We start from the raw sequence: 113,646 nt of genomic DNA, 5'->3' as shown, positions 1-113,646 counted from the left end.
GCTCGCTCTCCAGGAGGCTGAACAGCACGGCGTCGACCCGCCCGGCCGGGGTGAGGGTGGCCTCGCGGAGCACGCACTCCCGGGTGAAGCCGGCCTTCGCCGCGACGGCCTGGGAGGCGCGGTTGCCGACGGCGGCCAGCAGCTCGACCCGGTGGAGTCCCTTCTGGAAGGCGTACGCGGCGGCGGCGCGCGTCGCCTCGACGGCGTACCCCTTGCGCCGCGCCCACGGCGCGATCCAGTAGCCGACCTCGACGCGGCCGTCCGTCCAGTCCGTACGGCTCAGGCCGACGGTGCCGGCGAACCGGTCGCCGCCGACGATGGCGAAGTTGATCCCGTGGATCGGATCGACGTGGGAGTCGGTCAGGCACCAGGCCAGCGCCGTCTCGGCGGTCTGGGCGGGCGCCCACGCCATCCAGCGCAGGATCTCCGGGTCGTGGCTCGCCGCGAGGACGTCGGCGGCGTCGCCCTCCTCGAACGGGCGGAGCAGCAGCCGCTGGCTCTCCAGCAGCACACCCTGGTCGAAAGTCATGCGCACGCTCCCACGAAACGGCTCGCCATCTCCGGACTACCAGCCCAATGGAGATGAAGGTAGGAGGCAAGTCGAAGGCGCCCGGCGAATCCCTCCGGATCGGCGCCCGGCCACCGCCAGGCGGGCTCGGCGCCCGGCCCGGGGCTCACCGCCGTACGGTGGAACTCGTGGCCGCGGAAGCGTTCGCCCGCCCGCGCCACCGGCGAGTCGCGCAACGCCACCGCCTCCCGGTAGCCGAGCGTGAGCCGGCCGGTCATGCGCGCCTCCGCGTCGAGGACCCCGCACATCGGCGCCCCGTCGAGGGTGCGGGCGAGGTAGAGCAGGCCGGCGCACTCGGCGTAGATCGGGCCGTCGAACGCGGCGACCTGCCGGCGCAACGGCTCATTGGCCGCCAGCTCCGCCGCGTACATCTCGGGGAAGCCGCCGCCGATCACGACGCCGCGCGTGCCCTCCGGGAGCGCCTCGTCGCGCAGCGGGTCGAACGGCACGACCTGTGCCCCGGCCGCGCTCAGCAGCTCGTCGTTCTCGGTGTACCCGAACGTGAACGCCGGTCCGCCCGCCACCGCCACCATCGGACGCGCGAGGCCCGCCGTCCGCTCCAGGGGCCGGGCGGCACCCTCCGGTTCCCCGAGCCGCGCGGCGCCCTCCGCCGGACCCGCCGGGCGGTCCGCCGGCGCGGCGGGGTCCCGGAGGCGGGCGTCGATCCGCGCGGCCGGGTCCCAGGGGTGGGCGTCGATCGGCGGGGCGCCGTGGGCGAGCGCGAGCAGGCCGCGAAGGTCGCAGGACTCCTCGACGAGCGCGCCCAGCCGCTCGACGGTGCGTACGGCCTCGGCGCGGCGCTCGGCGGCCGGGATGAGGCCGAGGTGACGCGACGGGGTGGCGACGTCCGCGTCACGCCGCAGCACCCCGAACACCGGCAGCCCGGTCTCCTCGATCGCCGCACGGCAGATCCGCTCGTGCCGCTCCGAACCGACCCGGTTGAGGATCACGCCGCCGATCCGCACCGTGGAGTCGTAGGTGATGAACCCGTGGACGAGCGCGGCGATCGAGCGGCCCGCCGACGAGGCGTCCACGACGAGGACGACGGGCGCCTCCAGCAGCCGGGCCACGTGTGCCGTCGAGGCGAACCCGCCCCCGGCGGCCTCGGCCCCGTCGAACAGCCCCATCACGCCCTCGACGACGGCGACGTCCGCGCCGCGCGCGCCGTGCAGGAACAGCGGCGCGACGAGGTCCTCGGAGGTCAGCCAGGGGTCGAGGTTGCGGCCCGGCCGCCCGGCCGCGAGCGTGTGGTACCCCGGATCGATGTAGTCCGGCCCGACCTTGTGCGGCGAGACGGCCAGCCCGCCGGCGGTCAGCGCGGCCATCAGCCCGGTCGCCACCGTCGTCTTCCCGCTCCCGGAGGCGGGGGCGGCGACGACGAGTCTCGGCATCCTCACCGGGCCGGCCCTGTCGTCGGGAAGGGGCTCACCACTCGATGCCCTTCTGGCCCTTCTGGCCCGCGTCCATGGGGTGCTTGACCTTGCCCATCTCGGTGACGAGGTCGGCGACCTCCACCAGCCGCGGGTCGGCGTCGCGGCCGGTGATGACGACGTGCTGGTACCCCGGCCGGTCCCGCAACGTCGCGATCACGTCCTCGACGTCCACCCAGCCCCACTTCATCGGATAGGTGAACTCGTCCAGCACGTACAGCGTGTAGGTCTCGGCGGCGAGGTCGCGTTTGATCTGCTCCCAGCCCTCACGGGCGTCCGCGGCGTGGTCCTCCTCCGTGCCGGGCCGCTGGATCCACGACCAGCCCTCGCCCATCTTGTGCCAGTCGACCGGGCCGCCCTCGCCGGACTCGCCGAGCACCCGCAGCGCCCGCTCCTCGCCGATGCGCCACTTCGCGGACTTGACGAACTGGAACACGCCGATCGGCCAGCCCTGGTTCCAGCCGCGCAGGGCCAGTCCGAAGGCCGCGGTCGACTTGCCCTTGCCCGGCCCGGTGTGGACGACGACGAGGGGGCGGTTGCGGCGCTGCCGGGTGGTGAGCCCGTCGTCGGGCACCTGCGACGGTTTTCCCTGCGGCATGTCAGTCCTTCCCGGAACGGAGGCGGAGCGAGGTCACGGCGACGGTGGCGCGGCGGGTCACGGCGACGCCGGGGAGACCGGTCACGGCGACGGTGGCGGAGCCGGTCACGGCGGCGGGGAGGCGGGTCACGCCGCGGCCCGGTGGTCGTGGACGACGCCGGCGAGGGCGTCGGCGGCCAGCTCCTCCAGGCGCACGGCCTCGGCGCCGAGCCGGGCGGCGATCCCGCCCGCGAGCCCGAGGCGCACCGGGCCGCGCTCGCAGTCGACCACGACGGAGGTGACGCCGCGCAGCAGGTCGGCGGCGCGCAGCGCGTCGGCCGGCGAGCCGTGCGTGGCCCGCCCGTCGGTCACCAGGACGAGCAGGGGACGGCGCGCGGGGTCGCGCAGGCGTTCGGCGCGCAGCAGCTCGGCCGCGCGGAGCAGGCCGGCGGCCAGCGGAGTACGGCCGCCGGTGGGCAGCGTCTCGAGGCGGCGCGCCCCGGCCTCGACGGAGGAGGTCGGCGGCAGCGCCAGCTCGGCGGACGTACCGCGGAAGGTGATCAGGCCGACCTTGTCGCGGCGCTGGTAGGCGTCGAGGAGGAGGCTGAGCACGGCGCCCTTGACGGCGCGCATCCGCTGCCGGGCGGCCATCGAGCCGCTGGCGTCCACGACGAACAGCACCAGGTTGCCCTCCCGGCCCTCCCGGACCCGCTCGCGCAGGTCGTCGGAGCGGACGACGAGCCCGGGACCGGAGCGGCCGCGGGCGCGCTGGTGCGGGGCCGCCGCGAGGAGGGTCGCGGTCAGGTGGACCGAACGCGTGCCCGGCCGCGCGCCGGTCGTCCGGCCGTACGGCGTCCGGGCCCGCGAGCGGCGGCCCGGCGCGCCCTCACCCAGGCCGGGGACGGTGAAGACCCGCGTCCGGTACACCGCGTCGGCGGGCGCCGGCTCCGGGGAGTCCCCCCGGGCGCGCTTCCCGGAGCCCTCGCCGGACTCCTCGCCGGACAGGGCCTGCTCGATGTCGACCGGCGCACCGTCTCCCGGTCCGGCCGGGTCGCCGGGTCCGTCCGGTCCGCCGCCGGGACCGTCGTCCGGTCCGGGGTCGTCGGGGTCGGGGTCCTCCGGATCCGTCCCCGAGTCCGGCTTCGCGTCCGTCTCCGGGGCCGGCTTCGGGTCCGGCCCGGTGCTCTGCTCGGGGACGAGGTCGGGCGCCGTGTCCTCGCCGAACCCGGGATCCTGCGGCTCCGCGGAGTCGTAGCCGCCGGTGTTCTCCAGGACCTCGTCGAGTTTGTCCTCGTCGAGGCCGGGCGCGTCGAAGGGGTCGCGGCGGCGCCGGTGCGGGAGGGCGAGACGGGCGGCGACGCGCACGTCGTCCGCGGTGACGACCGTACGGTCGTGCCAGGCGGCGAGGGCCATCGCGGCGCGCGCCATCACGATGTCGGCCCGCAGCCCGTCCACCTCGAACGCCGCGCACACCGCCGTGATCTGCCGCAGCGCGCCGTCGGGCAGGACGACCTCGGGCAGCCGGGCGCGGGCCTGTTCGATCCGCCAGGCCAGCTCGGTCTCGGCGCGCGCCCAGTCGGCCGCGAACGCCGCCGGGTCGGCCTCGTACGCCAGGCGGCGGCGCACGACCTCGGCCCGCTCCTCCGGGTCGCGGGTGGCGGCCACCTCCACCGTCAGGCCGAACCGGTCGAGCAGCTGCGGCCGCAGCTCGCCCTCTTCGGGGTTCATCGTGCCGACGAGCAGGAACCGCGAGGCGTGCCGGACGGAGACGCCCTCACGCTCGACGTAGGACTGGCCCATCGCGGCCGCGTCGAGGAGCAGGTCGACGAGATGGTCGTGCAGCAGGTTGACCTCGTCGACGTACAGCACGCCGCGGTGCGCGGCGGCCAGCAGGCCGGGCTGGTAGGCCTGGACGCCCTCGGTGAGGGCGCGTTCGAGGTCGAGCGAGCCGGTCAGGCGGTCCTCGGCGGCGCCGATCGGCAGCTCCACGAGCCGGGCGGGCCGCACCTGCCCGTCCGCCCCGTCGCCGTGCGGGCCGTCGGGGCACCGCGGGTCGGGCGCGTCGGGGTCACAGGAGAACCGGCAGTCCGTCACCACCGCGACCTCCGGCAGCAGCGCGGCGAGCGCCCGCACGATGGTGGACTTCGCGGTGCCCTTCTCGCCCCGGACCAGCACTCCGCCGACGGCCGGGGCGACCGCGTTGATCAGGAGGGCGAGCTTGAGGTCCGCCATCCCGGTGACGGCGGAGAACGGATAGGTGTTCACCCGGTGGTCGTCCTTTCCTCGGGTTAACGCGCCCGTAGGTGGCCTGGCAATCGGCGGCCGGAGTCTCCTGGCTCCCGGATCGCCGCCCGCCCTCGGCCTTCCGGCTCACGCCGTGGCCAACACCCGAGGAAGGACTTCCCGGTCACAGTTGCGCGACAGCCCCGGATTCGCACCGGGTTCCTCCGCGTACCGCCGGAGGACAGCATGACATATCCGGCCTGACGCGCGACACCGCAGGTACGGCCGCCGTCCGTGATCCGGCGCACGGGATGACAGGGCCGCCGCGGCCGGGCGCACGGCGGGTGCACGTTATCGCGGGACGGCCGAACGCTGCCGGGAGAGCGGCGATCTGCTTGAATAGAACCTGTTCTATTTTCGAGCTGGGAGGCGTGCGGATGAGGCTCGGCATCAACGTCGGCTACTGGCAACGGAATCCAGAGGACGCGACCGAGACGGTGCTCGCCGCCGAGCGGCTCGGCTACGAGTACGTCTACACCGCCGAGGCGTACGGCTCGGACGCCTTCACCACGCTCACCTGGTACGCCGCGCGGACCTCGCGCATCAAGCTGGGCACCGCGGTGGCCCAGCTGTCCGCCCGCACGCCCGCCGCCACCGCCATGCACGCCCTGACCCTCGACGCGCTGTCCGGCGGCCGGCTCACCCTCGGCATCGGCGCGTCGGGCCCGCAGGTCGTGGAGGGCTGGTACGGCGTGCCGTTCGCCCGCCCGCTGGAGCGCACCCGCGAGTACGTCCGGATCCTGCGGGAGGTGTGGCGGCGCGCGGAGCCGGTCACCTCCGCCGGCCCGCACTACCCGCTGCCGCTGCCGGCCTCCGCGTACGCGCCGGGCCGGGTGACCGGCCTCGGCAAGCCGCTCAAGTCGATCGTCCACCCGGTACGCCCGGACATCCCGGTCTACCTCGGCGCGGAGGGCCCGAAGAACATCGCCCTCGCCGCCGAGATCGCCGACGGCTGGCTGCCCCTCTTCGTCGACCCCACGCAGATCGAGACGGTCTTCGGCGCCTCACTGGCCGGCCGCCGCGAAGGCTTCGACATCGCCGCAACCGTGACGACGATCGTCACCGACGACCTGGCGGCCGCGCTGGAGTTCGCCAAGATCCCGCTGGCCTTCTACATCGGCGGCATGGGGGCCAGGGACCGCAACTTCCACCTGGACCTGATCGGGCGCCTCGGGTACGCCGAGGAGGCCACGCGGGTGCAGGAGCTGTTCCTGGCGGGCCGGCGCGACGAGGCGGTCACGGCGGTGCCGGACGAGCTGGCCGACTCGATCTCCCTCCTCGGCCCGATCGGACGCATCAGGGAGCGGCTCCGGCTCTGGCAGGACTCCCCCGTGACCACGCTCCTCATCGCCGGCGTCAAGGACGAGCCGACCCTCAAGGCGATCCGCGACCTCGTACAGCCCTGACCGACCACCCACCCGACCGGCGACCCGCCAGGCCGAGCCGTCCCGTCGGCCGGCCGACGGACGGCCCCTCAGGTCGGACCGGAAGCACGCAGACCTGCCGGGTCCGGCCGACGGCCCGCCGGGTCGAGCGGGGGCGCGCGGGTCCGTCAGCTCCAGGCGCGGGACAGCATCCACGCGCCGGTCGCCTGGTCGTGGCGCAGTTCGTACACCCCGACCGTCCGGTCCGGGGTCGCCTCGACGCGCCAGAACTCGCGCTCGCCGCCTTCCGGGGCCTCGGGGTGGCGTTCGTGCCACCAGTCGCGGGTGGTGACCCAGCGGTCCAGCACCCGCAGCACCGTGTAGAGCCGGCCGCGCCAGACGAAGCGGGAGGGCCTGCCGTCGGTGAGCCAGACCTCGACGGGGTCGCCGTACACCCGGCTCATCGCCCGCGACCCGGCGCGTCCGTACACCTCTCGGGTCCATCGCTCGCTCCGCCCACGCGGGCCGCCCACCTCTCGGATCGGTGACAAGGAGTGAGCCTGGGGGAAGACAGGCGATAGATTCGAACACATGTTCGACACGATAGTCAAGGCCTCTGGAGCCACGACACGGCAGGTGGGCGCCCCGGCCGCGAGCCCGGCCGGAAAGCGCCGGACCCCCTCGACGGCGCGCCCACCCGAGAAACGGCGGCCCCCTTCGGCCGCGGAGCCGTGGCGGCGTCAACGCCCGGCGCCAGCGCCTGGCATCAGCGGCCGAGCATCAGCGGCCAAGCGTCCGCGCCCGGCGCCAGCGCGGCGGCATCCGCAGCCCGGCATCAGCGCCCGGCGTCAGCACGGCGGCGACCGCGGTGCGGCGACAGTGGGCCGGCGTCAGCACGGCGGCGACAGTGGGCCGGCGTCAGCGCGGCGGCGTCAGCGGCCGAGGGTCCGTGCGATCAGCTCGGCGGCGCGGGCGGGGTCGTCGGCGTCGGCCTGGCCGCCGCCGGCCCACAGGAAGGACCATCGAATCCGGGACATCGGCATGGCGACCACCAGCAGTCCGCGCCCGCTGGCCGGGTCCACCACGCGCAGCATCAGATCCTCGGTCAGGAGCCCTTGCAGGCCGCGCGCCTCGACTTCGCGGGCGAGCGCCTCCAGGTGGCGGCGCCGCGGCCCGGTCCCGGGTCCGGAAGTGGCGGCCATGGGATGCCACCCCTCTCGCGCTTTGGACGATACGGCAGGAAGGGGTACGCCCTAGGGCGTTAACCAGGTAAGGTGCCTATCCGGTGGCAAAAGGTGCCCAGATGGCAACGGTGAGTGACTTTCCCTGTCAGGATGTCCTGCCCCCGTTTTACGTGCAAGTATTTTCGGACCAATAGATCAGACGGATTCGGCATCACCCGTGCACAGTTCAACGGCCCCGGCGCGGTCCGGGCGAGGGTTTCGGCCCCAGCCACCGCCGCCCACCACCGGTCCCCATTCTCCTCGCAATACGCGCAGGACGCTCGCCATGGAGGTGCCCCATGACCGATGGCCGTAGCCCCACCGTTCGCCGCCGCCGGCTGGGCATGGAACTGCGCAGACTCCGGGAGGCCGCCGGCCTCATGATCGAAGACGTCGCGAAGCACCTGGAGTGCTCCATGTCGCGCGTCAGCCGCATCGAGACCGGCAAGTCCGTTGCCCGCATCCGCGACGTACGCGACATGCTGGACCTGTACGGCCTGCCCGAGGGCTCGCAGCGCGACCAGCTCCTCGGCCTGGCCAAAGACGCCCAGCAGCGCGGCTGGTGGACCGAGTACGAGGCGGTCCTGTCCGCGTCGGCGGGCCTGGACACCTACATCGGCCTGGAGGCCTCGGCCGCGTCGATTCGAACGTTCCAGACCCATCTGGTGCCCGGTCTGCTGCAGACCGAGGAGTACGCCCGCGCGTTGATCAAGGCGGGCCGGCCCGGGGAGACGCCGGAGAACGTCGACCGGCGCATCGCCCTGCGCACCCGCCGCCAGGCCATGCTGCGCGATTCCGGCTCGCTGGAGCTGTGGGCCGTGCTCGACGAGGCGGTGCTGCGCCGGCCGATCGGCGGGGTGCCCGTGATGCGGTCCCAGCTGATGCGGCTGCTCGAGGCCGGCGAACTGCCGGGCGTCACCATTCAGGTGCTGCCCTTCGCCCGTGGCGCCCACCCCGGCGTCGACGGCGCCTTCACGATCATCGGCTTCCCGGACCCCACCGACCTGGACGTCGTCTACATCGACTGCCCCGCCGGGAACATCTTCCTCGAAAAGGAGAAAGACGTCCGCCGTCACACGACCTGGTTCGACCATCTGCGGGCCGCCGCGTTGCCACCCGACGAGTCAGCCGAGTTCATCACGGCAACGGCGGACGAGTTCAAGAATGCGTCCCCGTACCCACGGGGGTGATTCACGCACCAGGAAGGAGACCAGGGGATGAGTGGCCACCCCGATCTCATAGACGTCGGCTGGCGGAAGAGCAGCCGTAGTTCCAACAACGCCGACTGCGTCGAGGTCGCCGTGCTCGGCGACGCCTCCGACGACTGAGCCGGCACGACCCGAAGACGGCCGCGGGAGTCCCGCTCCCGCGGCCCACGGCCCGCCGAGGGCCGACGGCGGTCGGCGGACATCGAGGAGACGGGGTTAGGGTCGCACCATCCGTGTCGCGCAAAGGAGACCGCATGCTGCCCTGGTCGGCCGACCTCGCCGGACGCATCGACGAACACGAGTTCACCAGCGAACTGCTGAGCGGCAACCCCCTCGGCGACCCGCATCGGCGGCCGCTGTGGGTGTACGTCCCGCCGGGGTACGACGACGAGCCCGACCGCCGCTACCCCGCCGTCTACGTGATCCAGGGCTACACCGGGTACCTGCCGATGTGGCGCAACCACACGCCCTGGCGGCAGCCCTTCCCCGAGCTGGCCGACCAGGTCTTCGCCCGCGGCGAGGCCCCGCCCGTCATCGTGGTGTACGTCGACGCCTGGACGGCGCTGGGCGGCAGCCAGTACCTCGACTCCCCCGCCACCGGGCCATACCACTCCTATCTGTGCGACGAGATCGTGCCGTGGGTGGACGCGCACTACCGGACGCTGCCCGACCGCGACCACCGCGGGATCAGCGGCAAGTCCAGCGGCGGCTACGGCGCGATGATCACACCGATGCTGCGGCCCGACCTGTTCGGCGCGCTCGCCACCCACGCCGGCGACGCGCTCTTCGAGGTCTGCTACCGCCCGGGCTTCCCCACGCTCGCCCGCCTGCTGCGCGACTCCTTCGACGGCTCGATCGAGAAGTTCCTCGCCGACTTCCGCGGCCACCTCGCGGGCACCAAGGAGACCGACTTCCCGCTCATCGAGATCTACGGCTACTCGTCGGCGTACTCCGCTGATGACGACGGCACCGTCCACCTGCCCTTCGACGACACCGGCGCCGTCGTCCCCGAGGTCTGGGAGCGCTGGCTGGAGCGCGACCCGGTGCTGATGCCGCGGCGTCCGGAGTACGCCGAGGCGCTGCGCTCGATGCGGGCCGTCTGGATCGACGCGGGCACCAAGGACGAGTACCACCTCGACCTGGGCGCCCAGGCCTTCCGCCGCGCGGTCGAGGCCGTCGGCGTGAAGGACGACGCGGTGCACTTCGAGCTGTTCGAGGCGGGCCACGGCGCGATCGAGTACCGCTACCCCCTGTCCCTGGCCTGGCTCGCCGAGCGCCTCAGCCCCTGAATCCGCTCCCGCAGGGTCGATTCTCAGATCCCTGGCGACCGCTGCGAATAGGACGCAGCGATCACCAGGGATCAGCGCCGGGAGTCGCGGCCCTCCGGGCCTGCGGCGGGGCGTTGTCCCCGTCCGGAGGGCCCGCGGGCGCCCCGTCAGGTTTCGGGGAGGCTTGCGCGGAACAGGGTGCCGGATCCGGTGACCTCGATCGGGCCGCCGCGGTGTTCGGCGAAGGCGGCCCGTCCCCGGGTCAGCTCCGTCGCGTCGCCGCCGCGGCGCAGTTCGACGCGGCCCTCGGTGCACAGCAGGAGCTGCGGGCCGCCCGCGGGCAGCACGGCGCCGGCCGCGGCGTCGACGCGGGACAGCCGGAACTCCGGCGCGGGCGTCAGGTAGACCTCCTCGCCCGCCGTACGGACGGGGTCCAGGACGTCCGGCCGTCCGGGGTCGAACGAGGCGACGTTCAGCAGCTCCGGCACGTCGACGTGCTTGGGCGTCAGACCCGCCCGCAGCACGTTGTCCGAGCCGGCCATGAGCTCCACGGCCGTCCCGGACAGGTAGGCGTGCGGCACGCGCGGCGGGACGTACATCGCCTGCCCCGGTGCGAGCCGCACCTCGTTCAGCAGCATCGCGAGGATGACGCCCGTGTCCCCGGGGTAGCGCTCGGCGAGTGAGGCGTACGGCTCGCCGGCGACGGCGACGGCCTCGGGCACGACCCGGTCCGCGTCCGGCCAGGTGAGCACCGTGCGCACGGCCGCGCGCACGTCCCCGGCCGCGAGCAGGTCGGCGACGGGGCGCAGCGCCGGGACCTTGCCGAGCAGTTCGGCGCTCTCGCCCGGGTCGCGCAGCCCGCACAGGGCGTGCACGTCGGTCAGCGCGCACAGCAGCTCCGGCTTGGGCCAGTCGTCCTTGTAGTTGCGCGCCGGGTCGCCGGGCGGGGTCCGCTCGGCGGCGTACCCGCGCTCGGCCTGCTCCCGGTCCGGGTGGACCTGAAGGGACAGCGGCGCGGCGATCGCCAGGACCTTCAGCAGGAACGGCAGCCGCGGCCCGAACCGGGCGAGCGCGGCGGGCCCGAGCGCGCCCTCCGGGTCGGCGGCGATGTGCTCGCCCAGGGACGCGCCGGCCGGCAGGCGTGACGGCGCGGCGGGATGCGCGCCGATCCACAGCTCGGCCTGCGGCCGCTCGGTGGGCGACGGCCGGCCGAGGAGGTCGGCGAGGACGGTGTGCGATCCCCAGGCGTACTCCTGGACGGGGTTCTCCAGCACGTGCATCGTCAGACCAGCTCCGGGTCGTGGGCGAGGGCGGCGGCGCCGAGCAGTCCGGCCTCCGCGCCGAGCTCGGAGGGGACGACGGTGACACGGCGGACGAAGGCGAGACCGGCGTAGTCGCGCAGCGCGCGGACCAGCGGTGGTTCCAGGACGTCCCAGGAGCGGGACACGCCGCCGCCGATGACGACGCGGTCGAGGTCGCACAGCGCGGCGGCGGACGCGATCCCGGCGGCCAGCCCCCGGCACGCGCGCTCGAACGCCGCCAGCGCGACCGGGTCACCGGCGCGGGCGTCGGCCGCGAGGGCGGCGCCGTCGGGGGCCGGATGGGTCCAGCCGTTGCCGAGCGCCCAGCGCACCATCGCGGGACCGGAGGTCAGCGTCTCGACGCAGCCCCGGGACCCGCACGGGCACGGCTCACCGCCGAGGTCGACCACGGTGTGCCCGATGTGCCCCGCGTTGCCGGTCGGCCCGTCGTACACCCGCCCGTCGAGGACCAGCCCGCCGCCGACGCCGGTCGAGACGACCATCCCCAGCATGGCCCGGCTGCCGCGGCCCGCGCCGTGCCGGTACTCCGCGACCGCGCCGGCCACCGCGTCGTTCGCGAGCGTCACGGGCGGCCCGCCGAGCAGGGCGGCGAGCCGGTCGCGCACGGGGAAGCCCCGCCACGACGGGATGTTCACCGGGCTGACCGTGCCCGCGACGGCGTCCAGCGGCCCGGCGCAGCCGATCCCCGCCGCGGTGACGGTCTCGCCGCCCATGGCCTCGCCGACGACGGCGGCCAGGGCGGCAAAGATCGTCTCGGTGTCTCCGGCCGGGGTCGGGCGGATGGCGCGCCCGCGCAGTCGGCCGTCCGGCTCGACGAGCGCGGCGGCGAGCTTGGTGCCGCCGATGTCGACGGCGAGGACGGCGGGCACGGGCGGTCCGCCCGGGACCGCCCCTGTCGTGTCCGCGGCGGTCGCGGGAACGACGCCGGTCAATTTCGCAGCTCCAGCACGCGCACACCATACGGCCCCAGCGTGATCTCTTCATCCCCGGCACCGCCGTTGTCGGCCGTGAGCGGACGCACCTCGAGTTCGGTGTCCGCCTGGCCGACCAGGACGGCGAACCGCGTCCCGTCGGCGCGGACCAGGACGTCGGCCGACACGCGCGGGTCCTCGACCCGTACGGGCCGGCGCACGCCGGCCAGCTCCGCCAGCGCGTCGTAGATCCGGTACGTCGGCTCGGGGTTCACGCGGGGCGTGACGGCCGCCATGTGCTCCAGGGGGTAGACGCACAGCACGATCCACCCGTCGCCGCAGCGCCGGCGCAGCAGCGCGGGCCGGCCGTGGCCGTCGACCGCGACGACCTCCGCCGTCGTCGGCCGGACCGGCAGGTAGGCGCGGCTGTGCTCGGTCCCCCCGGCGCGGAACGCCAGAGTGGCGCCCTCCTTGAGCGGACCCAGGCCGGCGGTGAGGGTGAGCTCGACGACGTCGTCCTCGATCGGGTCGGTCAGCCCGTACGTCAGCCGATGCTCGACGCCGAACATGGCGTTCAGGTCGGAGTACCACGGCCCACGCTGCCGGCCGTGCGGTCCCGCCGAGTAGGAGACGTACACGACCGCGCCGCCGCGCGCCAGCTCTTCGAGGCGGCGCCAGCCGGGCGCGGTGAGCTGCTTGGCCGACGGCACGAGGTAGAGCCGGGCGTCGCCGGCGATGCCGTCGGACTCCCGGGTGAGGCCGGGCGCCAGGTCGGCCGCGCGGGCCGCGACGTACGCCTGCCGGAGGGTGTCGAAGACGTACGTCCGGTCGTCGGGCTCGGTGAACGGGAAGGCGCCCTCCAGCACCTCCGGCACCACCAGGGCGGTGTCGGTGTCCGCCCGCGCGCAGGACGCCAGGTCGAGCCGGGCGAGCGTGGCGGCGAAATCCCGCATCTCCCGCAGGACCGGCTTCGGCGTGCCGTCGGCGGTCGTCAGACCGAAGTGCAGCTCGAACGGGTGGTGCCGGTACGGCGGCTGGTCGGGCAGGTCGAAGTCGGTGTTGTTCCAGGCGATCCAGCCGGTCGCCCCGGCCAGCAGGCTGTTGTAGAGCAGTTGCCGGTAGTAGTGCGCGGCGTTGTCGTCGGCGACGAAGTCGGACGAGCAGCCGAACTCCTCCAGCACGACCGGCCGCCCGAACGACCCCGCCAGCTCGCAGACGAACGCCGCGCCGTAGTGCTGCCGGACCAGGTCGTCCTCCATCCGGTAGACGTGCGGGCCCACGAAGTCGGTGAGCCCGGCGAGCGCGCGGACGGAGAACCCGTTGTCGACGCCGGTGACCTCGACGCCCCAGGCGCCGTCGCCGATGGAGACCGGTTCCCGCGCCCCGGCGGCGCGGACGGCCTGCACCATGAGCTGCGCCCAGCTCGTCACCTGGTCGGCCGGGGCGGTCCCGCCGTAGATGGGCATCTCGTTGGTGATCAGCCAGCCGGCGATCGCGGGATGGCCGGTGAACCGCCGGGTGAGCTGTTCGGCGAACCAGGCCTGCCGGGCCACCATCCACACGTCCGCGTACAGGTCCCGGCCCTGCCGCCAGGCGGGGTCCCAGTTCTCCCCCGACATGTGGCCGACGATGAAGGTCGGGATCGTCCGCATCCCCCGTTCGGCGTGCGCCTCGAGGAAGTCGGCGTACCGCTCGACGAGGGTCGCGTCGACGCGGTCGGGCTCGGGCATGAAGTCGGGCCAGTAGAAGAACGACCGGGTGACGTTCAGGCCGTGTTCGGACAGGACACGCAGCTCGTCGCGGACGATCCCGGGGTCGTACGACCGCCACATCAGCGGGCCGCCGGTCCGGGACCAGTAGTTCGCGCCGAGCCACGCCGGGCCGGGCAGCTTGCGGAAGTCGCGTCGCATTGAGGACCTTTCCGGCTCGAGGCCTTTCGGTGGTCAGGACTTGACGGCGCCCGCGGTGAGCCCGTGGACGAGGAAGCGCTGCAGGGCGAGGAACCCGACCACCACGGGCAGGCTGATGACCAGCGAGGCGGCCATCACCTGGTTCCAGTAGACGTTCGCCTGGGTGGCGTAGCCGCGCAGGCCGACGGCGAGCGTCCGGGTGGAGTCGTCGGTCAGCACCGAGGCGAACAGCACCTCCCCCCAGGCCGTCATGAACGCGTAGATCGCCACCGCGACCACGCCGGGCGCGGCCACCGGCAGCACCACCCGCAGCAGGGTCCGCAGCGGGCCGGCGCCGTCGACGCGCGCCGCCTCGTCGAGCTCGCGGGGGATGGTGTCGAAGTACCCCGCGATCAGCCAGATGGAGAACGGCAGCGCGAACGTCAGGTAGGTGACGGTCAGGCCGGTCCGGCTGCCGTACAGCCGGACGCCGGTGTACTTCTCGACGTTGACGAAGATCAGGAAGAGCGGCAGCAGGAACAGGATGCCGGGGAACATCTGGGTCGACAGCACGGCGGTCAGGAAGGTGCCGCGCCCGGCGAAGCGGTACCGGCTGACGGCGTACCCGGCGAGGATCGCGATCGCCACCGAGAGCACGGTCGCCGAGACCGAGACGACCAGGCTGTTCACGAAGTAGCGGCCGAGCGGCACCGTGCGCCACATGTCGACGAACGGCCGGACCGTCACGTGCGACGGCAGCCAGGCGAACCGGCCCTGCACGTCCTTCAGCGGCTTGATCGACGAGACCGCCATGACGTACAGCGGCAGCACGGTGAACAGCGCCAGCAGGCCGAGGACGACCGGCCGCGCCCAGCGCAGCGTACGGGACTCACGCATGGCGGCTCCTCAGCCGTCCGACTCCGAGGTATCCGAGCGTGACCACCATCAGGAACACCAGGAGCAGCACGGACATCGCCGAGCCGAGCCCGAAGTTCCAGGTGATGAAGGACGCGTTGTAGATGTGGATCGAGATCATGTCGGCCGCCGCCGGCGGCTGGTCGAACAGGATGTAGGCGACGTTGAAATCGTTGAACGTCCACAGGAACAGCACGAGGAGCAGGACGCGGTTGACCGGCCGCAGCAGCGGCAGCGTCACCCGCCGGAAGACGCGCAGCGAGCCGGCGCCGTCGATGGCCGCCGCCTCGTACAGCTCGCCGGGGATGCCCTGCAGCCCCGCCGTGACGGTGAGGAACGCGAACGGCCACATCCGCCAGACCGCGATGATCACCACGGCGGCGAAGCTGCGGTCGCCGAGCAGCCAGAACGGGTGGCCGTGCGCGAGCTTCAGCTCGTCGGACAGCAGGGCGTTCACCATGCCGGTGTCCCGCTGGAACATGAACCGCCAGGTGATGACCGCCGTGAACACCGGCAGCGCGTACGGGACGAGGAACAGCGTCCGCAGCGCCGCCCGGCCCCGGAAGGGGCGCTGCAGCAGCACGGCGGCGACGATCCCGAACAGCCACGAGCAGCCGACGACCACGGCCGTGATCGCCAACGTGACGAGGAACGACTGCAGCAGGTCCTTGCCCACGGGCCCGTGCGCGTTCACCGCGATCCGGTAGTTGGCCAGGCCGCCGTACGGCGCCTGCGTCCAGTTACGGATGAAGAACTGGGTGAGGTGCAGCAGGCTCATCCACGCCCCGACCAGCATCGGGACTATGTGGATGACCAGTTCGGCGACGAGGGCGGGCAGCAGCAGGAGGTACGGCAGCGCCTTGACACGGCGCCGGCGCCTGGGTGCGGGCCGCCCGGAAGCGCGCGCGGGCGCGCTCCCGGGGGGCGAAACCGTCCGGGTCACCCGTCAGCCGCCCGCCTGCATCTTCTTGTCGGCGTCGGCGAGCTTCGCGTGGATCGTCGCGTCGTCCACGGGGCGGCCCGCGGCCGCGTCGGCGATCAGGCCCTTGACGGCGTTGCCGACGAGGGTCTCGAACTGGGCCTCCTGCGGGATCATCGGCAGGGTCTCGGCGGAGTTCGCCAGCACGGCGCGGAACGTGCGGATCGCGGGCGTCTGGAACCTCGGATCGTCGTACGCCTGCGGGACCACCGGCAGGCTCCCCCACGCCGCGTTGAGGATCTTCTGTTCCTCCGGGCTGGTCAGGAACTCGACGAGCTTCAGCGCGCCGTCCTTGTTCCCGGAGTTCTTGAACACGCCGACGTTGATGCCCGCGACGTGGCTGGCGACCCGGCGGCCGCCCTGCGGCAGCGGATCGGGCAGCGGGATCGGCGTGACGCCGTAGTCGGACTCCTTCATGCCGTTCTCGGCGACCCCGGCGGTGGCGTAGCTCTGGATCATCATCATGCCGAACCTCCCGGCCGCGAAGTCCTTGAGGATCTGGTCGTCGTTGACGTACTCCGCGTCGGCCGGGTCGATCACCTTGTCGGTGCCCAGCAGGTCCAGGTACTGCCGGACGCCGGCCACCATCGCCGGGGAGGCGAATCCCGGCTGCCCGCCTTGGAAGAGCCGGGCGCCGTACTGCGCGCCGAACATGAAGGCGAAGTGCGCGCCCTCGGTGTAGCTCGCGCCGAGGATGCCGACGCCGTACCGCTTCTTCGCCGGGTCGGTGAGCTTCTTCGCGTCGGTGACGAGCTCCTGCCAGGTCCGCGGCGGCTGTTTGAGTCCCGCGGCCGCGAAGAGCTTCTTGTTGTAGAACAGGCCGTACGCCAGGCCGTACAGCGGGACGAACGCCGGCGGCTTCCCGGCGGCCCCCGTCGACGTGAGCGTGGAGGGGATGAAGCGGCCCCGGCCGCCGACCTTGGCGATGGTCGCGTCGTCGAACGCCTGGAACGCCCCGGTGGCCTGCAGCGAGGCGGACCAGGTGTTGCCGACGTTGAGGACGTCGGGGCCCTTGCCGCTGGAGGTCGCGGCGAGGATGCGGTTGAGCAGGTCGGGCCAGCCGATCACCTCCAGCTTGACCTTGATCCCGGTCCGCTGCTCGAACTTCTTCAGCTCGGGGCCGAGCACCCGCTGGTCCTGCTGGATGGAGCGGCCCTGGTTGCTGGCCCAGTAGGTCAGCGTCTTCGGGGAGGACTTGTCACCGCCGCCGCCTCCGCAACCGGCGCCGGCCATGACCATGAGGGCGCCCGTGACGAGCGCCGTGATTCGGCGTGCCTTCACTTGTGAACTCCCATCGGCCGTCAGGAGTGGCATCCGGTCGAGCGCAGACCGGCCGAAGACCGGGTACGGCCCGGCCCCCGGCGTTTCTCCGGCGACTTTGGAAATCCGTTCTACCGATAGGAACACTAAACCGGTTTTGCGTCAACCGTCCCTGAGGGGACAGGCCCGGTGCTGCCCCGTGGGGTCAGGACCGGCATGGCGTGGCAGCCGCTCTCGACCGGCCGCCCGGCGACCAGGTCGAGCAGGCGGCGCGCCACCTCCGCGCCGTAGGAGGAGATGTCGAGCCCGACCGCGGTCAGCGGCGGGTGGACCAGCCGGCAGAGCACCGAGTCGTCCCAGGCGACGACGGACAGCCGGCCGGGCACCGGCACCCCCATCTCGGCGGCGACGGCCAGTCCGGCCAGGGCCATCACGTCGTTGTCGTACACGATGGCGGTCGGCGGGGCGGACGCGGCGAGCAGCCGGCGCGTGGCGCGCGCCCCCTCCTCGCCGGTGTAGTCGGTGGCCGCCTCGACCGTCGTCACGCCCAGCGCGCCGGCCGCGGCCGCGAACGCGGTGCCGCGCGCGGCCGTGTGCCGCAGCTCCGGCGGCCCGGTGACCCGGGCGATCCGCCGGTGGCCGAGCGCCGCGAGGTACTCCACCACGGCCCGTACGGCCTCGGCCTCGTCGTTCCAGACGGCGGGCAGCCCGCCGCACCCCTCCGGGCCCCCGACGACGACCGCGGGCAGCCCCAGCTCGGCCAGCAGCCCGACCCGCTCGTCCTCCAGCCGCAGATCGACGAGGAACACCCCGTCCACGCGGCGCTCGGCCCACCACCGGCGGTAGGTCGCCGGCTGCGCCCCGCGGTCCTCGACCATCTGCAGCAGGAGCGCGACGTCACGCGCGGCCAGCTCGCTCTCGATGCCGGCGATGAGCTGCACGAAGAACGGCTCGATCCCCAGCGTCCGCGCCGGCCGGTCCACCACCAGGCCGAGCACGCCCGCCCGGCCGCCGGACAGGGCGCGGGCCGCGCGGCTCGGCTGCCACCCCATCTCCCGGGCGATGGCCAGGATGCGGTCGCGCGTCGCCGCGGACACACCGGGCCGGTCGTTCAGCGCGAATGAGACGGTGCTCTTGGTGACGCCCGCCCGGCGTGCGATGTCGGCGATCGTCGGACGCTTCATCCCCACCTCTTGCCAAACCGGTTTTGTTCCTCCACTCGAGATTATCCGAAAGGCCGTTGACATGACTTTGACCGTCGACTTAACGTGCTGTCGCCGATGGCATCCGGTCGAGCGCAGACCGTCCTCCTCCGCCACCGTCCCGCACCGGGCCGTGACCGACGCGGGCGTTCGTCCGGCACGGGCGCCGGCGTCGGATGACGCCCCGGACCCGGCCGACCCTTCCGAGCAGACACCCCGTCCGTGATCACGTTTTACCAGGTCAGAGGGTATTTTCATCTTCCATGGCCGCAATCTGGAGGTGTAGTATCCAGGTCATGCGGATGAGCGAAGGTGTCGAGTGGGCGCTCCACTGCTGCCTGACACTGGGGTGGCTCGGGAGCGACCGGACGGTGCCGACGGCGAAGCTCGCCGCGACCTTCGAACTGCCGCCGGCCTACCTGAACAAGCATCTGCAGGCGCTGACCCGCGCGGGCGTCCTGGCCTCGAGCCCGGGGGCCCGCGGCGGATTCCGGCTGGCCCGGCCCGCCGAGAAGATCACCCTCCTCGACGTCGTCACGGCGATCGAAGGGCGCGACGGCGCGTTCCGCTGCACCGAGATCCGACGGCGAGGAGCCGGAGCCGGCAGAGATCCGCAGGAGTTCGCGCGGCAGTGTGTGATCACCACCGGGATACGCAGGGCGGAGATGGCCTGGCGGCGAGAGCTGGCAGCTCAGACGCTCGCCGACATGATGGCCAGAGCACCCGCCGCGGCGGTCGAGAGAACCCGGCACTGGTACGCGAAGGGCTGAGACCGCCGAGATGCCGCGCCGTTGGCGGACACCCACCGATACAACCCGAATGTCACGTTCATCCCGTCCCCTATGACCCGACAGCTCCGGCCGTCCCCCCGCGAAGTCGAGCAGGTGCAGCAGTGCTGAATCTCAACGCCCCTCAATCGAGCCGCCGAGACAGGGTGGTCCTGGCACTCGCGGCCGCCTTCGTCGTGACACTCCTCGGGGTGGACCTCGCCTCGCCGAGCCATATCCGGCTGAGCGACATGCTCTTCGTGGAGGCCATCGTCGTGGCCTGGTTCTTCGGGCCGCTGACCACCGGGCTCAACTGGATCCTGGCCACCGGCGCCTTCTCGTTGATCATGTCGGCCAAGGGCGTGCTGACTCATCTGACCGAGCTGGCCGCACTGCTGATGGTGGCCGCCTTCACCACGGCCATGTGCTACGTGCGGGACCGCCGTCTCCAGGAGCTGCGGCAGGTCAGGACGGTCGCCGAGGTCGCGCAGCAGGCCGTGCTCCGCCCTCTGCCGCAGCAGGCGGGCCCATTGCGGCTGTCCGCGCTCTATCTCGCCGCGGAGGACGAGGCACAGATCGGCGGTGATCTGTACGCGGTCACGCGAGCGCAGGACAGGACGCGCCTCATCATCGGGGACGTCCGGGGGAAGGGGCTGGCCGCCGTCAACGACGCCGCGGCGCTCATCGGCGCCTTCCGCGGGGCCGCCGCACAGCGGGGGGACCTCTCCGAACTCGCGGACTTCCTGGAGGGCAGCGTTCGCTCGCAGATCGCCGACCCGGCGCAACCGAAGATGTCCGGGGAGTCCTTCATCACCGCGATGCTCATCGAGATTCCCGACGACGAGCCCGTTCTCCGGCTGGTCGACTTCGGGCATCCCCCGCCGCTGCGACTGCATGAGAAGGCGTTCTCGGTGCTCGAGGTCGATGAGCCCGCGCCTCCGCTGGGCCTGGGCGGACTGGCGGGGACCGCGCCTCGGATCGAGACGTTCGCCTTCGACGCGGGCGACGTCCTCCTGCTCCACACCGACGGTGTCATCGAGGCCCGCGATTCCGCGGGGGGCTTCTTCCCTCTTGTCGAACGGCTCGACGGCTGGACCGAGGATCGTGCCGGCGCGCTCGTCGACCACATCCACGCGGATCTTCTCGCCTACGTCGGCGGGCGCCTCCGCGACGATGCGGCCATCCTCGCCGTCGAACGCGCCGGTCGTTGAACCACCCGGCGGCGTGAGCGGCCCCGGCCCGGGGACACCGGATCAAGCGCCGCCTCGTCGGCCACGTCGGTCCGCGCTCGACGACGGCCGGACGGCCGCCTCCGGGGATCCGGTTCGTGGCACCCTGGGGGCATGCGTGTGCGGTGCGTCGGAGCGATCGTCCATGACGCCGAGGGACGGCTCCTCCTCATCCGCCGTGGGCACCCGCCCGGCGAGGGCATGTGGTCGCTCCCGGGCGGCCGGGCCGAGGCGGGCGAGAGCGACGCCGACGCCGTCGTCCGCGAGGTCGCCGAGGAGACCGGGCTGCGGGTCGTCCCGGGACCGCTGGTCGGCTCGGTCGACCGCGCCGGCCCCGGCGGCGTCACCTACGACATCCGCGACTACCGGGCCACCGTCGACGGCGGCGCCCTGCGCGCCGGTGACGACGCCCGCGACGCCCGCTGGGTGGACGCCGAGGAACTGGCCGCCCTGCCGACCACCGCCGGCCTGATCGAGACCCTCGCCGCCTGGGACGTCCTCCCCCGCCCCTCCCGAGCCTGACCGCTGCCAGGGCCTGTCTCTAAGCCCCACTGTCCTAATGCGCGGTGCCTGTCCGCCGCACCCCGTGCGGAGTGGTCGGCGCCCGGCCGGGCGGGCCGGAGACCCGGCTCCCGGCTGGAACGCGGACGATCCGGTCAGGCGGGTGAGCGTTCGGGGTGCAGCACGACCGGGAGCGTGCGATGGCCGTTGGAGATGAACGACGGCAGGTGTTCCAACTCGCTCGGGTCGACCGCCAGGGCGAGGTCGGGGAAGCGGTCGAAGAGGGCCGGGATGGCGATCTCGGCCTCCATCCGGGCGAGCGGGGCGCCGAGGCAGTAGTGCGCGCCGTGGCCGAAGGAGAGGTGCTCCTTGTCGGGACGGGTCACGTCGAACCGTTCGGGGTCCGCGGGGTGCGTACCGGGGTCGCGGCCGGCGGCGGCGTACGAGGCGAGGATCGCGTCGCCACGGGCGATCGTGACGTCACCGACCTGGATGTCCTCCACGGCGTAGCGCAGCGGCAGGTTTGCGACCGGGGCCTGCCAGCGCAGCGCCTCATCGATGACGTCCGCCCAGGCGACGTCTCCCCTGCGGGCGAGCGCGAGTTGGCCGGGGTGGGTCAGCAGCGCGGTGACGGCGTGGTCGAGGAGGTTGACGGTGGTCTCGTGGCCGGCGGAGATCATCAGCATGAGCGTGCCGACGAGCTCGTCCTCGGTCAGCCGCGAGCCGTCCTCGTCCCGGGTGGTGATGAGGGCGCTGGTGAGGTCGTCGCCGGGGGTCCGGCGCTTGTCGGCGACGAGCTCGGCGAGCACGGCCCACATGTCCTGGTGGGCGGCCATGGCCTGTTCCGCGGTCGCGGACGTGGTGAAGATGACGTCGACGTCGCGCCGGATGCGCGCCCGCGGTCCGTCGGGGACGCCCATGAGCCGGCAGATCACCTCGATGGGCAGCGGGTAGGCGAACGCCTCGCGCAGGTCGGCCCGGCCGTCGGGAAGGGCGGCGAGCCGGTCGAGGATGTCCTCGGTGATCTCCTCGACGCGCGGCCTGAGCGCGGCGGTACGGCGCGGGGTGAACGCGTGGGAGATGATTCCGCGCAGCCTCCGATGGTCGGCGCCGTAGGCGGTGAACATGTTCTCCACCGCGACCCAGATGTAGAGCGGCCAGTCAGGCGTGATCTCGCCGTTCTTCCAGCGTGTCCAGTGCCGGCGCGGGTCCTTGGAGACACGCGGGTCGGCCAGCAGTCGCTTGAGGGCGTCGTGGCCGGTCACCGCCCACGCCACCACCCCGCCGGGCAGCTCGACGGGCGTCACCGCGCCGCGTTGCCGCAGCCGCGCCGCCTCGGTGTGAATGTCCGTGCCGGCGGGATCGAGGACGTACGGGCACGAGCGGTCTTCCATCGGTGGCTCCTGACGATGCGGTCGGATCGGCGCCGGCCACGACTATAAGTCAGGAACGCCGTAAATGGGCGTCGTCCAGCGGGCTACAGGGGAGAGTCACCACCGTCGGAGGGTCCGCGGCGTTCGCGGTGCAGCGCGACGCCCGTGATGACCAGCGCGACACTGGTGACCTCCACCGGCGACGGGACCTGGCGCGGCACCAGCAGACCGATGACGGTGGCCGACCGGGTGCAGCGGCTGGATCCGCGCCCACGAGCGGAGACCTTCGTGACTGGCGGGCGCAGGGCTCGGCGAACGCATCGGGTCGCGGCCGTTTCGGGATGTTCGGTCCGCTGCCGGCGTGCGCTCCACCGAGCTTTTCGCACGCCGCAGCGCGAGCGGCGGCTTGGGGCGAGCGGTGGTCAGGTGTAGGCGGCGTCCTCGGCGACGTCGATCCGGCTGCGGTCCGGGAGGAGGGCGGTAGCGGTCAGGGTCAGGACGGCCGCCACGACCATGACCAGAGAGATCGCCCACCAGCCGTGGTCGTGCAGGAGCCAGGTCGCCAGCAGGGGTGCCGGGCCGCCCGCGATGACCGAGGCGAGCTGGTAGCCGATGCCCGCGCCGCCGTACCGGAGCTTCGTCGGGAAGACCTCGGCGATCAGCGACGCCTGCGGGCCGTACTGCAGGGCGTGCGGCACCTGGGCCAGGACGACGGTGAGGAAGACGACGACGGGGACGGCCGTGTTGAGCAGCGCGAAGTACGGGAAGGCGATGACGCCGATCAGCAGGGCACCCGCCGCGTACACGCGCTTGCGGGACACGGTGTCGCTGAGGTGGCCGAAGGCCGGGATGAGGACGAGTTCCAGTGCGGCGGCCACGGCGACGGCGTTCAGCGCGAAGGTCTTCGACCGCCCCGCGTGATCGACGATGTAGGTCAGCGCGAACGAGGTGAAGATGTAGAACGGCATCTGCTCCGAGCAGCGCAGCAGGGCGCTGAGGACGATCTCCTTCGGGTGCCGGCGGATCACTTCGAGGACCGGGACCTTCTCCACCTGCTGGCGCTCGACCACCTTCGCGAACATCGGCGTCTCCATGACGCGCAGCCGGACCCAGAGGCCGATTCCCACCAGCACGAGGCTGAACAGGAACGGGATGCGCCAGCCCCAGTCCTTGAACGCGTCCCCGCTCGCGGTGGCCAGCGACGACATCGCGACCGTGCCGAGGATGAGACCGATCGGCACGCCGATCTGCGGCCAGCTCGCCATCAGGCCCCGTCGGCGCTGGTCGCCCCATTCCATCGAGAGCAGCACCGAGCCACTCCACTCGCCGCCGACCGCGATCCCCTGCAGCACGCGCAGGGCGACGAGGAGGATCGGCGCGGCGACGCCGATCGTGCCGGTACCCGGCAGGACGCCGATCAGGGCGCTGGAGACGCCCATGAGGAGGAGCGTGACGATCAGGGTGGCCTTCCGGCCGAGCCGGTCGCCCCAGTGGCCGAAGATCGCGGCGCCGATCGGCCGGGCGGCGAAGCCGACGGCGTAGGTCGCGAAGGACGACAGCGTGCCGACGTAGTCGGTGGACTTGGGGAAGAAGACGTCCTTGAAGACGACGGCCGCGGCCGTGTTGTAGAGGAAGAAGTCGTACCACTCGATCGAGGTGCCGACGATGGCGGCGGCGGCCGCCCTGCGCACCTGCGATCGGTGCTCCGTCCCGGCGACGACCATCGGATCCTCCTGTCGCCCCCGAGCCGTTTTCAGTTACGCAGGACGACTACCCGGACCCCGGACGGCCGGAAACCGGCGACATGTGACGAAAAGCGCTGAGCGCCGCGAGAGCCCCGGAGGGCTCCTCGCGGCGCTCGGCGAGGACGTGTGAACGGCCGGTTCAGATGTGCATCGCGGCGCCCTCGACCTTGCGTCCCGCCCGGACGAGGAGGCTCAGCAGGGCGGCGACGAACGCCATCACCGCGCTGACGATGAAGGCCAGGTGCATGCCGTCGATGAACGACAGGTGGCTGGCCTTGACGATCAGCTCGGCGACCTGCGGCGGGGTGTTCTTCGGGACCGGCGCGACGCCTTGCGAGATGGCGCCCTTCATCAGGTCGACCTGGGCCGGGGACGGCGCCGGCAGCCCCGCCTCCTTCATGTGGCCGGGCAGGACCCCGGCCACCTTGGCGGTCAGGACGGCGCCCAGCACCGAGGTGCCGAGCGCGCCGCCGACCTGCATGGCGACCTGCTGCAGGCCACCCGCGACACCCGACAGGGCGACGGGGGCGTTGCCGACGATGATGTCGGTGGCCGCGACCATCACCGGGCTCAGGCCGACGCCGATCAGCGCGAACCAGGGCGCCATGGCCATGAAGCTCGCGTCCACTCCGAGGCGCGACATGCCGATGAACGCCACGGCGGTGAACACCATGCCGGCGACCAGGGGCGCGCGCGGCCCGACCTTGGAGATCACCCCGCCGGCGATCGGGGAGGCCAGCATCATGGCGAGCATCATGGGCAGCAGCCGTACGCCGGTCGACACGGGCGTCAGCCCGTGCACGCTCTGCAGGTAGAAGGTCAGGAAGAACATCGCGCCGAACATGGCGAACGCCATGAGCGTCATCAGCACGACGCCCACCGACAGCGACACGGAGCGGAACAGCGTGAGCGGGAGCAGCGGCTCCCGGGCCAGGTGCTCGCGCGCCACGAAGAGGACCAGCAGGACCACCGCGGCGCCGAAGAACGCCAGCGTCTTCAGGTCGGTCCAGCCGTAGGTCGGCGCCTTGATGACGGCCCAGATCAGGGCGAACAGCATCCCGGACAGCAGGAGGATGCCGGTGAGGTCGAAGCCGCCGGACTTGGCCTCGCCGCGGGCGTTCAGCAGGAACAGGCCGCCGGTGATCAGGGCCACGACGCCGACCGGGACGTTGATGAAGAAGACCGACTCCCAGTTGACGTGCTGGACCAGCAGGCCGCCCACGATCGGGCCGGACGCCGTGGACGCCGCGATGCAGGCGCCCCACAGGCCGATCGCCATGTTGAGGCGCTCGGCCGGGAACGCCGCGCGCAGCAGGCCGAGCGCGGTCGGCTGGAGCATCGCGCCGAACAGACCCTGCAGGACCCGCAGGGCGATCACCATCCCGATCGTCTTGGAGAAGCCGATCCCCGCGGAGGACAGCGCGAAGCCCGCGACGCCGATCAGGAAGACCGGTTTGTGGCCGAACCGGTCACCGAGCTTGCCGGCGGTGATCAGCGAGACGGCGAGGGCGAGGAGGTAACCGTTGGTGACCCACTGCAGGTCCGCCAGCGACGCCCCGAGGTCCTTGGAGATCGCCGGGTTGGCGATCGCGACCACCGTGCCGTCGAGGGTCACCATGATGACGCCGAGCGCCACCGCGACGAGCGTCAGCCAGGGATTTCCCATCCCCCGCCGCTTAGGCCCCGCTCCCGCGGGCAGACGTTCCTGTACCGCCGGCTGCGACATCTCACTCCCCCTTGTACAAGTGGCCGAAGGCACCTCAAAGTTATGGCAGCTACTGACAGATGACAAATCGTTTTAAGAGTCACACGCTGTCTTATGGCACACTCTGAAACAAGACGTGAGCTGGAGGTGACATGGTGGAAACTTCGGGTGTGGACACCACCGGCTTGCGGGAGCGCAAGAAACAGCGGACACGCTGGGCGTTGACCGACGCGGCGCTGGACCTGTTCCTCGCCAAGGGATACGAGGCGACGACGATCGACGAGATCGTCGCGGCGGTCGATGTGTCGCAACGCACATTTTTCAGGTACTTCGCCGGCAAGGAGGACGTCGCTCTCTCGATCCTGCGGGAGTACGACCAGGTCTTCCTCGCGACCCTGGACGACCGGCCCGGCGACGAGCCGCCGATCACGGCCCTGGCCGCCGCGATCCACCACGTCCTCGACTCCGTGCGGTCCGCCGACGAGGAGCACACGGACCGGTTCGCCAAGATCCGCGACCTGGTCGAGCGCAGTCCCGCGCTCGCGGTGTCGCAGTTGCGCTACTTCAGCGAGATGGAGCAGCAGCTCGCCGCGATCCTCGCCCGGCGGATGGACGTGGACGTCGCGACCGACCTGCGCCCGACGCTGATCGCCGCGACCTTCCTCACCGTCATACGGATCGGGTTCGACGGGTGCGCGCGCGACGGGCTCTTCCAGCCGGACGAGGTCGCCTCGCGCATCGAGGAGGTCTTCGCCGTCGCCGCCGAGACGCTCCCCCACGCCTGGTCCGCCCGCTGACCGCGGCTACGACCGGCGGCCGGCCGTAGCCGGGGAGCCCACCCCGACCGCCGACCGCGTCTACGACCGGCGACCGGCCGCCACAGCCGGGGAGCCCGGCGCGCCTACGACCGGCGGCCGGCCATCACGGCCGGGGATCCCGCCCCGCCTGGTCAGGGCCGGGCGGGGCGGCCGGGTCAGCGCAACGGTTCGGGCAGGTCGCGCGCGTGCAGGACGGTCAGCCGGGAGACCGCGCGGGTGAGGACGACGTAGAGCCGGCGCAGCCCGGGCGAGCGGTCGCCGTCCGGCTCCGCCTCGACGATCGCGGCCGGCTCCACGACGATGACCTGGTCGAACTCCAGGCCCTTGGCCTGCGTCGCCGGGGTGAGGACGAGCCGCGCCGCCGCCATGCCGTCCGCGAGGCGTACGTGCTCCAGCCCGCGCGCCGTCAGGTGCGCGCCCAGCCCGTCCAGGTCGGCCTCGGCGGCGATCAGCCCGACCGACCCCTCGCCGGCCAGCGCGTCGCGGCAGGCCTCCTCCACCGCGGCGTGCGGGTCGGCGACCCGGTTCACCCGCAGCGCTCCCGGCGCGGACCGCACCGACGTCGGCGGCGCCAGCTCCGGGGCGATGCGCGGGAGCAGGCGGCTCGCGAAGTCGATGATCTGGCGCGGCACGCGGTAGCCGCGGTCGAGGACGGTCAGGTCCGCGTCCGGCTTCCCCAGGTGCCGCAGCAGCGTCGGCCAGTCGCCGACCGCCCACGGCGTGGTGCCCTGGGCGATGTCGCCGAGCACCGTGACCGAGCCGGTCTCGCAGCGCCGGCCGACCGCGCGGCACTGCATGGCCGACAGGTCCTGCGCCTCGTCCAGGACGACGTGGTTCAGGCTCGAGGTGCGGCTGACCAGGTCGGCGGCCTCGTCGACGAGGACGGCGTCGGAGAGCGTCCAGCGGGCCGACTTCGGGCCGCGCGGCGGCCGGTCCCACAGCAGCGCCGCCTGCTCGGCCGGATCGAGGAGGCCGTCGGCGGCCCGGCCGAGGAACTCCGCGTCGGAGAGCAGGCGCATCACCACGCGCACCGGGTCCACGGCGGGCCAGACCTGGTCGACCATCGCCTTGACCGGGCGGGTCCGGCGGACCGCCTCGTGGGTCCGGTCGTCGCACACCTCGCCCCCGGTCTCCATCCGCACCAGGACGGCGTGCGCGATCCGGTGCCCGAGCAGGTCGCGGCCGGCGCCGTACCGGACGCCGCGGTCGCGCAGGGCCTCGGCCAGCTCGGTGATCTCGTAGCCGGGGACGCGCCAGCGGCGGGTGCCGCGCGGCACCACGAGCGCCTCGGGCGGCTCGCTCAGGTGGCTCCAGACCGCGCGGCGCAGCACCTCCGCCATGCGGGCGTCGCCCTTGATCCGCCCGACGGCGGCCTCGTCCCGTGCCGTCACCGGAACGGCGGCCACGACCTGGTCGAGGGTGCGCTGCTGGACGTTCACCTCGCCGAGGGCGGGCAGCACGCCGCGGATGTAGTCGAGGAAGGACGCGCTCGGGCCGATGACGAGGACGCCGCCCCGGCGCATCCGCTCCCGGTGGGCGTACAGCAGGTAGGCGACCCGGTGCAGGCCGACGGCGGTCTTTCCGGTGCCCGGCGCGCCCTGGACGCACAGCGTGTGGTCCGCGTCGGCGCGGACGATGTCGTCCTGCTCGGGCTGGATCGTGGCGACGATGTCGCGCATCGGGCCGACGCGGGGCCGCTCGATCTCCTCGATCAGCAGCCGTGACTCGACGGTGGCGGAGAAGTCCTCGTCCTCGAACGCGGTCAGCTCGCCGCCGGAGTACCCGAACCGGCGGCGCAGCACGAGCCCCATCGGGTCCGCGGTGCTCGCCTTGTAGAACGGCCGCGCCATGGGTGCCCGCCAGTCGATGACCAGTGCCCGGCCGCCGTCGTCGTGCACGTGCCGACGCCCGACGTACAGGCGTTCGTCCGGATGGTCGACGCGCCCGAAGAACAGGGCGGTGGTGGGGTCGTCCCGCAGCGACTCGGCGCGCTTGGCGAGCTCGGCGCTCAGCACCTCGGCCGAGACCCAGTCGCCGGCCACGGACGCGTCGAGGGCCAGGACGTTCTCCCGCATACGGTGCAGTGCCTCCCGCGAGAGCGTCAGGTGCGCGCGTTCGGCGGATATCTCGGGGTCGGTGTCCTCCGCCTCTCTTGTGGGCATGACGAAAGCCTTTCGGTCGATGGGAAGCGCGAAGTTCCGAACTTAGTACGTGGGCGCGCCTGCCTCAGCCCGTTTTTCCCGTGCCCGGACCGGCGCGCTAATGTTCGATGGGAATCGAACGTAAGGAGGTCGCGATGCGCGCGATCGTGATGACCGAGCACGGCGGACCGGACGTGCTGAGGCTCACCGAGGTCCCGGATCCGCAGCCGGGCCCGGGCGAGGTCGTCATCGAGCTCGCCGCCGCGGGGGTCAACTTCAAGGACGTGTACGAGCGGCAGGGCGTCTATCCGAAGGAGACGCCGGCCGTTCCCGGCGCCGAGGGGGCCGGCCGCGTCACGGCGGTCGGCGACGGGGTGACCGACGTACGGGTCGGTGACGTCGTGGCGTCCGCCGAGCTGAGGGGGGCGTACGGCGAGCTCGCCGTCGCACCGGCCGACCGGGTCGTCCCGGTGCCCGATGGAGTGGCCCCCGACCTGGCCGCCGCGGTGCTGCTGCAGGGCCTGACCGCCCACTACCTGACGCACTCGACGTACGAGGTCAAGCCGGGCGACACCGCGCTCGTGCACGCCGCGGCCGGCGGCATGGGGCTGCTGCTCACCCAGATGATCAAGTTGCGGGGCGGCCGGGTGATCGGCACCGTCTCCACCGACGAGAAGGAGAAGCTCGCCCGCGACGCCGGGGCCGATGAGGTCCTCCGCTACGACGGCTTCGCCGAGGAGGTCCGTTCGCGCACCGGCGGCGTGCCGGTCGTCTACGACGGCGTCGGCAAGACCACCTTCGACGGCAGCCTCGCCTCGCTGCGGCCGCGCGGCCTGCTCGCGCTGTACGGCGCCGCCAGCGGGCCGGTGCCGCCGGTCGATCCGCAGCGGCTCAACGCGGGCGGCTCGCTGTTCCTGACGCGGCCCACGCTGGTGCACTACGTCGCCACCCGCGAGGAGCTCCTGTGGCGGGCCGACGACCTGTTCGGCTGGATCGCCTCCGGTGAGCTGTCGGTGCACGTCGGCGGGCGGTACCCCCTCGCCGACGCGGGCCGGGCCCACGAGGACCTCGAGGCCCGCCGGACGACCGGCAAATTGCTGCTCGTCCCGTAAGTCCGGAACCGCCCGGCCCGCCCACTAGTCTTATCGCTCATCGAGCGACAGGAGGGGCGGGCCGCCGTGACGGGAACGAGCTCGATCGATCGGCTGCGGCCCGAGGACCCGCCCCGGCTCGGCGACTACCGGCTCGTCGGCCGGATCGGCCGGGGCGGCATGGGCACGGTCTACCTCGGGGAGAGCGCGAGCGGGGAGCGCGTCGCGGTCAAGGTCATCAACCCGGAGCTGGCCGACGACGAGATGTTCCGGGACCGGTTCCGCCGGGAGGTCGAGTCCGCCCGCCGGGTGCGGCGCTTCTGCACCGCTCCGGTGCTGAACGCCCGGATCGACGGCGAGCCGCTGTTCGTCGTGACCGAGTTCGTCGACGGACCCGACCTGGACGCCTTCGTACGCGACGGCGGGCCGATGCGCGGGGCCGCCCTGGAGCACCTGGCGGTCGGGGTCGCCACCGCGCTCACCGCGATCCACGCGGCCGGCGTGGTGCACCGTGACCTCAAGCCCGCGAACGTCCTGCTGTCGTCGGTCGGCCCGCGCGTCATCGACTTCGGGATCGCCCGGGCGCTGGACACCGTCTCCGGCGCGACGCGGACCGGGCAGTTCATCGGGACGCCCGCCTACATGGCGCCCGAGCTGGTGATGGGCGAGACCGCGACGCAGGCCTCGGACATGTTCGCCTGGGGGTGCGTCGTCGCGTACGCCGGGACGGGACGGCCGCCCTTCGACGGCCCGACCGTGCCCGCCGTCCTGTACCGGATCGCGCACGGCGAGCCGGACCTCACGGACCTGGACGAGGGGATGCGCGAGCTGGTCGTGCGGGCCCTCGACAAGGATCCGCGGCGACGCCCGTCCGCGCAGGAGCTCCTCGACCGCCTCACCGGGCGCCCGCACGAGGACACCGCGCACGCCGCCGAGACCCTCGGCCGTACATGGGCCATCCCGGACGACCGGACGTCACCGCCTCCGGCGGACCGCACGGCGTCCGCCGCCATGGGGCCCGCCCGGAACCGGGCGCGGCCGGACGGCCACGAGACGCGCCCCGACGCTCTCCGCGTCGCCGCGCCGCGTCGCCGGCGATGGCTGCTCGCCGCGGGCGGGGCCGCCGGGGTGCTGGTCGTCGGCCTCGGCACCGTCGTCGCACTGACCGGCTCCGACGGGCCGCCGTCGAAGACGGTCCCCTTCTACGCCGACGACTTCTCCAACACGTCCTCGGGCTGGTCGGGCTCGACCTGGTACGCCGGGAGCGGCTACTACGCGAGCGGATACCGCATCGACGCCGGCACCAGCATCTACACGCGCCGGGCGGAGAAGGCCCCGTCCGACAAGGTCGCCCAGGACGCGCCCAAACGGGCGCTCGTCAGCGTGGACGCGACGGTGCTGGGCGGCCCGGCGTACGGGATGCTGGGCGTCTTCTGCCGGAGTACCGGCACGAGCGACGACACCGCCTACTACGAGTTCCTGGTCCGCGCGGACGGCCAGGGCGTGCTGATCCGGAAGGCCGCCGGCAAGGCCGGCACCCGCGAGCTGGTCAAGAAACAGTCCGCCGCCGGTTTCAAGCACCAAAAGCGGAACCGCCTCCAGGCGGCGTGCGAGGAACAGGACGGCGGAGTACGGCTGCGCCTGTGGCTGAACGGCACCCTCGCCGCCGAGACCTCCGACAGGAGCGGCGCCCTCGCCAACGGCGCGGCCGGGCTGGTCGCCGCGCAGGAGAACGGCGGAAGTGGCGGGGACGTGCGGGTGCGGTTCGACAACTTCGACCTGTCCGCGATCCGCTAGCCGCTCCCGCCGTACGGGGTCCTCCGGCTGGTGCGCGGCCCAGTGGCGGCGCAGGTGCGGGATCGGGTCGGCGGCGTGCTCGTCGGGCGGGGTCCCGCCTCAGGAGCGCACGCCGGTTAGGGCCTGTCGCGAAGTGCGGGGTTCTGAGACGAGTTCTAGAGTTCGAACCAGAAGGTCAGGCCGTTGTCGTGCCGGCGCATGCCGCAGGCCGCCGAGAGCTCCTCGATGAGGAAGACCCCTCGCCTGCCCTCGCGCAGTTCGTAGCCGTCGTACATCGTCGGTAGCGTGTCACCGCCCTCGTCGGTGACCTCGACCCGCACGCCGGTGGGCGTCTCGAGCACCACCACCGTCACCATCGCGCTGTCGGTGTGGACCACGGAGTTGGTGACCGCCTCGCTGGTCAGCAGCACGGCGGTGTCCACCTCCGGACGGCCGGCGAGCGCCTTGGCGACGAACCGCCGGGCCGCCGCCACCTCTCCCGGACGCCCGGGGACGGTGATCGCCCCCAGCACCGACCGGGCCATCATCCCGTCACCGAGGTGTGACGGAATGTGGCGAACTTGCCGGTAATCCCACCCCTCTGGGCCTCCCCTGTAGCAAGATGGGCAGGGTGATCGAGACGAACACGCATGGACCAGAGCCCTCTCAGCGGCGGCCTTTAGGGGGCCTAAACGGGATAGGGTGTGAGCATACGGCGACTTTGTGTAATCGTGCAATAGCGAGGTGGAGGCTCCTTCGAGCGAGAGAGGCCGCAGCGCCATGAGCCACAGCAGACTGCGGGAGATCGCCGCTCTCACCGACCCGATCGAGCGCGCCCGCGTCCTCGGCACGGTCATGGCGGAGCAGCAGGCGCTGGTCGAAGAGGCGGCCCGGATGCGCCGGCAGGCGATCGCCGAGGCGCGGGAGAACGGCCACCGCCTCGAGGACCTCGCCAACACGCTCGGAGTCTCACCCGGCCGGATCTCGCAGATGCGCAAGGGGTCGGCCGCGCGCGCACCCGAGCCGCTCGCACATGTTCCCGAGCCGCTCGCGCCTGTACCCGAGCCGCTCGCCACGCGCGCTCCCGAGCCGCTCGCCGAGCGCATGCCGCCGGTCGTCGTGCGGCGGTCGCTGCCGACCGAGCCGCCGGCGAGCGGCGTCGAGTGGACGTTCGTCAGCATGACCGAGCGGGACGACATCCGCACCGAGCTGCGTCTCCTGGGCGTCGACCGGGAGCCCGCCCGTGATCACATCGCGACCTGCCTGCGCGTACAACCCGGCGAGGACGTCATCGCCCGCCACCGCCTGATCCTCGCCGACGACGTCCCGGTACGCGCCGCCGTCTCGTACTTCCGCGTCGACCTGTTCGCGGACACCTCCATCGTGAAGCCCGAGCTGCTGGCGCCCTCCCTGCACGAGGCGGTCGCCGCCCACGGGCACGCGTTCGGGCACGCCGAGGAGACGTTGATGGCACGGCCGGCCACCGAGCCGGAGACCGGCCTGCTCCGCCTCGATCCGGGCGACTGGGTCGTGCAGGTCCTCCGGGCGTCGTACTCCACCGAGGACACGCCGGTGCACGTGCTGGAGACCGTCTGCGCCGCCCCGCGCCACGTGTTCTCCGTCAGCCAGGCCGGCGGGAGCGACCAGTTCTGAAGGCCCCGGCGCGGAGACGGTTCTGAACGCCCGGCTCAGAGATAGGCGGTCAGCCAGCGCTCCAGTTCGTCGAAGACCTTCGCCCGTACGGGCGCGGCGGACAGCACCAGGTCGTGCAGCCCGTTCTCGACCCGCACGCAGGTGACGTGCCGGCCGAGGCGCGTCGACCAGCGGGCGATGTCGTCGGCGTTCAGCACGCCGTCGCCGGTGGAGAAGTCGCCGTTCCTGCCGCGTACCGTCGTCGTGGAGGCCATCACGAGGACCGGCACGTCGATGTCGAGGCCCGCCTTGACCTGCCGCTGCGCCTTGATGATCGCCGACAGCCAGCCGAGCCGGACGCCGAAGCCCTCGGCCGGCTTCCAGGCCAGGTCGAAGTCCCACTCCCCGTCGTGGTCGCGGTGGATGCTGCGGACGTACGCCGTGCTGACGCCGGCCGGGATGGCCATCTTCGGGCGGCCCATGGCCAGGGCACGGACTACGGGGCCGAGCGTGCGGCGGGCCCCGGCGGGGACGTTCAGCTCCAGGAACGGGCTGTTGAGGAACAGGCCGTCGACGACTCCCCGGCCGCGGACGCGATCGGCCCACAGGGCGGCGACCAGCCCGCCCGTCGAGTGGCCGTTGACGAGCAGCGTGTCGTTCTCCGCACGGATGAGGCGGGCCGCCTCATCGATCTCCGGGAAGTAGTCGGACATGCTGTGGGCGAAGTTGGGCGTCTGGTGGTCGAGCAGCGAACGCCCGTACTTGCGCAGGTCCAGCGCGTAGAAGGAGTACCCGCGTTCGACGTAGAAGTCGGCGAGGTGCGTCTGGAAGAAGTAGTCGACGAACCCGTGGATGTAGAGCACGGCCTTCCGGCTTCCGGGGCAGGGCCGCCGGACGAGCGTGGCGACCACCTCGCCCTCGGCGTCCTCGTCCAGCGTCAGCCGGATCGCCTCATAGTCCGCCCCGAGCACATCCTGTTCCATGGCGGCACAGCGTAAGGCGTGGCCCCCGACCGCGCCACGGCCGATCCCCCGACCGTGCGGTCGAACGGTCAGGATTATGCTCGTTTCTGCACCGAAGCCTTGCGAACAGAGCATGAATGAGCAATCCTCAGTCCTGCCGGATGGAAGGAGAGCTCTTTCGCGTGCTGGCGTCAGTCCTGCGGATCCATATGGGCGACGCCACCCTGGCCGCCGCGGAGATTCCGGGGCCGGCGCGTACGGGGAGTGCGGAACAGCACGCATGCCGCCCCGTGTTTCATCGACTCACGAGGAGCGCCCATGCGCGAAAGAGCACGTCTCGTCATCTCCGCCCTCAGCGCGGCACTCATCGCCTGCCTCGGCCTGGTCCTCCCGGCCGACGCGGCGACCCTGCCGAGCCCGGTCTCCTGCAGCGGCTGCTGGAAGCCCGCCCTGAACACGAGCTGGCAGTGGCAGCTGTCCTCCGTACCGTCCGCGCCGTACCTCGACGTGGCGATGTACGACATCGACGGGTTCAACGCCACCGCCGCCGACGTGGCGAACCTGCACTCGAGCAAGTCCGGCCGCAAGGTCGTCTGCTACATCAGCGCCGGAACGTACGAGGACTGGCGGAGCGACGCCGGTGACTTCCCGAGCAGTGTGCTCGGCAACAACCTCGACGACTGGCCCGGTGAGCGCTGGCTGGACATCCGGCAGTACGGCGGCACGCTCGGCACGATCCTCACCAAGCGCATGGACATGTGCAAGACGAAGGGCTTCGACGCGATCGAGTTCGACAACGTCGACGGCTACACCAACAGCCCCGGCTTCCCGCTGACCGCGACCGACCAGCTGGCGTTCAACACCTGGCTGGCCAACGAGGCGCACAAGCGCGGGCTGTCCGCGGGCCTGAAGAACGACACCGACCAACTGAAGGCGCTCCAGCCGTACTTCGACTGGGCGCTGAACGAGGAGTGCTGGACGAACGACGAGTGCACCACGGCGCAGACCGGCTACGGCTATGACAAGTACGTGGCCGCGGGCAAGGCCGTGTTCAACGTGGAGTACACCTTGAGCACCTCGAAGTTCTGCACCAAGGCCAACGCGCAGAACTTCAACTCCCTGAAGAAGAACCTCGATCTCGACGCCTACCGCGTGCCCTGCCGCGGCGTCTGACCCACCCCTGTAACCCGGCTGTACCGGCCGGCGGCGGTTCTCGTACCCGTGGGGCCGCCGCCGGCCACCCCCGTAAGTGGAAGGTTCACCCTGTATGTCCCCGTCCATCCGTATCGCGTTCATCGGCGCCGGCTCTGTCGAGTTCACCCAGCAGCTCCTGCGCGACATCCTGTCCTTTCCCGAGCTCGCGGATGTCCGCCTCGCGCTGCACGACATCGACCCCGAGCGGCTGTCGGTCGCCGAGGCGCTCGCCCGGCGTACGGCGGAGCGGTTCGGCGCCAAGCCGGAGATCGTCGCGGAGCTCGACCGCCGGGCCGCGCTGGACGGCAGTGACGTCGTGGTGAACATGGTCGCGGTCGGCGGTCACCGCGCCACGACCATCGACTTCGAGGTCCCCGCGCAGTTCGGGCTGCGGCAGACGATCGGCGACACGCTGGGCATCGGCGGGATCTTCCGGGCGCTGCGGACGTTCCCGCTGCTGGAGGGGCTGGCCGCCGACATGGCCGCCGTGTGCCCCAACGCGTGGCTGCTGAACTACACCAACCCGATGGCCATGAACCTGCAGTACCTCGCCACGGTGGCGCCGCGTCTCAAGGCCGCCGGCCTCTGCCACTCGGTCTACTGGACCGTGCGCGGGCTGTCCGACATTGTCGGCGTCCCGCACGAGGAAGTCGACTTCCTGTCGGCCGGGGTCAACCACCAGGCGTGGATCCTGCGCTGGGAGCACCGGGGCCGGGACCTCTACCCGGCGCTGGACGCGGCGATCGAGCGCGACCCCGAGCTGCGCCGGCGGGTGCGCGTGGACATGTACCGGCGGCTCGGCTACTACCCGACCGAGACCAGCGAGCACTCCTCCGAGTACGTCCCCTTCTACCTGCGGCATCCCGCCGAGATCGAGCGGCTGCGCATCCCGGTCGGCGACTACCTCGGGATCAGCGCGGGCAACGTCGCCGAGTACGAGTCGATCCGGGAGCGCCTGGCGGCCGGGCTGAACCCGGAGCCGCGCGAGGAGGAGGACGCGACCGAGTACGCCCCGCAGGTGATCCACAGCCTCGTCACCGGCACACTGCGCTCGATCCAGGTCACCACCGCCAACACCGGTCTGATCACCAACCTGCCGGCGGGCGCGGGAGTGGAGGTCCCGGCGACCGTCGACCGGCTCGGCGTCCACCCCCACGGCGTGGGGGCGCTGCCGCCGCAGCTGGCCGCCCTCAACCGGAGCTTCCTCAACGTCGTCGAACTGGTCGTCGCCGCCGCCGTCGAGGGCGACCCCCGGCACATCCGGCACGCGGCGATGTCCGACCCGGCCGCCGCGGCCGCGCTGACCGTCGACCAGATCTGGGAGCTGTGCGACGCGATGGTGGCCGCGCACGGCGACGCCCTGCCCCCGGCCCTGCGGGCCCAGGTCTCCCCGGGGTCGCGGTGACGGCCGCGGGGCGCCGGTCCGGCGCCCTGGACCTCCTGGTGGTCGGCGACGCGAACCCGGACGTGCTGGTGTCGGGGGCTCCGGAGACGCCGCCCGCCGGCCAGGCCGAGACGCTCGTGGACAGCGGCGCCCTGGCGCTGGGCGGCTCGGCGGCGATCGTCGCGCACGGCGCCGCCCGGCTCGGCCTGTCCACGGCGCTGGTCGCGATGGTCGGCCGGGACCCGGCGGGGGACTTCGTCCTCGACACGCTCTCGGCGGCGGGCGTGGACATCAGCGCGTGCACGCGGCACGACACCCTGCCGACGGCGCTGACGGTCTGCCTCAACCGGCCGGACGGCGACCGGGCGATCCTCACCGCGCCCGGCTGCCTGCCCGCCTTCGGTCCCGAGCACGTTCCGGACCTGACCGCCCGCCACGTGCACGCCGCGTCCTACTTCCTGCAGCCGCGGCTGGCGGCCGGCCTGCCGCGGCTGCTGGCCGACGCGGCGGCCGGCGGCGCGTCGACGTCGCTGGACACCAACGACGACCCGTCCGGCGCGTGGCGGCTCGCTCCCGGCCTGCTCGCCGCCTGCACGTTCCTCCTGCCCAACGAGGCGGAGGCGCTGTCGCTGGCCGGCGCGCTCGGGGCCCGAGAAGACGGGCCGGACCGGGGAGCCGACGAGATCGACGGGTTGGACGACGCGCTCGACGTCCTCCGCGCGGCGGGGCCCGTACCGGTCGTGAAGCGCGGTCGCCACGGAGTGGTCGCCCGGACCGGCACGGAGACCGTCACGGCGCGCGGCCCCGAGGTCGTCCCGGTCGACACGGTGGGCGCCGGTGACGGCTTCGACGCGGGCTTCCTGGCCGGGTGGCTGGCCTCCGGAGCGCTCCCGCAGGCGCTGGCCTGGGGGTGCGCCTGCGGGGCGCTGTCGACCCGTGCCGCCGGTGGCACGACGGCGCAGGCCGGCCCCGACGAGGCGGCGGCGCTGGCCGCGCGGGTCGAGGTCGGCGTCGCCCCCCTGACCGCGGTGTGACGCGTGTGCGGAGGCGGGACCAAGTGAGCAACGCCGTGAGCGATTTGCCCCGAAATTAATCGTTCACGAGCGGCCGTGATCGCCTTATAGTGATCGAATGCGGCAAGAGGAGCGTCTCGGTCTGATCCTCGACCGGTTGGCCCGGGACGGTTCCGTCTCCGTGGCGGACCTCACCGGCGACCTGGGCGCGTCTCCCGCCTCCGTCCGCCGTGACCTGCGTGTTCTCGAAGAGCAGCAACTGCTCAAGCGCACCCACGGCGGCGCCGTCTCGGCCGAGGTCCTCTACGAGCTGCCGATCCGCTATCGCACGGGCCGCCATCACGAGGAGAAGCTGCGCATCGCGCAGGCCGCGGCCCGGCTGGTGACCGACGCCGTGCACGCGGTCGGCCTGGGCGGCGGCACGACGGTGACGGAGCTGGCCCGGATCCTCGGCGCGTCGGCCCGCCCGCTCAAGGTGATCACGAACGCGCTGAACATCGCCGGGGAGCTGTCCGTGCGCCCCGCCATCGACCTCGTGGTGACCGGCGGCAGTGTGCGCTCGGCGTCGTACGAGCTGGTCGGCCCGCTCGCCGAGCAGGCCCTCGCCGGGATCAACCTGGACATCGCCTTCATCGGCGTCGACGGCATCGAGGCGGGCCGGGGCATCAGCACGCACGACGACGTGGAGGCGCAGACCGACCGCAATTTCCTGCACACCGCCGAGCGGGTGGTCGTGCTGGCCGACGGCTCGAAGGTCGGCAAGCGCGCGTTCTCGCGGATCGCGGGCATCGAGGAGATCACCATGCTGGTCACCGACTCGGGCGCCGACCCGGCCGAGCTGCACCGGCTCCGCGCGGCGGGCGTCGAGGTCACCATCGTCTGACCGACTGCCGGCCCGGACGAGGCGGTCCAGGTCACTTGAGCCCGGACGACGCGATGGAGCGGACGAAGAAGCGCTGCGCGAAGACGAAGAGGACGAGCACCGGGATCTGGCTGGTCACGGTGCCGGCCATCAGCACGGGCCAGTTCGTGAAGTGCTGCCCCTGGAAGTTCTGCAGGCCTAGCTGGATCGTCATGTTCCCGGGGCTCTGCACGGCGATGAGCGGCCACAGGAAGTCGTTCCAGACGTTGAGGAAGGTCAGGACCGACAGCGTGGCGAGCGTGGGGCCCATGAGCGGCAGCAGGACGCTCGCGAGCGTCCGCAGCCGTCCGGCGCCGTCGATGCGGGCCGCCTCCTCCAGTTCCTTGGGCACGGTGGTGAAGAACTGCCGCATCAGGAAAACGCCGAAGGGCGTGGCGAGGTTCGGGGCGATCAGCGCCCCGAGCGTGTCGGTCAGGTGCAGGTGCTGCATCACGATGAGGGTGGGCAGCATGACGATCTGGAACGGCACCATCAGCGTGGCGAGGACCACGACGAACAGCACCCGGTTGCCGAGGAACGGGATCCGGGCGAAGGCGTAGCCGGCCAGCGAGCACAGCACCAGGTTGCCGATGACGCAGCTGACCGACACGATCGCGCTGTTCAGCAGCCAGTGCCCGAACGGACCCTGGTGCCAGGCGTCGAGGTAGTTCTGCCAGTGGACGCCGCTCGGCAGCCCCGGGGGGAACCGCCGCGTCTCCGCCTCCGTGGAGATCGACAGCAGCACCATCCAGATGAGCGGGGCGAGCATCACCGCCGAGAGCGGGATGAGGATCAGGTGCAGGGGGCTGGGCCGGCGGGACGGCCGGCGAGGCGGACGCCCCTGCTCCGCCGCGCGGACGTGTCCCCTCGATCGGGCGAGCGCGGTGTCGGCCATCTCAGTTCACCTCGTAGTGGGAGGCCCGGCGGCTCAGCCAGAGCTGGACCATGGTCACGGCCAGGATCACCACGAACAGCGCGCTGCCGATCGCGGCGGCGTAGCCGCCGTCGAAGTCCACGAACGCCTGCTGGTACAGGTAGTAGACCAGGACCGTGCTGGCGTGCAGGGGGCCGCCCTTCGTGGTCACGTAGACCTCGTCGAACAGCTGCAGCGCGTTGATCGTCAGCCAGACCAGGAGGAAGGACGAGGCCGGCGCGAGCAGCGGCAGTTCGACCTTCCAGAACGCCTTCACCCGTCCGCAGCCGTCCAGGGCCGCGGCCTCCATGAGCTCACGCGGGACGTTCTGCAGGGCCGAGAGATAGATGATCACCGCGAAGCCGAGCCAGCCCCAGACGGTCATCCCCACGACCGCGGGCAGCGCCTCGCCCGTGCTCTGGAAGAACCCCTGCTGGGGCAGGCCCACCTTGCCCAGAGCTGCGTTCACCAGGCCGAACTGCGGGTTGAGGAGCCAGCTGAAGATCACGCCGGTGGCGACCGTCGAGGTCACCAGCGGGACGTAGACCGCCATCCGGTAGAACGTCATGCCGCGCACCTTCTGGTTGAGCAGCACGGCGATGGGGATGGCCAGCAGCATCGTGATCGGCACGAACAGCACGCAGTAGACCAGGGTCTGCCGGGCCGCCTGCCAGAAGACCGGGTCGTGCACCATCTTCTGGTAGTTGGCGGCTCCGGTCCACGTGCCCGGCGACGTCAGGTCCGTCTCCTGGAAGGACAGCAGCAGCGACCAGACGACCGGGACCAGGCCGAACAGCCCGATGAGGAGCACGGCCGGGGACACGAAGGCCCAGCCGGCGAAGTGGTCGGCCCGGCGCATCCGCGGGCCGGGCCCGCGGACCCGGCGGCCGCGCGGGGCGGAGCGGCGTTCGCGCGCGGCCGGATCGGCCGCCGCGACCGCCATTACGCGCCCGCCATGACGGTGTTGACCTCGTCACGCGCCTGATCCAGCGCGGCCTGGGGCTGCGCCTTGCCGAGCAGCACCGCCTGGACCGCCAGGCCGAGGGCCTGGGAGATCTTGGAGTACTCGGGGATGTTCGGCCGCGACTTCGTGGCGTTCTTCTCCAGGTTGTCGACGAAGACCTTGTTGCCGGGGTACTTCTTCAGGAACTGCTGGTAGCCCGGCAGCCGCGTCTCCGACTGCCGCAGCGGCAGGTCGCCGGTCGCGGTGGAGAAGCGCAGGTGGACCTCAGGAGAGGTCAGCCACTGCAGGAAGGCCCACGCGGTCTTGCGGTCGGACTTGTTGAACAGCATGTAGTTGTCCGGCCCGGCGATCGTGGCGTGGGTGACCTTGCCGGGCAGGATCTGGACGCCGTACGACACGTCCTTGGTGATGGAGCCCAGGTCCCACGGCCCCGTCCACAGCATCCCGATCTTCCCGGAGTTGAACAGGTTGAGGTACTGCTGGTCGCCGCCGTCGAGGTAGACCGAGTGGTCGGTCACGGACATGTCGTGCAGCAGCTGCATGGCGGACAGGCCGGCCGGCGAGTCGAAGGCGGCCTTCTTGCCGTCCGGGGTGAGCAGGTCGCCACCCGCCTGCCACAGCAGCGCGAGGAACCGCCAGACGGTGTCCTCGGTGCCGTCGTTGACGTAGGCCCAGCCGTACTGCTTCTTGCCCGCGTCGGTCAGCTTGCGCGCGGCGTTCTGGAAGTCGGTCCAGGTCCAGGACGCCGTCGGGTACGAGAGGCCGGCCGCGTCGAACAGCTTCTTGTTGTAGACCAGCCCCAGGTTGTCCACCAGTGCGGGAACGCCGTAGATCTTGCCGTCCGGGGTGGTGGCCGCCTGCCGGGCGGCCGGGAAGAAATCGTCCCACTTGAAATCGGGGGCGCCCTTCACCAGCGAGGTGATGTCCTGCGTCTGGTGGCGCTTGGCCAGCGTGGTGATCGACGAGCCGAACTCGTAGGCCACCCCGGGCGTCTTGCCGGACACGAACGCGCCGAGCGTCTTCTTCAGGGCGTCGTCGTTGCTGCCGGCGAAGGTGACGTTCACCTTCTCGTCGGGATGGGCCTGGTTCCACTCCTGGCCGAGTGCGGCGATCTCCTTCGCCTCCGGCCCGGTGTAGCCGTGCCAGAAGATGGCCGCGCCGTGGGAGGATCCGGATCCTCCTCCGGAGCAGGCCGCCACGGCCCCGAGAGCGAGCGTGGTGGCCATCGCCATGAGCCGCGTACCGGCCGTACGGCCGAGCAGACGAGTTCTTGCGCGCGTCATTGATAACTCCCTGGGCAGGCCGCCCGCGCATGCGCTTCAGTCAGATTCGGTGCTCGTTTGCGAGCAATGCATGGGACTTTAGATCAGAATCAATCACGTGTACAAGGCGTTCTGCGAACAACACGGTCACATTGCCGCAACCGATCAGCGGTCGATCATCGACGTTCGCGCACGACGGAGCCCCGGGCCGCGCCTGCGAACCCGGGGCTCCGTCTCGTCGTCGGGCGGCCGTCGGCCGCCTCTCGGCTACTCGCCGGCCTCCAGGTCGCCTTCCAGGTCGAGGTAGGTCCGGCGCAGCCGGTCCAGCGTCTCCGGGTCGGGTTCGGCCCACAGGCGGCGGTCGGCGGCCTCCAGGAGGCGTTCGGTGATGCCGCGCAGCGCCCAGGGGTTCGACTGCTCCATGAACGCGCGGTTCTCGGCGTCGAAGACGTACTCCTGGGCGAGCTTCTCGTACATCCAGTCGTCCACCACCCCGGCCGTCGCGTCGTACCCGAACAGGTAGTCGACGGTGGCCGCGAGCTCGAACGCGCCCTTGTAGCCGTGCCGGCGCATCGCGGCGATCCAGCGCGGGTTCACGACGCGTGCCCGGAACACCCGGTGCGTCTCCTCCCCGAGCGTCCGCGTTTTGACCTGGTCCGGCAGCGCGGAGTCGCCGACGTACGCGGCCGGGTTCCGCCCGGTCAGCGCCCGGACCATGGCGACCATGCCGCCGTGGTACTGGAAGTAGTCGTCGGAGTCCATGATGTCGTGCTCGCGGGTGTCCTGGTTCTTGGCCGCGACCGAGATGCGGCGGAACGCAGCCTCCATGTCGCCGCGTGCCTCCCGCCCGTCCAGGCCGCGTCCGTACGCGTAGCCGCCCCACACGGCGTACACCTCGGCGAGGTCCCGGTCGTCCCGCCAGTTGCGGGCGTCGATCAGCGGCAGCAGGCCCGCGCCGTACGCCCCCGGCTTGGAACCGAAGATGCGGCTGGTCGCGCGCCGCCAGTCGCCGTGCCCGGCCAGGTCCTCCAGCGCGTGCGCGCGCACGTGGTTGTCCGCCTCGTCGAGCTGCGCGACCGCGCCGATCGCGTCGTCCATCAGCGCGATGACGTGCGGGAACGCGTCGCGGAAGAAGCCGGAGATGCGCAGCGTGACGTCGACGCGGGGCCGGCCCAGCTCCTCGCGGGGGATGACCTCGAAGCCCGTGACGCGACGAGACGCCTCGTCCCAGACCGGGCGGACGCCGATCAGCGCGAGCACCTCGGCGATGTCGTCGCCCTGCGTCCGCATCGCGGACGTGCCCCACACCGTGAGCCCGACGCTGCGCGGGTACTCGCCGGTGTCGTCCAGGTGCCGCCGGATCAGCGACTCGGCGAGGGACACCCCCACGTCCCACGACGTACGGGACGGGATGGCCTTCGGGTCGACGGAGTAGAAGTTGCGGCCGGTCGGCAGCACGTTGACCAGCCCGCGGGTCGGCGACCCGGACGGCCCGGCGGGGACGTACCCGCCGTCGAGCGCGTGCAGAACCGCGTCGAGCTCCCCGGACGTCGCGTCCAGCCGGGGCACGACCTCCCGTGCCCCGAACTCCAGCAGCGCCACGACCTCGGGAACCTCGCGGCCGAGCACCTCGGCGCAGACCGCCGCCGCCCGTGGGGCGTCCCAGCCGAGCGTCTCCATCCCGACGACGAGCCGGCGCGCGGCCGCCTCCAGCAGGTCGACCAGGTCCGACGCGGTACGGGCGGGGCCGTCCACCACCTCGGTCAGCGCCGTCGCCTCGACCCGCGCGCCGGGCGCCGCGAGCAGCTCCCGCTCGTCCAGCCCGTACGCCGCCGCGATCGCCGCGCGCAGCCCGGGCAGCGCGCCGGCCCGCCCGGCCCACACCTGCGCGGCGCGCAGCACCGCGAGCACCAGGTTCACCCGCTGCTCCGCCTCCGGCGCCTGCCCGAGGATGTGCAGGCCATCCCGGATCTGCACGTCCTTGACCTCGCAGAGGTACCCGTCGATGTGCAGGACGAAGTCGTCGAAGTCGGCCTCGCCCGGCTCGTCGGCGACGTGCAGGTCATGGTGGAGCTGGGCGGCCTGCACGAGCGTCCAGATCTGGGCGCGTACGGTCGGTAGCTTCGCCGGGTCGAGCGCTTGCACGGTGGCGTACTCGTCGAGGAGCTGCTCGAGCTTGGCCAGGTCGCCGTACGTCTCCGCGCGCGCCATCGGCGGCACCAGATGGTCGACGATGACGGCGTGGCCGCGCCGTTTCGCCTGGGTGCCCTCGCCGGGGTCGTTGACGATGAACGGGTAGACGAGCGGAAGGTCGCCGAGGACCGCGTCGGGGGCACAGTCGGCCGCGAGCCCGAGGCCCTTGCCGGGCAGCCACTCGAGCGTGCCGTGCTTGCCGAGGTGGACCACGGCGTCCGCGCCGAACACCTCGTCCAGCCAGCGGTACGCCGCCAGGTAGTGGTGCGAGGGCGGCAGGTCGGGGTCGTGGTAGATCGCCACCGGGTTCTCCCCGAACCCGCGCGGCGGCTGGATCATCAGCACGACGTTCCCGAACCGCAGCGACGCCAGGACGACATCGTCGCCGTCGGTGTACAGCTCTCCCGGCGGCTCGCCCCAGTGCTCCCGCATCCGCTCGCGCAGCGGCTCCGGCAGCGCGGTGAACCACCGCTCGTAGTCCTTCAGCGTGACCCGGGCGGGCGCGGCACGGAGCTGCTCCTCGGTCAGCCACTCGACGTCGTGCCCACCCGCCGCGATCAGCGAGTGGATGAGCTCGTCCCCGTCCTCGGGGTATTCGCCGACGTCGTAGCCCGCCGCGCGCAGCGCCCCGAGCAGGCGGACCGCCGAGGCGGGGGTGTCCAGGCCGACGGCGTTGCCGACCCGGGAGTGCTTGGTCGGGTACGACGACAGCACGATCGCCAGCCGGCGATCGGCGACCGGCGTGTGCCGGAGGCGGGCCTGGCGGACGGCGATGCCGGCGACCCGCGCGGCGCGCTCCGGGTCGGCGGCGTAGACCGGGATGCCGTCCGGTCCGTCCTCCTTGAAGGAGAACGGCACCGAGATCAGCCGGCCGTCGAACTCGGGGATCGCGACCTGCATCGCGGCGTCCATCGGGGACAGCGCGGCGTCCGACGCCTCCCAGGTCGCGCGGGACGTCGTCAGGCACAGGCCCTGGACGACGGGCACGTCCAGCGCGGCGAGCGCCCCGGCGTCCCAGGCGTCCTCGTCCCCGCCCGCCGACGCGTCCGCCGCCACCGCTCCCCCGGCGGCCAGCACGGTGACGACGAGCGCGTCCGCCCGTCCGAGCAGCTCCAGCAGCCCTTCGTCGGCGGAGCGCAGCGAGCCGCAGAAGACGGGCAGCGCGTTCGCGCCCAGCTCCTCGATCCGCGCGCACAGCGTGTCCACGAACGCGGTGTTGCCGGAGAGTTCGTGCGCCCGGTAGAAGACGACGCCGACGGTCGGCCTGCCGTCCTCCGGCTCGCCGCCCGTACGGTGCAGGCCGTACGCGGGCATCTCCCGTGGCGCCTCGAACCCCTCACCGGTCAGCAGCAGGGTGTCGGACAGGAAGCGCGCCAGCTCCCGCAGGTTGTCCACGCCGCCTTCGCGCAGGTACGCCAGCGTCTCCGCGGCGACCCCGGCGGGCACGGTCGACAGCGCCATCAGCTCCGCGTCGGGCGCGGCCTCGCCGCCGAGCGCGATGAACGGCACGTCCCTGCGGCGCAGGTCCTCGACGCCCTCCCGCCAGGTCTTCAGCCCGCCGAGCAGCCGGACGACGACGACGTCGACGCCCTCGCACAGGGCGTCCAGGTCGGCGACGCCCAGGCGGGACGGATTACCCGTCACATACCCGGCGTCCGCGGAACGCGCGGACAGGAGTTCGGTGTCGGCGGTGGAGAGCAGCAGGACACGCACGTGTCGGTTCCTTCCCTCGGGGGTCCTCGCCCCGGCTCGGGTGAAAGGTCGTCGACGGCGGGAAGTCTCCTGACTCCCAGGTCGCCGCTCCCCCGCGGCCTTCCAGCTCATCGCCGTGGCCGTACGTGCGGGCTCGCTACCTGGTCACAGTTGCGGGACAGCCCCGGACTCGCACCGGGTTCCTTCCCTCGCCGTCGCGCGCCCAGTCTACGAGCGCGCCCCCACCGGCGCACCGCCCCGGGACCCCACGATCCGGCGAGCTCCGAAGGCGGTGCTCAACGGCTGTGCGCTCCGGCCGGCAGGACGGGCTCGGCCGGCCGGGGCGACACGGGGCCGCGGCGGTCGAGGGCGCCGGAGACGAGCGCCACCGCGAGGCCGGCCGCGCCGAGGAGGGCGGCGATCCAGGTCGTCGAGGCGTAGCCGAGGCCGGCGTCGATGGCGAGACCGCCGAGGAACGGCCCGACCGTGTTGCCGAGGTTGAACGCCGCGATGTTGGCCGCGGACGCCATCGTCGGCGCGCCCGCCGCCTTGTCCAGCACGCGGGTCTGCAGCGGCGCGATCGTGGCACTGCCGACCACGCCGAGCAGCAGCATCACGACGACCACCGCGACCTTGCTGTGGACGACGAGGAGCAGGAGGACCGACACCGCGATCACGGCCGCGAGGATCGCGTACAGGCTGGGCATGAGAGCGCGGTCGGCGAGCCTGCCGCCGAGCGTGTTGCCGGCCACCATGCCGAGGCCGAACAGCACCATGAGGATCGGCACCGCCCCCGAGGAGAACCCGGTGACGCGGGTCGCGATCGGCGCGACGTAGGTGATGACGGTGAAGACCGGGGCCCAGCCGAGGGCCGTCATGGCCAGCGCGAGCCAGACCTGACCGTGCCGGAAGACCGACAGTTCACGGCGGAGGCCGGTGTCGGCGGACGGCCGCGGCCGTCCCGGGACCAGGGTGGCGATGCCCGCGAGGGCGACCAGGCCGATCGCGGTGACCACCCAGAACGTGGACCGCCAGCCGAAGGCCTGGCCGAGCGCGGTGCCACCCGGTACGCCGAGGACGTTGGCCACGGTCAGGCCGGTGAACATCATCGCGATCGCGCCGGCCCGCTTCTCGGGCCGGACGAGGTCGGCGGCGACGACGGAGCCGATGCCGAAGTAGGCGCCGTGGGCGAAGGCGGTCACCAGCCGGGCGACCATGAGCACGCCGTACGTGGGGGCGAGCGCGCATAGGAGGTTGCCCACGGTGAACAGCGCCATCAGCGCCACGAGCATGGTCTTGCGAGAGATGCGCGATCCGAGCGCGGTCAGCAGCGGGGCTCCGACGACGACGCCGAAGGCGTATCCCGACACCAGGAGCCCTGCGGTGGGGATGGAGACGTGGAGGTCGGTGGACAGGTCGGGAAGCAGGCCACTGATGACGAACTCGGTGGTGCCGATGCCGAAGCCGCCGATCGCCAGGGCGAGCAGCGCGATGGGCATGGAGTCTCCTCCGGATAGACTGGGCGGCGTGAGCAATAACCAGCACACACAATAGTTGCACACGCCTGATACTTGCAGACGCCGACTATCTCACCACGCAATCGGCGAGATGCCAAACGAGAAGAGGGGTGACCCATGCCACTGCCCGATGACGCGGCCGAGGCCCGCGCCCAGGGCTGGCGTACCCTCGCCGCCCTGCACGCCCGGATCGAGGACAGGGTCGAGCGGGCCCTGCAGGCCGAGCACGACCTGAGCGTGAACGAGTACTGCACCCTCCACCTGCTGTCCCGCCAAGCGGACTGGCACATGCGGATGCAGCAGCTCGCGAACGCCCTGGTCCTGAGCCAGAGCGCCACGACCCGCCTCGTCACCCGCCTGGAGAAGCGCGGCCTGCTCCGCCGCTACCTGTGCGAGGACGATCGGCGGGGCATCTACACGGAGGTCACCGAGGCGGGCGGGGAGCTCCTCGCCAAGGCCACCCCGAGCCACAACGCGGCCTTGGAGGCGGCGCTCGCCGACGCCGCCGCACTCCCGGAACTGGCCCCACTGGTCCGCGCCCTGGAGACCCTCCCCAACCTCACCCCGGACGGCTGAGACCGCCGCGCTCCGCGACTACCGCGGAGCGCACCGCTGGACGACGTCCCGTCACCGCCGCCAGGACCGGGCGTCCGGGTCCCAGTCCACACCCACGACCTCACCGAGCAACAGCGGGTCGGCGAACGCGATGACCGCGGCGACAACCTCGCCGAAGTCCTCCGGGTACGCGTCACCGTCCGGGCCGAGCCTTCTTCGCCACTCGCGGTAGACGCGGCCGCGAAGCTCGACGAGTGATGTGATCCGTTCGGACAGCGGCCCCGGTTTCAGCCCTCGATGATCTGCCGCCTTGGCGACCGCCTCGAACAATCCGGCACCGGCGAAGGCGTTGCCGGCGATGAGTCGCCAGACGTCGGCGTAGTCACGCACCCGCGTATTGGCGTCGCCTCTTTCGAGCGCCGTGAGGACCTTCTCTGCGAGGACCGTCTCGATCGGATAGGCGAGCAACTCGAACGAGGAGTCCTGGAGTTGTTGCGGGAAGTCGATGCGCTGCACTCCTGGCACGATCGGGTCGCCAGAGCTGACATCGATCTGAACGCTCGTGCGGAATCGTGCAACTTGGGCGGGGATGACCACTCGCGTTCCGCCGTAGGGCCCATCCTCCCGAATCGCCCTGCTCCGTATCTGGCCGACGAGGAACTCGACGCCATCGTCGACCGCCATGTCCGCGACCCGGGCCATTACCGCCACGGCATCGTCTCCCGTCACCGATATGCCGATGCCGGACAGATCCGCATCCCGGGTCGTACGGCGCGCATGGTAGGCACTCAGCAACATGCCGCCCTTGAGCGCGAACCTATCGGACACGTCCGAGCGACTCAGTCGATACAGGAAGCGTTCGAGGACGAACAATGTCAGGAGTTCGTCTGTCGGGCGACCCTCCCGGCGGGCCTTGTTCCGCAGGTCGTTGTACGCACGACCGGCGGGCGTGTCCCGTCGCGGGTTAGGAGCCATCAGGAGAGCATCACCTCTATCGCCTGGAGCACGGCTCCCCCGACTCCGAGGGTCCGGGCAAGATCCACCAATTCGCCGGGACGTGCGGCACCGTTCTCCAAAGAGGTTCGAAGTGCGCGCAACGCGAATACGTCCCCAACGAGGTGCCGAAGGCGCATGGCGTCCACGACACTCCTGGCGGCACTATATATGCGGACCCACTCAGATGGGGCCGCCTCATACATTTCAACGCCGATCTCGAATGTGTCAGCGTGAAATCGGTGAACCTGCACCGGCGGGTAATCCACCCTGGGCGGCGTAGTCCCCCTAGGCACCGCTATATGCAGCTTTGCGGGGATTTCATCAACTAGACCGTGCAGTGCCAATGCCGAATCCAGGCAGACAACGGCCAATGGAGCTCGCAGAGCCACCGCGAGCAGGTCGACCTGCCCCTCAGGCGCCGCGGCCTTCCGGAAGACCCCTCTGCTCAGCTCCTGAATCGCGCCTTCGTCGCGCAGTCGATACAGATCGTGTGGCGCCATACCGATTTCTCGTGCCATGCGTGCCAGGAAGGTCGCGGGCAGGCGCTCCAGGCGGGCGAGTGATGCGGACGAGGTGTCGGCCATGTATCAAAGTATTACCACCTCTGGCCGACCTGGTAATGGTTTGATACAACGCGTCGTCTCCCGCTCCGCCGATGGCGAGCAGTCCCCGGCACCGACGTCGGGGCGCTGAACGCCGGAGGCGGGATAGCGTGAGGTGCATGGGCGGGGCTGGGCGGGTCAGTCAGAGCGTTCGGGTTCGGCCGCCGGCGCGGCTGGCGGCGGCGGTGGCGCGGTGTGTCGGGTACCGGTACGAGGGCTTTCCGGCCGGTACGCATCTGGGGCTGCCGTCCCGCCACCTGACCGTGGTCCTCAGCCTGGGCGCCCCGACCCGTACGAGCGGCCCGTCCGGCCGGCCGTCGACCGCCTTCACCGCCCTCGCCGGAGGGCTGCACACCCGGCCGGTGCGGATCTCGCACGACGGCGACCTCGCGGGCGTGCAGCTCGACCTCACCCCGGAGGGGGCCCGTTCGCTGTTCGGGCTGCCCGCCGCAGAGCTCGGCGCGGCGGTCCTGTCCCTCGACGACCTGATCGGCACCCGCGCCCGGGAGCTCGTCGAACGGCTGGCCGAGGCTCCGACCTGGCCGGCGCGCTTCGCCGCGGTCGACGACGTGCTGTCGCGGGGCGTCGGCCGACTGACGGCCCCGGCGCCCGAGGTCGGGTACGCCTGGCGGCGGCTCGCCGACGCGGACGGCGCCGTGCGGATCGGCGACCTCGCGCGCGAGGTCGGGTGGAGCCGGCGGCACCTGGGCGAGCGGTTCGCGGCGGAGTACGGCCTGCGGCCGAAAGAGGCGGCCCGCGTCATGCGGTTCGAGCGGTCCAAGCGGCTCCTCAAGGAGCCCGGCCGACCGTCACTGGCGGCCGCCGCGGCGGCGTGCGGCTACTACGACCAGGCGCATCTCGCCCGCGAGTGGAACGAGCTCGCCGGGTGTCCCCCGTCCGCGTGGCTGACCGGCGAGGAGCTCCCATTCGTCCAAGACGGTGACGACACCGCCGGGCGACGATGAGGCCATGAGCGAAACACGAGTCTGGCCCGCACTCCGCTACAAGGACGCCCACGCCGCCATCCGGTTCCTCGTCGACGCCTTCGGGCTCGAGGAGGCCGCGGTCTACGAGGACGACGGCCGCGTCGCCCACGCCGAGCTGCGCGCCCCCGGAGGCGGCGGCGTCATGCTGGGCGGCGCCGACCGTACCGACAGCCCGATCGCCGGCCTGCCCCCGGGCACGGGAGCGGTGTACCTCGTCACCGACGCGCCCGACGCGCTGTACGAGCGGGCGGTGGCGGCGGGCGCGACCGTCGTCCAGGGCCTCACCGACCAGGACCACGGCTCCCGCGACTTCACCGTACGGGACCCCGAGGGTGTGTTCTGGAGCTTCGGCACCTACGCCGGCGCCGGGTCCTGAACCGCCGGGGCCAGGACCGGGCAGCCGAGCCTTTCCTCGGCGCGCACCGGCGGCGGGGCGCCCTGCGACACGGCGATGCGCAGCGGCCAGAACGGCTCGCGAGGCGCCTCGGCCGCCAGCCTCGTCAAGAACGCGGACGTCGAGAGCAGCACGCTCGCCCGGTGCCGGCGCACCCGCTCGGCGACCGCGGCGATCGACCGCCGGCCGGAGTCCAGCACGGCGCTGGCTCCGGAGTACAGCGGTAGGAAGACGGTGTTGCGCAGCCCCGCCGGGTCGTAGGTCTTGGGAACGGAGAACAGCACGTCGTTCTCCCGCAGCCCGAACGGTTCCATCGCCAGGAAGGACGCCTCCGGATCGCCGTGCGCGTACACCTCGCCGTACTGCGCGAACGCCGGCGTGCCCGAATGCACCGGGTACGCCGGCGGCACGGTCGCCCGCGCCATGCCGGTGGCGAGCTCACCGGGGGTGATGACCTTCTCGTGCCGTCCGGGCTCGCACACCGCGACCTCGCCCGGCGGGAGCATGGACGCCTCCGGGTCAGCGATCAGCGCGATCGCCCCGATCCGTACGGCGCCGAGGAACGCCCACACGAACTCGATCGACGCCGGCAGCCCGATCACCACCCGGTCGCCCGGCCGTACCCCGTGCGCCCACAGGAACCCGGCCGCACGCCCCGCCCCCCGGTGGACCTCGCCCTGCGTGAAGACGTCCTCACCGCACAGGAACGCCGCCCGGTCACGCCAGCCGAACGCCCGCGTCCACTCGCTCAGCGACTCGGCCAGATTCGCATCTGGCGACGGGTCGGGCATGCGTGCTCCTTCACCGATCGATGGCCCCCATGGGAGATTAGGCCGATCCCTCGTGCCGGGACAGACCCGCAGCGTGATCAAATGGCCATTAAGGAGGCCATCTGTGGACAACCTGCGCGTCGCTCTGATCGGGTATGGGACCGGAGGCGCGGTCTTTCACGCCCCGCTCATCTCCGCCGCTCCCGGCCTGGAGCTGGCCGCCGTCGTGACCCGGGACCCGACGCGGCGGGCCGCCGTACGTGACCGGTACGCCGGCGCGGAGCTGCTCGACGCACCCGACGACGTCTGGTCCGGTGGGTACGACCTGGTCGTCGTGACGACGCCGAACCGCACGCACGCGCCGCTCGCCCGCGCGGCGCTCGACGCGGGCCTCCCCGTCGTCGTCGACAAGCCGATCGCGGTGACCGCCGCCGAGGCCCGGTCGCTGGCCGGGGGCCCGCTGGTCGTGCCGTTCCACAACCGCCGCTGGGACGGCGACTTCCGGACCGCCGCCCGGCTCATCGGCGAAGGAACGCTCGGGCGGGTGCTGCGGTTCGAGTCCCGGTTCACGCGCTGGCGCCCGCAGATCAAGCCGGGCTGGAAGGAGACGGCCGACCCGGCCGCCGCCGGCGGCGTCCTGTACGACCTCGGCGCGCACCTCATCGACCAGGCGATCACGCTCTTCGGCCCGCCCGTGGCCGTCCACGCCGAGCTGGACGTACGGCGGCCCGGCGCCGAGTCGGTCGACGACGCGTTCGTCGCCCTGACCCACGCGAACGGCGTCCGGTCCCACCTGTGGATGGGCGCGATCAGCGCGGACCTCGGCCCGCGCTTCCGCGTGCTGGGGGACCGCGCCGCGTACGTCACCCACGGCCTGGACGTCCAGGAGGACCAGCTCCGCGCCGGCCGCACGCCGGAGAACCCGGCGTACGGCGTGACGCCGCCCGAGGCGTACGGGCAAGTCGGCACCCCCGGCGACACCCGCCCGGAACCGACCGACCCGGGCCGCTACCAGGACTTCTACCCGGCCGTCGCGGCGGCGGTCCGCGGCGAGGGCCCGCCCCCGGTCGCCCTCGAGGACGCCGTGGCCGGCCTGGAGGTCATCGAGACCGCGACCCGCCAGACCGGCTGACGCCTCCGGACGGCGCCGCGGAACGGCCCCGCCCGGGAGCGCGTCCGGCGAGTCACGCGACGGTCGAGGAATTCACGAGCCGTGTGGCCGTTCTCCCGGCGCACGGACAGTACGAGGACGAAGGCTAAAGCGATCCTTCGCCATGGAGGTACAACGAAAATGCAAAGCGAAAAGATGCGGTGGGCCCTCCTGCCCGCCGCCGTGGCCGTGGCCGTGCTGGGCCTGTCCGGGTGCGCCGGCGGTAACGCCGACCACGTGGACTACTGCACGACGCCCACGCCGCGTCGCACGGCGCCCACGAGTACGCCGGCCACCAGCACGCCGTGCTACACCACTCCGGCTGCCCACAGGACGCCGTCGCTCCACAAGGCGCCGTCGGTCCACACCACGCCGCCGGTCCGCAAGGTGCCGGTCCACAAGGCGCCGTCGCTCCACAAGGCGCCGTCGGTCCACACCACGCCGCCGGTCCGCAAGGTGCCGGTCCACAAGGCGCCGTCGCTCCACAAGGCGCCGTCGGTCCGCAAGGCGCCGTCGGTCCGCAAGGCGCCGTCGGTCCGGAGCGGGCGGCACCGCTGAGGCACCGGCGGGCACCGCGCGCTGAGTCGCGGAACCGCCACCGAGCGCCTGCGCGAGCAGCAGGCGCTCGTCAGGTGACACCTGACGCCATGTGATGTCCCGGCGGGTCGGGTGGGGATCGGCTCAATGCCGCAGCCTCTCCCACCGCCGGGACATTCTTCTGTTCCGCCGCTATCCCGGCCGAGCGGTCATCGTTCCGGGTGCCGCCGGGCGATGACGTGGAGGAGGGCGGCCACGGCCCGGTACGGGTGGGTACGCCCGGCGCGTTCCTCGCAGGACAGGAGCGCGTCCAGGTGCTCGGGCGCGGGAACGGGCGCGTCGTCGGCGGCGGTGTCGGTGAAGACCCGGACGCCGTACCAGGCGAGCCGGGTCATGCGGCGCTCGTCCAGCGCCGCTGTCAGGTCGGCGAGCCGGTCGGCTCGGGCGTCGACGCCGAGCCGGTTGCGGTAGGCGGTGCCGTCGAAGGCGTCCGCGGTGGCCGCCCAGTCGCCCCGCAGTCCCGGCCGCATGGCGAGGGCGTCGCCGTTCCGCACGAGGAGGGACACGAGCCCGCCCGGCGCGGTGACCTGGGCCACGGCGTCGAGGACCGGACCGGGGTCGGCGAAGTACATGAGGACGCCGTGGCACAGCACGAGGTCGAACCGGGACGGTGCCGTCAGCGCCGCCGCCTCCCGGGCGTCCCCCGCGACGAGGCGGACCCGCTTCCGTACCTCCGGCGGCTCGGCCGCCAGCGCGGTCCGCAGATCCCCGAGCAGCGCGGGCGAGGCGTCCAGTCCCGTCACCCGGTGACCTCGGCGGGCCAGCGCCAGGACCTGCGTGCCCTGGCCACATCCGATGTCCAGGACGTCGCCCGGCTCGGCGTCCGGCAGGTGGTGGGCGAGCTGCCGGGTCACGAGCTCCTGGCGAACGACCTGCCGCAGCGTCCCGAGCCGCGCCCGCCAGCGGTCCTCGCCTGGAGCAAAAGCACTCATACGCCCTCCTTCGTCGGAGGAGTGACCAGAGACGCCGCGCTCATGGGGTCGCCCCGGCCGGCGGGACGACGGGGAGGCCCGGTGGCGCGCCGGTCTCGATGAGGCGCCACAGGGCGTCGGTGTCGAGGTGCTGTTCGACCAGGTCGCCGAGGGCGTCGAGCTGGGCCTCCCGCAGCGCGGCGAAGTCGGTGTCCGGCGCCGGGGTGAAGTCGCGTCCCGCCACCTGCGCGACCTCGCGGAGGAACGCGCGGCGGAAGCCGTCGTTCTCCAGCGCGCCGTGCCAGGTCGTGCCCCAGACCGCCCCGTCGCGGCACCCGTCGAGGAACGGCTCCCCGCCCTCCACCGCCGCCACGCCGTGGTGGATCTCGTACGCGCGCACCGGCTCGCCGTACGCCGTGCCGCCGGGCCGGCCGAGGATCTTCTCGGGCCCGAACTCGACGCGGACCGGCAGCAGCCCGAGGCCGGGCACGGGCCCGGCCATCGACTCGATGTCGTCGAGGATCTCGCGGGCCAGCATCTGGTAGCCGCCGCAGATTCCGAGCACCGGCCGGCCCGCCCGCGCCCGGCGTACGACCTCGGCGGCCAGTCCGCGTTCGTGCAGCCAGGCCAGGTCGGAGACGGTGGCCCGGGAGCCGGGGAGTACGACCAGGTCGGCGTCGGCCAGCTCGCCGGGCGTGGTCGCGAACCGCACGCTGACGCCGGGCTCGGCGGCCAGGGCGTCGAGGTCGGTGAAGTTCGAGATCCGGGGCAGCCGGGCGACCGCGACCCGCAACGTCTCCCCCGCGACCGCCGGGCGCGTCTCGGGGCGCGCGTCCAGGGCGAGGGAGTCCTCGACGTCCAGCCAGAGGCCGCCGAGCCAGGGCAGCACGCCGTACACCGGCCGGCCGGTCAGCGCGGTGATCTGCGCCAGGCCGGGGGCCAGCAGCTCCGGCGCGCCACGGAACTTGTTGATGACGAACCCGGCGATGAGGCGCTGGTCCGCGGGCTCCAGCAGGCCGACCGTCCCGTACAGCGCGGCGAACACCCCGCCCCGGTCGATGTCGCCGACCACGACCACCGGCATGCCGGGCCCGTCCGGGGAACCGGCGGCGCGCGCCAGGCCCATGTTCGCCAGGTCGCCGGCGCGCAGGTTGATCTCGGCGGGGCTGCCCGCGCCCTCGCAGATGACGACGTCGTACTGGGCGCGCAGCTCGGCGAGGCTGCCGAGGACCACCCGGCGCAGCCGCTCCTTGTGCGCGGCGTACCCCATCGCGTCGACCTCGGCGACCGGATGGCCGAGCACGACCACCTGGCTGCGCCGGTCGCTGCCGGGTTTGAGGAGGACCGGGTTCATGTGCGCGGTCGGCTCGATCCGCGCGGCGGCGGCCTGCATGGCCTGCGCCCGCCCGATCTCCGCGCCGTCGGCGGTGACCATGGAGTTCAGCGACATGTTCTGCGCCTTGAACGGCGCGACCTTGACGCCCTGGCGGGCGAGCCACCGGCAGATCCCCGCCGTGAGGATGCTCTTGCCCGCATCCGAGGTCGTACCGGCGACCAGCAACATCCCGTTCCGCGTGTCCACGGACGCCGAAGCTAGCAGCCGCGCCGCCGGTCGCGATCGGTCAGGAGGCGCCGAGGCCCCACGAGGACGCTGTCCGGATGCGTGCGGAGGAGCACCTGCCGGGGCACGCCACGCGGCTCGCCTCATTCAGCGGCGCCGGCTCCGCGACCAGGCCCTGACGGCGGCGCGGGCACCGATCGTGACGGCGGCCGAGGCCACCGTGACCGCACGGGACAGGCGGACGGCGCGCCGGATGTCCGCGGGCTCGGCGGCGCGGCCGTCGCCGAGCTCGGGCCGGTGTTCCACGCGGTTCCCGTACACGTTGACGCCGCCGAGCCGGACGCCGAGCGCCCCGGCGAACGCCGCCTCGCACCGCCCGGCGTTCGGGCTCGGATGGGCCGCGCCGTCACGGCGGAGGATCGCGTACGAGGCGCGCGGCGAGCCGCCGACGAGCGGGGCGCAGGCGACAGTGAGCAGCCCGGTCAACCGGGCGGGCGTCCAGTTCGCCGCGTCGTCCAGCCGCGCGGCGACCCGCCCGAACCTGAGGTAGCGGGGGCTGCGGTGCCCGACCATCGCGTCCAGCGTGTTGACCGCCCGGTACGCGAGCAGCCCCGGCACGCCGAGGACCGCGCCCCAGAACAGCGGTGCGACGGCCGCGTCGGAGGTGTTCTCGGCGATCGACTCGACCGTGGCCCGTGCGAGTTCCTTGGCGTCGAGTTCACTCGGATCCCGCCCGCACAGGTGCGGCAGCCGCCGCCGCGCCGCCTCGACGTCCCCGGCCTCCAGCGCGGCCGCCATCGCCAGGCCTTCACGCCCGAGCGACGTCCCGCCGAGCACCGCCCACGTCGCTGCGCCGGTGAGCACCACGGACGCCGCCGTGCGCCGCCCGACCGCGTCCACGACGACACCGGCACCGGCCGCCCCGAGCACACAGGCGGCCGTGAACACGGCCCCCCGCGCCACCGAGTCCCGGTACAGGCGTCCCTCCAGCATGCTCGCGGCCCGCCCGAACCCCGCCACCGGATGCCCCCGCCGCGGATCCCCGACCAGCGCGTCCAGCACCAGCCCCGCCCACAGCCCCTTCTCTACCGTCACGAACGAAGACGATAGGCCCCGGACGGTCTCCGGCTCCGGAGCGGGTAGTGGAAGGATGACGCTGATCACGCATCACGGTTGGAGCCGAGGCATGGAACGCACCGCGGAACCCTGTTCGCCGGTCAAGGTGGAGCACGCCGAGGGGCCGTTCTGGTACGGCGACCGGCTCGGCTGGGTGGACATCATGGCCGGGCGACTGTGGCTGGCCGGCTACGACGGCAAGACGCTGACCGACCCGCGTTCGCTGCAGGTCGACCGGCCCATCGGCGCCGCCGTGCCGCGGGTGGTGGGCGGGTGGATCATCGCCGCGGGCACCTGCTTCATGGAGCTGGACGAGGACGGCAAGGCGACGGCGCTGACCGGTGACCTGGCCGATGCCGCCACCATCCGGATGAACGACGGCAAGTGCGATCCGGCGGGGCGGTTCTGGGCCGGCACGATGGCGTTCGACGAGACGCCCGGCGCGGGCTCGCTGTTCGTCTTCGACGGCTCGGTCCGCACGGTGCTCGAAGGGGTCACGATCTCCAACGGGCTCGGCTGGAGCCCCGACCACCGCACCATGTACTACATCGACACCCCGACGGATCGAGTGGACGCCTTCGACTACGACCTGGAGACCGGCGCGGTGACGAACCGGCGGCCGTTCACCGAGGTCGAGGGCGGTCACCCCGATGGCATGACCGTGGACGACGAGGGCTTCCTGTGGGTGGCGCTGTGGGGCGGCGGCGCGGTGCACCGCTACGCCCCGTCCGGGGAGTTGGTCGCCACGGTGCGTCTGCCGGTGACGAACGTCTCGAGCTGCGGCTTCGGCGGCACCGACCGTTCGACGTTGTTCATCACGACGTCGCAGCAGGGCCTGTCTCCGGAGCAGCGGGAGGCCGAGCCGGACGCCGGCCGCATCTTCCACGTCACCCCAGGCGTCCGGGGCCCCGTAGCGACGCCGTTCACGGGCGCCCGCTGAGGTTCCCGAGCGCTTCCACTGGCGTCCGCCGCCGTCAGAACGCAGCGAACACCAGTGATCAACCCTCGGGCGACTCCCTGCGGGACTTCGACGCCGTGGTGGTCACGTTGTCGTCGTCGTTGCCGGTCCGATGACCGGTTCGGCGGTCTTGGTGGGTCCATGCCGACGTCAACGTGGCTGATCGATCCGGCCGATGGCCTCAAGGCGCGGATGGGCCGGCGGAAGTCTCGGGGAAGGCGCACCGTCGGGAGGTCCTGAGCGCTTTCGCTGGTGTTCGCTGCCGTTAGAGAGCAGCGGATGCCAGTGATCAACCTTGCCCGGTCATGGTCGCCCACCCCGCACGTACGGTGCGTGCAGGGGGCGTCGGTCTCCGTCATTCGGCACCTCACCGTAGGGCGAACCTGGGGATCGGCGGGTGGCCGTCGACGAGGTCGGCGGCGAGTTCGCCGATCAGCGGGGTGAACTTCGCGCCGTGCCCGGAGCAGGCGGAGCAGACCACGAACGGCCCTCTCCGGTCCAGCACGAAGTCCTCGTCGGGCGTCGACGTGTAGAGACAGGTCAGCTCCGAGCGCGGCTCCGGGTCCACGCCCGGCAGCCACGTCCGGGCGTACTCGATCGCGCGGTCGCGGGCGGCCGGGTCCACGACGAAGTCCCGGCGGTCCGCGGTCGTCACCGCGCCGCCCACGTGCTCGCCGAACTTGACGTACGGGCCCTCCGGCAGCGCGTACACGTCGAGCGACGTCTCGCCGTGCACGATGGTCGGCCAGGGGCCGGGGTCCTTCGCCTCGAAGAAGAAGACCTGCTGCTGGGTCACGGTCAGCGGCGGGAGCGGGACCAGGCCGTCGAGCAGCGGACCGGTCCAGCCGCCCGCCGCGACCACGACCATACGGGCGTGCCAGGTGGCCTGGTCGGTGTGGAGGAGGACGCCGGTGGAGTCCGGCTCCAGGGCCCGGATCGGGGTGTCGTACGCGAGGTGCGCGCCGGCCTCGGCGGCGAGCCGGACCATGGCGGCCATCGACGCCTCCGGGTCGAGGACCCCGCCCTCCGGGTCGAAGACGACGGGGCCGGTGAAGCGGATGCCGGGCCAGCGGCCGGCGGCCTCGGCGGGATCGAGCAGCTCGGCGGCGACGCCGTGCCCCTGGAGCAGGTCGGCCATGTGTGACGGCTCCCGGCCGGGGCCGTGGTCGACGCCGCCGGTGCGGGTCAGGAGAGGTTCCCCCGCCTCGTCGCTCAGCTCGTCCCAGAGCCGCCCGGCCCGGCCGGTCAGCTCGACGTACAGCGGGTCCAGGTAGGCGCGGCGGAAGATCCGGGCGCGACCGTGTGAGCTGCCGCGCCGGTGGCCCGGCCCGTACGCCTCGAAGGCGGCCACGCTCCGGCCCCGCCGGCTCAGCGCCCAGGCGGTGGCGGAGCCCGCCAGTCCGAGCCCCACGATCGCTACGTCGATGTCGTTCATGCCCTGAATAATGCCTGGTTAGAGGGGTAGGTTACGATAACTGCAGAATACAGATAAACCGTGGGAGGACTTCGGTGACCCAGCCCCGCCCCACCGCGTCCGCAGTCGCGGGCACCGGCCGAATGGCGCCCCGATGAGCACGCCGACCTCCGCCGCCTGCGGCCACGCCCCGCTCGACGACGCGACCCTCGGCACGCTCCTCGCCGGGGCGGCCGCGCGGCGCACCGCGCCGGTACGGCTCGTCGGGCCCGGCCTGCACGACCTGGCCGCCCGGCTGATCGCCGACGGGGTGCCGGTCGAGGTGTCCGTGCCGCGCCGACGCGACGCCCGCGCCCTGCGGCGGGCCGCGCGCCGCGCGGGCGGGAGCGTCCCGCCGGTCGGCGTCGGTGAGATCGACATCGACCTGCCCTTCTCCGCCGCGAGCCTCCCCGTGGTGGCCTGCCGCCTCGATCCGAAGACCTTCGCGTTCCCGCGGCACACCGTCCGCGAACTCGGCCGGGCGATGGCACCCGGCGGCGTGGTCGTCGTCCTCCCCGGCGAGCGGGCGTCCTGGCCGGCCGGCCTGGTCGACGCGTGGGCCGCAGCCGCCGGGCTCACGCCGCCCGACGAGCGGGAGACCGGCGGCGCGCTGCCGTTCGCCGGCGCGGTGTACCGGGCCCGCGACTGACCGTCGAGGGCCGGCTGAACGTCCGGCCCTCGACCGGACGTTCAGCCGGCCTGGACGGCGAGGGTCAGCAACCGCACGAGTTCGTCGGTCCGTTCCGCCAGGTCGACACGGTCCGTCCGGGCATCGGAGACGTGCTGGACGCCGAAGAACGCCGCCGCCGTGATCCGGGCCAGCTCCTCCGGAACCAACCCCGGGCGCAGTTCCCCGGCCGCCCGCGCGTCGGCGTACAGCTCGGTGAAGGCGTTGATCCAGCCGGTGTACGGGGCGGGCAGCTCGACGTCGATGACGTTGCGCTCCGCCTGCAGGCGCACGGCGCCCCGCACCAGCGGATCGTGCTCGAACTCCTCCGCCAGGGCGGACAGCACCGCCCAGATGGTGTCGAGGGGGCCGTCGGACTCGCCGCGCAACCGGTCGATGAGCGCCGGCCAGCGGTCGTAGAAGTCCGCCACGATGGCCGCCGCGATCTCGCCCTTGGCCGGGAAGTGGAAGGTCAGCGCCCCCTTGGCGACCTTCGCGCGCGCCGCGATCTCGGTCATCGACGTCGCCCGGTAGCCGTTCTCGGCGAACGCCTCGGACGCCGCCCGCAGGAGCGCCTGCCGGGTCCTGCGGGCACGGTCCTGCTTGAGTTCTGGGGAGGGGCTCACGTGCCGTCCGTTCAGTTGCGCACCGCGTAGCCGGAAGGGTAGCGGTCGCCGGCGGCCGCGCCGACCGGCACGGCCTCCTCGATCGCGGCCAGGTCCTCCGGCGTGAGCGTGATCTCGCGGGCCGCGGCGTTCTCCTCCAGCCGGGCGCGCCGCCGGGTGCCGGGGATCGGCACGACGTCCTCACCCTGGGCCAGCACCCAGGCCAGCGCGAGCTGGGCGGGAGTGACGCCCTTGCCGGTGGCGACGGCGCGCACACGGTCGACCAGCGCGAGGTTGGCGGTGAGGTTGTCGCCCTGGAAGCGCGGGTTGCGGGACCGGAAGTCGTCGGCCGAGAAGCCCCCGCCGACCGTGCCGGTGAGCATGCCGCGGCCGAGGGGACTGTAGACGACGAGCCCGGCGCCCAGCTCCCGCAGCGTCGGCAGGATGTCCTGCTCGATGTCGCGGGTGAACAGTGAGTACTCGTACTGGCCCGCCGTGATCGGGGCCACCGCCGCGGCGCGGCGGAGGGTCTCCGGGGTCGCCTCGGAGATGCCGAGATGGCGCACCTTGCCGACCGCCACCAGCTCGGCCATCGCCCCCCACGTCTCCTCGACCGGCACCCCCGGGTCGACGCGGTGCTGGTAGTAGAGGTCGATGTGGTCGACGCCGAGGCGTTTCAGCGAGGCCTCGCAGGCCGCGCGCACGTGCTCGGGCCGCCCGTTGAACCGGTTGCTCCCGTCCGGCGCGCGCTCGATGCCGAACTTGGTCGCCAGCAGTACCTCGTCCCGCCGTCCGGCGATCGCCCGGCCGACGAGCTCCTCGTTGGTGAAGGGCCCGTAGGCGTCGGAGGTGTCCAGGTGGATGACGCCCAGGTCGAGGGCGTGGCGGATCGTGGCGACGGACTCCGCCTCGTCGTCGCGGCCGTCGTAGTAGTCGCTCATCCCCATGCAGCCCAGGCCCATCGCCGAACTCGACAGCCCATGACCGAGCACCCGCAGTGACATCGCACCGTTCCTCTCAAAAAAAGACCGTACAGTCGGTTTTTTATCAGCCCCTGAGCGTCCCCGCAACCGAGGTCCTGGTCGCGTGCCGGACCTCAGGCGGGGACCTTGACGAATCCCATCGACTCGTAGAGGGCGCGGGCGCGGGCGTTGTCCTCGGTCACGGCGAGCGAGAGCCGGTCGTACCCGAGCTCCGCCAGCGCCCCCATCGTCGCGTGGATGAGCCGGCGGGCCAGGCCGCGGCCGGTGTGCGACGAGGCGGTGAACACGAACGCCAGCAGCGGTGTCCCCCGCCACACCGTCACCAGCGCGGCCGCGACGGGACGGCCGTCCTCCTCGGCGACGAACGACGCCTCCGGCAGGAACGGGCCGTACTCTCCGTCGAAGGTCAGCCGGATCTCCGCCACGGCCGACGCGACACCGTCGCCGGCGTCCCGCTCGTCCGGGGTGCCGCGGTAGGCGTCCCACATGAGGGCGCCGAGGAGCGGCAGGTCCTCCCGCGTCGGCGTGCGGAAGGACCCGTCCACCAGCGCCGGCGACCCGGACAGCGTCGCGTCGAGTCGGTATCGCCGGGGCTCGGCCGGAGTCTGCGTCACACGGCGAGACTAGACCGCCGGACGGACCGGCATCCGCAGGATCGTGCGCATCTTCGCCGGGTCGGTCTCCTGGAGGTCGGACAGGTACACCTCGTGGTGCAGGCCGTTCGGCACCATCCCCGTCTCCCTCATGGAGGCGTCCATCCGCGCGAGGGTGCGCGGCTCGTCGGCGTACGGCCCCCGGTGCAGCACCTGGACGCAGCGTCCCTCGGTGTAGGTGACGAGTTGCACCCGCGCGGCGGCCGGGTGCGGCGCGGCCTCGCGCGCCTCGTCGTACCAGGCGTCCTCCACCGTGTCGGGCAGCCGGAGGAACATCTGCCAGTGCCACTCCTCCCGTGGCACGTCGAACGGCGACCGCTCGTCCTCGACCCACCACCGGCCCTCGAGCGGCGGCAGGTCGAACGCCCGCCCGTTCCGGGCGGCCACGCCGCACAGGCCGCCCGCGACGGCGTACAGCGCTCCGACGCACGTGCCGTACGCGGCGCCGCCGGGCTCGCCCTGGCCGACGACGCCCAGGCCACGGGCCGGGCCGAACTCGACGAGCTCGGGCTCGTCGGCGGCGGAGTAGAGGTTCTTCATTCGGACTCCTTCACTTCGATCATCAGGTGGGTCACGAGCCGCTCGGGCGGCGTGCTCGCGGGATCGGAGACGTAGACCTCGCGCAGCGGCCCGGCGGGGGTGTGCCCCCGGTCGCCCGCCCAGGCCAGCAGCGCGTGCGCGGTCAGACCGATCTGGTCGTACGGCCCGACGTGGGTCGCGGACGCGAACAGCCCGCCGCGCAGGACGTCCGGCGCGGTGCCCGGCACGGCCGTGTCCGTCTCGACGCCGACCGTGACCAGGACCTCCGAGGTCAGGTCCAGCGGGAACAGCCCGATCGGCGCCCGGACGACCCCGGCCGCCGCGCACGCGTCCATGAGGCGGGCGACGCACGCCGACGTCACGGCGCCGATCCCGTCCGGCGGCGCGACGTCGCGGACGGCCGCGACGCGGCGGGCCGGTTCGCGGACCAGGCTCACGTCGGGGCGGGGCAGCCCGTCGGCGAGGATGCGCTCCAGCGCCGCGAGGTTGCGCCGCCGGCGCGCCAGGTCGGCCTCCATCGCGTCCCGTACGCCGCCCAGCGCGCCGGTCCCGGCGGTCAGCACCCGGCCGATCGCCGGGAGCGGCACATCGAGGGAGCGCAGCAGGCCGATGACGAGGGCGTCCCGGGACTGGTCCGGCCGGTAGTACCGGTATCCGGTGTCCGGGTCGACGTGGGCCGGGACCAGCAGTCCCAGGTCGTCGTAGTTCCGCAGTTGCTTGACGCTCAGCCGGCACAGCCGGGCGAACCGCCCGATCGGAAGGTATCCCTCGTTCACCCGCATCAGCATGGGCTCTCCCACAGTGGGAGAGTCCAGCCGGAGGCGATTCAGGTCTTTTACCCGTAATGTCGCAGTCGTGGTCGAGCAGATGTGGCGGGCGGTCGGGGTCTACCGGTTCATCGCCCTCCTCTATGCCGCGGTCATCATCGTGCGCGACCACCCGCGGTACGCGCATCCCACCGGCGGCCTGGCCGTGCTCGCCGTGATGGCGGCGTGGTCCGTGCTGGCCACGGCGGCGTACTCCCGGGCGTCGGCACGCCGGCCCTGGCTCGTCGGCGCCGACGTCGCGGTCGCGGCGGCCCTGGTCCTCGCCACCCGGCTGGTCGACACGGCCGCCCGCATCGACCACGGCGCCGGGACGCTGCCCCTGTGCTGGGCCGCGGGCTCCGTGCTGGCCTGCGCCGTCGCCGGCGGACCGTGGGCGGGGGTCGCCGGGGCGGCCGTCCTGTCGGCCGCCGACGTGCTCGAGCGCCAGGCGCTGCCGCGCAACACCTTCAACGGCATCGTGCTGCTGGTCATCGCCGGCACCGTCGGCGGTCACGTCGTACGGCTCGTGCTGCGCGCGGAGGCCGCCCTCGACCGCGCTGCCCGGCGGGAGGCGGCCACGGCCGAGCGGCAGCGCATCGCGCGGGACATCCACGACTCGGTGCTGCAGGTCCTGGCGCTGGTCAGCACGCGCGGCCGGGAGCTCGGGGGCGAGGCCGCCGAGCTGGGCCGGCTCGCCGGCGAGCAGGAGACGGCGCTCCGGTCGCTGATCGCCCTTCCGCCGACACCGGCCCCGGACGGCCGGTTCGACGTACGGACACTGCTGGAACCCCTGGCCGGTCACCGGGTCACCGTCTCCTGCCCCGCGCAGGAGGTGCTGCTGCCCGAGGCGGCGGCCCGGGCCCTGGCCGCCGCGACCGGCGAGGCGCTCGACAACGTCCGCCGCCACGCGGGGCCGGACGCGCGGGCCTGGGTGCTGCTCGACGACGAGGGCGAGGCCGTCGCGGTGAGCGTCCGGGACGACGGGGTGGGATTCGCGGCCGGCCGCCTGACACAGGCGGCCGAGGCCGGGCGGCTCGGCGTCGCGCAGTCGATCGTCGGCCGCGTCGGTGAACTCGGCGGGGAGGCGGCCGTGACGTCGGTGCCCGGCCGGGGAACCGAGGTCGAGCTACGGGTACCGAGGAACGAGGTCGCACGCCATGGACGCTGACGGTCCGCCCCGCCTGCTCGTGGTCGACGACCATCCGATCTGGCGCGACGGCATCGCGGAACGGCTGACGGCGGCCGGCCTCCCGGTCGTGGGCACGGCCGGCGACGGCGCGCAGGCGCTGCGGGTCGCCAAGGCCACCCGGCCGCACGTCGTCCTGCTCGACCTGCACCTGCCGGACCTCGGGGGCGCGGAGGTGACCCGGCGGCTGCTGGCGGCGGACCCGTCCGTCCGCGTACTGGTCCTGTCGGCGAGCGGGGAGCGCCAGGACGTCCTCGACGCGGTCACGGCGGGCGCCACCGGCTACCTGACCAAGTCGGCGTCCCTCGACGAGGTCGTCGCGGCGGTGCGCGCGGCGGCGGTCGGCCAGGCGGTGTTCACCCCCGGACTGGCCGGCCTCGTCCTCGGGGAGTACCGCAGGCTGGTCGCCGCGCCGGAGAAGGAGACGCCCCGGCTGACGAACCGGGAGACCGAGGTGCTGCGACTCGTCGCCAAGGGCCTGACCTACCGCGAGATCGCCGAACGGCTCGTGCTGTCGCACCGCACGGTGCAGAACCACGTGCAGAACTCCCTGACCAAGCTGCAACTGCACAACAAGGCCCAGCTCGTACGCTACGCGCTCGAACAGGGTCTGGACTGACCCGGCGCGGTTTCTTGCGGAAAGTTGCCGCAATCACCGGTCGGCCGCGCCGAGCGGTCCGGTGGAGCCGCGGACGACCAGCTCGGGCCGGAAGACCAGCTCGGTGTGCGGCGCGCCGACGCCCTGGATCTCGTCGAGGAGGCTGCGCACCGCGACCAGGGCCATCTCGCGGACCGGCTGGCGGACCGTGGTCAGCGGCGGGTCGACGTAGGCCATCAGCGGGGAGTCGTCGAAGCCGATGACGGAGACGTCCTCCGGCACCCGCAGGCCGCGCTGCCGGACCGCCCGGATCGCGCCGATCGCCATCATGTCGCTGCCGCAGCAGATCGCCGTGCACCCCTGGTCGAGCAGCCGCTTCGCCGCGGCCTCGCCGCCCTCGACGGTGAAGATGGTATTGACGATCCGGTCGTCCACCTCGGCGACTCCGAGGTGCTCGGCCATCCCCCTCCGGTAGCCCTCGGTCTTGCGGATGACCGGCACGAACCGCTCCTGGCCGACGGCCAGCCCGATGCGCCGGTGTCCCAGGTGCGCCAGGTGGGCCACGGCCAGTTCCATCGCGCCGACCTCGTCGCTGGAGACGAACGTCGCGTCGACCCCCTCGGCGTAGCCGTTGATCAGCACGATCGGCAGCCCGCGGTCCGTGAGGCGCTTGTAGCGGCCGTGGTCGGCCTGCGAGTCGGCGTGCAGCCCGGAGACGAAGACGATCCCGGAGACCCCGCGTTCGAGCAGGAGGCCGGTGTAGTCGTCCTCGTTGATGCCGCCGGGCGCCAGCGCGCCCAGCACCGCGGTGTAGCCGTGCACGGCCAGGGTGTTCTCGATGACCTGCGCGAACGCGGGGAAGATGGGGTTGTCCAGCTCGGCGACGATCAGGCCGATCAGCCCGCTGCGCGGCGGCCGGAGGCGGACGGGGCGTTCGTACCCGAGGACGTCGAGCGCGTCGATGACCGCCTGCCGCGTGGCCGGCGCGACGCCCTGCCTGCCGTTGAGCACCCGGCTCACGGTCGCCTCGCTCACTCCGGCTTGGGCGGCGATGTCCGCCAGGCGCATGCTCACATGCACGAATGTACCGCCGGACGGAACGGATCGGGCCGGACTCGTTGCCGTATTCTTTCGCAAGCTTGCAGCAAAGTCTTGCCAGCAACCGGCGTACGGGTTACCGTCGCGGCAACACAGCGGAAACACAGCGGCCGCCAGACCCTCGGGGGACCCCGCCCACTCTCCTCACCCAGGAGGCCCCGCATGCTGAAACGCCTGCTGCCCGCGCTGGCCGTCGCGCTGGCGGCCACGATCACGCCCCTGGCCGGCGCCGCGCCCGCCGGGGCGTCGCCCACCGGCGACCACGACGTCATCGCCAACCTCTTCGAGTGGAACTGGAACTCCGTCGCCTCCGAGTGCACGAACGTGCTCGGCCCGCAGGGGTACGGCGCCGTCCAGGTCGCCCCGCCCGAGGACTCCCTCACCCGCAGCGGCCACCCGTGGTGGGAGGTCTACCAGCCCGCCGACTACGACGTGAACAGCCGCATGGGCACCCGGTCGCAGTTCGCCGCCATGGTGTCGGCCTGCCACGCCGCGGGCGTCAAGGTGTACGCCGACGCGGTCATCAACCACATGACCGGCCAGGGCAGCACGAGCTACGGCGGCAAGAGCTTCACCAAGTACGCCTACCCGGGCATCTACTCCTCGGCCGACTTCCACAACTACCCGTCCGACTGCCCGGAGTCCGACGACCAGATCCACAACTGGAACGACTTCACCGAGGTCACCAAGTGCGAGCTGAGCAGCCTGTCGGACCTGCGCACCGAGTCCGACTACGTGCGCGGCAAGATCGCCGGCTACCTCAATGACCTGTTGTCCCTCGGCGTGGACGGGTTCCGGGTCGACGCGGCCAAGCACATCGGCGCGACCGACCTGGCGGCCATCGAGGCGAAACTGACCAGGTCCGCGTACATCTACCAGGAGGTCATGCCCGGCAGCAGCGGCAGCCTCGCGCCCAGCGCCTTCGAGGGCACCGGCGACCTGCTGGAGTTCATCTACGGGCAGAAGCTCAAGGAGCAGTTCAACGGCAGCATCGCCAACCTGCAGAGCTTCGGGCAGTCGTGGGGCATGGAGCCGAGCGACAAGTCGGTCGTCTTCGTCGCCAACCACGACACCGAGCGGAACGGCAGCACGCTGTCCTACAAGGACGGCACCAAGTACCGGCTGGCCACGATCTTCTCGCTGGCCTGGAACTTCGGCACCCCGCAGGTCTACTCCGGCTTCGACTTCAGCGGCACCGACGACTCCCCGCCCGCGGACGGCAACGGGTACGTGACGAACACCAACTGCGCGAGCGGCTGGCAGGGCTGCCTCGACCGCACGTTGGGCGGCATGGTCGGCTGGCACAACGCCGTGAGGGGCACGTCCGTCGCGAACTGGTGGTCCGACGGTTCGAACCAGATCGCCTTCGGCCGCGGCGCGAAGGGCTACGTCGCGATCAACAACTCCGGCGGCACGCTGAGCCGTACGTTCGCCACCGGCCTGCCCGCCGGGACGTACTGCGACGTCATCGGCGGCGGCGTGTCCGCCGGGAAGTGCACGGGCACGGCCGTCACGGTCGACGGCTCCGGCAACGCGACGTTCTCGGTGAGCCCGGGCGGCGCCGTGGCGATCGACGTCGCGGCCACCGGAACCGGCGGTGGCGGCACCGGCGTCGTCCAGGTGACGTTCAACGAGTACGCGACGACCTACTACGGGCAGAACGTCTTCGTCGTCGGCTCGATCCCCGCGCTGGGGAACTGGGCGCCGGGCAGCGCCGTCGCGCTGTCGTCCGCGGGCTACCCGACCTGGTCCGCCGCCGTGTCCCTGCCGGCGAACACCACCTTCCAGTACAAGTACCTCAAGAAGAATCCGGACGGCTCGGTCACCTGGGAGTCCGATCCCAACCGGTCGTACACCACCGGGTCCGGCGGCACCGCCACGATCAACGACAGCTGGCGCTGACCCGCCCAGGCGCCCGGGACGCGTCGCGTCCCGGGCGTCCGCGCGTCAGGCCGTCCGCTCCCGCAGCCTCGTACGGCGGAGCAGCTCGCGCGGTGTCCGGCCACCGCCGAAGCACCACAGGGCGATGACGGGGTCGCAGATGGCGCATCCCATGGACGAACTGTGGGCGAAGGGGATGATGGGATGGCCCTTGAGATGGTGGACGACGTCCCAGACGGTGTGCAGCAGCCAGCCGACGCCGATCCACCGCCACGAGTCCAGGCCGCGGAAGGCGACGTAGGTGACCAGCCCGGTGAAGGCGAACTCCCAGCCGCCCATGCCGCCGCCGCTGAGGTAGGCGGCGCCGGCACCGGCGATCATGAGGGCGTTGACGCGCCGCCGGTGCGGTTCACGGATGAGGGACATCAGCAGCGCGTACGCGAGGCCGACGCCGATCGGCGCGATGTAGGGCAGAAACTCCATGCTCCATGGGTACGCGGACGGCGCGGCGGCTCCCAGTGGCGTGAGTGACAGGTTCCAACGGGAACTCGCCAACCGGCGCCGAACAGGCCGCTGACCGGCCACTTCGATCGGATCGACGACGATGTGGAGCGTGGGAGCGCTCCCAAATTCCGGTTGCGTTCTCGTAACGCCCCATTGCGCCACCTAAGCGACAGGCTTAACATTCCGGCAATCGAAGCGCTTCGACAGGAGCGGACCTTGGTAAAGATCTCTGACGTGGCCAGCCACGCCGGCGTCTCCCCCAGCACGGTGTCCTACGTGCTGAGCGGCAAGCGGTCCATCTCGGACCAGACGCGCCGCCGGGTCATGGACAGTATCCGGGCCCTGGGTTACCGCCCGCACGCGGGGGCCCGCGCGCTGGCCAGCAACCGTTCCAACGTCATCGCGCTCGTCGTCCCGCTCCGCTCCGGCATCCACGTGCCGATCGTGATGCAGATGGTCATCGGGGCCGTGACCAGCGCCCGCGCGTACGATCACGACGTCCTGCTGCTGACCCAGGACGAGGGCGTCGACGGCCTCGAGCGGGTGGCCGGCTCCGCCCTCGTCGACGCGATCCTCGTGATGGACGTCGAACTGCACGACGTACGGCTGCCGGTGCTGCGCTCGCTGGACCGGCCGTCGGTGCTGATCGGGTTCCCGGCGGACCCGACCGGGCTGACCTGCATCGACTGGGACTTCGAGGCGGCCGGCGCGGCGTGCGCCGAGTATCTGGCCGACCTCGGGCACCGCGAGATCGCGCTGATCGGCGCGCCGCCCGCGGTGTACGAACGCGGCACCGGCTTCGCCGAGCGCACGAAGGCCGGCTTCCAGCGGGCCGCCGCCGAACGCGGCGTCCACGCGGTCGTCCGGCCCTGCGACCCGGACCACGCCCGGGAGGCCGCCGACGACCTGCTGCGGGACCACCCGGGCCTGACCGGCGTCGCGGTCCACAACGAGCCCGCGGTCGAACCGCTGCTCGCGGCGTTCCGCGCGACCGGGCGCCGCGTCCCCGACGACCTCTCGTTCATCGCCATCGCTCCCGACGACCTCGCGGAGCGGCTCGACCTCACCTCGATCTCCATCCCCGCCGAGGAACTCGGCCGCCGGTCGGTCGCCCTGCTCATGGAGAAGCTGGACGGCCACCAGCCGCCCGGCGCCACCCTGCTCCCCTCCCGCCTCGTCGTCCGGTCCAGCACACCGGCGGCCTGACGAATTCCACGACTCCTTTTTTCGGCACTCGTCGAAGCGCTTCGACAATTTTTCACCCCCTGGAGGATCCCCGATGTTCAAGGCGACAAAGGCGCTCGCGGCCCTGGCCGTGGGAGCGCTGGCCCTGTCCGCGTGCGGCGGCGGTGGCGGTGGCGGCGGCTCTTCGTCGAAAGAGCTGAAACTGTGGCACTACGAGACCCAGGACAGCGCCATGGGGATCGCGTGGAACCAGGCGATCAAGGAGTTCGAGGCCGCCCACCCGGGCGTCAAGGTGAAGTTCGAGGAGAAGGGCTTCGAACAGATCCAGAAGACCGCGCCGATGGTGCTGAACTCCAAGGACGCCCCGGACATCCTGGAGTACAACAAGGGCAACGCGACCGCCGGTCTGCTGTCCAAGCAGGGCCTGCTCACCGACATGACCGCCGAGGTCACCAAGCGCGGCTGGGACAAACTGCTCCCGCCGAGCGTCGCCGAGACCGCGAAGTACGACGCCAAGGGCGTCATGGGCGGCGACAAGTGGTACGGCGTCCCGAACTACGCCGAGTACCTGCAGGTTTATTACAACAAGGCGATGTTCGACAAGTACGGCATCAAGGTGCCCACGAACTTCGCCGAGTTCACCAAGGCGATGGACACGTTCGTCGCCAAGGGCGTCACTCCGCTGTCCAACGCGGGCGCGGAGTACCCGGCGCAGCAGTACCTCTACCAGCTCGCGCTGAGCAAGGCGGACCGGCCGTGGGTCGACCGGTTCGAGCGCTACACCGGGAAGGTCGACTTCCATGACCAGGCGTGGACGTACGCCGCGAACACCTTCTCCGACTGGGTGAAGAAGGGCTACATCGCCAAGAACTCCTCCGGCGTCAAGGCCGAGGACGCCGGCACGTCCTTCATGAGCGGCAAGTTCCCGATGTTCTTCTCCGGCAGCTGGTGGTACGGCCGCTTCGAGAAGGAGATCAAGAACTTCCAGTGGGACACGTTCCTCTGGCCGGACACCAAGCTGACGCTCGGGTCGAGCGGCAACCTGTGGGTCGTCCCGAAGGGGTCCAAGAACAAGGATCTCGCCTATGACTTCATCAACATCACGATGCAGAAGGAGATCCAGAACCTCCTGGCCGACAACGGCGGCGTGCCGGTCGCGGGCGACCCCTCCGGTGTGAAGGACCCGAAGAACAAGAAGCTCATCGAGAACTACCAGACCCTGGCGAACAACGACGCGCTGGGCTTCTACCCGGACTGGCCGGCGCCGGCCTACTACGACGTGCTCGTGGCCGGGACGCAGAAGCTGATCACCGGCTCCGCCTCGCCGAGCTCGGTCCTGGACGGCTTCGCCAAGCCGTACAACGAGAACCTCTCGAACATCGGCCACTAGCGACACCGCCGACCGCGGGGAGCGGGCGGCCCGGCCGCCCCAGGGCCGGCCCGGCCGCCCGCCCCTCGCACCGGAGACACACGATGACTCAAACCCTGAGCGCGCCGCCCGCGAAGGCGGTGTCCAAGCCCGCCGGCCGGCCGCGCCGCGGCCTGTCCTACTCCGTCTACCTGATCCCCAGCACGGTGCTGTTCGTCGCCGTCATCCTGGTGCCGTTCGTGATGAACATCGGCTTCAGCCTGACGAAGTGGGACGGCATCGGCTCGCCGGAGTGGGTCGGGCTGGACAACTACAGCAAGCTGCTGTCCGACGGCTCCTTCTGGGCCTCCTTCGGGCACAACGTCGCGCTCGTCATCGCCATGGCGATCATCCCGTTGGTCATCGGCCTGGTGCTGGCGGCCGCGCTGTTCGACTTCATCGCCAAGCGGTTCGGCCCGCGCACGGCCGCGATCCTGCGTGCCTGCATCTACCTGCCGCAGGTGCTGCCGTTCGCGGTGGCCGGGATCGTGTGGGCCTGGATCCTCGCACCCGACAACGGCGCCCTCAACGCGGTCCTCAAGGCGATCGGGCTGAAGTCGCTCCAGGAGGACTGGCTGGGCGACCCGAAGCTCGCGCTCTACACCGTGATGGGGGTGATGGTCTGGGTGCAGGTCGGCTTCCCGCTCGTCGTGTTCATGGCGGGCCTGCAGCGGGTCGACCCCTCCCTGTACGAGGCGGCGGAGATCGACGGCGCGTCGTGGTGGCGGAGGTTCTGGCACATCACGATCCCGCAGATCCGCCCGGAGATCTACGTGGTGCTGCTGACCTGCACGGTCGCCGCGATCAAGAGCTTCGACAAGATCTACATCCTGACGAAGGGCGGCCCCGGCGGCGCGACGAACGTCCCCGCCTACTACTCGTACCAGAACTTCTTCGAGAAGACCCAGGTCGGCTACGGCGCCGCGATCGCGACCGTGCTGACGCTCATCATCATCGTGGTCATGGCAGTGCTGATCAGCCGCCAGAACAAGGCCGAGGGGGCCGACCGATGACAGCCATCAGCGCCAGGCGCGGCACTCCGGCGCGCCACGGTCGCCCCGCGTCCGGAGCGCACCGGCGGACTCCGGGAGCCTGGGCGGTGCTCGCGTCGCTCGCGGTGCTCGCGGTGGTGATGCTGCTGCCGTTCGTCATCATCACGTTCAACGCGTTCAAGACCCCGGCGGAGTACTCCAGCAACGGCCCGCTCGCCATGCCCAAGGGCTTCTACCTGCAGGGCATCAAGGACTTCTGGGAGCGCGTCGACTTCGGCACCAAGCTCGTCAACAGCCTGATCATCAGCGGCTCGGTCGCGATCCTCGCGGTGATCCTCGCGGTGCTGAACTCCTACGCGCTCGGCATCGGCCGGATCAAGGGCCGGGTGTGGATCCTCGTGCTGTTCCTGCTGGCCAACACGATGCCGCAGGAGGTGCTGGTCTACCCGCTGTACTTCCTGTCGAAGAAGGTCGGCCTGTACGACACGCGGCTCAGCGTGATCATCATCCTCACCGCGATCCAGACGGCGTTCGGCACCTACCTGCTGTCGTCGGTGCTGTCGACGTTCCCGCGCGAGATCCTCGAGGCGGCGCGGATGGACGGCGCGGGCCGGTTCCGCATCCTGTGGCGCGTCGTCGTCCCGATCAGCCGGCCGACCCTCGGCGTGCTGTTCGTCTTCTTCTTCATCTGGACGTGGAACGAGTTCTTCCTCCCGATGATCTTCCTGATCTCGAACGAGAACCAGACGGTGCCGGTCGCGCTCGGCGTGCTCCAGGGCCAGAAGATGATGGACGCCACCATGACGAGCGCGTCGGCCCTGCTCGGCATCATCCCGGCGGTCGTCTTCTTCCTGATCTTCCAGCGCACTCTCAGCCGCGGCATCACCGTCGGTGCCGTCAAGTAAGAAGGACCACCTTTGAGATTCACCAACGGCTACTGGATGCTGCAGGACGGCGTGCAGGCCTCGTACCCCGTCGAAGTACTCGACGTGCAGGCCGCGCCCGACTCGCTCAGCGTCTACGCGCCGACCCAGCACATCCGGCACCGGGGCGACCTGCTCAAGGGCCCGCAGCTCACCCTGACCTACACCTCTCCCATGCCGGACGTCATCGGGGTGACGGTCACCCACTTCGACGGCGAGGTCCCCCGCGACCCGCGGTTCCGGCTGAACAAGGAGCAGGTCGGCGTCGAGGTCACCGTGGACGACGAGGCCGCCGTCCTGACCTCGGGCGCGCTGTCCGTACGGGTCGCCCGGCAGGGTCCGTGGCGCGTCGACTTCTCCGCCGGCGGCCGGGTCATCACCGGCGGCGGCGCCAAGACCACCGCCATGGTGGAGACCGGCGACGGGAAGCACTACATCCGCGAGCAGCTCGACCTCGGCGTCGGCCACCACGTGTACGGCCTCGGCGAGCGGTTCGGCCCGCTGGTGAAGAACGGCCAGACCGTCGACGTCTGGAACGCCGACGGCGGCACCGCCAGCGAGCAGGCGTACAAGAACGTCCCGTTCTACCTGACCGACGCGGGCTACGGCGTCTTCGTCGACCACCCCGGGCACGTGTCGTACGAGGTGGCCTCCGAGGTCGTCACCCGCGCGCAGTTCAGCGTCGAGGGCCAGTCGCTGCGCTACTTCGTCATCTACGGCCCGACCCCGAAGGACGTCCTGCGCAAGTACACCGCGCTGACCGGCCGCCCGACCCGGGTGCCCGCCTGGTCGTACGGCCTGTGGCTGTCCACCTCGTTCACCACCTCCTACGACGAGGAGACGGTGTCGAGCTTCATCGACGGCATGGCGGAGCGGGACCTCCCGCTGTCGGTGTTCCACTTCGACTGCTTCTGGATGCGCGAGTTCCACTGGTGCGACTTCGAGTGGGACCCCCGCACGTTCCCCGACCCGGAGGGCATGCTGCGCCGCCTCAAGGCGCGCGGCCTGAAGATCTGCCTGTGGATCAACCCGTACATCGCGCAGCGCTCGAAGCTGTTCGAGGAGGGGAAGGCGCGCGGCTTCCTGGTCAAGAAGCCGAACGGCGACGTCTGGCAGTGGGACAAGTGGCAGCCCGGCATGGGCCTGGTGGACTTCACCAACCCCGAGGCCCGCGAGTGGTACGCCGCGAAGCTGGACGCGCTGCTCGACATGGGCGTGGACTGCTTCAAGACCGACTTCGGCGAGCGCATCCCCACGGACGTCGTCTACTTCGACGGCTCCGACCCGGAGCGGATGCACAACTACTACACGTACCTGTACAACGAGACCGTCTTCGAGCTGCTGCGCAAGCGCCGGGGCGAGGGCGAGGCCGTGGTGTTCGCCCGGTCCGCCACGGCGGGGACGCAGGCGTTCCCGGTGCACTGGGGCGGCGACTGCGAGTCGACGTTCGAGGCGATGGCCGAGGACCTGCGCGGCGGGCTGTCGCTGAGCATGTCGGGGTTCGGCTACTGGAGCCATGACATCGGCGGCTTCGAGGGCACGCCCGACCCGGCGCTGTTCAAGCGGTGGATCGCGTTCGGCCTGCTGTCCTCGCACAGCCGGCTGCACGGCAGCCACTCCTACCGGGTGCCGTGGCTGTTCGACGAGGAGGCCGTCGACGTCCTGCGCCTCTTCACGAGGCTGAAGGCGCGGCTGATGCCGTACATCCTGGGCGCGGCGCGCGAGACGTACGGCGAGGGCATCCCGATGATGCGCTCGATGGTCGTGGAGTTCCCCGACGATCCGGCCGTCAGCCACCTCGACCGGCAGTACATGCTCGGCGGCGACCTGCTGGTCGCGCCGGTCTTCTCGGCCGACGGCGAGACCGCGTACTACGTGCCCGAGGGCACCTGGACGCACGTGCTTACCGGCGAGCCGGTGACCGGCGGGCGCTGGGTGCGCGAGCGGCACGACTTCCTGTCCGTCCCGCTGCTGGCCCGGCCGGGCTCGGTGATCCCGATGGGCGCGGTCGAGGACCGCCCCGACTACGACTACGCCGACGGCGTCACGCTGCACGCGTACGCCCTGGCCGACGGCGCGCGGGTCACCACCGAGGTCCCGGACGTCTCGGGCGAGGTGGCGGCGACGTTCACGACGGCGCGCGACGGCGACGTGGTCACGGTGACCGCGGCGAACGCCGAGAACTGGCGGGTGCTGCTCGTCGGCGTGCGGTCCGGCGACGTGGAGGGTGGCACGATCGTCCAGCACGATCACGGCCTCCTCGTCGAGGCCGCCGGCCAGACCGTCACGATCCGAGGTATCTCATGACCGATTTTCTGTGGGGAGCAGCGACCGCCGCGTACCAGATCGAGGGTGCGGCCAATGAGGACGGCCGGGTGCCGTCCATCTGGGACACCTACAGCCACACGCCCGGCCTGGTGCTGAACGGCGACACCGGCGACGTGGCCGCCGACCACTACCACCGGTGGCCGGAGGACGTCGAGCTCATGCGGGAGCTGGGCCTGGGGGTGTACCGCTTCTCCATCGCCTGGCCGCGCGTGGCCGACCAGCGCGGGATCGACTTCTACTCCCGGCTCGTCGACGCGCTGCTCGAGTACGACATCAAGCCGGTCGCGACCCTCTACCACTGGGACCTGCCGCAGGAGCTGGAGGACGCCGGCGGGTGGACGGCGCGCGACACCGCCTACCGGTTCGCCGAGTACGCCGAGCGGATCGGCGCGGCGCTCGGCGACCGGGTGCACCTGTGGACGACGCTGAACGAGCCGTGGTGCTCGGCGTTCCTCGGTTACGGCTCGGGCGTGCACGCTCCCGGCCGGACCGACCCGGTCGCCGCGCTCACCGCCGCCCACCACCTCAACCTCGCGCACGGCCTGGCCGCGCAGGCGCTGCCCGGCCCGGTGTCGGTCACCCTCAACCTGCACCAGGTACGAGGAGAGGACGCCGACGCGGTCCGCCAGGTCGACGCGGTCGCCAACCGGGTCTTCCTCGGGCCCATGCTCGACGGCGCCTACCCCGCCGACCTGCTCGAGGACACCCGGGGCCTCACCGACTGGTCGTTCGTACGGGACGGCGACGAGGCGACCTGCAAGGCGCCGCTGGAGCTGCTCGGGGTGAACTACTACGCCCCGACGCTCGTCCGGCGCTGGGACGGCGTGTCGCCGCGCGCCACCGCGGACGGGCACGGGGACGGGACGGCGTCGCCCTGGGTGGGCTGCGACGACATCGACTTCCTTCCGCAGCCGGGCCCGTACACGGAGATGGGCTGGCCGATCGACGCGACCGGCCTGACCGAGCTGCTGCTGCGCCTGCACCGCGACTACCCGGGCCTGCCGCTCGTCGTCACGGAGAACGGCGCGGCGTTCGACGACCGCGTCGACCCGGACGGCCGGGTTCGCGACCAGCGCCGGATCGAGTACCTGCGCGACCACCTCACGGCGGTCGAGCGGGCGCGCGAGGCCGGGGCGGACGTGCGCGGCTACTTCGTCTGGTCACTGCTGGACAACTTCGAGTGGGCGTACGGCTACTCGAAGCGGTTCGGCATCGTCCACGTGGACTACGCGACTCAGAAGCGCACCTGGAAGGACAGTGCGCACTGGTACCAGGACATCGTCGCGCGATTCCCACAGGGACCACGGTTTTCGGGGGCTAAACGTCGAAGCGCTTCGACTGACTAGGAGGTCGTAGCAAGTGAGAATGAAACCCCGTTTTCCCCGACCAACCAACCCCGGCCGACCTCCCGTGGTCGCCGCGACGCTCGGCGTGGCCGTACTGGCCACGCTCGGGCTGAGCGGTCCGGCCCACGCCAAGACCACGTACCCCTTCCAGAATCCCCGCCTCCCCCTCAAGACCCGTGTGGGCGACCTGCTCAAGCGGCTGACCGTCGACGAGAAGATCTCCCTCCTCCACCAGTACGAGCCGGCCATCCCCCGGCTCGGGATCAAGGCGTTCAAGACCGGCACCGAGGGGCTGCACGGCGTCGCCTGGTCCACCGACATCCACAACAACGGCGCCGTCGTCACCGCGAACGGCACCGTCTTCCCGCAGGCCGTCGGCCTGGCCTCCACCTGGAACCCGGCGCTGATCCAGAAGGTCGGATCGGCCGTCGGCACCGAGGCGCGCGGCTTCAACTCCGAGAACCCGGACGTGTGGGGCCTGCAGCTCTGGGCACCGGTCGTCAACCTGCTGCGCGACCCGCGCTGGGGCCGCAACGAGGAGGGCTACTCCGAGGACCCGTACCTCACCGGCGCCATCTCCACGGCGTACGGCTCCGGCATCGAGGGACCCGACAAGGACCACCTCAAGGCCGCGCCCGTCCTCAAGCACTACCTGGCCAACAACAACGAGGTGAACCGCGACACCACCTCGTCGGACCTGCGGCCGCGCGTGAAGAAGGAGTACGACGAGAAGGCGTTCTCGCCGGCGATCTCCGCCGACGCGGCGACCGGCGTGATGGCGTCGTACAACCTGGTCAACGGGCGGCCCAACACCGTCAGCCCCGACCTGAACGACGTCGTCCGCTCGTGGACCAAGCGTGATCTGCTGAACGTCACCGACGCCGGCGCGCCGAACAACCTGACCGGCAGCGAGCACTACTACGCCACCCAGCCCGAGGCGGACGCCGCGCTGATCAAGGCCGGTCTGGACAGCTTCACGGTCGACGACACCAACGGCGGGCCCACCACCGCCGCGGTGAAGTCGGCGCTGGACCAGGGCCTGCTGAAGCAGTCCGACCTCGACACCGCGGTCTCGCACATCCTGAGCCTGCGGGTCCGGCTCGGCGACTTCGACCCGGACGGCGGCCCGTACGCCAAGATCGACAAGTCGGTCATCAACAGCGCGGCCAACCAGGCGCTGGCCCGGCAGACCGCCGACCAGGCGGCCGTGCTGCTGAAGAACTCCGGCAACGCCCTCCCCCTGAATGCCGCGAAGACCAAGAAGCTCGCGGTGGTCGGCCCGCTGGAGAAGACCCTCTACACCGACTGGTACTCCGGCTCCCTGCCGTACAAGGTGACCCCGCTGGACGGCCTCAAGGAGAAGCTCGGCAGCGGCGGCACCGTGTCCGACAGCGAGGGCGCCGACCGGATCGCCCTCAAGGACGTCAAGACCGGCAAGTACATCACCGCCGGGACCGGGGCGTCCGGGGCGGCGCTGAAGGAGAGCGCCACCAGCGCCGACACCACCGCCCAGTTCGACGCGTTCGACTGGGGCCAGGGCAAGCTGACCCTGCGCAGCGTCGCCAACGGCAAGTACGCCGGCCGGTACAACTGGGGCGACACGGTCGTCAACGACCAGGACCAGCCGAACGGCTGGTTCGTGCAGCAGATGTTCTCGCTGGAGCAGCAGAGCGACGGCAGCTACCTGCTGCGGTACGCCGGCTACGAGACCGACGAGTCCTGGTACGGCGACAACAAGTACCTCAAGGCCGGCTCCGACGGCACGCTCACGCTCACCACCAAGTCCGGTGCGTCCCACTTCGGCAAGGACGTGATCAGCAGCGGCGCGGACGAGGCGGTCAAGGCCGCCAAGGGCGCGGACGCGGCGGTCGTGGTGGTCGGCAGCATGCCGTTCATCAACGGCCGCGAGGCTCACGACCGTACGACGATGGCCCTCGCCGAGAGCCAGGAGAACCTGATCAAGGCGGTGCGGGCGGCCAACCCGAACACGATCGTGGTGGTGGAGAACAGCTACCCGACCACGCTCAACTGGGAGCAGCAGAACGTCCCGGCGATCCTGTGGACGACGCACGCCGGCGCGGAGACCGGGCACGCCCTCGCCGACACGCTGTTCGGCGACAGCGACCCGGCCGGACGGCTCACCCAGACCTGGTACCGCTCGGACGGCGACCTGCCCGACATCCTCGACTACGACATCATCAAGTCGAACCGCACGTACCTCTACTACCAGGGTCGGACGCTCTACCCGTTCGGCTACGGCCTGTCGTACACGACCTTCGAATACGACCGGCTGCACGTCAGCCAGTCGAGCGGCAAGGTCACCGCGACCGTCCACGTGACCAACACCGGCAAGCGCGCCGGTGACGAGGTCGTCCAGCTCTACACGCACCAGCGGACCTCGCGCGACAAGCAGCCGGTCAAGCAGCTCCGCGCGTTCCAGCGGGTGCACCTGGCGGCCGGTCAGACCAAGACCGTGCACCTGACGTTCAAGGTGTCCGACCTGGCGCACTGGGACGTCACCCGGGACAAGGACGTCGTGGAGTCCGGCGCCTACGACGTGCTCGTGGGCGCGTCCTCGGCCGACATCCGGCAGCGCGGCGCGCTGCAGGTGCACGGCGAGACCATCCCGGCGCGGAACCTCGCCACCCCGACCCGCGCGGTGGACTTCGACGACTACCAGGGCGTCCACCTCGGCGACGAGACCAAGGTGCGCGGTGACGCGGTCGGCGCGACCGACGGGAACTGGGTCAAGTTCGCCGACGCGTCGCTCGGCTCCGGCGCGGCGACCTTCACCGCCTCGGCCGCCAAGGCGAGCGCGGGCGACGGCTCGATCGAGATCCGCCTCGACTCGCCGACCGGCCCGCTCGCGGGCACGGCGACGGTCTCGAGCACCGGTGACGTCTACAAGTACGCGACCACGACCGCCGCACTGCAGGGCGCGAAGGGCCGCCACGACGTCTACCTGGTGTTCCACGGTGACCTGCGGGTCAGCACCTTCTCGCTGAAGTAGCGGGACCGGCCGCCGCCCTCCACCGGGCGGCGGCCGCCTACGAGCAGGGGCGCCCCGTCCATGCCCCAGGACGCGAGGGCGGGGCGCCCCGAACCGCCCGGGGACCGACGTCCCCGGATCCATCGGGGGATCCGACCGTTCCGACTCCACGACCGCCATCGGAGGCCCGGCTCGTGAACGTCAGACCCGTCCGCCGCCTGAAACTCAGGCTTCTCGCCCTCCTCACCGCCGTGACCGCGACGCTCGCCCTCGCGGTGTCCCCGCTCTCCCCGCCGACCACCGCCGTCGCCGCCGTGCCAAGGCACCGGGTGACGTACGACCACTACTCCGTCTCGATCGACGGGCAGCGGGTGCTGCTGCGGTCGGCGGAGTTCCACTACTTCCGGCTGCCCAGCCCCGACCTGTGGCGCGACGTGCTGGAGAAGTACCGGTCCGCCGGGTTCAACACCGTTTCGATCTACTTCGACTGGGCCTACCACTCCCCCAAGGCCGGGGTGTACGACTTCACCGGCGTACGCGACGTGGACCGCCTGCTCACCATCGCCCAGCAGGCCGGTCTGTACGTCATCGCGCGGCCGGGCCCGTACATCAACGCCGAGACCACCGGCGGCGGCTTCCCCGCCTGGCTGAAGAACGTGCCGGGCCGGGCCCGCACCAGCGCGCCCGGTTACACGGCCGCGTACCGCGACTGGCTCGGCCACATCGACCCGATCCTCGCCCGCCACCAGATCACCCGCGGCGGCTCGGTCATCCTCTACAACGTCGAGAACGAGTACGCCGAGGCGACCGACGCGGCGTACATGGAGGACATCCAGAAGAAGGCGCGCGCCGACGGCATCGACGTGCCGACGATGACCAACGACTGCTGCGACGCGGCGTCCTGGACCTCCACGTGGGCGTCCGGGCAGGGCGCGGTGCAGATTCCGGGTGTCGACGACTACCCGCAGGGCTTCGACTGCGCCAACGCGGACACGAGCTGGGGTCCGTGGGGCGCGGGCCTGACCGAGCGGCTGCGCGACGACACGCCCGTGTTCGCCGCGGAGTACCAGGGCGGGTCGATCGACCAGCAGAACGCCGGCTTCGACAAGTGCCGGGAGCTGACCGGCCCGAAGTACATGAAGTTCTTCTACAAGTCGAACCTCATCGAGTCCGGAGCGACCGCCTTCAACTACTACATGGGCTTCGGCGGCACCAACTGGGGCTGGCTGGCCCAGCCGAACGACGTCTACACCTCCTACGACTACGGCTCGGCGATCACCGAGAACCGGCTGCTGAGCGACAAGTACGACGAGTTCAAGCGGCAGAACCTCTTCCTGGCCTCGGTCGCGCCGCTGACCAGGACCGACCCGGCGACCGCCCCGGCGTCCTCGGACAAGGCGATCGAGACCGTGGCGCGCGCCAATCCGGACACCCGCACGCAGTTCGTACTGGTCCGGCACAGCGATCACACCGCGACCACCGACGACTCGGCCACGCTCGACTGGACCACCCCGGACGGCCGCTACCAGGTGCCCGTACGGGTCAAGGGCCGCGACGCCAAGGTCCTCATCGCGGGCTACGACCTGGGCGGCCAGCGGCTCGTCTGGTCGAACTCCGAACTGATGACGAATTCGTACACGGGCGGCCGGGACGTCGCGGTGCTGTACGGCACGGACGGCACGCAGGGCTCGACCGTGCTGCGCTACTCCTCGCAGCCGACCGTGAAGGTGCTGCAGGGGTCGGTGAAGGCGTCGTATTCTCCCCGACCGACCGACCCCGGCGTACCTCCCGGCTCCTCCTCCGGTGACCTGCGGCTCGACTACACCCACTCCGGCCTGGCCCGGGTGCTGATAAGCGGCGGCGGGCGGCGTCCGCTGCTGCTCCTGCTCGGCACCGACGCCGAGGCCGCGAAGTTCTGGCAGGCGGGCCCGCTGCTCGTGCGCGGCACGTCGCTCGTCCGCTCCGCCACCGTGAGCGGGCAGACCGCGTACGTCCGCGCCGACACGGCCAAGGCCGAGGACATCGAGGTGTTCGGCGACGCCCGCCGCCTGGTCGTGAACGGCTCGCCGGTCGGGACGCGGCCGACCGCGAGCGGGTCGCTGCTCGGCACGCTGCCCGGTCCGAAGGCCGTCCGCCTGCCGGCGCTCACCGGCTGGCGGTCGAAGGCGGAGTCCCCCGAGACGCAGCCCGCCTTCGACGACTCCGGCTGGACGGCCGCGACGAAGACCACGACCGAGAGCCCGCTCAAGCCGAAGACGCCGACCGTGCTGTACGCCGACGACTACGGCTACCACTACGGCGACGTCTGGTACCGGGGCCGGTTCACCGGCACCGGCGCGGAGACGAAGGTGTCGCTGAACGCCTTCACCGGCAAGCGCGGCTCCTACCTCGTCTGGCTGAACGGCCGGTACCTCGGCTCGGCCGCGGGCGGCGTCGAGGCCGACGCGGACGCCCCGGTCAACCCCGATCCCGGACGCGGCGACTTCACGATCCCGGCGGGCCTGGTGAAGGCGGGACAACAGGCCGTCCTGTCCGTCCTCGTGGAGAACCAGGGCCACAACGACGACTGGATCGCCGACGACAACCGGTTCAAGCAGCCGCGCGGCCTGTACGCGGTCACCGTCGCCGGCTCGGACGCCCCGATCGCCTGGCGGATCCAGGGCGCCAAGGGCGGCGAGAACCTCACCGACCCGACGCGCGGCCCGCTGAACAGCGGCGGCCTGTACGGCGAGCGGGCGGGCTGGCACCTGCCCGCGTACCCGGACGGCACCTGGAAGACGGGCGCCGCGACCGAGGTCACGCCCGGCGTGACGTGGCAGCGCACGTCCTTCCGGCTCGACCTGCCCAAGGGCCAGGACGTGCCGATCGCGCTCCGCTTCGGCGGGCCGGTCGGACAGGGCTACCGCGTGCAGATCTTCCTCAACGGCTGGAACCTCGGTCAGTACGGCGGGGACATCGGCCCGCAGACGGACTTCACGCTGCCGGCCGGCCTGCTGCGGCAGCACGGCGGCAACACCCTCGCCCTCGCGATCGTCGCCCGCGCCGACGCGACGCCCGCGCCGGTGAGCCTGGTCGCGCTCGACAACGAGCGCGGCGGCGTGCCCGTGTCCGACGTCCCCTCCCCTTCCTTCCGCTGACCTCCACGGGTCCGTGGCCGGGCGCCCGCCCGGCCACGGACCCCGAAAGGGGCTTCATCGATGACCTCTTCGCCGAGCAGACGCGCCTTCCTCGCCGCGACCGCCACGGCCGCCGGAGCCGCGGCCCTCCCCCTGACCGCTACCGGAGCCGCCGCCGCGCCCCTCGCCCACCGCGGCAACCGGTACGCCCTGCAGCGCCGCTTCGTCGACTGGCGCTTCGGGATGTTCCTGCATTTCAACATGGGCACCTTCCACGACGCCGAGTGGGTGGACCCCGACCAGGACCCGCTCTCCTTCAATCCGGCGAAGCTGGACTGCGGCCAGTGGGCCGACGCCGCCAAGGCCGCCGGCATGCGGTTCGCGGTGCTCACCGCCAAGCACCACGACGGCTTCTGTCTCTGGCCGTCGAAGTACACGCGGTACTCCGTGGCGAGCAGCCCGGTCAAGCGGGACATCGTCGGTGAGTACATGGACGCGTTCCGGTCCCGGGGCATCACGCCCTGCCTGTACTTCTCGATCTGGGACCGCACCAACGGCGTCGGCCCGAAGGGGTTCGACGACGACCCGCCGATCACCCGGGCGAACATCGAGTTCGTCAAGAACCAGCTCACCGAGCTGCTCGCCCACTACGGCCGGATCCCGCTGCTCCTCTTCGACGGGTGGGCGTGGCACTGGGCGTTCGGCCAGCAGACGCTGCCGTTCGCCGAGATCCGCGAGCACGTCGCCGCGCTGCAGCCCGACTGCCTCGTCCTGGACCTCAACGGCCTGACCGTCCCGTGGCACTCCGAACTGCTGTTCTTCGAAGAGCCGAAGGGCGGCGTCTTCTGCCCGCCCGGCAACACCTACGCCGCCTCCCAAGGCCAGACGATCTCCCCGTCCGGCTGGTTCTGGCACCCGTCCACGCCGACCGACCTGATCACGACCGACCAGCTCGTCGACGGCCATCTGAAGGTCCTCGAATCCCGGTACGCGACCTTCATCCTCAACTGCCCGCCGAACACCGACGGCCTCCTCGACGACAGCGTCGTCGCGACGCTCCGCGAGGTCGGGCGGCGCTGGCGACCGGACCGGTCCCGCCCGCCGTTGCCCGCCCAGCCGGACGTCCTGCGCCACCCGGTCACCCCGGTCTCGGCCACCGCCACCAGCGGCGACGCCGCCAAGGCGATCGACGGACACAGCGACTACGGCTGGAACGGCGAGGCCGACCAGACCCTGTGGACGTCCACGGGCCCGCTCCCGCAGGCGATCACGCTCGACCTGGGACGGCGCTACTCCGGCCTCGACACCTTCACCTACCTGCCCCGGCAGGACACGGTGACGCCGTACTCGTTCGACGAGTTCGTCACCACCGGCACCATCACCGCGTACCGGATCTCGGTGAGCGTCGACGGCACGACCTTCAAGGAGGTCGCGAAGGGCACCTGGGCCGCCGACCACGCCCTGAAGCACGTACGCTTCCGGCCCGCGACGGCCCGCTACGTCCGCCTGGAGGCCCTGTCCGCCGTCGGCGGCGACGTCGCCATCGCCGGCCAACTCGACTGCGGCGGAACCGACCGCAAGCCCCGCCCGGCCTGAGCCCGCGACGTTCAAAGCCGTCCCGCCTCCGTCAGAGACGGGACGGCCCAACCGCTATGCATGAAATCGGTACCGCCGCGTGCGTGAAGGCGGCATCGTCGACGACGGCACGGCTGACGGGAGATCGACATCCTCATCGAGCTGGCCGGACATCGCGTCATCGGGATCGAGGTCAAGGCGTCCACCGGACCGAACCGCGACTCGGGCCGCCATCTCGCCTGGCTACGCGACGAACTGGGAGACCGTTTCGTCCGTGGACTCGTGCTACACACCGGACGACAGGTATACGACCTCGGCGACCGCATAACGGCCGCCCCGATATGCACGATCTGGAGCTAGTGTCCTGAGTCGTTAATCGTGGTTGAGATGTAGAGACTCCCAGATTCATACCAAGGAATCCTTGCCCTCGCTCACGGGCGACCGGGGAAGGCAGCGCCTTGGCTATCGTCCCGCCTATGCGATTGGGACGCCGTTCTTTTCTGAAGATAAGCGGCGCCGCGATGGGGTGGGCGTCATTGGGAGGTACGGCCGATCTGGCCGTGGCGAGTACGTCACGCGCGGCGCGGCCCACCACCGGTGCCGGAGGTCCGAGCCCGACGCCGTTCGGCCGACCGACCGATTCGATCCCCAACCCGGGCGCCAGGATCACGGCCGTACGCGGAGACCGCGCGAGCAATTGGCCGAAGCAGACTCGCTCCGAGGTCGTCGCGCGGCACGGCGCCGTCGCGACCAGCCAGCCCATTGCCGCGCAGGCGGGCCTGCGAATCCTGCAAAAGGGCGGGAACGCCGTGGATGCGGCAGTGGCGACCGCGGCGGTTCTCGGATTGGTCGAACCTGAGAGCGCGGGTCTGGGCGGCGATCTGTTCGCCATCTACTATTCGGCGAAGGACCGGAAGCTGTTCGGGCTGAACTCCAGTGGCTGGTCCCCCAAAGCCTGGGATCTCGACTATTTCCACGCCCGCGGCTTCGATGAGAAGACCGGGATGCCAGAGCACGGTGTCGACAGCATCAGCGTGCCCGGCGCCGTCGAAGGCTGGCATCGGTTGCTCGAGCGGTTCGGCACTCGGGGCTTCGACGTCGTCCTGGAACCCGCCGTGACGCTCGCCGAAGAGGGCTTCGGAATCACCGAGCAGATCCACAGCGACTGGGAGGAGGGTGTGGATGTCTTGAAGACCGACGCCGACTCGGTACGGGTGTTCCTCCGCGACGGCAAGGCTCCACCGCTGTACAGCATCTTCCGCAATCCGGACCTCGCACATGCCCTCCGGGTCCTGCAGAGGAAGGGCCGTGACGCCTTCTATACCGGCGAGATCGCGGACGCCGTCGTGGCCAAGATCAAGAAGCTGAACGGAGCGATGACGTCGGCGGACCTCGCAGAGTTCCACGCCGAATGGGTCGAGCCCATCAGCATCAACTACCACGGCTACGACGTGTACGAGATGCCGCCGAACACCCAGGGCTTCGCCGCCTTGGAGATGCTCAACATCCTTCAGCAATGCGGCCCCGTCCTCGGCCTGAATCTCGCCAACCTCGGGCCGCGCTCACCAGAATTCTGGCACCTGCTGGTCGAAGCGAAGAAGCTCGCCTACGACGACCTCAACACCTACAACGGCGACCCGAGATTCACCTCGGTCCCGCTCGGCCGACTCCTTTCGACGGAGTATGCGATAGCTCAGTGCAAGAAGATAAACCCACGCCGGGCCACGCCGCCGCGCGTCAGGGCGTCGATTGATTCGGGAACCGTGTATCTTGCGGTGGCCGACCGGTGGGGCAACATGGTCTCGTTCATCTACAGTCTCTTTGAACTGTTCGGGTCGGGGGTGACGGTTCCCGGCTATGGGTTCCCTCTTCAGAACCGTGGGTCACAGTTCTCGCTGAACCCATCGTCGCCGAATGTCGTCGCCCCCCGTAAGCGCCCCTTCCACACGCTCATCCCCGCTTTCGTGATGCAGAACGGCCATCCCGTCATGGCGTTCGGAAACGTGGGCGGCAGCGAACAGGCCCAGGCGCAGGCGACCGAGATCATCAACCTGGTCGATCTGGGGATGAACCCGCAGGCCGCCGCCGACGCGGCGCGGTTCAGCCATGACCAGAAGACCGATGTCCTCCAGCTCGAACCCGAGCTGTTCAACCTGGTGGGACGGCAGCTTTCCGCGATGGGCCATCACGTCGCGAAGTCGGTCGGCAGCGCCATGGGCGGATTCCAGGCGATCGTGTTCGACCGGGAGATCGCCGGCGACCGGAGCGAACAGGCCCAGACCCAATCCCAGGAACAGGCCCAGAGCCAGTCCCAGGCGCAGGCCGCCGAGCGGGTGGCGACCGGAGGTGCCTCGCCGTCCCCGGTCGACGGCGTCTACCGGGCCGCCTCCGACCTCAGGAAAGACGGCAGTGCCGTCGGCTGGTGAGCGCACCTGCCCGGGCATCGCCACCGAGCGGTGCCGGCCCAGGCATCGGCGGGTGCCGTTCGGAATGTCTTCAGGGGGTGCCGCAGAAGGCGGTGTCGACCGTCTTCTGGATCGCGTCCAGGATCTGTCTGGTGTGGGGGTCGGAGAGGTCGCGCAGGGTCACGGACAGGGTGATGCCCCGATGGCCGTCGGCGGTGTGCAGGCTCTTGCTGCCGTAGCCGACGATGCCTCCGTCGTAGCCCCAGACCTTGACACCGCAAGGAAGTCGCATGCTGTCCAGGCCCAGCCCGTCCGCCTCGCCGGCCGGGCCGCCGTCAGGAATCGGGACCGTCTTCTTCATCTCGGCGAGCCACGTCGCGGGCAGCAGCCGGCCGCCGAGCAGCGCGGCGTAGAACCGATCGAGGTCGCCGGTGGTGGAGGTGATCGCGCCCGAGGGTCCCGCGATCGAGGGGTTCATCCGGGTGATGTCGACGGCCCCGCCGTCGATCTCCATGTATCCGTGCGCGTGCGGGCCGGGAAGGTCGGGGTCGCTGTCGGGCACGGTCGTGTCGTGCAGCCCCAACGGCCGTACGATCCGGCGGGTGATCTCGTCTTGCCAGGACCGGCCGGTGACCTTTTCGATGATGAGACCGGCCAGCACGTAGTTCGTGTTCGAGTAGTGCCAGCCTTTGCCGGGCGGGAAGTACCGCGGAAGCGCGACGCCGCTGCGGGCGAGCTGTTCGGCCGGGAACGTGTGGAACCGCACCTTCTCCAGGAACTCCCGGCCGGCTATCGGATAGGTCGTGGTGTCATCGAGGTAATCGGCGATCCCTGAGGTGTGGTTCAGGAGCTGTCGCAGTGTGATCTGCTGCCCGCCGGGCACCAGGCCGGGCAGGTACCGCTCGACCGGGTCGTCCAGGCCGACCTTTCCCTGCGCGGCGAGTTGGAGCAGGACCGTCGCGGTGAACGACTTGGTGATGCTTCCGATCCGGAAGCGCCCCTGCCGGGGCACCGGTCGCGCGCCACCCAGCCGGGCGTGCCCACTGACGCCCCGCCACCGGCCGTCGGTGCCGATCACTTCGGCCTGCACCCCCACCGCCCCCGCGGCCGTCACCGCGTCCAGCGACCGCTGCAGTTGCTCCCTCTGGGCCGGCGAGACCGACGCCCGGCCGCCTGCGGCACGGGCCGAAGTGATCGGCACCGCCAGCGCGGCCAGGCAGGCCGCCCCCACGGTCACGGTCCGCCAGCGGACCTTCGCACGTGCGTCCATCAGATACCTCCTGTGAGTACGTCGAAATGCCACGGCAGCACTCAACGCCCACAGGGCCCACGGCGGCGTCCCCATGCCGGGGGAACCTGGGTCTCCCTCCGTAGCGTGATGACATCGCCTTAACGGATACCGCAGCGGTAGCGGTCGGCGGCTACCGGGCCCGGAAGCGTCCTAGCGCGTCGGCGGGCGGCTGGGTCGGCGTCGGCGGTGACGCGGGCGGAGGCGCCGAGGCCGGCCAGGTGCTGATGAGGGGGCACGACTACCCCGGCGTCGGTCTTCAGAGGACCTTGGCGATCCGGCACTCGATACCGGCCAGGCCGACCGGCGCCTGAGCCGGCGTGGTACCACCGAACGTCGTGGTGCCGCGGACCTCGAATGTCTGCACCGCGAGCCGCTGCTTCGTCACAGTGTCGAGCACCTCCACGGTCACCGTGAAATGGGACGAGTCACCGCTGATGGTGAGTGCCTTTCTGCGCTTCCGCGGACCGCCCCTGCCAGGGCGGTCATCGGCCAGCGTCCACTCATGCGTCGGCATACGACCTCACTCGACTCGTCCAGAAAAGGCACATCCACCCCAATCCGGACATGCAAGGCTGGAGTGTGTAGGGAACCGCGTCCTAGTACTCCAGCCGCAGATCGTTGTGCGCCCTGGTCTTGGGGGCCGTCTGCCGCCGGCGGAAACTCAGGTGGCCTCAACGCATCATCTGGCTAGAGTCGGGCGGTGCCCGAGCTGAAGCGGCTGCATGCCGGCCATGCCCCGGCGGTCCTGGCCTTCGAGGTGGCGAACCGCGCCTACTTCGCCGCCTCGGTCTCCGACCGCGGTGACGAGTTCTTCGACCAGTTCGCCGACCAGCACGGCGCCTTGTTGGCTGAGCAAGAGGCCGGCATTGGCGCCTTCTACGTGCTCGTCGCCGAGGACGGTTCGGTTCTGGGCCGGTTCAACCTGTACCGCTTCGGGGACGGCACTGCCGAGCTCGGTTACCGGGTCGCGCAGCACGTCGCCGGCCGCGGCGTGGCGACCGCGGCCGTCCGGGAGCTGTACCGGCTGGCGGTGGCTCGGCACGGGCTGCGCACACTGCGAGCGGCCACCTCTCATGACAATGCCGCGTCCCAGAGGGTGCTGACCAAGGCAGGGTTCATCCCGGTCGGCCCGGCAGACCCGGCCGACCTCGGCGGTAAGCCGGGCACCTGGTATCAGCGCGACCTGGCGCTCCAGCCATAGACCGTGACGTGTGGGTGGGCCGGCGGTGAGGGCACGCACACCGCTATGACCGAATCTCGGTCGCTCGGCCGGTCAGGCCCTCGTAGAAGGCTGGACCGCCCTCAACTGCTCACGTGCGTCCCGCATCTCCGGCACACTCGCCCACCGAGCGGACTCCGCGAGGATGCCGCTCACCTTCTGATCGGAATGCGACGTCGAGGTCGACGTCGACGTCGTCGAGGAATTCGAGCATTCGGGTCAGCACCCGCAGGCAGGCGGCGATGTCGTCGTCGGTCAGCTCACCGTCGACCTGGCTCAGCATCTCCCGCTCGCGGGCGACGAGCGCGGTCGTCGTCGCCGCACCCTCGCCGGTCAGCCGGATGAGCGAGGACCGCTTGTGCGCGGGGTTGGGACTGATCTCCACCAGGCCCCGCACCGCCGCCTCATTGACCATTCGCTGCACGAACTGCCTGCTCAACGCCTGTGCACGCCCCATCTGCGGGACGGTCATGGGCCCGTGTTCGTACAGCAGGACGAGGACGGCCGCCTCGCCTACCGCGACCTCGGCGCCGGGCATCCGCTGGTCCTGCCGCACGCCGGCTTCCTGGACCACCACCTGTGGGACCACCAGATTCCCCCTCGCCTCGCGGTACCGCGTGATCGCACTCGGCCCGAACGGCCGAGATCGCTTGCGCCTATAAGTTAATACGACTAACTTGAAGTTAGTTGCATTAACTTCGCCTCGTTGGAGCGTCAATGAACGTCTCGGCCACCGCACCCGTCCGCCCCCGCCTGCTCACCGTCCCCGCCGTCACGGGCGTGGCCTACGCCCTGTCCTGGGTCGCGGGGCTGTCCCTCGGCGCGCCCAGCCCGAAACTCACCGCCTCCGGGAGCGAGATCGTCACCGCTATCGCCGGGCACGAGGGCGTCGTGGCAGCCCAGTTCCTTCTCACCGAGGGCCTGCCGACGGCGGGCCTGGCGGTGATCTCCGTCCTGCTCGCCCGGACCGCGCTCCGCGCCGGTTCGGCGGCCGTCGGCAGGGTCATCGGGGTCGCCGGTGTGGTCGCCGCCGTGATCTCCCTGACCCAGTTCGTGCTCGGCCTCGCGCTCTCCCGCACGACCGCGCCGGACACCGCGCACCTGCTGTTCCAGGCGGGTGATCGGCTGGACGGGGTCAAGATGCTCGCCTTGGCCGTCGTCGGCGCGGCGGCGACCGCGTCAGGGGCGTTCCCCCGCTGGCTGCGCTGTGCCGGAGGCGCGCTCGCCGTGTCCATCGCGGCCTCCGGCATCGTCTACCTGTTCCTCCTGCAGGGCCTCGCCCTGCTGGCCGCGCCGGCCCTGATCCTGCTGCTGGTCTTCGTCACCGGCGCGGGCATCACGCTCGGGCGATACGGTCGGTGACCATGCCCCGCGTTGGACTGACCCCCGACCGCATCGTCGCCGAAGCGGCGGCCGTCGCCGACGAGGTCGGCCTGGACCGGCTCACCCTCGCGGCGGTCGCCCAGCGGTGCCGCGTCTCCCTCCCCGGCCTGTACAAGCACGTCGACGGGCTCGAAGCCGTCAAGAGAGACGTGGCGCTGCTGGCCATCCGCGAGCTCACCGACAGCGTGACCAGGGCGGCCGTCGGATTGACGGGCCGGGACAGCCTGCGGGCGGTGTCCCGCGCCTACCGGACCTACGCCCTCGCCCATCCCGGCCGCTACGCCGCGAGCGTGCAGGCCCCGACGCCCGGCGACGAGGAGTACACCATGGTGAGCGACCAAGCCGTCGCGGTCGCGGCCGCCGCCATCAGCGGATACGGGCTGCAGGGCCCGGACCTGATCCACGCGATCCGCATGTGGCGGACCGTCTGCCACGGCCTCGTCTCCCTCGAAACGGCCGGCGGCTTCGGCCTTCCCGAGTCTCTCGACCTCACCTTCGACCACCTCATCGCCGCCCTCGACACCGCGTTCCGCGACCTGGCGTCCCAGCCCAGCCCCACCCCGCCCCGCTGAGCGGCCGACAGACCGTACGAAAAGCTCGGTGAAGCCCCCCGATCCCACCCTGGTTCATCCCATGACGCCGGAATCGTCCCCTCCACCCAGCGCCTTTCACCGAGCCTTGCGCCCGGACACCGGGCGCCGCCCCTCGCCGGAGACGCGACTCAGCGGAAGCGCCGGCCGAGCAGCCGGGCCGGATCGAACTCGACCGGGAACGGATCGGTCAGCTTCACGGGTTGCCCGGCATCAACGTGGGCGACGCTGACATAAACGCCATCACGCAGGCTCAGCACCTCGACGTACGGCGGATTCGCCCCGATAAGCTCGATCCTGAGAAAGGTAGGAACGCCGGCCGCCGCATAGATTCGCGGCTTGTCCTGGTAGTCCCTTCGCCGGTTCCCCTGACTGACGATCTCTGCGACGAGGTGCGTCTGCTCGGGCAGCAGTACGGTCGCTCCAGAGACGAGCACCTCTGCGTCGCCGACGACCACGTCCGGAAGCACGACCTCAGTGGCCGTTCGCACCCCGAACGCCTCGACCACATCAAGATCGTCCGGGGCGGCAGCCGCGAGGAGGGTGCGTAGCCTGCCCGCACAGAGTTGGTGGTTGGCCACCGGCGAGGGACTCACTACGAAACTCCCGTCGATGAGCTCTATCCGCTGCCCGATGGTCTCGGGCAGGTTCAGCCAGTCCTCGACGGTGTAATGGTCATGCGGCGAATCAGCTGGAAGCGGCATGGCCATGCCGTCCTCACCTCCACGCATGCTTCAGTGTGACACAGCCCATCGCTCACGCACAGCGACGACTCGATCACGTCGGGGATCCAACGGATGATAGCGAGAGATGGGAAGCAGTGGTCTCCGTTCCGGCAAGGATCAGTTGCGAACTGTGACCGAGGATGGCGGGCGGGCGGCGCGGGAGCGCCGGACCGCGCAGGCGACCAGGACGACCGCGCCGAGGGCCAGCACGGCGTTCATGACGTAGTCGGCGGTCCGCTTCGGGCCCGACTCGGGGCGCATGCCGATCCCCGTCCAGGCGTAGGTGAGGAGCGCACCCGCGGCCAGGGCGAGCCGGTGCAGCCGGTTCCAGTCTCGCCGCCGGGACCACCGGCCGACGACGATGATCGCTGCGGCGAGCAGCGCGACCGCCGCCGCGACGCTCCACCAGCCGGGCAGGTCTGCGGTGGACAGGAACGCGCCCGAGGCGACGAAGGCGACGCACCCGACGACGGCCGGTCGAGGTGCGGTGCCGGGGAGCGGACCGGCGGGTCGTCGGCGGAAGGCCACCACGACGAGCAGGACGATGACGGCCGCGGTGCCGAGCAACTGCGGCGGCGCGGCGAAGAAGTGCTCGTCGTGATGGCTTCCCCAGGTGGTCACGACCGTGCCGACCGTGAAGACGGCGGCGGTGATCCCCAGTCCGGTACGGCCCAGCCAGGGTGTCTCTGAACGTTCGGGGACGAGCGCCTCGACGAGCGCGATGCCGACGTTGGTGCTCCAGACGGCGTGCATGGTGAGCACGCCGACCGTCAGCCAGCCGCCCATCCCGAGCGCGGGGATGTAGGTCGCGCCCATCTCGTCGTTTCCGGCGTAGTGCCGGTTGAACAGCATCTGATCGGCCAGTCCCTCCTCGACGAGCCCGTACGCGACACCGAGGATCAGCATCGTGGCCGGTCCGCGCCCGGCCCGCCGCGCCGTCTCGCGGATGAGCAGGGCGCCGCCGCCGTACAGCGGAGCGAGCATGGGCAGGAAGGCCACCGTCTCCTCGACCCGCAGATTGCCGAGCAGCAGTTCGCCGATGGCCGGGGCGAGGAGGAAGAGGGCGACGGCCGGAGCGACGCGCCGCCGAAGCGGCGGTCCACCGGACCCGATCGCGGCCTGTCGACCGGCTATGTCCTTCATGGGGCCGAGCCTGCCGATCCGGTGGGCGGCACGGATAGCACCGATGGTCTAGCGGCCCGATCCGCCGGTCGACGGCCGTACGCCGGTGGTAGGTGCGCGCCGGTCTCCGTGGACCACCGGCCGAGGGGCCGTCCGGCCGAGCGCGGCCCCCCATCCGGACCTCTACGATCACGATCCGACGATGAAAGGGGAGAGCCGGTGCCGGACGGAGGAGTGCTGTGCGTGCACGCGCACCCGGATGACGAGGCGCTGTGGACGGGCGGAATGCTGGCCCGGTCCGCGGACGCCGGCGTTCGTACGGGGGTGGTGACCTGCACCTGGACGGAGGGGACGCGGCGCGTCGAGGAGTTGCGGCGCTCGCTGTCGATCCTCGGGGCCGGGGACCCCAGGCTGCTCGGCTACGCGGACGCCGGGAGCGCCGATTCCGGAGGCGAGGCGTTCGTCGGAGCGCCACTGGACGAGGTGGTCGGACGGCTGGTCGGGCACATCCGCGACTTCCGGCCGGACGTCGTCGTCACCTATGACGCGTACGGCGCTTACGGGCACCCGGACCACGTCCGGGCGCACCGCGCGACCCTGGCCGCCGTCGAGGCCGCCGCGTACGAGCAGTTGTATCCGGACGCCGGTGCGCCGTGGCCCGTACGGGCGCTCTCCCTGGTGACCGTCCCCCGCTCGGTCGTGCTCGCCGAGTGGGAGAGGATCTTCGGTTCCCCGCCGGACCCCGGTCAGGTTCTTCCGGGGACCCCGGACGAGCGGGTCACCACGACGCTCGACGTACGGCGCTGGGCGGACCGCAAGTGGCAGGCGTTCCAGGCTCACGAGTCGGAGGCGGAGCGCGGTGCCGGGCCCGCGATGTTCGCCGGCCTTCCCGACGCCGAGCGCGAGCGCCTCCTCGGCACCGAGTGGTACATCCGCCGCGAGCTCGCGGCGTCCACAGGCGAGGACTGGTTCGGCTGAGGCCGGAAGGCTCGGTAAGACCACGTCCGGTCGAAGGCCTTCATGCCGTAGGCACCGTTTCGTGCCTACGGCATGAACGCCGATACCGAGCCTTCCGTACGCGTCCCGGGGTCGCCCTACTGGACGGCGAGGGGTTTGACGGTCAGGTGGTAGTCCTGGCGGATGCGGCCGTCGTCGCCAAGGAGGAGGAAGACGCGCGCGGCCCAGGCGACCTCGCCGCCGTGCGGGACGAGTTGGACGGTGAACCGCGCGATGTCGGCATGGACGGTCACGTCGCCGGCGGACGTGACGGCCGGCGGCCGCGATCAGCGAGGTCGTCGACGCCGAGGACTCCGTCGCCTGGCTCCAGGGGGCGCTCGGCGAGCTGTACGCGACCCTGAGCGCGCAGAACCTGACCCCCGACGGTCCGGCCGGCGGCGTCTACGCCGACGAGCTGTTCACCCACCATCGCGGCCGGGCGACGGTCTTCGTTCCGTGCGCCGGGCCGACCCGGCCGCTGGGCCGGGTCACCTCCCTGGTGGTACCGGCGGCCGAACTCGCGGTCATCACCCACGCGGGGCCGCCCTCGGAGGTCGACCGGGCCTACGGCACGCTGGCCGCCTATGTGACCCGCCACGCGCTCGCCGTCGACGGCGCGATCCGCGAGTACTACCTCACCGGCCCGCGCGACACCGCGGACCCGTCCCAGTGGCGGACCGAGATCGGTTGGCCGATCTTCCGGACGGACGCCGACGCACGTCTATCGACGCGGCCCGCCGGCGTCGGCGAATGACCGATCATTCCCGCCGTCCACGACTCTGGTGACGGCTTCACGAGCCGCGATGCCGACGGACTCGGGATCGTCGAGGTCAGAACCGACCGCGAGCCCGTCTTTGAGCAGCATGAGGATCTCCGCGGTGCGCGCGGAGTCAGGGTGACCATCGGCGGCCAGTAGGTCGCGGAACAACCGGCGGTTCCAGTCTCGGTGCTCGTCGATGGCCTGGCGCACGGGGTGGGCGGGATCGGGGTACTCCGCCGCGGTGTTGATGAACGCGCAACCGCGATAGGTGGGTTCCGCACCGAACTCACACATCTTCTGGAAAGCGAGCAGCAGCGCCTCACGGGGGGTGGCGGCCGCGAACTTTTCGGCCAGCCGACGTTGCTGGTGGCTCTGCTCGACGATGTAGGCGCGGACGAGGTCGTCCTTGCTCCGGAAGTGATGGTAGAAGGTCGCTTTGGCCACGCCGGCCTCGGCGATGATGCGGTCGATGCCCACCGCGTGCACGCCCTCGGCATAGAACAGGCGCGTGGCGGTCTCGAAGATGCGAGCCCAGGCCGGGCCTCGCCGACCCGCCGGCGAATGAGTGTCCACTCCTTGACGGTACTAGACAGCCCTGTCTAGCATCGAGACCGCAACGGACAGACAGGTCTGTCTACTCTCTGAAAGGCAAGGACATGAGCCGATACACCACCAGCGCCACCTCGACCGGGCGCGACGGCCGCGCAACGACGTCGGACGGCATGCTCGACGTCAAGCTGGCCCTGCAGAAGGAGCTGGGCGGCGACGGCGACGGCGTCAACCCCGAGCAGTTGTTCGCGGCCGGCTACGCCGCCTGTTTCGCGAGTGCCATGCAGCTGGTCGCCGGAAAGAAGAAGGTCGACGTCACCGGTATGTCGATCACCGCCGAGGTCGGTCTCAGCCCGAACGGCAAGGGCGGCTTCGGCCTCGACGTCACCCTGCGGGCCAAGCTGCCCGAGAGCCTCTCCCCGGAGGTCGCCCAGGATCTGCTGGAGGCGACCCACCAGGTGTGCCCCTACTCCAACGCCACCCGGGGCAACATCCCCGTCAACCTCGTGACCGAGTGACCGCTCCCGGCCGGATTCTCACCGGCCTTTAATGGTCGGCTCAGGGACCGCTGACGTCCGTCGCCGACCGTGGTCTCATGACTTCGATGACCTCCGGACCACCCCGGCAGGCCGAGCCGGAGCACGGCGTGCCGGCCGCCCGTGGCGGTCACCTCGCCCGCAGGGTGCTCCGCGGGCCCGGCGAAGACCCGGCCTGGGCGCGCCCCGCCCTGTTCGGACTGCTCGCCGCCACGGCGGTGCTGTACGTGTGGGGGCTGGGCGCCTCCGGATGGGCGAACTCCTTCTACTCGGCCGCCGTCCAGGCCGGAACGCGCAGCTGGAAGGCGTTCTTCTTCGGATCGTCGGACGCGTCGAACTTCATCACCGTCGACAAGACGCCGATGGCGCTGTGGCCGATGGAGCTGTCCGCCCGGGTCTTCGGGGTGAACGCCTGGAGCATCCTGGTGCCGCAGGCCCTCATGGGCGTCGCGGCCGTCGGGGTGGTGTACGCGGCGGTGCGGCGTTCGCTCGGCCGGTACGGCGACCGTACGGCGATCGCGGGAGCGCTGCTGGCCGGGGCGGTCCTGGCGGCCACCCCGGTGGCCGCGCTGATGTTCCGATTCAACAACCCGGACGCGCTGCTCGTGCTGCTCCTCACGCTCGGCGCGTACGGGGTCGTGCGAGCGGTGGAGGGCGCGAGCACCCGATGGCTGGTGTTCGCGGCGTCCTGCGTGGGGCTGGGCTTCCTCGCCAAGATGCTTCAGGCGTTCCTCGTCGTGCCGGCGTTCGCGCTGGTGTACCTGCTGCTGGCGCCGGCGCCCGTACGGCGGCGGATCGGGCAGCTGCTCCTCGCCGGGGTCGCGCTGGTCGTCGCGGCGGGATGGTGGGTCGCGGTCGTCGCCCTGGTGCCGGCGGGCTCCCGCCCGTACATCGGCGGCTCCCAGCACGACAGCGTCCTGGAGCTGGCCCTGGGCTACAACGGCCTCGGGCGGCTGAACGGCGACGAGACGGGCGGGCTCGGCAACCTGAACCAGGACGCGGGCCTGACGCGGATGTTCGGCGCCGAGCTCGGCGGGCAGGTCGCGTGGCTGCTGCCGGCCGCGCTGGTCCTGCTCGTCGCCGGGCTCTGGCTGACGCGAGGCCGGGAACGCCGCCGCGAGCTCGCCGGGTTCGCGCTGTGGGGCGGCTGGCTGCTGGTGACCGGCCTGGTGTTCAGCCTCATGCAGGGGATCTTCCACGGGTACTACACGGTCGCGCTGGCCCCGGCGGTCGCGGCCCTCACCGGGATGGGCGGGGCGGTGCTGTGGCGGGAGCGGCACCGGCCGGTCGCGTCGTTCACACTCGCCGGGACCGTCGCGCTGACCGCCTGGTGGTCGTACGTCCTGCTCGGCCGTACGCCGGACTTCCTGCCCTGGCTGCGGCTGGTCGTGCTGGTCGGCGGCCCGCTCGCCGCCGCGCTGCTGGCCTCGGCCGGCCGCGCCCCGCGCCGGCTGCTCGGCGCGGCACTGGCCGTCGCGGTCCTGAGCTCGATCGCCGGACCGGCCGCGTACGCCGTCGAGACGGCCGGCACGCCGCACACCGGAGCGATCCCGACGGCGGGTCCGTCGTCCGGGCCTGGCGGGATGCCGAGGTTCGGCGGCCGCCCCGGAGGGATGGGCCGCGGCTTCCGGCCGCAGGGCGGTGGCCGTGGCGGGTTCCCCGGAGGTGGAACCGGCGGCGGGTTCCCCGGGGGCGGCTTCCCCGGCGGCGCGCGCACCGGCAACGGAGGGGGCCCGCAGGCGCCGGGCGGCGGCGGACGGGGTCCGGGGGCGGGCGGCGGGCCCGGCGGACTGCTGAACGCCACCACGCCGAGCGCCGCACTGACCGCCGCGCTGAAGCAGAACGCCCGCTCGTACACCTGGGTCGCCGCGACGGTCGGATCGAACAACGCCTCCGGATACCAACTGGCGACCGGCGAGCCGGTGATGGCGATCGGCGGGTTCAACGGCACCGACCCGGCGCCGAGCCTGCAGCGGTTCCAGGAGTACGTCCGCGCGGGGCGGATCCACTACTTCGTCGGCGGGTCGACGATGGGCATGGGGCGGGGCACGAGCTCCGGCGGCAGTGACGTGGCCCAGCGGATCGCGGCCTGGGTACAGCAGAACTATGCCGCCAAGACGGTCGGCGGCACGACGGTGTACGACCTGTCGACGAAGGCGACGGGCACGGCGTGACGACGCGGAATATCTGGGAACGATATTCGTTGTCGCGATCGGTGCGGAAGGACCGCACGGCCTCAGAGGGGAGACCACCGTGGCGAGGAACCAGCTCCGGCCAATCGTGAAGCTCCGGTCCACGGCGGGCACCGGCTACACGTACGTGACCCGCAAGAACCGCCGGAACGACCCTGACCGTCTCACGCTCAGCAAGTACGACCCGATCGCCCGGCGCCACGTCGCCTTCCGCGAAGAGCGCTGAGCACGGCGGCTCGACGACGCGCGCCGGCACGTGGCGGCCACGCCACCACATGACTGGCGCGTGTGACGGGGCGGGTCGGATGGCGGCGGGTGTCAGCGGGTGGCGGGGACGTCCGAGGCCCGCAGGCTCGTGGCCAGGTCGGCGTACTGCCGCAGGCCGACCTGGCCGAGGCCGCCGGTGGCGTCGTCCACGTTCCAGACCGCGATCGCCAGGGTGTTGCGGCCGTCGGTGCGCAGGATCCCCGGCGGGATCGGGAAGGTGTGCTGCGGGCCGACGTCGTTGATGTACCGGCCGAGCTGCCAGCCGTTCACGAACAGCAGCGCCCGATAGTGCCGGGACGGGTCGTCGGTGAACGTCACGCCGAGCGGCACGTCCTGGCCCTTCGGCAGGCGCAGGTCGAACGTCGTCCTGTACCAGGAGATCCCGGGCGTCGTGTCGCGGTGCGGCAGTGTCGTGGCCGTCCAGCCGGCGCCGGTACGGCCGGGCAGGTGCCAGCCGTTCCGCTCGCCGAACAGGCCGCCGGTGTTGAACGGGCCGCGCGCGGGGTCGGACAGGTCCTCCCCGCCCGCGCCGCCCTGGATCCGCCAGGTGAGCGCGGCGGCCGAGCCGAGGAGCGCGGCGTTGGTCAGGCCGCGCGGCTCCTTGTGCGAGTCGGTCGCGTCGAAGTCCTCGTTGTGCCCCATGTTCTCCACGAGCACCGAGAGCACGTTGTCCCGCCCCTTCGCCACCGCGCCGTCGGGGAAGGCGAACGTGTGCAGGCCGTCCCCGGTGCTGCCCAGGAACCTCCCGTTCAGCCACGCCGAGTAGACGCCGGCCCGGCCGGTCCCCGCCGTCAGGGCGATCCCGGTCTCCCCGCCCGTCGCGGTGAAGTGCGCCCGGTACCAGACGTCGCCGTGGTGGAAGCCGTAGTCGTCCGCGTACAGCACCGGCAGCGTGGCGGGCGGCGTCGGGTTGTTGGTCGTGCTGTGGTCCGCGACCGTCCAGCCGCGGTCGTCGAAGCCCGGCTGCGCCTCGGGTGACTCCCGCCGCGTCTTCCAGCCGGTCAGCGCCGGGAGGGTGACGGGCCGGGGCCCGGCCAGCCGTCCGGTGAGGGTGTCGTGCCCGGCCGTCCGTACGGGCGCGCCGTTCCACGTGACCGCCCGTACGGCCGGCGCGGCGAAGACCTCCAGGCCGGTCGGCGCGGACGTGTCACCGGTGAGGGCCAGCACCGATCCGTGGACCGCCGCGGACCGGACGAGCTCCGGGCCGCGGACGAGGACGGGCCCGGCGGCGGTGTCCTGCCGCCAGAACCGCGCCGCCTCCTGGTCCGTCGCGAGCAGGAGCAACAGCGGCACGCCGTCGCGCGGTGTGACGAGCACGCGCGCCAGGCCCTGGTGCGCGTAGTTCAGCCGCAGGTCCCCGCGGCCGGCGTCCCAGACGTGCCGTACGTCCCCGGACAGCACGGTCACCGCCGGTTCGGCCGCGTAGTGCAGCACGGTCTCGCCGTCCTCCTCCTGGCGCCCGTACAGCAGGGCGACGTCCCGGCCGCCGATGCGGCCGTGCGTCATGATCTCCGAGGTGGAGTACCGCAGCTCCTGTGCGCCGAGCCGGTAGCCGGCGACCAGCAGCTTGGAATCACGTCCCGCGAGGGTGATGTCCGTGCCCGGCTCCTGGGGGACGGACGGGTAGTACGGCTCGGCGCCGCCCTGCGGCCCCGCCGACAGGTCGATGGCGTCCACGATGACGTACGCGCCGCTCGCGGCGGGATTGCTCGTCCCGGTCGCGACGATCTTCAGCGTGTGAGTGGTGTCCGCCAGCCCCTCGGCCTTGTAGAACACCTCCTGGAAGAGCTTCGAGGTCCCGTACCCGTCGACGGTCGCGACCTTCGCCCCGTCGAGGTAGACGTCGGCGATGCCGTGGTTCGTCTCGTGCGAGGAGATCCAGCGGACCGCCGTGCCGGTGAACGTCACCGTCACCGACGCGCCCGCCCGGTCGCTGTAGGACTCGGTGTCCCGGTAGTCGCCGCTCGTCCAGTCCTGGCCGGAGGCGTGGTTCCAGCCGTCCCCCGCGTACTCCAGCGCGGAGTCCGTGTCGTCGTACGTGTAGTGCGGGGGCCGGGCGTTCAGGTCGATCGGGAGGTGCGTGGTCTCGGTCGTCGTCGACGTGCCGTCCCGGTGCCGCAGCACGTAGAAGTGCGTGTTGTCGTCCGGGTTCGCCCGGGCGGCGAGGCTCACGGCGGCGTTCGTCGGCCCGCCGGTCGCGACCGGGTCGGTCTTGGTCAGCGGCGCCACCGCCCGCGTCAGGTACCCGAGCCGCTTGGCCTCGTCGTACTTCGGCGTCAGCTCCCGGTCCTCCTTGATGGCCGCGCCGTAGTCGTACGACGTGTAGACCTGGCTCGGATCGGCGAGCCAGCCCCACGACGTCCCGCCGTACGTCATGTAGAAGTTCTGCAGCGTCGCGCCGTTCGCGATGTTGTTCTCGTAGAAGACCTTCTCGAAGTCGGGGCCGGTGAGCTGCCGGCACTTGTCGTACCCGGGACCGCCCCACGGGTCGAACGCCCCGCCCTGGAACTCCGGGGTGAAGATCGGCGCGTCGTCCCGGAAGCGCGGCAGCGTGCTCACCCCGTTCCACCGGTCCGGGGTCGAGCAGTTGAACCCCTGCGGGTAACTGTCCCGGCCCGGCAGGTCGACCGCGCCGGGACCCGTCGCCCACGTCGAGGCGCCGCAACAGTGGTTGTGCGTGAGCGGCACGTCGATGCCGTCCGCGCGCACCTGCTGCTCCAGATCCGTCATGTACGCCGTGTCGGTGTTGGACCCGTACTCGTTCTCGATCTGGTACAGGATCACCGGACCGGTGCCGTGCGTGAACTGGTGCCGCGCGATGATCGGGTCGACGTGCCGCAGCCACTCCCGGTACGCCTCGGTGTAGTCGGGAGCGCTCGACCGCGCCCGGCCCTTCTGCGTCGTCAGCCAGCCCGGGAACCCGCCGCTGTCGGTCTCGGCGTTGATGTACGGCCCCGGGCGCGCGATCACGTAGATGCCCACCTGCCGCGCGATGTCGAGGAGCCGGTCGATGTCCCGTACGCCGGTGAAGTCGTACACGCCGCGCTTCGGCGAGTGGTAGGCCCAGTCGAAGTAGATGGAGGTGGCGTTGTACCCGGCCGCCTTGAACTTCTGCAGCACGTCCCGCCACAGGTCGGGACTCGGCAGCCGCCAGTAGTGGAACTCCGCCGACCACAGGTAGACCCGTTCGCCGTCGAGCTTCAGCGAGTAGTGGTCGTACGTCACCGTGTGCGTCCGCCCTGCGGTGGCCGTCCCACGCCGAGCGGCCGAGGCCGGCGCGCCGCCGTACGCGAGGGCCAGGGCGGCGACGGCGAGGAGGACGAGCAGGCGGCGGACACCAAGCCGTGGGCGCACGACGGCACCTTTCGCTCAGGGCAGGCGGGGACCTTCCCTCACACGCGGAGTCAATATCGGTAGATCATCCATGTCAACGGAGATCGTGGGGGTCCCGGCCGGATCAGGCCACCCGGACCACCAGGCTTTTGATCGGACCGCTCTCACCGGTGACGCACGAACGCCGCGAAGTCCGTACACTCAGAGCCGATCGATTGAGCGCCCATAGCTCAGCTGGATAGAGCATCGGACTTCTAATCCGACGGTCGGGGGTTCGAATCCCTCTGGGCGCGCCATCACTCAACCCACCTCGAACAGCGTCGTCAGCGCGCGTCGCCGGCGTCGGTCCGCTGGATGCCCGCATGGTGACCGGCGCTCACCTAGTCGACCAGGGCCACGAGCAGAGCGGCCCCCTGGACGGGAGCCGCTCGATGTTCGGCCTCGGCCGGGTCCGGCCGAGAGTGATTGCCGGTCCGGCGACGGCGCTCTCCTAGCGGCCGTCGCGGCGGACGATGAGCGTGGCGACGATGAGGGTCACGGCGGCGACGAAACCGCCGACCGAGAAGGCGACGATGGCGTCGCCAGAGATCCTTATCGTCACGCAGCCGGCGATGACGCCGAGGCTGAAGGCGATCATGTTCACTCCCTGGATGACCTCGGCGGACACCGGCCTGGTCGTCTGGGGGGCATCGTTGTGGTCGTCCATGTGGATCACAACCTTCTGTTCCTCTTGATTGAGCTGGAGCATTCGACAGCGACACCGGTCCTTGTCGACCGGGCCGACACTCACTGTGCGAGGTCGAGGCCGGCGCGCAACCCGTGCAGCGCCCGCCGTCGTGGGCGGCCGCACATTCACCTGGCCCCGGGGAGACAGGGCGGCCTTTTCTAAAAATAATCTTCGTTGGTGATAGATTCACGGTCCTCGGACGAAAGGATGACGATGACCGTGATGGAGCAGGCCGCCCAGGCGATGCGCGCACTGGCCCTCGACGAGGGCCTCAAGGACCGGGTCGCCGCGGATCCCGCACTGCGCGCGCTGGCCTGGCGGGTGGCCGAACGGTATGTCGGCGGCCGGACCATTCCCGAGGCGCTCGCGCGGGCCGCACTGCTCAACGCGGAAGGCGAGTCCATCTCCCTCGACTACATGGGCGAGAGCTGCCGGGACGCCGATCTGGCCGCGGCCGAGACCGAGGTGTTCCTGGACCTGTCACGGCAGGCCGCAGCCCGCGGGACGAACTGCTCGGTGTCCCTCGACCTCTCGCACATCGGCTCCGTGGTGGACCGGCAGCTGGGGCTGGCCAACGCCACCCGGCTGGCCGAGGCCACCGCCGCCGCGGGACAAGAGATGATGATCTCGATGGAGGGGTCCGGCCGTACGGACCTCATCCTGTGGACCCACGAACGCCTCTGCGAGCGTTTCGACCACGTCGGTGTCACCATCCAGGCCCGTCTGCACCGGACGGCCGAGGACCTGCCCCGCCTGCTTCAGCGCCCTGGCCGCATCCGTCTGGTGAAGGGCTCCTACCTCGAAGCCGAGACCGTCGCCCTCCCCCGCGACAGCCGTGAGCTGCGGGCGGCCTACCTCGCGTACGCGACCCGCCTGCTGGACGGCGGCCACCTCTGCTCGATCGCCACCCACGACCTCGACCTCCTCGACGAGTTGCAGCCGCGCATGCGGCGGGACTCCGGCGCGTACGAGGTCGAGATCCTGCTGGGACTCGGCGCCGATCGGCTGCGGACGATGCGGGACCGCGGGCATCCGGTCAGGGAGTACATCGTGTTCGGCACCCAGTGGTGGCTGTACGTCTGCAGCCGCGTCGGCGAGGACCCGACCCGGCTGCTCCAGGCTCTGGTGGACGCCACCCGGGACGGCGGTCATTCCTGATCGCCGCCGCGCGTCGTCAGCCCGGGGAGACGAAGCCGGACTCGTACGCCGTGATGACCGCCTGGGTGCGGTCCCGTGCCCCGAGTTTCGCCAGTACGGAACTCACGTGCGATTTGACGGTCTCGGTCCCCACCACGAGGCGGTCGGCGATCTCCGCGTTCGACAGGCCGCGTGTCATGAGACGCAGCACCTCCTCTTCCCGCTGGGTCAGCGCGGCACGCTCCATGGCCGCCCGGGCCTCGGCGTTGCCGTAGTCCTCGCCGTACGAGGCGGCCAACTGCCGGACCGCCGCCGGGAACAGCAACGAGTCGCCTTCGGCCACGAGTCGCATGGCGTGCACGATCTCCGCCGGCCGGGCCCGTTTGAGCAGGAATCCGTCGGCGCCCGCACGCAGCGCCCCGTACACGCACTCGTCGTTCTCGAACGTCGTCACCACGACGATCTTCGGCGGATCCGGCACCGTGCGCAGCACCGCCCGCGTGGCCTCGATGCCGTCCATCAGCGGCATCCGTACGTCCATGGCCACGACGTCGGGGCGCAGTCGGCGTACCAGCGGGATCACGGCCGCGCCGTCGGCCGCCTCGCCCACCACCTCGATGTCCGGCTGGGCCTCCAGTACGGCGCGCAGACCCGCCCGTACCAGCGGCTCGTCGTCGACCAGGAGGATCGTGAGCGGCATCCGGTCAGCCTAGATCAGCGCAGGGGCAGGTCGACGCGCAGCAGCCAGTCGCAGCCGTCCTCGCCCGCGCGGGCCTCGCCACCGAGGAACGCGGCGCGCTCCCGTACCCCCCGCAGCCCGCTCCCGCCGCCGGTGCCGGATACCGCGACCGCCGCGGGCAGGGGATTGCGCACCTCGAGTCGCAGCCGCGTCTCGTCCACGGAGATGCGGACCCGGATCGGCACGGGACCCGCGTGCCGCAGCACGTTGGTGAGGGCCTCCTGAAGGATCCGGTAACCCTCGCGGGACACCGGGGCCGGCACCCGGTCCAGCGGCCCGCTCACCTCGGCGTCGACCTGTGCGCCGGAAGCCCGAGCGGAGTCCAGCAGCCGGCCCGCCTCACCGAGGGCGGGCCGGGCGGCGGCCGACCGCGCCGTGTCGCGCAACACCATCAGGACCCGTTCCAGGTCCTCCAACGCGGCCCGGCCGGTCTCCTCGATGGTCTCCAGCGCCCGGTCCGTGAAGTCCGGATCGGCGGACGCGCGGGCGGCACCCGCCTGCACTACCGCGAGAGTCAGGGCGTGGCCGAGGGAGTCGTGCAACTCCCTGGCGATGCGGTTGCGCTCCAGCAGCCGCTCGGTGCGCTCTTCCAACGCGGCCAGCCGCTCCTTCGCGGACGGTCCGAGCAGCCGGCGGGCGGCCTTCGCCATGAGGGCGCCCGCGCCGACCACCACCGCGGCCAGCGCGAGCACGGGAACCGGGATCAGCAGGGCGTACGCCCAGCCCGTACCGGAGATTCGCACCAGTGAGTCGGCCACGCCGGGATCTCCGGCGGCCGCCCCGGCGAACGACAGGGAGAGCGCCATCAACTGCTCCGTCGCCACCGCGACGGCGAGCCCCGCCTCCAGCCGCAGCACCAGCCAGGCGCCGGTTCTGGCCCGGTGGCTCCATGAAGCGGACGGCACGGCGGAGATTCCCGGATCCTCCTTGCCCCCCACCCGCGCGTGCGAGCCGGGGAACAGCATCAGCCGCGCCTGCAACCCCTCTGCCCGGCGCATCCCGGGCACCATCGCCGCGGTCAGGACCAGGGGAATCGGCAGGACGGTGATGAGCACCCAGTCGGACGGCGTCGGGCTGATCAGTCCGGGATAGGCCATGGCGCAGCCGAACGGCACGATCGATCCCACGAGCAGGTGCAGCCAGCGGGTGTACGTGACCGCACGCGTCAGCGGCGACAGGAGGCCTGGCATGCGGTCATCGTGGCAGAGAGGGAACACCGGGTCTCCCCCCGTACGGGGGAGACGGACTCCTCCGACGGGGGGCGCTGGGGCCCGGTCCGTACGACGACGCTGAGGCCATGATCGGCATCGACCTCGAAGACCTCACGAAGGAGTACGGCGGCACCCGGGCCGTCGACCGGCTGACGTTGAGCGTCGAGCCGGGCCGGGTCACCGGGTTCCTCGGGCCCAACGGCGCCGGGAAGTCCACCACCATGCGCCTCGTCCTCGGCCTCGACCGCCCCACCGCCGGAACCGCGACGGTCGGCGGCCGGCCGTACGCGGCCCTTCGGGAGCCCCTGCGCACCGTGGGCGCCCTGCTGGACCCGCAGGCCGCCCACGGTTCCCGTACCGCCCTGGACCATCTGCGGTTCCTCGCGGTCAGCAATCGGATCCCGGACCGCCGCGTGGACGAGGTCCTGCGGGACACCGGTCTGGCCACGGCGGCACGCCGCCGCGTCAGGACCTTCTCGCTCGGCATGCGTCAGCGCCTCGGCATCGCCGCCGCGCTGCTCGGCGACCCGGCCGTCCTCCTGCTGGACGAGCCGGCCAACGGCCTGGACCCGGAAGGCATCGTCTGGATCCGCGAGTTGCTGCGCCGGCTCGCCCGCGAGGGCCGCACGGTCCTGGTCTCCAGCCACCTGATGAACGAGACCGCGACGTTCGCCGACCACCTCGTCGTCCTCGGCCGGGGCCGGCTCCTCACCGATCTCCCCATGCGGGACTTCATCGAACGGCACAGTGACGCGCGCGTACGCGTACGATCCGGCGACCCTGCCCGGCTGCGAGCCGCGCTGCTGACCGGCGGATACGCGGTCACCGGAGGTGATGACGGCCGGTTGGTCGTCGAAGGCGCCGAAGCCGCGCAGGTCGGAGCCATCGCCGCCCGCGAGGGCATCGCCATTCTCGAGCTCGCCGACGAACGCGCGTCCCTCGAGCAGGCGTATCTCGCTCTCACCGCGGCGGAGACGGAATTCGCCGCCGCCGCTCCGAAGGGAGCCTGACCATGAGGGAGCTCTCCGCCGCCGCTCCGAAAGGGGCCTGACCGTGCCGGAGCTCTCCGCCGCCACCGTCTCTCCGACCGTCCCCCAGGGAGTCTGACCATGCCCGTCACAGCGGTACTCCGCTCCGAGTGGATCAAGATCCGGTCGGTCCGGGCGAGCTTCGGCTCGCTCATCGCGGTCTTCGCCGCGACCCTCGCCATCACTCTGCTCGTCTTCGCCACCGTCGGCCGAGCCGAGGCGGACAACGGCGGGGACCCCGTCTTCGGCGCCTTCTACGCGATCAACTTCGCGCAGATCGCGGCCATCGCCTTCGGGGCCACCGCGGTGTCCTCCGAGTACGCCGGCGGCGCCCTGCGGGTCTCGCTGTCCGCCGTGCCGCGCCGGAACCTGTTCTACGCCGCCAAGACGGCGGTTCTGGCCGGCTCCGCCCTCGTCGTGGGGCTCGCCGCCTCCTTCGCCACCTTCTTCACCGGGCAGGCGTTCCTGGGGAGGTACGCCATCGGCCTGGGCGAACCGGGCGCGCTGCGGGCCTGCCTCGGCGCCGGGATCTACCTCGCCCTGATGGCCTTGTTCGCCGCGGGGCTCACCTTCCTGCTGCGCAGCGCCGTTGCGGTGCTGAGCCTGCTCATCCCGTTCATCCTGATCGTGTCCTTCGTCGTCGGGGACATCGCCGGCGGAGCCGCCGCCTACCTGCCGGACCGGGCCGGGCAACAGGTACTGCGCCAGGACACCACGGGAGGCCCCGGCCCCTGGACGGGGCTCGGGGTGACCGCGCTGTGGGCGGCGGCCGCGCTGCTGGCCGGTTGGCAGGCGGTGCGCCGCCGCGACGCCTGACGCCCCGGTCCACATCTGGGCAAGGCCTCGGCGCACCGCTTGAGGGGCGCGACGGGCCGGGCGGCGGCCGCGTCGAAACTGATCAGCGGGTCCACTCCGGGTCGCGGCCGAGGTGGCGCAGCAGCGCGGCGGTGGCGTCGTCGGCCGGTCGCGGGTCGAGGGCGGGCGCGTAGGCGAAGCCGCGGAGCGGCTCGGCGATGGCCGTGGCCACCGGCAGGAGGCGCTCGGCCAGTTCGGCGGGGAGCGGCGACGGACGGCCGGTGGCGACCGCGATGTCCCAGGCGTGCACGGCGGCGTCCAGCGCGGCGGCGCCGACGGCGAACTCGGCCGTCATCGGCCCCTGCGGCAGCGGCGTGGGAACGGCCTGCGCGTCCGTCGGCACGGTGGCGAAGGCCCGTGCCGAAACGCCCACGGCGCTCTCGAGCAGGTCCTTGGGGTCGCCGGGCGCGTCGACCGAGGGGTCGAACGGGTTCTCCTCGGGCCCGCCGTCACCGGTGATCGCGGCGGCGTAGGCGCGCTGGTCACCGGCGGCGTGCCGCAGCACCTGCGCGACGTTCCACTGCTCGCACGGGGTCTTCGCCGCCCAGTCCGCGTCGCCGAGCTCGGCGGTGGATGCGCGCAGCGCGGTGTGGGCCTGCTCGAGAAGCGACCAGGACGTGGCGGTCATGCGAACCTCCGGAAGTACTAGAACAGAACGGATCGTTCCGTTCAAACTTTAGCGGAACGGATCATTCCGTTCAAGCTAGAATCCCGGTCATGGAGACCAGGACATCCGGCGGGAGAGGACGGGCGGCCGAGGCCGCCCGCAACGACCGCGCGATCCTCGACGCGGCACGAGCGGTTTTCATCCGCGACCCCGAGGCGCCGATCGCGGCGGTGGCCGAGGAGGCAGGGGTCGGCGTCGGCGCCCTCTACCGGCGCTACGCCGGCAAGGAGGAACTGCTGCGGACGCTCTGCGAGGACGGCCTGCGGCGCTTCACGGCCATCGCGGAGTCCGCGCTGGCCCGGCAAGACGCTCCGTGGGAGGCGTTCGAGACATTCGTGCGCGGCGTCATCGACTCGGACGTGCACTCTCTCACCGTGCACCTGGCCGGCACGTTCGCCCCCACTCCGGAGCTGCGGACGCTGGCCGCGCAGGCGTCCGCGCTGGCCGCGCGGATCCTCGACCGCGCGAAGACCGCCGGCGCGCTACGGCCGGACGTGGCCGCCAACGACCTGCCGATGATCTTCGATCAGATCACCGCGATCCGTCTCGGCGACGCCGAGCGCACCGCGGCGCTGCGTCACCGCTACCTGACGCCGCTGCTGGACGCGCTGCGCGCCGGCGCGCCGACCCGGCCGCTGCCCGCGTCCCCGCCGAGCGACGAGGAGGTCGGAGAACGGTGGCGGCCCCCGGAGCCGGCACGCTCCTCGCGGAACCGCCCCCGTCGGTGACTCTCCGTTTCCCAAGGACGACCGGCGAGCGGCGTACGCCGGCACGGTCCAGGACATCGAGCCTGGTCAGCGGCGATCTCTTCGGCGGATGAGGACGCCGCCAAGGAGCTTGAACCGGTCACAACGGGTAGGGGCGACGAACGGAGACACGACCCGAGGAGGCCGTCGCCATGACGGACGTATCCAGCATGGGCCCCGAGCCGGGAGACGGTCGCGAGGTCCTCACCAACCGGCAGGGGCACCCGGTCTACGACAACCAGAATCAGCGGACGGTCGGCGCCCGCGGCCCGGCGACGCTGGAGAACTACCAGTTCCTGGAGAAGATCAGCCACTTCGACCGCGAGCGGATCCCCGAACGCGTCGTGCACGCCCGCGGGACCACCGCGTTCGGGTACTTCGAGGCGTACGGCCGGATCGGCGACGAGCCGATCGGCGCCCTCACCCGCGCGAAGCTCTTCCAGGAGGCCGGCAAGCGCACGCCGGTGGCGGTGCGGTTCTCCACCGTGATCGGCGGCCGGGACTCCTCCGACCACGCGCTGAAGCCGGTCGACCGGTGCGTCCGCGACAATGCTCTCCGGGGTCTGCTCTTCGGCACCGGGGTCCTCGACGGGCTCGACTTCAGCGACGACAAGATGCTGGTCGGCCGCACGTTCTCCTACAGCGACACGCAGCGCTACCGGGTGGGCCCGAACTACCTGCAACTGCCCGTCAACCAGCCGAAGCACGGCCGGGTCCGCACCAACCAGCGCGACGGCCTGATGACCTACCGCGTCGACCAGGGCGGCGAGAACCCGCACGTCAACTACGAGCCGTCGATCACGGGCGGGCTGCGCGAGGCGCGGTATCCGACCCATGACGAGCAGGGGCCGACGATCACCGGCCGGGTCACCCGCAAGCGGATCCCACGGACCAACGACTACGCGCAGGCGGGCCGGCGTTACCTGCTCATGCACGATTGGGAGCGGGACGACCTGGTGCACAACCTGGTCACGATGCTGTCCCAGTGCGAGCGTCCCATCCAGGAGCGGATGGTCTGGCACTTCCTGCTCGCCGAGGACGACCTGGGCCTGCGCGTCGGTGAGGGGCTCGGCATCGGCCCGGACGACGTCGCGCACCTGGAGCCGCCGGCGAGCCAGGACCTCACCGAGGAGGACCGGGCGCGGCTCGAGAAGCTGGGCCACAACGGACCGAGGGACGTCAACGGCCCGCGGATGACCCACTGCGTCCCGGACGACCGCGCCACCAAGGTGGGCTGAAAGCGCACGAAGATCATTGGTGATCGGTGCGTGAGAGGACGCACTGATCACCAGATATCAGCTCTGGCATTTCGTCACATAAAGCGACATAACGCTGTGTTACTGATTCGTTACGTAGATCGGTGACCCGATCGAGAGACAGGGCCGTCCCAATAACAGCGACGCTCGGCGGAAGCGCGCTGTCGATCACGGGGAGGGTCACCGATGGACGCTGGTCGTCAGCCCGAACACAGATCCACCGAATCGCCTCCCGCCATTCGCTGGTCCGAGGAGAGATTGCCGACGCCCACCTTCCGGTCCATTCCGTACGAGATTCGGCGCACCGCGCTGTTCCTCCTCTTCGTGGCACTCGGCGGTGCGCTCCTGGTCGCCGTCTCACTCGCCCACCCCTGGACCGGAGACGCCGCGCCGTCGGCGAATCCCGGAGGAGCCTTTCCCGAGGATTCGGGCACTTCCGTCGCGAGCGGCGTCCCTCAGTTCACACCGCCACCGGACAGCCCGTCGAGCCCGTCGAGCACGGATGGCGCGTCGAGCGCGGGCCCCGACGACGGGCGATCGCAGGCGACGGCACTGCAGACTCTCCTCGATCAAGGCGCACCAGACCGGAAGGCGGTCGTGGCCGCCGTACAGGACGTCCAGTCGTGTGGCACCGGCGCCGGCCTGGACGCCGACATCTCGGCCCTCACGCAGGCGGCGGCGAACCGGTCGAACCTCGCGGACCAGGCGGGCCGGGCACAGGTCGACGCGCTCGAGAACGGTTCCCAGGCCGCACAGGACCTGGCGACGGCGTTCCAGAAGTCGGCCCTCGCCGACCGGGCCTTCGCCGCCTGGGCCACCGACCTGAAGAGCGGTAGGTGCACCGCCGGATCGGCCACGCGAAACCAGCACTACAAGGACGCCGAGTCCGCCAGCGAAGAGGCCGGGAAGGCCAAGGACGGTTTCGTCGCCGCCTGGAGCTCGATCGCGGGTGAGTACGGCCTCCAACCCGTGACCACGGACGACTTCTGAAATCCCGGCTCTCTCGACCTCAGAGGACATCGACATGAGCGGTATGCACGCGGCCACCCATCGACGATCCGGTGACCCCCAGCCGGTCCCTCCGTCCGCCGGCCGGCCGAACGCCCGCACCACGGTCACGCGTCTGCTCTGCGTGGGAGCACACGTGGATCCGGCCTTCGCGAACGCGGTCGTCAAAGAGTGCATCGGTGAGGTCGCCGACACGGACCGATTCGTCGCTCCCTCGTATGGATACGACGTTCTTCCCGTTCTGGGACACGCACTGATCGCACGGAATCGCCGGCGCTACCGGCGGACGGCGATCCTCATCAGCCCGTTCGTCCCGGTACTGCTCTCGTTCCTCGGCATGACGGCCACGATCATCGGGATCGCCCTCTGGCTCTGGGCCACCTGGGCGGCGGTCTTCCTGGAGCGCCTGATCACACTGCACACCCTTGTCGCGCACCTGGTGGTTCCCGCGCCGGAGGGAGGACGGCACGGCTTCGACGGGCGCATCCCCGACCACGCCGCGCTCACCCAGATCGAGTGCGACCGGATCAACAGGGAGCAGGACGGCAGTTCGGGGCTGGTCTACTACAGCGGCTACCGGCCGTTCGTCGGCGCGGGAACGTGGCAGACATCGTCCGCCTTCCCGATCCTTCTGAACCGCGCGAACGACGGCATCCTCCCGCCGATGGACGACCGTCGGAGCCCCGGGCGCGCGGAGGTGGCCCCCTTCACCACGGCAGAGATCATGGGCTACATCCAGCGAAGGCTCACCGCCGTGCTCCAGGCCGAAGAATGGGAGGGACAGCGGATCGAAGAGCTGGAGATAGCGCGTCGCTGGTATCGCACCGCGATCGGGCGCGTCCGGCCCGTTTCTCCGAAGGACGCGCCTCTCCCCACGGAGCAGGGCGTCGAGCACTATGACGCGGCGCGCGAATACCTGTGCGTCCGCGTCGGCTCCTGGGATCAGGAGGTGGTGGCGTCGGTGTTCGTCAACCTCGACGTCCGAGGCCGCACCCTCTACACCGAGACGCACAGGTACGAGCTGCGCCCGATCAAGGCGGCCTACCACGAGGTGGACCGCCTGCCCACGGCGATCTCCCCGAGTGACGTCCGCCTCGTCGCTGCCAAGGCGGTGGTACAGATGGCCGGGGAGGCGATCGGCGCGGCCGTCACCATCTGCACCTTCCCCTACCACTTGCTCCTGCGGGCGCTGAGCAGGAACCGGCCGGTCTCCCCTCGCGATCAGAACGAATTCGGTGCCGAGTTCCCCGCCCGCCGAGCCGACGTCCTCGACTATGGAGCACGACGCAGCGTACGAGAGATCGGCCAGGCTCCCGGCGCTCATCATTTCTTCCAGGACATGGACGTCAAGAAGTACGGGGACATCGTCCAGAAGCGCGTGTCCGAGCTGGTCATCGATTTCCTCGAAGAGAGGAATCTCGACACCGGTGAATACCGCGCCCGGCAGGCGACCATCCTGAACCAGGGAATCATTCAGACCGGCAGCGGGAGAATCGTCAATACCGGCCGGCTCGCCGTGGGCGAGAACGCATCGGCCTAACGCCGATTTCCGCGAGATGGAGGGATCGATATGACCGATGCGACGAACAACTTCGGGATCGCCCAGTCGGGCGACGGTCAGATCATCAACCTGGGGGCGATGGCCGTCGGCCGTGGTGCCCGGGTCACCCAGCACCAGGCAGCAACCGCGCAGGCCCTGCACGAACTGCAGACCTTGCACGCGCTCCTGAACGAGCAGGCGACGCGGCTCCCGGAGGCGTCTCGCGCCGACGCGGAGACGGCTCTGTCCGAGGTGGCCGACGAGCTCGAGAGGACGGAACCCGACCGGACTCGGCTCGCCGCCGCCCTGTCCCGCCTCACCGGCCTCGTCAAGGCGGTCGCTCCGCTCGCCGAGACGGCCGAGTCGCTCCGGCAGACGATCGAAAAGATCGCTCTTTCCTGAAGATCCCTGGCGATCGGTGCGCCCTCGTGCGCACCGATCGCCAGGGATCAGCATGCCTGCCGGCTCAGCCGGCTGAGCCGGCCGACCGCGTCGCGGCTGCGGCGTCACACGGTGGCGAAGGCGAGCCCCGCGCCGACGGCGACGATGACCGCCAGGACGACGATGACCGTCACCGTGGCCAGCGGTTTCTTGCGATGCGGCACGTACACGGCCGTGGGCTTCCTCGGCTCCGGCGCCGCGACGGACGACGACGACGTCGGCGGGCGGCTCGGTGCCGTCCGCGGTGGCGGGGCCGCCGGACGCGGCCCCGCCGGCCGGACGGCGACCGGGACCACCGGCGCGGGCGACGCGGCCGGAG

At 71.7% G+C, this 113,646-nt stretch carries 102 protein-coding genes, 1 tRNA gene and 2 riboswitches (1 of these 105 only partly in view); of the genes, 52 read left to right on the top strand and 51 right to left on the bottom strand.

The genetic code is table 11. From position 1 onward, the window contains the following. The 5 genes in view from ABD978_RS31215 to ABD978_RS31195 are tightly spaced (at most 34 nt apart) and all read right to left on the bottom strand, a layout consistent with a single transcriptional unit that may run on beyond the window. On the bottom strand, positions 1–529 hold the 5' portion of the coding sequence (locus tag ABD978_RS31215) for a GNAT family N-acetyltransferase (RefSeq protein WP_345362826.1). 8 nt of this gene lie to the left of the window's left edge; 529 of the gene's 537 nt are visible here — the first part of the coding sequence; its start codon is at positions 527–529; the stop codon falls past the left edge of the window. After that, positions 526–1,959 carry a cobyrinic acid a,c-diamide synthase CobB gene (locus ABD978_RS31210; protein WP_345362973.1) on the bottom strand — a complete coding sequence of 478 codons (1,434 nt, stop codon included), beginning with the start codon at positions 1,957–1,959 and terminating at the stop codon, positions 526–528. Before ABD978_RS31210 ends, ABD978_RS31215 begins: the two co-directional genes overlap by 4 nt. A 34-nt stretch (positions 1,960–1,993) precedes the next feature. Beyond that, the gene (cobO, locus tag ABD978_RS31205; RefSeq protein WP_345362824.1) at positions 1,994–2,596 is read right to left on the bottom strand and encodes a cob(I)yrinic acid a,c-diamide adenosyltransferase; all 603 of its coding nucleotides are present in this window, start codon (positions 2,594–2,596) and stop codon (positions 1,994–1,996) included. Between the two features lies 1 nt (position 2,597). Further along, entirely contained in the window at positions 2,598–2,726 is a 129-nt protein-coding gene (locus tag ABD978_RS31200; protein ID WP_345362822.1) for a hypothetical protein, read from the bottom strand. Continuing rightward, on the bottom strand, positions 2,723–4,807 hold the full coding sequence (locus ABD978_RS31195; protein WP_425550786.1) for a magnesium chelatase subunit D family protein: 2,085 nt from the start codon (positions 4,805–4,807) through the stop codon (positions 2,723–2,725). The genes ABD978_RS31200 and ABD978_RS31195 overlap by 4 nt, the downstream gene beginning before the upstream one ends. A 71-nt stretch (positions 4,808–4,878) precedes the next feature. Further along, positions 4,879–5,049: riboswitch (cobalamin riboswitch) on the bottom strand. A gap of 186 nt (positions 5,050–5,235) precedes the next feature. Between ABD978_RS31195 and ABD978_RS31190 the strand changes: the two genes are divergently transcribed. Beyond that, positions 5,236–6,264 (top strand): LLM class F420-dependent oxidoreductase, encoded by a 1,029-nt coding sequence (locus ABD978_RS31190; protein ID WP_345362818.1) that lies wholly within the window; start codon positions 5,236–5,238, stop codon positions 6,262–6,264. Between the two features lie 146 nt (positions 6,265–6,410). Here ABD978_RS31190 and ABD978_RS31185 read toward each other — a convergent pair whose 3' ends face one another. Both ABD978_RS31185 and ABD978_RS31180 read right to left on the bottom strand, forming a co-directional pair. Then, on the bottom strand, positions 6,411–6,713 hold the full coding sequence (locus tag ABD978_RS31185) for a DUF6504 family protein (RefSeq protein ID WP_425550784.1): 303 nt from the start codon (positions 6,711–6,713) through the stop codon (positions 6,411–6,413). Between the two features lie 441 nt (positions 6,714–7,154). Next, a complete protein-coding gene (locus ABD978_RS31180) occupies positions 7,155–7,424 on the bottom strand; it encodes a hypothetical protein (protein WP_345362815.1) in 270 nt (89 codons plus the stop codon). A 320-nt stretch (positions 7,425–7,744) separates the two neighbouring features. Here ABD978_RS31180 and ABD978_RS31175 point away from each other — a divergent pair, with 320 nt between their 5' ends. The 3 genes from ABD978_RS31175 to ABD978_RS31165 all read left to right on the top strand — a co-directional run bounded on the left by ABD978_RS31175 (position 7,745) and on the right by ABD978_RS31165 (position 9,942). Then, a complete protein-coding gene (locus tag ABD978_RS31175; protein WP_345362812.1) occupies positions 7,745–8,635 on the top strand; it encodes a helix-turn-helix domain-containing protein in 891 nt (296 codons plus the stop codon). 27 nt (positions 8,636–8,662) lie between these two features. Then, positions 8,663–8,773, top strand: a complete 111-nt coding sequence (locus tag ABD978_RS31170; protein WP_345362809.1) for a DUF397 domain-containing protein — start codon at positions 8,663–8,665, stop codon at positions 8,771–8,773. Between the two features lie 134 nt (positions 8,774–8,907). Continuing rightward, the gene (locus ABD978_RS31165; protein WP_345362806.1) at positions 8,908–9,942 is read left to right on the top strand and encodes an alpha/beta hydrolase-fold protein; all 1,035 of its coding nucleotides are present in this window, start codon (positions 8,908–8,910) and stop codon (positions 9,940–9,942) included. A 146-nt stretch (positions 9,943–10,088) separates the two neighbouring features. Here ABD978_RS31165 and manA read toward each other — a convergent pair whose 3' ends face one another. From manA to ABD978_RS31130, 7 genes are all read right to left on the bottom strand, one after another. After that, positions 10,089–11,201 carry a mannose-6-phosphate isomerase, class I gene (gene manA / locus ABD978_RS31160; protein ID WP_345362803.1) on the bottom strand — a complete coding sequence of 371 codons (1,113 nt, stop codon included), beginning with the start codon at positions 11,199–11,201 and terminating at the stop codon, positions 10,089–10,091. A gap of 2 nt (positions 11,202–11,203) precedes the next feature. Next, entirely contained in the window at positions 11,204–12,175 is a 972-nt protein-coding gene (locus ABD978_RS31155) for an ROK family protein (protein ID WP_345362800.1), read from the bottom strand. Further along, the gene (locus ABD978_RS31150; protein ID WP_345362797.1) at positions 12,172–14,064 is read right to left on the bottom strand and encodes a cellulase family glycosylhydrolase; all 1,893 of its coding nucleotides are present in this window, start codon (positions 14,062–14,064) and stop codon (positions 12,172–12,174) included. The genes ABD978_RS31155 and ABD978_RS31150 overlap by 4 nt, the downstream gene beginning before the upstream one ends. 33 nt (positions 14,065–14,097) lie before the next feature. Beyond that, the gene (locus ABD978_RS31145) at positions 14,098–14,940 is read right to left on the bottom strand and encodes a carbohydrate ABC transporter permease (protein WP_345362794.1); all 843 of its coding nucleotides are present in this window, start codon (positions 14,938–14,940) and stop codon (positions 14,098–14,100) included. Continuing rightward, complete coding sequence (locus ABD978_RS31140; RefSeq protein ID WP_345362791.1) at positions 14,933–15,901, bottom strand: carbohydrate ABC transporter permease; 969 nt, start codon at positions 15,899–15,901, stop codon at positions 14,933–14,935. The genes ABD978_RS31145 and ABD978_RS31140 overlap by 8 nt, the downstream gene beginning before the upstream one ends. 3 nt (positions 15,902–15,904) lie before the next feature. Next, the gene (locus ABD978_RS31135; protein WP_345362788.1) at positions 15,905–17,218 is read right to left on the bottom strand and encodes an ABC transporter substrate-binding protein; all 1,314 of its coding nucleotides are present in this window, start codon (positions 17,216–17,218) and stop codon (positions 15,905–15,907) included. Between the two features lie 125 nt (positions 17,219–17,343). Beyond that, positions 17,344–18,381: a LacI family DNA-binding transcriptional regulator gene (locus tag ABD978_RS31130; RefSeq protein WP_345362785.1), complete on the bottom strand. Its 1,038-nt coding sequence runs from the start codon at positions 18,379–18,381 to the stop codon at positions 17,344–17,346. Between the two features lie 314 nt (positions 18,382–18,695). On the opposite strand from ABD978_RS31130, the gene ABD978_RS31125 reads away from it, so the two are divergent. The 3 genes from ABD978_RS31125 to ABD978_RS31115 all read left to right on the top strand — a co-directional run bounded on the left by ABD978_RS31125 (position 18,696) and on the right by ABD978_RS31115 (position 20,917). Further along, positions 18,696–19,169, top strand: coding sequence for an RrF2 family transcriptional regulator (locus ABD978_RS31125; RefSeq protein WP_345362781.1), 474 nt, complete (start codon positions 18,696–18,698; stop codon positions 19,167–19,169). Between the two features lie 164 nt (positions 19,170–19,333). Then, positions 19,334–20,377 (top strand): PP2C family protein-serine/threonine phosphatase, encoded by a 1,044-nt coding sequence (locus ABD978_RS31120; protein WP_345362778.1) that lies wholly within the window; start codon positions 19,334–19,336, stop codon positions 20,375–20,377. A gap of 132 nt (positions 20,378–20,509) precedes the next feature. Then, a complete protein-coding gene (locus ABD978_RS31115; protein WP_345362775.1) occupies positions 20,510–20,917 on the top strand; it encodes an NUDIX hydrolase in 408 nt (135 codons plus the stop codon). Between the two features lie 134 nt (positions 20,918–21,051). On the opposite strand, the gene ABD978_RS31110 is transcribed toward ABD978_RS31115, so the two are convergent. The 3 genes from ABD978_RS31110 to ABD978_RS31100 form a co-directional block, all read right to left on the bottom strand. After that, positions 21,052–22,290 carry a cytochrome P450 family protein gene (locus tag ABD978_RS31110; protein WP_345362772.1) on the bottom strand — a complete coding sequence of 413 codons (1,239 nt, stop codon included), beginning with the start codon at positions 22,288–22,290 and terminating at the stop codon, positions 21,052–21,054. 401 nt (positions 22,291–22,691) lie between these two features. Continuing rightward, positions 22,692–23,993 carry an MFS transporter gene (locus ABD978_RS31105; RefSeq protein WP_345362769.1) on the bottom strand — a complete coding sequence of 434 codons (1,302 nt, stop codon included), beginning with the start codon at positions 23,991–23,993 and terminating at the stop codon, positions 22,692–22,694. A gap of 160 nt (positions 23,994–24,153) precedes the next feature. After that, positions 24,154–25,740 carry an MFS transporter gene (locus ABD978_RS31100; protein WP_425550783.1) on the bottom strand — a complete coding sequence of 529 codons (1,587 nt, stop codon included), beginning with the start codon at positions 25,738–25,740 and terminating at the stop codon, positions 24,154–24,156. A gap of 131 nt (positions 25,741–25,871) precedes the next feature. Between ABD978_RS31100 and ABD978_RS31095 the strand changes: the two genes are divergently transcribed. Further along, entirely contained in the window at positions 25,872–26,516 is a 645-nt protein-coding gene (locus tag ABD978_RS31095) for a TetR family transcriptional regulator (RefSeq protein WP_345362763.1), read from the top strand. A 176-nt stretch (positions 26,517–26,692) separates the two neighbouring features. Here the strand turns inward: ABD978_RS31095 and ABD978_RS31090 are convergent, their stop codons facing one another. Next, the gene (locus ABD978_RS31090; protein ID WP_345362761.1) at positions 26,693–28,699 is read right to left on the bottom strand and encodes a HelD family protein; all 2,007 of its coding nucleotides are present in this window, start codon (positions 28,697–28,699) and stop codon (positions 26,693–26,695) included. A gap of 134 nt (positions 28,700–28,833) precedes the next feature. Here ABD978_RS31090 and ABD978_RS31085 point away from each other — a divergent pair, with 134 nt between their 5' ends. Beyond that, the gene (locus ABD978_RS31085; RefSeq protein WP_345362758.1) at positions 28,834–29,790 is read left to right on the top strand and encodes a quinone oxidoreductase family protein; all 957 of its coding nucleotides are present in this window, start codon (positions 28,834–28,836) and stop codon (positions 29,788–29,790) included. 66 nt (positions 29,791–29,856) lie between these two features. Next, a complete protein-coding gene (locus tag ABD978_RS31080; protein ID WP_345362755.1) occupies positions 29,857–31,566 on the top strand; it encodes a serine/threonine-protein kinase in 1,710 nt (569 codons plus the stop codon). A gap of 155 nt (positions 31,567–31,721) precedes the next feature. Here ABD978_RS31080 and ABD978_RS31075 read toward each other — a convergent pair whose 3' ends face one another. Next, positions 31,722–32,093 carry an ATP-binding protein gene (locus tag ABD978_RS31075; protein ID WP_345362752.1) on the bottom strand — a complete coding sequence of 124 codons (372 nt, stop codon included), beginning with the start codon at positions 32,091–32,093 and terminating at the stop codon, positions 31,722–31,724. 232 nt (positions 32,094–32,325) lie between these two features. Between ABD978_RS31075 and ABD978_RS31070 the strand changes: the two genes are divergently transcribed. Continuing rightward, positions 32,326–33,198, top strand: a complete 873-nt coding sequence (locus tag ABD978_RS31070; protein ID WP_345362749.1) for a UTRA domain-containing protein — start codon at positions 32,326–32,328, stop codon at positions 33,196–33,198. A 35-nt stretch (positions 33,199–33,233) separates the two neighbouring features. Here the strand turns inward: ABD978_RS31070 and ABD978_RS31065 are convergent, their stop codons facing one another. Further along, positions 33,234–34,160: an alpha/beta hydrolase gene (locus ABD978_RS31065; RefSeq protein ID WP_345362746.1), complete on the bottom strand. Its 927-nt coding sequence runs from the start codon at positions 34,158–34,160 to the stop codon at positions 33,234–33,236. A gap of 297 nt (positions 34,161–34,457) precedes the next feature. Between ABD978_RS31065 and ABD978_RS31060 the strand changes: the two genes are divergently transcribed. From ABD978_RS31060 to ABD978_RS31045, 4 genes are all read left to right on the top strand, one after another. Further along, positions 34,458–35,312, top strand: coding sequence for an endo alpha-1,4 polygalactosaminidase (locus tag ABD978_RS31060; protein WP_345362743.1), 855 nt, complete (start codon positions 34,458–34,460; stop codon positions 35,310–35,312). 94 nt (positions 35,313–35,406) lie between these two features. After that, complete coding sequence (gene melA / locus ABD978_RS31055) at positions 35,407–36,738, top strand: alpha-galactosidase (RefSeq protein ID WP_345362740.1); 1,332 nt, start codon at positions 35,407–35,409, stop codon at positions 36,736–36,738. After that, positions 36,735–37,751, top strand: coding sequence for a carbohydrate kinase family protein (locus tag ABD978_RS31050; RefSeq protein WP_345362738.1), 1,017 nt, complete (start codon positions 36,735–36,737; stop codon positions 37,749–37,751). The genes melA and ABD978_RS31050 overlap by 4 nt, the downstream gene beginning before the upstream one ends. A gap of 97 nt (positions 37,752–37,848) precedes the next feature. Beyond that, a complete protein-coding gene (locus ABD978_RS31045; RefSeq protein WP_345362735.1) occupies positions 37,849–38,613 on the top strand; it encodes a DeoR/GlpR family DNA-binding transcription regulator in 765 nt (254 codons plus the stop codon). Positions 38,614–38,644: 31 nt separating this feature from the next. On the opposite strand, the gene ABD978_RS31040 is transcribed toward ABD978_RS31045, so the two are convergent. The 5 genes from ABD978_RS31040 to ABD978_RS31020 form a co-directional block, all read right to left on the bottom strand. Next, positions 38,645–39,526, bottom strand: a complete 882-nt coding sequence (locus ABD978_RS31040; RefSeq protein ID WP_345362732.1) for a carbohydrate ABC transporter permease — start codon at positions 39,524–39,526, stop codon at positions 38,645–38,647. A 1-nt stretch (position 39,527) separates the two neighbouring features. Further along, the gene (locus ABD978_RS31035) at positions 39,528–40,487 is read right to left on the bottom strand and encodes a carbohydrate ABC transporter permease (RefSeq protein WP_345362729.1); all 960 of its coding nucleotides are present in this window, start codon (positions 40,485–40,487) and stop codon (positions 39,528–39,530) included. Beyond that, positions 40,487–41,791 (bottom strand): ABC transporter substrate-binding protein, encoded by a 1,305-nt coding sequence (locus tag ABD978_RS31030; RefSeq protein WP_345362726.1) that lies wholly within the window; start codon positions 41,789–41,791, stop codon positions 40,487–40,489. The genes ABD978_RS31035 and ABD978_RS31030 overlap by 1 nt, the downstream gene beginning before the upstream one ends. A gap of 246 nt (positions 41,792–42,037) precedes the next feature. After that, positions 42,038–45,676 (bottom strand): cobaltochelatase subunit CobN, encoded by a 3,639-nt coding sequence (gene cobN / locus ABD978_RS31025; protein ID WP_345362723.1) that lies wholly within the window; start codon positions 45,674–45,676, stop codon positions 42,038–42,040. 62 nt (positions 45,677–45,738) lie between these two features. Further along, positions 45,739–45,861, bottom strand: a riboswitch (cobalamin riboswitch). Between the two features lie 90 nt (positions 45,862–45,951). After that, on the bottom strand, positions 45,952–47,154 hold the full coding sequence (locus tag ABD978_RS31020) for an MFS transporter (protein WP_345362720.1): 1,203 nt from the start codon (positions 47,152–47,154) through the stop codon (positions 45,952–45,954). Between the two features lie 135 nt (positions 47,155–47,289). Between ABD978_RS31020 and ABD978_RS31015 the strand changes: the two genes are divergently transcribed. Further along, positions 47,290–47,748 (top strand): MarR family winged helix-turn-helix transcriptional regulator, encoded by a 459-nt coding sequence (locus ABD978_RS31015; RefSeq protein WP_345362717.1) that lies wholly within the window; start codon positions 47,290–47,292, stop codon positions 47,746–47,748. A 51-nt stretch (positions 47,749–47,799) separates the two neighbouring features. On the opposite strand, the gene ABD978_RS31010 is transcribed toward ABD978_RS31015, so the two are convergent. Further along, positions 47,800–48,600 (bottom strand): nucleotidyl transferase AbiEii/AbiGii toxin family protein, encoded by an 801-nt coding sequence (locus ABD978_RS31010; RefSeq protein WP_345362714.1) that lies wholly within the window; start codon positions 48,598–48,600, stop codon positions 47,800–47,802. A gap of 101 nt (positions 48,601–48,701) precedes the next feature. Next, positions 48,702–49,307: a type IV toxin-antitoxin system AbiEi family antitoxin domain-containing protein gene (locus ABD978_RS31005; protein ID WP_345362711.1), complete on the bottom strand. Its 606-nt coding sequence runs from the start codon at positions 49,305–49,307 to the stop codon at positions 48,702–48,704. 137 nt (positions 49,308–49,444) lie between these two features. Here ABD978_RS31005 and ABD978_RS31000 point away from each other — a divergent pair, with 137 nt between their 5' ends. Further along, entirely contained in the window at positions 49,445–50,290 is an 846-nt protein-coding gene (locus tag ABD978_RS31000) for a helix-turn-helix domain-containing protein (protein WP_345362708.1), read from the top strand. Positions 50,291–50,294: 4 nt separating this feature from the next. Next, entirely contained in the window at positions 50,295–50,687 is a 393-nt protein-coding gene (locus ABD978_RS30995; protein WP_345362705.1) for a VOC family protein, read from the top strand. On the opposite strand, the gene ABD978_RS30990 is transcribed toward ABD978_RS30995, so the two are convergent. Continuing rightward, entirely contained in the window at positions 50,666–51,496 is an 831-nt protein-coding gene (locus ABD978_RS30990) for an AMP-binding protein (protein WP_345362702.1), read from the bottom strand. The genes ABD978_RS30995 and ABD978_RS30990 overlap by 22 nt on opposite strands. A 103-nt stretch (positions 51,497–51,599) precedes the next feature. Between ABD978_RS30990 and ABD978_RS30985 the strand changes: the two genes are divergently transcribed. Together ABD978_RS30985 and ABD978_RS30980 are read left to right on the top strand one after the other, a co-directional pair. Further along, on the top strand, positions 51,600–52,607 hold the full coding sequence (locus ABD978_RS30985; protein ID WP_345362699.1) for a Gfo/Idh/MocA family oxidoreductase: 1,008 nt from the start codon (positions 51,600–51,602) through the stop codon (positions 52,605–52,607). 159 nt (positions 52,608–52,766) lie between these two features. Further along, positions 52,767–53,183 (top strand): hypothetical protein, encoded by a 417-nt coding sequence (locus ABD978_RS30980; protein ID WP_345362696.1) that lies wholly within the window; start codon positions 52,767–52,769, stop codon positions 53,181–53,183. A gap of 188 nt (positions 53,184–53,371) precedes the next feature. On the opposite strand, the gene ABD978_RS30975 is transcribed toward ABD978_RS30980, so the two are convergent. The 3 genes from ABD978_RS30975 to ABD978_RS30965 form a co-directional block, all read right to left on the bottom strand. Continuing rightward, positions 53,372–54,154, bottom strand: a complete 783-nt coding sequence (locus ABD978_RS30975; RefSeq protein ID WP_345362693.1) for a class I SAM-dependent methyltransferase — start codon at positions 54,152–54,154, stop codon at positions 53,372–53,374. A gap of 40 nt (positions 54,155–54,194) precedes the next feature. Next, positions 54,195–55,697, bottom strand: a complete 1,503-nt coding sequence (locus tag ABD978_RS30970; RefSeq protein ID WP_345362969.1) for a cobyric acid synthase — start codon at positions 55,695–55,697, stop codon at positions 54,195–54,197. Positions 55,698–55,841: 144 nt separating this feature from the next. Then, positions 55,842–56,789 (bottom strand): cobalamin biosynthesis protein, encoded by a 948-nt coding sequence (locus ABD978_RS30965; protein WP_345362690.1) that lies wholly within the window; start codon positions 56,787–56,789, stop codon positions 55,842–55,844. 91 nt (positions 56,790–56,880) lie between these two features. On the opposite strand from ABD978_RS30965, the gene ABD978_RS30960 reads away from it, so the two are divergent. Then, positions 56,881–57,750: an SMP-30/gluconolactonase/LRE family protein gene (locus ABD978_RS30960; RefSeq protein WP_345362687.1), complete on the top strand. Its 870-nt coding sequence runs from the start codon at positions 56,881–56,883 to the stop codon at positions 57,748–57,750. 385 nt (positions 57,751–58,135) lie between these two features. Here ABD978_RS30960 and ABD978_RS30955 read toward each other — a convergent pair whose 3' ends face one another. Continuing rightward, on the bottom strand, positions 58,136–59,203 hold the full coding sequence (locus ABD978_RS30955) for an FAD-dependent oxidoreductase (protein ID WP_345362684.1): 1,068 nt from the start codon (positions 59,201–59,203) through the stop codon (positions 58,136–58,138). 133 nt (positions 59,204–59,336) lie between these two features. Between ABD978_RS30955 and ABD978_RS30950 the strand changes: the two genes are divergently transcribed. Further along, positions 59,337–59,870 carry a hypothetical protein gene (locus ABD978_RS30950; protein ID WP_345362681.1) on the top strand — a complete coding sequence of 178 codons (534 nt, stop codon included), beginning with the start codon at positions 59,337–59,339 and terminating at the stop codon, positions 59,868–59,870. Positions 59,871–59,911: 41 nt separating this feature from the next. On the opposite strand, the gene ABD978_RS30945 is transcribed toward ABD978_RS30950, so the two are convergent. The 5 genes from ABD978_RS30945 to ABD978_RS30925 all read right to left on the bottom strand — a co-directional run bounded on the left by ABD978_RS30945 (position 59,912) and on the right by ABD978_RS30925 (position 63,457). After that, positions 59,912–60,514 carry a ScbR family autoregulator-binding transcription factor gene (locus tag ABD978_RS30945; protein ID WP_345362678.1) on the bottom strand — a complete coding sequence of 201 codons (603 nt, stop codon included), beginning with the start codon at positions 60,512–60,514 and terminating at the stop codon, positions 59,912–59,914. A gap of 11 nt (positions 60,515–60,525) precedes the next feature. After that, positions 60,526–61,497, bottom strand: a complete 972-nt coding sequence (locus ABD978_RS30940; protein WP_345362675.1) for an aldo/keto reductase — start codon at positions 61,495–61,497, stop codon at positions 60,526–60,528. 92 nt (positions 61,498–61,589) lie between these two features. Further along, positions 61,590–62,090 carry a GNAT family N-acetyltransferase gene (locus ABD978_RS30935; protein ID WP_345362672.1) on the bottom strand — a complete coding sequence of 167 codons (501 nt, stop codon included), beginning with the start codon at positions 62,088–62,090 and terminating at the stop codon, positions 61,590–61,592. 9 nt (positions 62,091–62,099) lie between these two features. Continuing rightward, positions 62,100–62,669 (bottom strand): GyrI-like domain-containing protein, encoded by a 570-nt coding sequence (locus tag ABD978_RS30930; RefSeq protein ID WP_345362669.1) that lies wholly within the window; start codon positions 62,667–62,669, stop codon positions 62,100–62,102. Further along, positions 62,666–63,457 carry a MerR family transcriptional regulator gene (locus tag ABD978_RS30925; RefSeq protein WP_345362666.1) on the bottom strand — a complete coding sequence of 264 codons (792 nt, stop codon included), beginning with the start codon at positions 63,455–63,457 and terminating at the stop codon, positions 62,666–62,668. Before ABD978_RS30925 ends, ABD978_RS30930 begins: the two co-directional genes overlap by 4 nt. Before the next feature lie 67 nt (positions 63,458–63,524). Here ABD978_RS30925 and macS point away from each other — a divergent pair, with 67 nt between their 5' ends. Together macS and ABD978_RS30915 are read left to right on the top strand one after the other, a co-directional pair. Then, positions 63,525–64,643 (top strand): MacS family sensor histidine kinase, encoded by a 1,119-nt coding sequence (gene macS / locus ABD978_RS30920; RefSeq protein WP_345362663.1) that lies wholly within the window; start codon positions 63,525–63,527, stop codon positions 64,641–64,643. After that, positions 64,633–65,280, top strand: a complete 648-nt coding sequence (locus ABD978_RS30915; RefSeq protein ID WP_345362660.1) for a response regulator transcription factor — start codon at positions 64,633–64,635, stop codon at positions 65,278–65,280. Before macS ends, ABD978_RS30915 begins: the two co-directional genes overlap by 11 nt. A gap of 33 nt (positions 65,281–65,313) precedes the next feature. On the opposite strand, the gene ABD978_RS30910 is transcribed toward ABD978_RS30915, so the two are convergent. Beyond that, positions 65,314–66,327, bottom strand: coding sequence for a LacI family DNA-binding transcriptional regulator (locus tag ABD978_RS30910; protein ID WP_345362967.1), 1,014 nt, complete (start codon positions 66,325–66,327; stop codon positions 65,314–65,316). Between the two features lie 192 nt (positions 66,328–66,519). On the opposite strand from ABD978_RS30910, the gene ABD978_RS30905 reads away from it, so the two are divergent. Next, the gene (locus ABD978_RS30905) at positions 66,520–68,259 is read left to right on the top strand and encodes a carbohydrate-binding module family 20 domain-containing protein (RefSeq protein WP_345362657.1); all 1,740 of its coding nucleotides are present in this window, start codon (positions 66,520–66,522) and stop codon (positions 68,257–68,259) included. A 45-nt stretch (positions 68,260–68,304) separates the two neighbouring features. On the opposite strand, the gene ABD978_RS30900 is transcribed toward ABD978_RS30905, so the two are convergent. After that, a complete protein-coding gene (locus ABD978_RS30900) occupies positions 68,305–68,721 on the bottom strand; it encodes a DUF6010 family protein (RefSeq protein ID WP_345362654.1) in 417 nt (138 codons plus the stop codon). 237 nt (positions 68,722–68,958) lie between these two features. Here ABD978_RS30900 and ABD978_RS30895 point away from each other — a divergent pair, with 237 nt between their 5' ends. From ABD978_RS30895 to ggt, 10 genes are all read left to right on the top strand, one after another. After that, positions 68,959–69,948, top strand: a complete 990-nt coding sequence (locus ABD978_RS30895) for a LacI family DNA-binding transcriptional regulator (RefSeq protein WP_345362650.1) — start codon at positions 68,959–68,961, stop codon at positions 69,946–69,948. A 73-nt stretch (positions 69,949–70,021) separates the two neighbouring features. Then, positions 70,022–71,317: an extracellular solute-binding protein gene (locus ABD978_RS30890; RefSeq protein WP_345362647.1), complete on the top strand. Its 1,296-nt coding sequence runs from the start codon at positions 70,022–70,024 to the stop codon at positions 71,315–71,317. 83 nt (positions 71,318–71,400) lie between these two features. Further along, positions 71,401–72,348: a carbohydrate ABC transporter permease gene (locus ABD978_RS30885; protein ID WP_345362644.1), complete on the top strand. Its 948-nt coding sequence runs from the start codon at positions 71,401–71,403 to the stop codon at positions 72,346–72,348. Then, positions 72,345–73,232 carry a carbohydrate ABC transporter permease gene (locus tag ABD978_RS30880; RefSeq protein ID WP_345362641.1) on the top strand — a complete coding sequence of 296 codons (888 nt, stop codon included), beginning with the start codon at positions 72,345–72,347 and terminating at the stop codon, positions 73,230–73,232. The genes ABD978_RS30885 and ABD978_RS30880 overlap by 4 nt, the downstream gene beginning before the upstream one ends. A 12-nt stretch (positions 73,233–73,244) precedes the next feature. Then, positions 73,245–75,557, top strand: coding sequence for an alpha-xylosidase (gene yicI, locus ABD978_RS30875; protein WP_345362638.1), 2,313 nt, complete (start codon positions 73,245–73,247; stop codon positions 75,555–75,557). Then, entirely contained in the window at positions 75,554–76,924 is a 1,371-nt protein-coding gene (locus tag ABD978_RS30870) for a GH1 family beta-glucosidase (RefSeq protein WP_345362635.1), read from the top strand. Before yicI ends, ABD978_RS30870 begins: the two co-directional genes overlap by 4 nt. A gap of 19 nt (positions 76,925–76,943) precedes the next feature. Continuing rightward, entirely contained in the window at positions 76,944–79,934 is a 2,991-nt protein-coding gene (locus ABD978_RS30865) for a glycoside hydrolase family 3 C-terminal domain-containing protein (RefSeq protein WP_345362632.1), read from the top strand. A gap of 173 nt (positions 79,935–80,107) precedes the next feature. Further along, complete coding sequence (locus tag ABD978_RS30860; protein ID WP_345362629.1) at positions 80,108–83,050, top strand: beta-galactosidase; 2,943 nt, start codon at positions 80,108–80,110, stop codon at positions 83,048–83,050. 60 nt (positions 83,051–83,110) lie between these two features. After that, entirely contained in the window at positions 83,111–84,625 is a 1,515-nt protein-coding gene (locus ABD978_RS30855) for an alpha-L-fucosidase (protein WP_345362626.1), read from the top strand. A 455-nt stretch (positions 84,626–85,080) separates the two neighbouring features. Next, positions 85,081–87,030 (top strand): gamma-glutamyltransferase, encoded by a 1,950-nt coding sequence (gene ggt, locus ABD978_RS30850; protein WP_345362623.1) that lies wholly within the window; start codon positions 85,081–85,083, stop codon positions 87,028–87,030. A gap of 70 nt (positions 87,031–87,100) precedes the next feature. On the opposite strand, the gene ABD978_RS30845 is transcribed toward ggt, so the two are convergent. Together ABD978_RS30845 and ABD978_RS30840 are read right to left on the bottom strand one after the other, a co-directional pair. After that, positions 87,101–88,279 carry a serine hydrolase domain-containing protein gene (locus ABD978_RS30845; RefSeq protein ID WP_345362621.1) on the bottom strand — a complete coding sequence of 393 codons (1,179 nt, stop codon included), beginning with the start codon at positions 88,277–88,279 and terminating at the stop codon, positions 87,101–87,103. Between the two features lie 277 nt (positions 88,280–88,556). After that, the gene (locus tag ABD978_RS30840) at positions 88,557–88,709 is read right to left on the bottom strand and encodes a hypothetical protein (protein ID WP_345362619.1); all 153 of its coding nucleotides are present in this window, start codon (positions 88,707–88,709) and stop codon (positions 88,557–88,559) included. 291 nt (positions 88,710–89,000) lie between these two features. Between ABD978_RS30840 and ABD978_RS30835 the strand changes: the two genes are divergently transcribed. Then, positions 89,001–89,501, top strand: a complete 501-nt coding sequence (locus ABD978_RS30835; protein ID WP_345362617.1) for a GNAT family N-acetyltransferase — start codon at positions 89,001–89,003, stop codon at positions 89,499–89,501. 109 nt (positions 89,502–89,610) lie between these two features. On the opposite strand, the gene ABD978_RS30830 is transcribed toward ABD978_RS30835, so the two are convergent. After that, positions 89,611–90,108, bottom strand: coding sequence for a MarR family winged helix-turn-helix transcriptional regulator (locus ABD978_RS30830; protein WP_345362614.1), 498 nt, complete (start codon positions 90,106–90,108; stop codon positions 89,611–89,613). 128 nt (positions 90,109–90,236) lie between these two features. On the opposite strand from ABD978_RS30830, the gene ABD978_RS30825 reads away from it, so the two are divergent. Beyond that, entirely contained in the window at positions 90,237–90,881 is a 645-nt protein-coding gene (locus ABD978_RS30825) for a hypothetical protein (RefSeq protein ID WP_345362611.1), read from the top strand. Between the two features lie 2 nt (positions 90,882–90,883). Beyond that, on the top strand, positions 90,884–91,474 hold the full coding sequence (locus ABD978_RS30820; RefSeq protein ID WP_345362608.1) for a TetR/AcrR family transcriptional regulator: 591 nt from the start codon (positions 90,884–90,886) through the stop codon (positions 91,472–91,474). 149 nt (positions 91,475–91,623) lie between these two features. On the opposite strand, the gene ABD978_RS30815 is transcribed toward ABD978_RS30820, so the two are convergent. Both ABD978_RS30815 and ABD978_RS30810 read right to left on the bottom strand, forming a co-directional pair. After that, complete coding sequence (locus ABD978_RS30815; RefSeq protein WP_345362605.1) at positions 91,624–92,202, bottom strand: Uma2 family endonuclease; 579 nt, start codon at positions 92,200–92,202, stop codon at positions 91,624–91,626. A 132-nt stretch (positions 92,203–92,334) separates the two neighbouring features. Continuing rightward, the gene (locus tag ABD978_RS30810) at positions 92,335–93,360 is read right to left on the bottom strand and encodes a hypothetical protein (protein ID WP_345362602.1); all 1,026 of its coding nucleotides are present in this window, start codon (positions 93,358–93,360) and stop codon (positions 92,335–92,337) included. A 198-nt stretch (positions 93,361–93,558) separates the two neighbouring features. Here ABD978_RS30810 and ABD978_RS30805 point away from each other — a divergent pair, with 198 nt between their 5' ends. Next, the gene (locus tag ABD978_RS30805; protein WP_345362599.1) at positions 93,559–94,317 is read left to right on the top strand and encodes a PIG-L family deacetylase; all 759 of its coding nucleotides are present in this window, start codon (positions 93,559–93,561) and stop codon (positions 94,315–94,317) included. Between the two features lie 116 nt (positions 94,318–94,433). On the opposite strand, the gene ABD978_RS30800 is transcribed toward ABD978_RS30805, so the two are convergent. After that, positions 94,434–94,589, bottom strand: coding sequence for a hypothetical protein (locus ABD978_RS30800; RefSeq protein ID WP_345362596.1), 156 nt, complete (start codon positions 94,587–94,589; stop codon positions 94,434–94,436). A gap of 32 nt (positions 94,590–94,621) precedes the next feature. Between ABD978_RS30800 and ABD978_RS30795 the strand changes: the two genes are divergently transcribed. Beyond that, on the top strand, positions 94,622–95,089 hold the full coding sequence (locus ABD978_RS30795) for a GyrI-like domain-containing protein (RefSeq protein WP_345362965.1): 468 nt from the start codon (positions 94,622–94,624) through the stop codon (positions 95,087–95,089). On the opposite strand, the gene ABD978_RS30790 is transcribed toward ABD978_RS30795, so the two are convergent. Further along, the gene (locus ABD978_RS30790; RefSeq protein WP_345362594.1) at positions 95,057–95,668 is read right to left on the bottom strand and encodes a TetR/AcrR family transcriptional regulator; all 612 of its coding nucleotides are present in this window, start codon (positions 95,666–95,668) and stop codon (positions 95,057–95,059) included. The two genes, ABD978_RS30795 and ABD978_RS30790, sit on opposite strands and share 33 nt — an antisense overlap. 83 nt (positions 95,669–95,751) lie before the next feature. On the opposite strand from ABD978_RS30790, the gene ABD978_RS30785 reads away from it, so the two are divergent. From ABD978_RS30785 to rpmG, 3 genes are all read left to right on the top strand, one after another. Further along, positions 95,752–96,162: an organic hydroperoxide resistance protein gene (locus ABD978_RS30785; protein WP_345362592.1), complete on the top strand. Its 411-nt coding sequence runs from the start codon at positions 95,752–95,754 to the stop codon at positions 96,160–96,162. Between the two features lie 77 nt (positions 96,163–96,239). Beyond that, positions 96,240–98,354: an ArnT family glycosyltransferase gene (locus ABD978_RS30780; protein ID WP_345362590.1), complete on the top strand. Its 2,115-nt coding sequence runs from the start codon at positions 96,240–96,242 to the stop codon at positions 98,352–98,354. 79 nt (positions 98,355–98,433) lie between these two features. Continuing rightward, complete coding sequence (gene rpmG / locus ABD978_RS30775) at positions 98,434–98,598, top strand: 50S ribosomal protein L33 (protein ID WP_345362588.1); 165 nt, start codon at positions 98,434–98,436, stop codon at positions 98,596–98,598. Positions 98,599–98,690: 92 nt separating this feature from the next. On the opposite strand, the gene ABD978_RS30770 is transcribed toward rpmG, so the two are convergent. After that, on the bottom strand, positions 98,691–101,993 hold the full coding sequence (locus tag ABD978_RS30770) for a glycoside hydrolase family 35 protein (protein ID WP_345362585.1): 3,303 nt from the start codon (positions 101,991–101,993) through the stop codon (positions 98,691–98,693). 198 nt (positions 101,994–102,191) lie between these two features. Between ABD978_RS30770 and ABD978_RS30765 the strand changes: the two genes are divergently transcribed. Then, positions 102,192–102,268, top strand: a tRNA-Arg gene (locus tag ABD978_RS30765). Positions 102,269–102,462: 194 nt separating this feature from the next. On the opposite strand, the gene ABD978_RS30760 is transcribed toward ABD978_RS30765, so the two are convergent. Then, the gene (locus ABD978_RS30760; protein ID WP_345362582.1) at positions 102,463–102,762 is read right to left on the bottom strand and encodes a hypothetical protein; all 300 of its coding nucleotides are present in this window, start codon (positions 102,760–102,762) and stop codon (positions 102,463–102,465) included. A gap of 150 nt (positions 102,763–102,912) precedes the next feature. Between ABD978_RS30760 and ABD978_RS30755 the strand changes: the two genes are divergently transcribed. Then, on the top strand, positions 102,913–103,857 hold the full coding sequence (locus tag ABD978_RS30755; RefSeq protein WP_345362579.1) for a proline dehydrogenase family protein: 945 nt from the start codon (positions 102,913–102,915) through the stop codon (positions 103,855–103,857). 16 nt (positions 103,858–103,873) lie between these two features. Here ABD978_RS30755 and ABD978_RS30750 read toward each other — a convergent pair whose 3' ends face one another. After that, positions 103,874–104,536 (bottom strand): response regulator transcription factor, encoded by a 663-nt coding sequence (locus tag ABD978_RS30750; protein WP_345362576.1) that lies wholly within the window; start codon positions 104,534–104,536, stop codon positions 103,874–103,876. A 14-nt stretch (positions 104,537–104,550) separates the two neighbouring features. After that, the gene (locus tag ABD978_RS30745) at positions 104,551–105,765 is read right to left on the bottom strand and encodes a sensor histidine kinase (protein WP_345362573.1); all 1,215 of its coding nucleotides are present in this window, start codon (positions 105,763–105,765) and stop codon (positions 104,551–104,553) included. Between the two features lie 107 nt (positions 105,766–105,872). On the opposite strand from ABD978_RS30745, the gene ABD978_RS30740 reads away from it, so the two are divergent. Then, complete coding sequence (locus tag ABD978_RS30740; RefSeq protein WP_345362570.1) at positions 105,873–106,796, top strand: ABC transporter ATP-binding protein; 924 nt, start codon at positions 105,873–105,875, stop codon at positions 106,794–106,796. 99 nt (positions 106,797–106,895) lie between these two features. Continuing rightward, on the top strand, positions 106,896–107,630 hold the full coding sequence (locus ABD978_RS30735; RefSeq protein ID WP_345362567.1) for a hypothetical protein: 735 nt from the start codon (positions 106,896–106,898) through the stop codon (positions 107,628–107,630). Positions 107,631–107,712: 82 nt separating this feature from the next. Here ABD978_RS30735 and ABD978_RS30730 read toward each other — a convergent pair whose 3' ends face one another. Then, positions 107,713–108,297 carry a TIGR03086 family metal-binding protein gene (locus ABD978_RS30730; protein WP_345362564.1) on the bottom strand — a complete coding sequence of 195 codons (585 nt, stop codon included), beginning with the start codon at positions 108,295–108,297 and terminating at the stop codon, positions 107,713–107,715. Between the two features lie 89 nt (positions 108,298–108,386). Here ABD978_RS30730 and ABD978_RS30725 point away from each other — a divergent pair, with 89 nt between their 5' ends. The 5 genes from ABD978_RS30725 (at position 108,387) to ABD978_RS30705 (ending at position 113,288) form a co-directional block, all read left to right on the top strand. After that, the gene (locus ABD978_RS30725) at positions 108,387–109,064 is read left to right on the top strand and encodes a TetR/AcrR family transcriptional regulator (protein ID WP_345362561.1); all 678 of its coding nucleotides are present in this window, start codon (positions 108,387–108,389) and stop codon (positions 109,062–109,064) included. Between the two features lie 170 nt (positions 109,065–109,234). Then, complete coding sequence (locus ABD978_RS30720) at positions 109,235–110,320, top strand: catalase (protein WP_345362558.1); 1,086 nt, start codon at positions 109,235–109,237, stop codon at positions 110,318–110,320. A 276-nt stretch (positions 110,321–110,596) separates the two neighbouring features. Further along, on the top strand, positions 110,597–111,328 hold the full coding sequence (locus tag ABD978_RS30715; RefSeq protein ID WP_345362555.1) for a hypothetical protein: 732 nt from the start codon (positions 110,597–110,599) through the stop codon (positions 111,326–111,328). 154 nt (positions 111,329–111,482) lie between these two features. After that, positions 111,483–112,886, top strand: a complete 1,404-nt coding sequence (locus tag ABD978_RS30710; protein WP_345362552.1) for a hypothetical protein — start codon at positions 111,483–111,485, stop codon at positions 112,884–112,886. Positions 112,887–112,916: 30 nt separating this feature from the next. After that, the gene (locus ABD978_RS30705; protein WP_345362549.1) at positions 112,917–113,288 is read left to right on the top strand and encodes a hypothetical protein; all 372 of its coding nucleotides are present in this window, start codon (positions 112,917–112,919) and stop codon (positions 113,286–113,288) included. The last annotated feature ends 358 nt before the right edge of the window (positions 113,289–113,646 follow it).

The sequence above is a fragment of the Actinoallomurus liliacearum genome (genome assembly GCF_039542035.1).
GTDB lineage: Bacteria > Actinomycetota > Actinomycetes > Streptosporangiales > Streptosporangiaceae > Actinoallomurus > Actinoallomurus liliacearum.
The sequence above is the reverse complement of the archived record's forward strand: the minus strand, read 5'-3'. Positions and strand labels throughout refer to the sequence as shown.

What these genes read in the sequence shown, in the direction of transcription:
- ABD978_RS31210 (WP_345362973.1), bottom strand. Translation starts at nt 1,959, where the DNA reads ATGCCGAGACTCGTCGTCGCCGCCCCCGCCTCCGGGAGCGGGAAGACG.
- cobO (WP_345362824.1), bottom strand. Translation starts at nt 2,596, where the DNA reads ATGCCGCAGGGAAAACCGTCGCAGGTGCCCGACGACGGGCTCACCACC.
- ABD978_RS31195 (WP_425550786.1), bottom strand. Translation starts at nt 4,807, where the DNA reads ATGGCGGACCTCAAGCTCGCCCTCCTGATCAACGCGGTCGCCCCGGCC.
- ABD978_RS31190 (WP_345362818.1), top strand. Translation starts at nt 5,236, where the DNA reads ATGAGGCTCGGCATCAACGTCGGCTACTGGCAACGGAATCCAGAGGAC.
- ABD978_RS31180 (WP_345362815.1), bottom strand. Translation starts at nt 7,424, where the DNA reads ATGGCCGCCACTTCCGGACCCGGGACCGGGCCGCGGCGCCGCCACCTG.
- ABD978_RS31175 (WP_345362812.1), top strand. Translation starts at nt 7,745, where the DNA reads ATGACCGATGGCCGTAGCCCCACCGTTCGCCGCCGCCGGCTGGGCATG.
- ABD978_RS31170 (WP_345362809.1), top strand. Translation starts at nt 8,663, where the DNA reads ATGAGTGGCCACCCCGATCTCATAGACGTCGGCTGGCGGAAGAGCAGC.
- ABD978_RS31165 (WP_345362806.1), top strand. Translation starts at nt 8,908, where the DNA reads ATGCTGCCCTGGTCGGCCGACCTCGCCGGACGCATCGACGAACACGAG.
- manA (WP_345362803.1), bottom strand. Translation starts at nt 11,201, where the DNA reads ATGCACGTGCTGGAGAACCCCGTCCAGGAGTACGCCTGGGGATCGCAC.
- ABD978_RS31150 (WP_345362797.1), bottom strand. Translation starts at nt 14,064, where the DNA reads ATGCGACGCGACTTCCGCAAGCTGCCCGGCCCGGCGTGGCTCGGCGCG.
- ABD978_RS31145 (WP_345362794.1), bottom strand. Translation starts at nt 14,940, where the DNA reads ATGCGTGAGTCCCGTACGCTGCGCTGGGCGCGGCCGGTCGTCCTCGGC.
- ABD978_RS31130 (WP_345362785.1), bottom strand. Translation starts at nt 18,381, where the DNA reads ATGAAGCGTCCGACGATCGCCGACATCGCACGCCGGGCGGGCGTCACC.
- ABD978_RS31125 (WP_345362781.1), top strand. Translation starts at nt 18,696, where the DNA reads ATGCGGATGAGCGAAGGTGTCGAGTGGGCGCTCCACTGCTGCCTGACA.
- ABD978_RS31115 (WP_345362775.1), top strand. Translation starts at nt 20,510, where the DNA reads ATGCGTGTGCGGTGCGTCGGAGCGATCGTCCATGACGCCGAGGGACGG.
- ABD978_RS31110 (WP_345362772.1), bottom strand. Translation starts at nt 22,290, where the DNA reads ATGGAAGACCGCTCGTGCCCGTACGTCCTCGATCCCGCCGGCACGGAC.
- ABD978_RS31105 (WP_345362769.1), bottom strand. Translation starts at nt 23,993, where the DNA reads ATGGTCGTCGCCGGGACGGAGCACCGATCGCAGGTGCGCAGGGCGGCC.
- ABD978_RS31100 (WP_425550783.1), bottom strand. Translation starts at nt 25,740, where the DNA reads ATGTCGCAGCCGGCGGTACAGGAACGTCTGCCCGCGGGAGCGGGGCCT.
- ABD978_RS31095 (WP_345362763.1), top strand. Translation starts at nt 25,872, where the DNA reads ATGGTGGAAACTTCGGGTGTGGACACCACCGGCTTGCGGGAGCGCAAG.
- ABD978_RS31090 (WP_345362761.1), bottom strand. Translation starts at nt 28,699, where the DNA reads ATGCCCACAAGAGAGGCGGAGGACACCGACCCCGAGATATCCGCCGAA.
- ABD978_RS31085 (WP_345362758.1), top strand. Translation starts at nt 28,834, where the DNA reads ATGCGCGCGATCGTGATGACCGAGCACGGCGGACCGGACGTGCTGAGG.
- ABD978_RS31075 (WP_345362752.1), bottom strand. Translation starts at nt 32,093, where the DNA reads ATGATGGCCCGGTCGGTGCTGGGGGCGATCACCGTCCCCGGGCGTCCG.
- ABD978_RS31070 (WP_345362749.1), top strand. Translation starts at nt 32,326, where the DNA reads ATGAGCCACAGCAGACTGCGGGAGATCGCCGCTCTCACCGACCCGATC.
- ABD978_RS31065 (WP_345362746.1), bottom strand. Translation starts at nt 34,160, where the DNA reads ATGGAACAGGATGTGCTCGGGGCGGACTATGAGGCGATCCGGCTGACG.
- ABD978_RS31060 (WP_345362743.1), top strand. Translation starts at nt 34,458, where the DNA reads ATGCGCGAAAGAGCACGTCTCGTCATCTCCGCCCTCAGCGCGGCACTC.
- melA (WP_345362740.1), top strand. Translation starts at nt 35,407, where the DNA reads ATGTCCCCGTCCATCCGTATCGCGTTCATCGGCGCCGGCTCTGTCGAG.
- ABD978_RS31045 (WP_345362735.1), top strand. Translation starts at nt 37,849, where the DNA reads ATGCGGCAAGAGGAGCGTCTCGGTCTGATCCTCGACCGGTTGGCCCGG.
- ABD978_RS31040 (WP_345362732.1), bottom strand. Translation starts at nt 39,526, where the DNA reads ATGGCCGACACCGCGCTCGCCCGATCGAGGGGACACGTCCGCGCGGCG.
- ABD978_RS31035 (WP_345362729.1), bottom strand. Translation starts at nt 40,487, where the DNA reads ATGGCGGTCGCGGCGGCCGATCCGGCCGCGCGCGAACGCCGCTCCGCC.
- ABD978_RS31030 (WP_345362726.1), bottom strand. Translation starts at nt 41,791, where the DNA reads ATGACGCGCGCAAGAACTCGTCTGCTCGGCCGTACGGCCGGTACGCGG.
- ABD978_RS31020 (WP_345362720.1), bottom strand. Translation starts at nt 47,154, where the DNA reads ATGCCCATCGCGCTGCTCGCCCTGGCGATCGGCGGCTTCGGCATCGGC.
- ABD978_RS31015 (WP_345362717.1), top strand. Translation starts at nt 47,290, where the DNA reads ATGCCACTGCCCGATGACGCGGCCGAGGCCCGCGCCCAGGGCTGGCGT.
- ABD978_RS31005 (WP_345362711.1), bottom strand. Translation starts at nt 49,307, where the DNA reads ATGGCCGACACCTCGTCCGCATCACTCGCCCGCCTGGAGCGCCTGCCC.
- ABD978_RS31000 (WP_345362708.1), top strand. Translation starts at nt 49,445, where the DNA reads ATGGGCGGGGCTGGGCGGGTCAGTCAGAGCGTTCGGGTTCGGCCGCCG.
- ABD978_RS30995 (WP_345362705.1), top strand. Translation starts at nt 50,295, where the DNA reads ATGAGCGAAACACGAGTCTGGCCCGCACTCCGCTACAAGGACGCCCAC.
- ABD978_RS30990 (WP_345362702.1), bottom strand. Translation starts at nt 51,496, where the DNA reads ATGCCCGACCCGTCGCCAGATGCGAATCTGGCCGAGTCGCTGAGCGAG.
- ABD978_RS30980 (WP_345362696.1), top strand. Translation starts at nt 52,767, where the DNA reads ATGCAAAGCGAAAAGATGCGGTGGGCCCTCCTGCCCGCCGCCGTGGCC.
- ABD978_RS30975 (WP_345362693.1), bottom strand. Translation starts at nt 54,154, where the DNA reads ATGAGTGCTTTTGCTCCAGGCGAGGACCGCTGGCGGGCGCGGCTCGGG.
- ABD978_RS30970 (WP_345362969.1), bottom strand. Translation starts at nt 55,697, where the DNA reads ATGTTGCTGGTCGCCGGTACGACCTCGGATGCGGGCAAGAGCATCCTC.
- ABD978_RS30960 (WP_345362687.1), top strand. Translation starts at nt 56,881, where the DNA reads ATGGAACGCACCGCGGAACCCTGTTCGCCGGTCAAGGTGGAGCACGCC.
- ABD978_RS30955 (WP_345362684.1), bottom strand. Translation starts at nt 59,203, where the DNA reads ATGAACGACATCGACGTAGCGATCGTGGGGCTCGGACTGGCGGGCTCC.
- ABD978_RS30950 (WP_345362681.1), top strand. Translation starts at nt 59,337, where the DNA reads ATGAGCACGCCGACCTCCGCCGCCTGCGGCCACGCCCCGCTCGACGAC.
- ABD978_RS30940 (WP_345362675.1), bottom strand. Translation starts at nt 61,497, where the DNA reads ATGTCACTGCGGGTGCTCGGTCATGGGCTGTCGAGTTCGGCGATGGGC.
- ABD978_RS30930 (WP_345362669.1), bottom strand. Translation starts at nt 62,669, where the DNA reads ATGAAGAACCTCTACTCCGCCGCCGACGAGCCCGAGCTCGTCGAGTTC.
- ABD978_RS30925 (WP_345362666.1), bottom strand. Translation starts at nt 63,457, where the DNA reads ATGCTGATGCGGGTGAACGAGGGATACCTTCCGATCGGGCGGTTCGCC.
- ABD978_RS30915 (WP_345362660.1), top strand. Translation starts at nt 64,633, where the DNA reads ATGGACGCTGACGGTCCGCCCCGCCTGCTCGTGGTCGACGACCATCCG.
- ABD978_RS30910 (WP_345362967.1), bottom strand. Translation starts at nt 66,327, where the DNA reads ATGCGCCTGGCGGACATCGCCGCCCAAGCCGGAGTGAGCGAGGCGACC.
- ABD978_RS30905 (WP_345362657.1), top strand. Translation starts at nt 66,520, where the DNA reads ATGCTGAAACGCCTGCTGCCCGCGCTGGCCGTCGCGCTGGCGGCCACG.
- ABD978_RS30900 (WP_345362654.1), bottom strand. Translation starts at nt 68,721, where the DNA reads ATGGAGTTTCTGCCCTACATCGCGCCGATCGGCGTCGGCCTCGCGTAC.
- ABD978_RS30890 (WP_345362647.1), top strand. Translation starts at nt 70,022, where the DNA reads ATGTTCAAGGCGACAAAGGCGCTCGCGGCCCTGGCCGTGGGAGCGCTG.
- ABD978_RS30885 (WP_345362644.1), top strand. Translation starts at nt 71,401, where the DNA reads ATGACTCAAACCCTGAGCGCGCCGCCCGCGAAGGCGGTGTCCAAGCCC.
- ABD978_RS30880 (WP_345362641.1), top strand. Translation starts at nt 72,345, where the DNA reads ATGACAGCCATCAGCGCCAGGCGCGGCACTCCGGCGCGCCACGGTCGC.
- ABD978_RS30870 (WP_345362635.1), top strand. Translation starts at nt 75,554, where the DNA reads ATGACCGATTTTCTGTGGGGAGCAGCGACCGCCGCGTACCAGATCGAG.
- ABD978_RS30865 (WP_345362632.1), top strand. Translation starts at nt 76,944, where the DNA reads ATGAAACCCCGTTTTCCCCGACCAACCAACCCCGGCCGACCTCCCGTG.
- ABD978_RS30855 (WP_345362626.1), top strand. Translation starts at nt 83,111, where the DNA reads ATGACCTCTTCGCCGAGCAGACGCGCCTTCCTCGCCGCGACCGCCACG.
- ggt (WP_345362623.1), top strand. Translation starts at nt 85,081, where the DNA reads ATGCGATTGGGACGCCGTTCTTTTCTGAAGATAAGCGGCGCCGCGATG.
- ABD978_RS30845 (WP_345362621.1), bottom strand. Translation starts at nt 88,279, where the DNA reads ATGGACGCACGTGCGAAGGTCCGCTGGCGGACCGTGACCGTGGGGGCG.
- ABD978_RS30825 (WP_345362611.1), top strand. Translation starts at nt 90,237, where the DNA reads ATGAACGTCTCGGCCACCGCACCCGTCCGCCCCCGCCTGCTCACCGTC.
- ABD978_RS30820 (WP_345362608.1), top strand. Translation starts at nt 90,884, where the DNA reads ATGCCCCGCGTTGGACTGACCCCCGACCGCATCGTCGCCGAAGCGGCG.
- ABD978_RS30815 (WP_345362605.1), bottom strand. Translation starts at nt 92,202, where the DNA reads ATGGCCATGCCGCTTCCAGCTGATTCGCCGCATGACCATTACACCGTC.
- ABD978_RS30810 (WP_345362602.1), bottom strand. Translation starts at nt 93,360, where the DNA reads ATGAAGGACATAGCCGGTCGACAGGCCGCGATCGGGTCCGGTGGACCG.
- ABD978_RS30785 (WP_345362592.1), top strand. Translation starts at nt 95,752, where the DNA reads ATGAGCCGATACACCACCAGCGCCACCTCGACCGGGCGCGACGGCCGC.
- ABD978_RS30780 (WP_345362590.1), top strand. Translation starts at nt 96,240, where the DNA reads ATGACTTCGATGACCTCCGGACCACCCCGGCAGGCCGAGCCGGAGCAC.
- ABD978_RS30755 (WP_345362579.1), top strand. Translation starts at nt 102,913, where the DNA reads ATGACCGTGATGGAGCAGGCCGCCCAGGCGATGCGCGCACTGGCCCTC.
- ABD978_RS30750 (WP_345362576.1), bottom strand. Translation starts at nt 104,536, where the DNA reads ATGCCGCTCACGATCCTCCTGGTCGACGACGAGCCGCTGGTACGGGCG.
- ABD978_RS30745 (WP_345362573.1), bottom strand. Translation starts at nt 105,765, where the DNA reads ATGCCAGGCCTCCTGTCGCCGCTGACGCGTGCGGTCACGTACACCCGC.
- ABD978_RS30740 (WP_345362570.1), top strand. Translation starts at nt 105,873, where the DNA reads ATGATCGGCATCGACCTCGAAGACCTCACGAAGGAGTACGGCGGCACC.
- ABD978_RS30735 (WP_345362567.1), top strand. Translation starts at nt 106,896, where the DNA reads ATGCCCGTCACAGCGGTACTCCGCTCCGAGTGGATCAAGATCCGGTCG.
- ABD978_RS30730 (WP_345362564.1), bottom strand. Translation starts at nt 108,297, where the DNA reads ATGACCGCCACGTCCTGGTCGCTTCTCGAGCAGGCCCACACCGCGCTG.
- ABD978_RS30725 (WP_345362561.1), top strand. Translation starts at nt 108,387, where the DNA reads ATGGAGACCAGGACATCCGGCGGGAGAGGACGGGCGGCCGAGGCCGCC.
- ABD978_RS30720 (WP_345362558.1), top strand. Translation starts at nt 109,235, where the DNA reads ATGACGGACGTATCCAGCATGGGCCCCGAGCCGGGAGACGGTCGCGAG.
- ABD978_RS30705 (WP_345362549.1), top strand. Translation starts at nt 112,917, where the DNA reads ATGACCGATGCGACGAACAACTTCGGGATCGCCCAGTCGGGCGACGGT.